General features: G+C 69.9%; 95 protein-coding genes (2 of these 95 only partly in view). 51 read left to right on the top strand and 44 right to left on the bottom strand.

Translation table 11 applies throughout. The features are described from left to right. Window positions 1-2,533 carry the 5' portion of a sigma-54 dependent transcriptional regulator gene (locus HUA76_RS03685; RefSeq protein ID WP_141648500.1) on the bottom strand. Its footprint begins 422 nt before the window's first position, so 2,533 of the gene's 2,955 nt are visible here — the first part of the coding sequence; its start codon is at window positions 2,531-2,533; its stop codon lies beyond the left edge, outside the window. Between the two features lie 140 nt (window positions 2,534-2,673). Between HUA76_RS03685 and HUA76_RS03680 the strand changes: the two genes are divergently transcribed. Then, window positions 2,674-3,678: a hypothetical protein gene (locus HUA76_RS03680; RefSeq protein WP_371823422.1), complete on the top strand. Its 1,005-nt coding sequence runs from the start codon at window positions 2,674-2,676 to the stop codon at window positions 3,676-3,678. Between the two features lie 3 nt (window positions 3,679-3,681). Here HUA76_RS03680 and HUA76_RS03675 read toward each other — a convergent pair whose 3' ends face one another. Further along, the gene (locus HUA76_RS03675; RefSeq protein WP_174460013.1) at window positions 3,682-5,094 is read right to left on the bottom strand and encodes an NAD-dependent succinate-semialdehyde dehydrogenase; all 1,413 of its coding nucleotides are present in this window, start codon (window positions 5,092-5,094) and stop codon (window positions 3,682-3,684) included. Window positions 5,095-5,201: 107 nt separating this feature from the next. Between HUA76_RS03675 and HUA76_RS03670 the strand changes: the two genes are divergently transcribed. The 6 genes from HUA76_RS03670 (at window position 5,202) to HUA76_RS03645 (ending at window position 12,131) form a co-directional block, all read left to right on the top strand. Beyond that, window positions 5,202-6,971, top strand: coding sequence for a sigma 54-interacting transcriptional regulator (locus HUA76_RS03670; protein ID WP_254613974.1), 1,770 nt, complete (start codon window positions 5,202-5,204; stop codon window positions 6,969-6,971). Between the two features lie 213 nt (window positions 6,972-7,184). Next, window positions 7,185-7,919, top strand: a complete 735-nt coding sequence (locus tag HUA76_RS03665; protein ID WP_174460012.1) for a Dickkopf N-terminal cysteine-rich domain-containing protein — start codon at window positions 7,185-7,187, stop codon at window positions 7,917-7,919. Between the two features lie 106 nt (window positions 7,920-8,025). Then, window positions 8,026-9,033 carry a hypothetical protein gene (locus tag HUA76_RS45085; protein ID WP_254613973.1) on the top strand — a complete coding sequence of 336 codons (1,008 nt, stop codon included), beginning with the start codon at window positions 8,026-8,028 and terminating at the stop codon, window positions 9,031-9,033. Between the two features lie 106 nt (window positions 9,034-9,139). Further along, window positions 9,140-11,101, top strand: a complete 1,962-nt coding sequence (locus HUA76_RS03655; protein WP_254613972.1) for a serine/threonine-protein kinase — start codon at window positions 9,140-9,142, stop codon at window positions 11,099-11,101. Further along, window positions 11,101-11,826: a hypothetical protein gene (locus HUA76_RS03650; RefSeq protein WP_217439211.1), complete on the top strand. Its 726-nt coding sequence runs from the start codon at window positions 11,101-11,103 to the stop codon at window positions 11,824-11,826. The genes HUA76_RS03655 and HUA76_RS03650 overlap by 1 nt, the downstream gene beginning before the upstream one ends. Window positions 11,827-11,888: 62 nt before the next feature. Then, window positions 11,889-12,131 carry a hypothetical protein gene (locus tag HUA76_RS03645; protein WP_174460009.1) on the top strand — a complete coding sequence of 81 codons (243 nt, stop codon included), beginning with the start codon at window positions 11,889-11,891 and terminating at the stop codon, window positions 12,129-12,131. Window positions 12,132-12,145: 14 nt separating this feature from the next. Here HUA76_RS03645 and HUA76_RS03640 read toward each other — a convergent pair whose 3' ends face one another. Together HUA76_RS03640 and HUA76_RS03635 are read right to left on the bottom strand one after the other, a co-directional pair. Further along, window positions 12,146-12,712 (bottom strand): imm11 family protein, encoded by a 567-nt coding sequence (locus tag HUA76_RS03640; protein ID WP_174460008.1) that lies wholly within the window; start codon window positions 12,710-12,712, stop codon window positions 12,146-12,148. A 9-nt stretch (window positions 12,713-12,721) separates the two neighbouring features. After that, the gene (locus tag HUA76_RS03635; RefSeq protein WP_174460007.1) at window positions 12,722-14,071 is read right to left on the bottom strand and encodes an AHH domain-containing protein; all 1,350 of its coding nucleotides are present in this window, start codon (window positions 14,069-14,071) and stop codon (window positions 12,722-12,724) included. Window positions 14,072-14,292: 221 nt separating this feature from the next. Between HUA76_RS03635 and HUA76_RS03630 the strand changes: the two genes are divergently transcribed. From HUA76_RS03630 to HUA76_RS03605, 6 genes are all read left to right on the top strand, one after another. After that, complete coding sequence (locus HUA76_RS03630) at window positions 14,293-14,745, top strand: biopolymer transporter ExbD (RefSeq protein ID WP_174460006.1); 453 nt, start codon at window positions 14,293-14,295, stop codon at window positions 14,743-14,745. A 125-nt stretch (window positions 14,746-14,870) separates the two neighbouring features. After that, on the top strand, window positions 14,871-15,575 hold the full coding sequence (locus HUA76_RS03625) for a phosphatase PAP2 family protein (protein ID WP_254613971.1): 705 nt from the start codon (window positions 14,871-14,873) through the stop codon (window positions 15,573-15,575). Between the two features lie 47 nt (window positions 15,576-15,622). Then, on the top strand, window positions 15,623-16,051 hold the full coding sequence (locus HUA76_RS03620) for a hypothetical protein (protein ID WP_174460004.1): 429 nt from the start codon (window positions 15,623-15,625) through the stop codon (window positions 16,049-16,051). A gap of 204 nt (window positions 16,052-16,255) precedes the next feature. Beyond that, window positions 16,256-18,004: a histone deacetylase gene (locus tag HUA76_RS03615; RefSeq protein WP_174460003.1), complete on the top strand. Its 1,749-nt coding sequence runs from the start codon at window positions 16,256-16,258 to the stop codon at window positions 18,002-18,004. Window positions 18,005-18,058: 54 nt separating this feature from the next. Next, entirely contained in the window at window positions 18,059-18,718 is a 660-nt protein-coding gene (locus tag HUA76_RS03610) for an acyltransferase (protein WP_174460002.1), read from the top strand. A gap of 270 nt (window positions 18,719-18,988) precedes the next feature. Continuing rightward, a complete protein-coding gene (locus HUA76_RS03605; protein WP_217439210.1) occupies window positions 18,989-21,025 on the top strand; it encodes an ATP-binding protein in 2,037 nt (678 codons plus the stop codon). A 71-nt stretch (window positions 21,026-21,096) separates the two neighbouring features. Here HUA76_RS03605 and HUA76_RS03600 read toward each other — a convergent pair whose 3' ends face one another. Together HUA76_RS03600 and HUA76_RS03595 are read right to left on the bottom strand one after the other, a co-directional pair. After that, window positions 21,097-22,251, bottom strand: coding sequence for a hypothetical protein (locus HUA76_RS03600; RefSeq protein ID WP_174456879.1), 1,155 nt, complete (start codon window positions 22,249-22,251; stop codon window positions 21,097-21,099). 131 nt (window positions 22,252-22,382) lie between these two features. Continuing rightward, the gene (locus HUA76_RS03595) at window positions 22,383-24,359 is read right to left on the bottom strand and encodes a HEAT repeat domain-containing protein (RefSeq protein WP_174460000.1); all 1,977 of its coding nucleotides are present in this window, start codon (window positions 24,357-24,359) and stop codon (window positions 22,383-22,385) included. A gap of 119 nt (window positions 24,360-24,478) precedes the next feature. On the opposite strand from HUA76_RS03595, the gene HUA76_RS03590 reads away from it, so the two are divergent. From HUA76_RS03590 to HUA76_RS03575, 4 genes are all read left to right on the top strand, one after another. After that, the gene (locus HUA76_RS03590; RefSeq protein WP_174459999.1) at window positions 24,479-24,937 is read left to right on the top strand and encodes a hypothetical protein; all 459 of its coding nucleotides are present in this window, start codon (window positions 24,479-24,481) and stop codon (window positions 24,935-24,937) included. 8 nt (window positions 24,938-24,945) lie between these two features. After that, window positions 24,946-26,106: a VCBS repeat-containing protein gene (locus tag HUA76_RS03585; RefSeq protein WP_174459998.1), complete on the top strand. Its 1,161-nt coding sequence runs from the start codon at window positions 24,946-24,948 to the stop codon at window positions 26,104-26,106. A gap of 69 nt (window positions 26,107-26,175) precedes the next feature. Beyond that, window positions 26,176-26,607, top strand: a complete 432-nt coding sequence (locus HUA76_RS03580) for a hypothetical protein (RefSeq protein WP_174459997.1) — start codon at window positions 26,176-26,178, stop codon at window positions 26,605-26,607. Beyond that, window positions 26,604-27,290, top strand: a complete 687-nt coding sequence (locus tag HUA76_RS03575; RefSeq protein ID WP_174459996.1) for a hypothetical protein — start codon at window positions 26,604-26,606, stop codon at window positions 27,288-27,290. Before HUA76_RS03580 ends, HUA76_RS03575 begins: the two co-directional genes overlap by 4 nt. A 65-nt stretch (window positions 27,291-27,355) precedes the next feature. On the opposite strand, the gene HUA76_RS03570 is transcribed toward HUA76_RS03575, so the two are convergent. From HUA76_RS03570 to HUA76_RS03550, 5 genes are all read right to left on the bottom strand, one after another. Further along, on the bottom strand, window positions 27,356-28,192 hold the full coding sequence (locus HUA76_RS03570; protein WP_141643443.1) for a Hint domain-containing protein: 837 nt from the start codon (window positions 28,190-28,192) through the stop codon (window positions 27,356-27,358). 45 nt (window positions 28,193-28,237) lie between these two features. Beyond that, window positions 28,238-29,809, bottom strand: coding sequence for a M4 family metallopeptidase (locus tag HUA76_RS03565; RefSeq protein ID WP_371745559.1), 1,572 nt, complete (start codon window positions 29,807-29,809; stop codon window positions 28,238-28,240). A gap of 165 nt (window positions 29,810-29,974) precedes the next feature. Then, window positions 29,975-30,787, bottom strand: a complete 813-nt coding sequence (locus HUA76_RS03560; protein ID WP_174459995.1) for a hypothetical protein — start codon at window positions 30,785-30,787, stop codon at window positions 29,975-29,977. A gap of 46 nt (window positions 30,788-30,833) precedes the next feature. Beyond that, entirely contained in the window at window positions 30,834-32,579 is a 1,746-nt protein-coding gene (locus HUA76_RS03555; protein ID WP_174459994.1) for a M1 family aminopeptidase, read from the bottom strand. 87 nt (window positions 32,580-32,666) lie between these two features. Next, on the bottom strand, window positions 32,667-33,503 hold the full coding sequence (locus tag HUA76_RS03550) for a Hint domain-containing protein (RefSeq protein WP_174459993.1): 837 nt from the start codon (window positions 33,501-33,503) through the stop codon (window positions 32,667-32,669). A 476-nt stretch (window positions 33,504-33,979) separates the two neighbouring features. Here HUA76_RS03550 and HUA76_RS03545 point away from each other — a divergent pair, with 476 nt between their 5' ends. Beyond that, on the top strand, window positions 33,980-36,013 hold the full coding sequence (locus HUA76_RS03545; protein WP_174459992.1) for a neutral/alkaline ceramidase: 2,034 nt from the start codon (window positions 33,980-33,982) through the stop codon (window positions 36,011-36,013). Here HUA76_RS03545 and HUA76_RS03540 read toward each other — a convergent pair. Together HUA76_RS03540 and HUA76_RS03535 are read right to left on the bottom strand one after the other, a co-directional pair. Next, window positions 36,000-36,452: a PilZ domain-containing protein gene (locus tag HUA76_RS03540; RefSeq protein WP_174459991.1), complete on the bottom strand. Its 453-nt coding sequence runs from the start codon at window positions 36,450-36,452 to the stop codon at window positions 36,000-36,002. The genes HUA76_RS03545 and HUA76_RS03540 overlap by 14 nt on opposite strands. A 191-nt stretch (window positions 36,453-36,643) precedes the next feature. Next, window positions 36,644-37,714, bottom strand: a complete 1,071-nt coding sequence (locus HUA76_RS03535; RefSeq protein WP_174457489.1) for a DNA ligase — start codon at window positions 37,712-37,714, stop codon at window positions 36,644-36,646. Window positions 37,715-37,995: 281 nt separating this feature from the next. On the opposite strand from HUA76_RS03535, the gene HUA76_RS03530 reads away from it, so the two are divergent. From HUA76_RS03530 to HUA76_RS03520, 3 genes are all read left to right on the top strand, one after another. Further along, window positions 37,996-38,976, top strand: coding sequence for a hypothetical protein (locus tag HUA76_RS03530; RefSeq protein ID WP_174459990.1), 981 nt, complete (start codon window positions 37,996-37,998; stop codon window positions 38,974-38,976). 364 nt (window positions 38,977-39,340) lie between these two features. Continuing rightward, complete coding sequence (locus tag HUA76_RS03525; RefSeq protein WP_174457487.1) at window positions 39,341-39,826, top strand: gluconokinase; 486 nt, start codon at window positions 39,341-39,343, stop codon at window positions 39,824-39,826. Between the two features lie 275 nt (window positions 39,827-40,101). Further along, window positions 40,102-42,444, top strand: a complete 2,343-nt coding sequence (locus HUA76_RS03520; RefSeq protein WP_174459989.1) for a M12 family metallopeptidase — start codon at window positions 40,102-40,104, stop codon at window positions 42,442-42,444. On the opposite strand, the gene HUA76_RS03515 is transcribed toward HUA76_RS03520, so the two are convergent. Further along, complete coding sequence (locus HUA76_RS03515) at window positions 42,441-43,397, bottom strand: LysR family transcriptional regulator (protein ID WP_174459988.1); 957 nt, start codon at window positions 43,395-43,397, stop codon at window positions 42,441-42,443. The genes HUA76_RS03520 and HUA76_RS03515 overlap by 4 nt on opposite strands. A gap of 120 nt (window positions 43,398-43,517) precedes the next feature. Here HUA76_RS03515 and HUA76_RS03510 point away from each other — a divergent pair, with 120 nt between their 5' ends. Further along, on the top strand, window positions 43,518-44,543 hold the full coding sequence (locus tag HUA76_RS03510; protein ID WP_174459987.1) for an NAD(P)-dependent alcohol dehydrogenase: 1,026 nt from the start codon (window positions 43,518-43,520) through the stop codon (window positions 44,541-44,543). 27 nt (window positions 44,544-44,570) lie between these two features. Here the strand turns inward: HUA76_RS03510 and HUA76_RS03505 are convergent, their stop codons facing one another. Together HUA76_RS03505 and HUA76_RS03500 are read right to left on the bottom strand one after the other, a co-directional pair. After that, window positions 44,571-45,605 (bottom strand): phosphotransferase, encoded by a 1,035-nt coding sequence (locus HUA76_RS03505; RefSeq protein ID WP_174459986.1) that lies wholly within the window; start codon window positions 45,603-45,605, stop codon window positions 44,571-44,573. Window positions 45,606-45,673: 68 nt separating this feature from the next. Beyond that, window positions 45,674-46,300: a phenylalanine--tRNA ligase beta subunit-related protein gene (locus tag HUA76_RS03500; RefSeq protein ID WP_174459985.1), complete on the bottom strand. Its 627-nt coding sequence runs from the start codon at window positions 46,298-46,300 to the stop codon at window positions 45,674-45,676. Window positions 46,301-46,652: 352 nt separating this feature from the next. Between HUA76_RS03500 and HUA76_RS03495 the strand changes: the two genes are divergently transcribed. Continuing rightward, on the top strand, window positions 46,653-47,708 hold the full coding sequence (locus HUA76_RS03495) for a zinc-binding dehydrogenase (protein WP_141643427.1): 1,056 nt from the start codon (window positions 46,653-46,655) through the stop codon (window positions 47,706-47,708). 261 nt (window positions 47,709-47,969) lie between these two features. After that, on the top strand, window positions 47,970-49,592 hold the full coding sequence (locus HUA76_RS03490; protein ID WP_174459984.1) for an ABC-F family ATP-binding cassette domain-containing protein: 1,623 nt from the start codon (window positions 47,970-47,972) through the stop codon (window positions 49,590-49,592). Between the two features lie 17 nt (window positions 49,593-49,609). Here HUA76_RS03490 and HUA76_RS03485 read toward each other — a convergent pair whose 3' ends face one another. The 3 genes from HUA76_RS03485 to HUA76_RS03475 are packed head-to-tail and all read right to left on the bottom strand — an operon-like array spanning window position 49,610 to window position 53,239. Continuing rightward, complete coding sequence (locus HUA76_RS03485; RefSeq protein WP_174459983.1) at window positions 49,610-51,049, bottom strand: aldehyde dehydrogenase family protein; 1,440 nt, start codon at window positions 51,047-51,049, stop codon at window positions 49,610-49,612. A gap of 25 nt (window positions 51,050-51,074) precedes the next feature. Then, window positions 51,075-52,529: an aldehyde dehydrogenase family protein gene (locus tag HUA76_RS03480; protein ID WP_174459982.1), complete on the bottom strand. Its 1,455-nt coding sequence runs from the start codon at window positions 52,527-52,529 to the stop codon at window positions 51,075-51,077. Window positions 52,530-52,558: 29 nt separating this feature from the next. Then, entirely contained in the window at window positions 52,559-53,239 is a 681-nt protein-coding gene (locus HUA76_RS03475; RefSeq protein ID WP_174459981.1) for a TetR/AcrR family transcriptional regulator, read from the bottom strand. Window positions 53,240-53,353: 114 nt separating this feature from the next. Here HUA76_RS03475 and HUA76_RS03470 point away from each other — a divergent pair, with 114 nt between their 5' ends. From HUA76_RS03470 to HUA76_RS03460, 3 genes are read left to right on the top strand one after another with little or no spacing between them, the layout of a single operon-like run. Next, complete coding sequence (locus HUA76_RS03470) at window positions 53,354-53,986, top strand: phospholipase D-like domain-containing protein (RefSeq protein WP_174457478.1); 633 nt, start codon at window positions 53,354-53,356, stop codon at window positions 53,984-53,986. Then, entirely contained in the window at window positions 53,983-54,588 is a 606-nt protein-coding gene (locus HUA76_RS03465; RefSeq protein ID WP_141643421.1) for a glutathione S-transferase family protein, read from the top strand. Before HUA76_RS03470 ends, HUA76_RS03465 begins: the two co-directional genes overlap by 4 nt. A 9-nt stretch (window positions 54,589-54,597) precedes the next feature. Beyond that, window positions 54,598-55,947: an ATP-binding protein gene (locus HUA76_RS03460; RefSeq protein ID WP_174459980.1), complete on the top strand. Its 1,350-nt coding sequence runs from the start codon at window positions 54,598-54,600 to the stop codon at window positions 55,945-55,947. Window positions 55,948-55,965: 18 nt separating this feature from the next. Here HUA76_RS03460 and HUA76_RS03455 read toward each other — a convergent pair whose 3' ends face one another. From HUA76_RS03455 to HUA76_RS03445, 3 genes are all read right to left on the bottom strand, one after another. Continuing rightward, complete coding sequence (locus HUA76_RS03455) at window positions 55,966-56,718, bottom strand: helix-turn-helix transcriptional regulator (protein ID WP_371817332.1); 753 nt, start codon at window positions 56,716-56,718, stop codon at window positions 55,966-55,968. 80 nt (window positions 56,719-56,798) lie between these two features. Further along, window positions 56,799-57,695, bottom strand: a complete 897-nt coding sequence (locus HUA76_RS03450; protein ID WP_141643419.1) for a fatty acid desaturase — start codon at window positions 57,693-57,695, stop codon at window positions 56,799-56,801. Between the two features lie 201 nt (window positions 57,696-57,896). After that, window positions 57,897-58,256, bottom strand: coding sequence for a helix-turn-helix transcriptional regulator (locus tag HUA76_RS03445; RefSeq protein WP_141643418.1), 360 nt, complete (start codon window positions 58,254-58,256; stop codon window positions 57,897-57,899). Window positions 58,257-58,953: 697 nt separating this feature from the next. Here HUA76_RS03445 and HUA76_RS03440 point away from each other — a divergent pair. From HUA76_RS03440 to HUA76_RS03430, 3 genes are read left to right on the top strand one after another with little or no spacing between them, the layout of a single operon-like run. Next, the gene (locus HUA76_RS03440; RefSeq protein ID WP_174459979.1) at window positions 58,954-61,023 is read left to right on the top strand and encodes a HEAT repeat domain-containing protein; all 2,070 of its coding nucleotides are present in this window, start codon (window positions 58,954-58,956) and stop codon (window positions 61,021-61,023) included. 40 nt (window positions 61,024-61,063) lie between these two features. Then, window positions 61,064-62,023 (top strand): ParA family protein, encoded by a 960-nt coding sequence (locus HUA76_RS03435; protein WP_141643416.1) that lies wholly within the window; start codon window positions 61,064-61,066, stop codon window positions 62,021-62,023. A gap of 8 nt (window positions 62,024-62,031) precedes the next feature. Continuing rightward, window positions 62,032-63,249, top strand: coding sequence for an extensin-like protein (locus HUA76_RS03430; protein ID WP_174459978.1), 1,218 nt, complete (start codon window positions 62,032-62,034; stop codon window positions 63,247-63,249). Window positions 63,250-63,296: 47 nt separating this feature from the next. Here HUA76_RS03430 and HUA76_RS03425 read toward each other — a convergent pair whose 3' ends face one another. From HUA76_RS03425 to HUA76_RS03410, 4 genes are all read right to left on the bottom strand, one after another. Beyond that, complete coding sequence (locus HUA76_RS03425; protein ID WP_174459977.1) at window positions 63,297-64,292, bottom strand: M48 family metalloprotease; 996 nt, start codon at window positions 64,290-64,292, stop codon at window positions 63,297-63,299. Next, the gene (locus HUA76_RS03420) at window positions 64,292-64,882 is read right to left on the bottom strand and encodes an SH3 domain-containing protein (RefSeq protein WP_174459976.1); all 591 of its coding nucleotides are present in this window, start codon (window positions 64,880-64,882) and stop codon (window positions 64,292-64,294) included. Before HUA76_RS03420 ends, HUA76_RS03425 begins: the two co-directional genes overlap by 1 nt. 20 nt (window positions 64,883-64,902) lie before the next feature. Beyond that, entirely contained in the window at window positions 64,903-67,359 is a 2,457-nt protein-coding gene (locus HUA76_RS03415; protein ID WP_174457472.1) for a CHASE2 domain-containing protein, read from the bottom strand. A gap of 250 nt (window positions 67,360-67,609) precedes the next feature. Further along, window positions 67,610-68,200, bottom strand: a complete 591-nt coding sequence (locus HUA76_RS03410; RefSeq protein WP_141649193.1) for a DUF924 family protein — start codon at window positions 68,198-68,200, stop codon at window positions 67,610-67,612. Between the two features lie 125 nt (window positions 68,201-68,325). Between HUA76_RS03410 and HUA76_RS03405 the strand changes: the two genes are divergently transcribed. The 4 genes from HUA76_RS03405 (at window position 68,326) to HUA76_RS03390 (ending at window position 73,326) form a co-directional block, all read left to right on the top strand. Beyond that, window positions 68,326-68,883 carry a TspO/MBR family protein gene (locus HUA76_RS03405; protein ID WP_141649192.1) on the top strand — a complete coding sequence of 186 codons (558 nt, stop codon included), beginning with the start codon at window positions 68,326-68,328 and terminating at the stop codon, window positions 68,881-68,883. A 199-nt stretch (window positions 68,884-69,082) separates the two neighbouring features. Next, window positions 69,083-69,640, top strand: coding sequence for an RNA polymerase sigma factor (locus HUA76_RS03400; protein WP_246137869.1), 558 nt, complete (start codon window positions 69,083-69,085; stop codon window positions 69,638-69,640). Further along, window positions 69,637-72,618: a CHAT domain-containing protein gene (locus tag HUA76_RS03395; protein ID WP_174459975.1), complete on the top strand. Its 2,982-nt coding sequence runs from the start codon at window positions 69,637-69,639 to the stop codon at window positions 72,616-72,618. Before HUA76_RS03400 ends, HUA76_RS03395 begins: the two co-directional genes overlap by 4 nt. Window positions 72,619-72,723: 105 nt before the next feature. Beyond that, a complete protein-coding gene (locus HUA76_RS03390; protein WP_174457469.1) occupies window positions 72,724-73,326 on the top strand; it encodes a hypothetical protein in 603 nt (200 codons plus the stop codon). On the opposite strand, the gene HUA76_RS03385 is transcribed toward HUA76_RS03390, so the two are convergent. From HUA76_RS03385 to HUA76_RS03375, 3 genes are all read right to left on the bottom strand, one after another. Then, window positions 73,320-73,487, bottom strand: a complete 168-nt coding sequence (locus HUA76_RS03385; protein ID WP_174457468.1) for a hypothetical protein — start codon at window positions 73,485-73,487, stop codon at window positions 73,320-73,322. The genes HUA76_RS03390 and HUA76_RS03385 overlap by 7 nt on opposite strands. Before the next feature lie 154 nt (window positions 73,488-73,641). Then, the gene (locus HUA76_RS03380; protein ID WP_174457467.1) at window positions 73,642-75,585 is read right to left on the bottom strand and encodes a PAS domain-containing protein; all 1,944 of its coding nucleotides are present in this window, start codon (window positions 75,583-75,585) and stop codon (window positions 73,642-73,644) included. A 187-nt stretch (window positions 75,586-75,772) separates the two neighbouring features. Beyond that, window positions 75,773-78,415, bottom strand: a complete 2,643-nt coding sequence (locus tag HUA76_RS03375) for a M1 family aminopeptidase (RefSeq protein WP_174457466.1) — start codon at window positions 78,413-78,415, stop codon at window positions 75,773-75,775. A 138-nt stretch (window positions 78,416-78,553) separates the two neighbouring features. On the opposite strand from HUA76_RS03375, the gene HUA76_RS46375 reads away from it, so the two are divergent. Beyond that, the gene (locus HUA76_RS46375) at window positions 78,554-79,483 is read left to right on the top strand and encodes a DnaJ domain-containing protein (protein ID WP_174457465.1); all 930 of its coding nucleotides are present in this window, start codon (window positions 78,554-78,556) and stop codon (window positions 79,481-79,483) included. A 13-nt stretch (window positions 79,484-79,496) separates the two neighbouring features. On the opposite strand, the gene HUA76_RS03365 is transcribed toward HUA76_RS46375, so the two are convergent. Beyond that, window positions 79,497-80,495, bottom strand: coding sequence for an endonuclease/exonuclease/phosphatase family protein (locus tag HUA76_RS03365; RefSeq protein ID WP_141645408.1), 999 nt, complete (start codon window positions 80,493-80,495; stop codon window positions 79,497-79,499). Between the two features lie 237 nt (window positions 80,496-80,732). Between HUA76_RS03365 and HUA76_RS03360 the strand changes: the two genes are divergently transcribed. Further along, the gene (locus tag HUA76_RS03360) at window positions 80,733-81,302 is read left to right on the top strand and encodes a hypothetical protein (RefSeq protein ID WP_141645409.1); all 570 of its coding nucleotides are present in this window, start codon (window positions 80,733-80,735) and stop codon (window positions 81,300-81,302) included. Between the two features lie 17 nt (window positions 81,303-81,319). Here the strand turns inward: HUA76_RS03360 and HUA76_RS03355 are convergent, their stop codons facing one another. Both HUA76_RS03355 and HUA76_RS03350 read right to left on the bottom strand, forming a co-directional pair. After that, window positions 81,320-81,718 (bottom strand): DUF3037 domain-containing protein, encoded by a 399-nt coding sequence (locus tag HUA76_RS03355; RefSeq protein WP_141645410.1) that lies wholly within the window; start codon window positions 81,716-81,718, stop codon window positions 81,320-81,322. Further along, on the bottom strand, window positions 81,696-82,481 hold the full coding sequence (locus tag HUA76_RS03350; RefSeq protein ID WP_174457463.1) for a HipA family kinase: 786 nt from the start codon (window positions 82,479-82,481) through the stop codon (window positions 81,696-81,698). Before HUA76_RS03350 ends, HUA76_RS03355 begins: the two co-directional genes overlap by 23 nt. Window positions 82,482-82,665: 184 nt before the next feature. On the opposite strand from HUA76_RS03350, the gene HUA76_RS03345 reads away from it, so the two are divergent. From HUA76_RS03345 to HUA76_RS03335, 3 genes are all read left to right on the top strand, one after another. Further along, window positions 82,666-84,267: a S8 family serine peptidase gene (locus HUA76_RS03345; protein WP_141645412.1), complete on the top strand. Its 1,602-nt coding sequence runs from the start codon at window positions 82,666-82,668 to the stop codon at window positions 84,265-84,267. A gap of 296 nt (window positions 84,268-84,563) precedes the next feature. After that, window positions 84,564-85,001 carry an organic hydroperoxide resistance protein gene (locus tag HUA76_RS03340; protein WP_174459974.1) on the top strand — a complete coding sequence of 146 codons (438 nt, stop codon included), beginning with the start codon at window positions 84,564-84,566 and terminating at the stop codon, window positions 84,999-85,001. 423 nt (window positions 85,002-85,424) lie between these two features. Further along, window positions 85,425-85,970, top strand: coding sequence for a GNAT family N-acetyltransferase (locus tag HUA76_RS03335; protein ID WP_174457461.1), 546 nt, complete (start codon window positions 85,425-85,427; stop codon window positions 85,968-85,970). Window positions 85,971-87,060: 1,090 nt separating this feature from the next. Here the strand turns inward: HUA76_RS03335 and HUA76_RS03330 are convergent. Together HUA76_RS03330 and HUA76_RS03325 are read right to left on the bottom strand one after the other, a co-directional pair. Beyond that, window positions 87,061-87,393, bottom strand: coding sequence for a DUF4286 family protein (locus HUA76_RS03330; RefSeq protein ID WP_174457460.1), 333 nt, complete (start codon window positions 87,391-87,393; stop codon window positions 87,061-87,063). Next, on the bottom strand, window positions 87,381-88,610 hold the full coding sequence (locus HUA76_RS03325) for a DUF6068 family protein (protein WP_174459973.1): 1,230 nt from the start codon (window positions 88,608-88,610) through the stop codon (window positions 87,381-87,383). Before HUA76_RS03325 ends, HUA76_RS03330 begins: the two co-directional genes overlap by 13 nt. A gap of 105 nt (window positions 88,611-88,715) precedes the next feature. Here HUA76_RS03325 and HUA76_RS03320 point away from each other — a divergent pair, with 105 nt between their 5' ends. After that, window positions 88,716-90,716: a hypothetical protein gene (locus HUA76_RS03320; protein WP_174459972.1), complete on the top strand. Its 2,001-nt coding sequence runs from the start codon at window positions 88,716-88,718 to the stop codon at window positions 90,714-90,716. 7 nt (window positions 90,717-90,723) lie between these two features. Here the strand turns inward: HUA76_RS03320 and HUA76_RS03315 are convergent, their stop codons facing one another. Then, complete coding sequence (locus HUA76_RS03315; protein WP_174459971.1) at window positions 90,724-92,409, bottom strand: amidohydrolase; 1,686 nt, start codon at window positions 92,407-92,409, stop codon at window positions 90,724-90,726. A gap of 360 nt (window positions 92,410-92,769) precedes the next feature. On the opposite strand from HUA76_RS03315, the gene HUA76_RS03310 reads away from it, so the two are divergent. Beyond that, window positions 92,770-93,300: a hypothetical protein gene (locus HUA76_RS03310; protein WP_141645420.1), complete on the top strand. Its 531-nt coding sequence runs from the start codon at window positions 92,770-92,772 to the stop codon at window positions 93,298-93,300. 34 nt (window positions 93,301-93,334) lie between these two features. Here the strand turns inward: HUA76_RS03310 and rnz are convergent, their stop codons facing one another. Further along, the gene (gene rnz, locus HUA76_RS03305; RefSeq protein WP_141645421.1) at window positions 93,335-94,261 is read right to left on the bottom strand and encodes a ribonuclease Z; all 927 of its coding nucleotides are present in this window, start codon (window positions 94,259-94,261) and stop codon (window positions 93,335-93,337) included. A gap of 112 nt (window positions 94,262-94,373) precedes the next feature. On the opposite strand from rnz, the gene HUA76_RS03300 reads away from it, so the two are divergent. From HUA76_RS03300 to HUA76_RS03285, 4 genes are all read left to right on the top strand, one after another. Further along, on the top strand, window positions 94,374-95,072 hold the full coding sequence (locus tag HUA76_RS03300) for a DUF2293 domain-containing protein (protein ID WP_141645422.1): 699 nt from the start codon (window positions 94,374-94,376) through the stop codon (window positions 95,070-95,072). Between the two features lie 133 nt (window positions 95,073-95,205). After that, the gene (locus tag HUA76_RS03295) at window positions 95,206-95,934 is read left to right on the top strand and encodes a TetR/AcrR family transcriptional regulator (protein ID WP_254613970.1); all 729 of its coding nucleotides are present in this window, start codon (window positions 95,206-95,208) and stop codon (window positions 95,932-95,934) included. Further along, window positions 95,931-97,043 carry an efflux RND transporter periplasmic adaptor subunit gene (locus HUA76_RS03290; protein ID WP_141645424.1) on the top strand — a complete coding sequence of 371 codons (1,113 nt, stop codon included), beginning with the start codon at window positions 95,931-95,933 and terminating at the stop codon, window positions 97,041-97,043. Before HUA76_RS03295 ends, HUA76_RS03290 begins: the two co-directional genes overlap by 4 nt. Before the next feature lie 14 nt (window positions 97,044-97,057). Further along, a complete protein-coding gene (locus HUA76_RS03285) occupies window positions 97,058-100,171 on the top strand; it encodes an efflux RND transporter permease subunit (protein ID WP_141645425.1) in 3,114 nt (1,037 codons plus the stop codon). Between the two features lie 47 nt (window positions 100,172-100,218). Here HUA76_RS03285 and HUA76_RS03280 read toward each other — a convergent pair whose 3' ends face one another. The 3 genes from HUA76_RS03280 to HUA76_RS03270 all read right to left on the bottom strand — a co-directional run bounded on the left by HUA76_RS03280 (window position 100,219) and on the right by HUA76_RS03270 (window position 101,982). Then, window positions 100,219-100,716, bottom strand: a complete 498-nt coding sequence (locus tag HUA76_RS03280; protein ID WP_174457455.1) for a hypothetical protein — start codon at window positions 100,714-100,716, stop codon at window positions 100,219-100,221. A gap of 6 nt (window positions 100,717-100,722) precedes the next feature. Further along, complete coding sequence (locus tag HUA76_RS03275; RefSeq protein ID WP_174459969.1) at window positions 100,723-101,178, bottom strand: hypothetical protein; 456 nt, start codon at window positions 101,176-101,178, stop codon at window positions 100,723-100,725. A gap of 78 nt (window positions 101,179-101,256) precedes the next feature. Further along, window positions 101,257-101,982, bottom strand: a complete 726-nt coding sequence (locus HUA76_RS03270) for a hypothetical protein (RefSeq protein WP_254613969.1) — start codon at window positions 101,980-101,982, stop codon at window positions 101,257-101,259. Window positions 101,983-102,062: 80 nt separating this feature from the next. Between HUA76_RS03270 and HUA76_RS03265 the strand changes: the two genes are divergently transcribed. From HUA76_RS03265 to HUA76_RS03255, 3 genes are all read left to right on the top strand, one after another. After that, complete coding sequence (locus HUA76_RS03265; protein ID WP_174457452.1) at window positions 102,063-102,620, top strand: DUF2378 family protein; 558 nt, start codon at window positions 102,063-102,065, stop codon at window positions 102,618-102,620. After that, a complete protein-coding gene (locus HUA76_RS03260) occupies window positions 102,604-103,089 on the top strand; it encodes a hypothetical protein (protein ID WP_141645430.1) in 486 nt (161 codons plus the stop codon). The genes HUA76_RS03265 and HUA76_RS03260 overlap by 17 nt, the downstream gene beginning before the upstream one ends. Window positions 103,090-103,169: 80 nt before the next feature. Beyond that, window positions 103,170-103,646 (top strand): NUDIX hydrolase, encoded by a 477-nt coding sequence (locus HUA76_RS03255; RefSeq protein WP_174457451.1) that lies wholly within the window; start codon window positions 103,170-103,172, stop codon window positions 103,644-103,646. Window positions 103,647-103,786: 140 nt separating this feature from the next. Here HUA76_RS03255 and HUA76_RS03250 read toward each other — a convergent pair whose 3' ends face one another. The 3 genes from HUA76_RS03250 to HUA76_RS03240 all read right to left on the bottom strand — a co-directional run bounded on the left by HUA76_RS03250 (window position 103,787) and on the right by HUA76_RS03240 (window position 105,289). After that, on the bottom strand, window positions 103,787-104,206 hold the full coding sequence (locus tag HUA76_RS03250; RefSeq protein WP_141645432.1) for a hypothetical protein: 420 nt from the start codon (window positions 104,204-104,206) through the stop codon (window positions 103,787-103,789). Between the two features lie 205 nt (window positions 104,207-104,411). Further along, window positions 104,412-104,978, bottom strand: coding sequence for a DUF99 family protein (locus HUA76_RS03245; RefSeq protein ID WP_141645433.1), 567 nt, complete (start codon window positions 104,976-104,978; stop codon window positions 104,412-104,414). Window positions 104,979-105,085: 107 nt separating this feature from the next. Then, window positions 105,086-105,289 (bottom strand): cold-shock protein, encoded by a 204-nt coding sequence (locus tag HUA76_RS03240; RefSeq protein WP_015346287.1) that lies wholly within the window; start codon window positions 105,287-105,289, stop codon window positions 105,086-105,088. Window positions 105,290-105,542: 253 nt separating this feature from the next. Between HUA76_RS03240 and HUA76_RS03235 the strand changes: the two genes are divergently transcribed. Continuing rightward, complete coding sequence (locus HUA76_RS03235; protein ID WP_174457449.1) at window positions 105,543-106,097, top strand: hypothetical protein; 555 nt, start codon at window positions 105,543-105,545, stop codon at window positions 106,095-106,097. Window positions 106,098-106,171: 74 nt separating this feature from the next. Here HUA76_RS03235 and HUA76_RS03230 read toward each other — a convergent pair whose 3' ends face one another. Beyond that, window positions 106,172-108,700 carry a sodium-translocating pyrophosphatase gene (locus tag HUA76_RS03230; RefSeq protein ID WP_174459968.1) on the bottom strand — a complete coding sequence of 843 codons (2,529 nt, stop codon included), beginning with the start codon at window positions 108,698-108,700 and terminating at the stop codon, window positions 106,172-106,174. Between the two features lie 290 nt (window positions 108,701-108,990). Further along, window positions 108,991-110,232 (bottom strand): hypothetical protein, encoded by a 1,242-nt coding sequence (locus HUA76_RS03225; RefSeq protein WP_254613968.1) that lies wholly within the window; start codon window positions 110,230-110,232, stop codon window positions 108,991-108,993. 670 nt (window positions 110,233-110,902) lie between these two features. Between HUA76_RS03225 and HUA76_RS03220 the strand changes: the two genes are divergently transcribed. Together HUA76_RS03220 and HUA76_RS03215 are read left to right on the top strand one after the other, a co-directional pair. Beyond that, window positions 110,903-112,060: a substrate-binding domain-containing protein gene (locus HUA76_RS03220; protein ID WP_174457447.1), complete on the top strand. Its 1,158-nt coding sequence runs from the start codon at window positions 110,903-110,905 to the stop codon at window positions 112,058-112,060. A 134-nt stretch (window positions 112,061-112,194) separates the two neighbouring features. After that, on the top strand, window positions 112,195-112,699 hold the beginning of the coding sequence (locus HUA76_RS03215; RefSeq protein ID WP_254613967.1) for a Virginiamycin B lyase. It continues 536 nt past the right edge of the window; the window shows 505 of its 1,041 coding nt (coding positions 1-505); its start codon is at window positions 112,195-112,197; its stop codon lies beyond the right edge, outside the window.

Genomic DNA, 112,699 nt, shown 5'->3' with positions numbered 1-112,699 from the left:
GCGGCAGCTCGCCAATCTCGTCCAGGAAGAGGGTGCCGCCGTGGGCCGCCCGCAGCACGCCCGGGTGGTCTGACGCCGCGCCGGTGAAGGAGCCGCGCCGGTAGCCGAACAACTGTCCCTCGAAGAGCTCCTTGGGGACGGCGGCGCAGTTGAAGGCGACGTAGGGGCGCTGCGAGCGGGTGGACAGCACGTGCAGCGCTCGCGCGACGACTTCCTTTCCCGCGCCGGACTCGCCGGTGACGATGACGGTGGAGCGGCTGGCGGACAGGCGCGCCAGCTCCACGCGCATCCGCTTCATGGAGGGCGAGGCGGCGATGAAGCCCGGCAGCTCCGCGTCCCGGGCCGTCTCCTCCGCCGGAGACTCGTTGGGGCCTGGCGCCTCCACGTCGACTGCCGCGAAGCCGCGCAGGGTCGCCACCTCCAGCGCGAAGCCGCCCAGCCGTGACAGCGCGGTGAGCAGCGCGCGGCCATCCGCGGGCAGGGGCCCGGCGACGCCCAGCCTCAGCCTGCGTCCGCAGCCGTCACCGAACTCCACTTCGTCTGTGCTCGGCACGGTGCCCAGCCCCGCCAGCAGGGTGATGCGGCCCTGGGAGTCCACTTCCTCCAGGCGCGGCGCGCAGCCGGGGAACAGGCCCTCCAGCACGCCCAGCAGCTCACGCTGGATGAGGGGCGCGCCCATGCCGCGCACGGACAGCCGCTCGAAGGGCACCACCAGCGCCTCCGCGCCCAGTCGCGTCGCGGGAGTGCTGTCGGTGCCCGGAGCGCTCGCGCTGGGGGGACGCACCGAGGGGGGAATGAAGTTGGGAGGCGGAGTCATGCCGCCCAGGCGGCGCAGCTCCGCCTCGCTGGCGGCCAGCAGCTCGTCGGCGGCGGGGTCTCCCTCGTGCTTCGCCAGCCACGCCAGGAGGTTGCGCGTGTAGGCCGCCATGCACACGTCGCCGGAGAGGCGGAACGTGCCCAGCGATGCCTCCAGCAGCTCGCGGGCCTCGCGGGTGCGACCCTCCAGCACCAGCAACAAGGCCTCGAAGCGGTGCAGCAGCGCCGAGTGCCACGCGGACGGCATCCGCTCCAGGAAGGCGCGCGTGCGGCGCAGCACCACGCGGCCCTCCTCGCGGTGGCCCGCGTAGACGCGCGCGGCCGTCTCGTACAGCAGGCACTCGCGACGCAGGTAGGGCCAGCCACCCAGCTCCATGCTTCGCGCACCGGCGGCGGCGAAGCCCGCGGCGGCGTGCTCGGCGGGGCCGCTGGAGAGGTCCGCCATGGCCTCCACGAAGAGGGCATAGGCGCCGGTGAGGGAGCGCTGGATGGAGCCGTCATACGCGGACAGCTTCGCCGCCAGCCGGCGCAGCTCCGCGGGCTTGCTCGTCGTCAGCCACAGCCGCGCGCGTGTCACCGCGAGGTGCAGCGGCGTCCAGCTCAGCTCGGCCACCACCGCGTCGGCCTCGTCCAGCACCGCTTCGGCTTCCGTGAAGCGGGCCAGTCGCAGGAGCGCCTCGGCCTCCGCGCGCGCGGCGAAGATGAAGGAGAAGCCCCGCGCCATGCGTCCGCCGTACGCGGCCTCGCGCGTGCGGCGCACCAGCAGGAGCGCTTCTTCCGGCTCGCACGCTTCATCCAGGCGGCGCTGCGCGAGGAAGGCGAGGTTGCGCGCCTCCAGGAAGGCATAGCCCAGCCGCGCCGCGCCCTGTGCCACCTCGCGGAAGCGCCGCGTGGCCTGCGTGGCCTCGCCCCGGATGGCCTCCTCGTGCGCGCAGATGTCCTCGGCCAGCAGGCGCAGCGCCGGGTCCGTCACGCCCGCGAGCGCTTCCGCCACGCGGCCGGAGTAGCGCGCCACCCGCTCGGCTTCACCCAGGTAGAAGGCGCCCGCCATCTGCGCCATGCGCAACAGGCAGCGCGCGTCCGCGTCCGGATGCTCCGCCATCAACGCCTCGGCGCGAGCGACGTGCGCATCGGACCTGGTGGCGTCGAACAGCTTGCCGTCCGGTGACGCGTAGAGGTTGGCCGCGAGCGCGTGGACCTGCAGCTCCACCCACTCCGGCAACAGGCCCGTCTCGGCCTCGCCCAGGTGCGGCAGCAGCGTGGCGAAGGCGCCCCGGCAGTCCTCTCGTCCCCAGCGTTGAAGGTGGGCGAGTCCCACCGCCGCCAGGGCCCGTGCGCCCGGCGTCTTCAACACACCCGAGGCTCCCAGCTCCAGCAGCTCCTCCTCCGCCGCGCGCCACTCCGCCCGCTTCAGGCGCTCCAGGCAGGGCTGGAGCCGGACGCTCTCCTCGGGACGCAGGGGCTGACGGGACAGGGAGGGGAGCCGGGACACACCAGACAGGCCACCGGCGCCCAGCAACTGGCGCAGCGACTGGGCCACCCGACCTCGGGGCTTGCGCGCCTGGGGCGCCGACTCCGGCAGCTCCCAGCGGTACACGGTGAGGGGGGTGACACCGAGCATGCGGGCGAAGGCAGCACGACTGTGCCCTCCACGCAGGGCGCGGATGGCGTCAGGGCCCAACTCCCCGCGCTCCCCCTTTTCCTCCATGCTCTCCACGACACCGAACCCCTTGTGCCCCCCGCGGACGCAATCTCATGGGCCTTTTCCAGGGAGAATGCAAACGATTGAGCATTTCCCCGGATTAGCCCCGAAGTCTCACCCTCCCTCGTCGCGAGGTGAAGTCGTTATCGTACCGTGTGCCCCGCATTCCTGAGTCACCTCCGCCTCCCTCCCCGCAGCTTCAGGACGAGCGCCTGCGCAGGTTGGAGGGTGCCCTGTCGGAAGGGCGTGCTCGCGAGGATGCGGCCGTGGAGGCGTGGGTCCGGAAGACGGGTCGCCTGCCTCCTCGCAAGGTCCGACGGCAGTGGGAGAAGCAGTGGCGGAAGGAGGCCCGGCGGGCCGCGAGCAACGCGGTGCGGACCCGGCGTTCCTCCCAGCGCTCCAGGGACCCGGGGAAGGCCGCGGGCTTCATCGCGGTGGCGACCACGTGCCTGTTCCTGGCGATGGGGCAGCCCCGGCGGTTGTGGTGGCTCGTCTTCGTGGCGCTGGGCTTCTTCCTCGTCGCGGCGAAGTACCTGAAGCGCCCTTCGGATGAGCAGGGGCCCCGGCTGCCGGAGCAGGCACCGGAGAAGCAGGCCGAGGTCTCAGGAGCCCCCGAGGACCCGAGGACGGCCCGGGTGGACGCGTTGTGTTCGCGACTGCTCGCGGAGTTGGGCCAGGGACCCGCGGTGCTGCGCGAGGTGGTGCATGCGCCGGAGCGCACGGTGGAGGCGCTGCGCCAGGGGTGTCACGCGCTGGCGCGCCGGGAGCGGGAGCTGCGAGCGCTCGCGACACCGGAGGAGGCGCGTCGGCTGGAGGAGGAGCGTCAGGCCCTGGCGGCGCGGGTGGAGGCGGAGAAGGACGCGGTGGTGCGCGAGCGGCTGCGAGGCGCTCTGACGGCGCTCGACGCCCAGCGGGAACAGCGCGCGGAGCTGGCCACGGCGGCGGACCGCCTGGAGGCCGAGCACACGCGGCTCTACTACACGCTGGAGGGGCTGTACGCGCAGGTGCTGCGGGTGCGCTCGGCGGACGCGGCCGGCGAGGACATCGCCGGGTTGGGCCTGCGCCAGAGCGTGGAGCAACTGGGCTCTGAAGTGGAGGCCGTGACGCAGGCGCTGGAGGAGGTCCACCGCCCGCCCGATGACCGGGTGCGCACGCGCTGAGGGTTACTCGCTGAGGGCGCGGCCCTTGGGCGACGACTCGCCTCCGGACGTGCTGGCCACGCGCACCGTCTTGGCGTTGAGGAACTCGTGGATGCCCAGGTCGGCCAGCTCGCGCCCGTGGCCGGAGTTCTTCACGCCGCCGAAGGGCAGCCGTGCGTCCGAGACGACCATCTCGTTGACGAACACCATGCCCGCCTCGACGCCGTCGATGAACTGGCGCTGCTCCGCCGCGTCCTTCGTCCACACGCTGGCGCCCAGGCCGAAGGGCGTCGCGTTCGCCAGCTCGATGGCGTGTTTCACGTCGCGCGCTCGCAGCAGCGTGGCCACCGGGCCGAACAGCTCGTCATGGAAGGCGGGCGCGTTGGGGGGCGGGTCCGCGAGCACGGTGGGCGGGTAGAAGTTCCCCGGACGCTCCAGCGGCTTGCCGCCGAGCAGCAGGCGCGCCCCGGCCTTCACGCTCTGCTCCACCTGCGCGTGCAGGCCCTTGAGGATGCCCTCCGTCGCCAGGGGACCCACGTCTGTCTTCGGGTCCGTGGGGTCGCCCACGGTGACGCGCTTCATGCGCTCCACGAAGCGGCGCTCGAACTCGGCGGCGATGGGCTCGGCGATGATGAAGCGCTTGGCGGCGATGCAGGACTGGCCGTTGTTGATGAGGCGCGCGGACACCGCGGTCTCCACGGCCTTGTCCAGGTCCGCGCTGGGCATGACGACGAACGGGTCGCTGCCGCCCAGCTCCAGCACCACCTTCTTGAGGGACCTGCCCGCGGACGCCCCCACCGAGCGGCCCGCGGCCTCGCTGCCGGTGAGCGTCACGGCTCGCACGCGCGGGTCCTCGATGACGCGATTCACGTCCGCCGTCTCGATGAGCAGTGTCTGGAAGGAGCCGGCCGGGAAGCCCGCCTGCAGGAAGACCTCCTCCAGCGCGAGCGCGCATTGGGGGACGTTGTGCGCGTGCTTGAGCAGGCCCACGTTGCCCGCCATCAGCGCGGGGGCGGCGAAGCGCACCACCTGCCAGAAGGGGAAGTTCCACGGCATGATGGCCAGCACCGGGCCCAGCGGCTGGTAGCGGACGAAGGCGGTGTCGCCGCCCACTTCGATGGGCCGGTCCTTGAGCAGCCCCTCCGCCTTGGCCACGTAGTAGCGGCAGGCGGTGGCGCACTTGCGAGCCTCGGCCTTCGCGGCCTCCAGCGGCTTGCCCATCTCCTCCGTCATGATGCGGCCGAAGCGCTCCGCCTCCGCGTCCAGCAACTCCGCGGCGCGGCGCATCCATCGGGCGCGCTCGGCGAAGGACGTCTGGCGATAGTCGCGGAACGTGTCCGCGGACAGCTGGAGCTTCAACTCCAGCTCGGCCGGGGTGAGGGCGTTGAACGTGCGCAGCGTCTTGCCCGTCGTCGGGTCGATGGTGGCGATGGCCATGGGAAGCTCCTTCCGGGGGCCCTGTGATAGCAGCCGGATGCGTCCGGACAATGCCTCGCTGGAGGGAGCGTCAGGCCCCGCACGCGCCCGCCTCCCACATTCCTGATATGCGACAGAGTCGCTCCGCTCCCGCCATGCCCCAGCTCCTGGTCCTCCCCGACGGCCGCCGTCTCCCGCTGGACAAGCCCGTCGTCTCCGTGGGCTCTGATGCCACCTGCGACGCCGTGCTCAGCGCGCCCGGCGTGAAGCCGAGCCACGCGCTGCTGTTCCGCGACGCGCGAGGTTGGAGCGTGTCCCCGGCGGGCAAGGGCTGCGACATCAAGGTCCGAGGCAAGCGCGTGGACCTGGCGCCGCTGGAACCCGGGGACCGCTTCCGCGTGGGCACGGTGGAGCTGGAACTCGTCGACGCGGTGGAGCCCGTCGCACGCGACGCGGTGGAGGTGGCACCTCGGCGGGACGGCCGGCTGGTGGCGGTGCTGGCGGAGCTGTCCTCGCGGCTGCTCGTGCAGCGCCCTCCTCTGGAGCTGCTGGAGGTGGCGATGCGGGGGCTCGCCGACGTGGTGGGCGCGGACGTGGGCTTCCTCGTCACCGCGGACTCTCGCGAGGGGCCCCGGCGCGTGCTGTGCGCCACGGGCACCAGCCCCGATGCGGCGGTGGTGGACAGCCTGGTGGACCGGGTGCTGACGTCGGGCGCGCCGGTGCGGGTGGCGGACGTGGAAGCGGACGCGGCGCTGGCGAGGGCGCCGAGCCTGGAGGCCCTGCGGCTGGGCTCCGCGCTGGTGGTGCCGCTGCGCGTGGAGTCGGTGCCGCTGTCGGTGGTGTACCTGGGGCGACGACTCGGTGCGCCGGCCTTCTCGTCGGTGGAGCTGGAGGAGGCCATGGCGCTCTGCTCGCTGACGGCGCTGCTCCTGTCGACCCGGCGCGAATTGACGGAGCTGCGCGCGCAAGTGGACGGCCTCACCCGTCGCATCGAAGCCGCGACGTTCGAAGGGCTCATCGGCGAGTCCCCGGCGATGCGCGCGCTGTACCGTCAGGTGGAGCGACTGGGGCCCACCCCGCTCAACGTCCTCATCGAAGGCGAGACGGGGACAGGCAAGGAGCTGGTGGCGCGGGCGCTCCATCGGCGCAGCGGGCGGCGCGGACGGCTGGTGGCCATCAACTGCGCGGCGCTGCCGGAGAGCCTCATCGAGCGCGAGCTGTTCGGCCATGCGCGTGGCGCCTTCACCGGCGCGGGCTCGGAGCGGGCGGGACTGGTGGAGGCGGCCGACGGAGGCACCCTCTTCCTGGATGAGATTGGGGACATGCCGCTGTCGCTCCAGACGCGCCTCTTGCGCGTGGTGCAGGAGCGCGAGGTGACGAGGTTGGGTGAGCACCAGCCGCGCAAGGTGGACGTGCGCGTGGTGTCGGCGACGCACGTGGCGCTGGAGGAGGCGGTGCGACGCGGTGGCTTCCGCGCGGACCTGCGCTTCCGGCTGGAGGAAGTGCGAGTGGATGTGCCGCCGCTGCGAGAGCGCGGTGACGACGTGTTGCTCATCGCCCACCACGTGCTGACGCAGGAGTCGCGCAAGGCGCGAGGCTTCACGCAGAAGGCCACGGAGGCGCTGCGTGGCCATCCCTTTCCCGGCAACGTGCGGGAGCTGGCGTCCCGGGTGCGTCGCGCGGCGGTGCTGGCGACGGACGAACTGCTGAGGCCCGAGGACCTGGAGCTGGGCGGTGACGCCACGCCGATGGTTCCCCTGGAGGATGCGCGGGAGGCGTTCGTCCAGCGCTACGTGCGCGAGGCGATTGCCCGCTGTGGCGGCAGCAAGAAGGACGCGGCGGCGGCGCTGGGCATCGGCCTGCGCTCGCTGTTCCGCTACCTGGGCGAGGGGGACTGACAGGCCGCCTCCTCGGGAGGCCCTGTCCGCGTGCCAGTCCTGGCACGTTTCCCCCGGCGCCGGGTCCTCCGAGGGCCGGGGCCGTCATGCAACCCCGTGGAATCGGGGCGATTCGGTGTCTCGCGAGGCCGCGGCACGCCCGTTGCGATGGGGGTCGTCATCGCACGCTGGCGGAGGGCCGCCACGGTGCAACCGAACCTCGGGGAGACGAACATGAAGCATTTCGTGATGGGGCTGTTCCTGGCGCTGGCGGTCGTGGGCTGTGGCAGCACGAAGGACGATGACGGCGGGGGGCCCGACGAGAACCCCAGCGAGCAGAGCGGCGCGCTGTGCAGCGCGAGCAAGGCCTGTCCCTCCGGGCAGTTCTGCTTCAACGGCCTGTGTGCGCTTGGCTGTCAGTCGAACGCCAACTGCGCGGCGGACCAGTACTGCGACGCCGAGGACACGGGCACCCTGGCCTCCTACTGCAAGAGCAAGAACGTGCCGACGTGCACCTCCAACAGCCAGTGCCTGAGCAACCAGGTCTGCATCGAGGGCCTGTGCAGTCTGGCGCCTCCGGCCAACCCGCCTTCGTGCAACCCGGAGACGAGCGACTTCAAGGACGGCTGCGACAACTACTCCGTCTGTCTGGACCCGGATGACGACGGCTCGCGGCAGCCGTACTGCGCCAGCTTCGCGCCGTGCGCCGAGGACGGTGCGTGCCCCACGGGCCTGGGCGGCGCGGTGTGCAACGACGGCTACCTGGCCAACAAGGGCCGCTTCTGCATGCAGGGGATTTGCCGTGACAACTCGAACTGCCCCTCGTCGTGGAGCTGCGTGAAGCCCTTCACGGGCGCGGTCCTCGGTTTCTGCAGCCCGGGTGCCTTCGGCTTCCCGTGCTCGGAGAACGCGCACTGCAAGAGCGGCCAGTGCTTCTCCGCGCCGGGCGTCCTCGGCACCTGCATGTAGTGAGCGGAAGTGGCCCTGTGTTCCCGCGTCGGGGGGCACGGGGCCCTTCGGTGTGGGGGGCTGCGCTTCGAGCCTCCCTCCGCGTAGAGTCGACCGGGCCTTGGTGATGCGCCGCCTCCTCCTGCTCTTATTGCTGCCCGCGCTCGTGTTGCTCGTCGCGCCGGGCTGTCCGCTCGACATCCGCATCCGCTGCGACGAGTCCCAGGGTTGTTCCCAGGGACAGGTCTGTGTGCGGGGTGGCTGTGAACCCGTGGACTCGGAGCGGGTGGGGGAGGCCTGTGGCGCGGATTCGGAGTGTGGCGCGGGGCTGACCTGCGGCCTGGGCTTTCCGGGCGGGTATTGCCTGCGGGAGTGCTCCGAGGCGCGGGACTGTCCGCGAGGCACCGTGTGCGCGACGGAGCTGGGGCAGTGCCTGCGGGCCTGTGGCGAGGACTGTGCTCGTCCGGGGTACGGCTGTGGCGCGGTGCCCCAGGTGGTCGAGCCACTGACTGCTTGTGTGCCGGTGACGACGTCCGGGGACGGAGGCTGCACGGGCACGGGGTGTGGGACGCCGGATGGAGGCTGCACGGGCACGGGGTGTGGGACGCCGGACGCGGGGTGTTCGAGCACGGTGGCGGTGGGCGGTGCGTGCTCGCGGGCGTGTGAGTGCGCGGATTCGGCCGCGGCCTGCGAGGACTCGAAGTGCACCCTGACGTGTGCGTCGGACTTCACGTGTCGGGCTGGGCGACGGTGCGCGAACGAGGAGTGTGTCGTGGGGCCTCGACTGGGGGAGGCGTGCGTGGACTCGCTCGAATGTCCCACCTTCGCGGGGTGTCCCAGGGAGCGGCTGCGGTGCGAGGAGAAGTGCAACCCGAATGCGGGTGGCGGCCTCTGCGAGCCGGGCTACCAGTGCGCTCCAGACGGGCTGTGCGTGCAGGCGTGCTCGGGCGCGCCGACGTCGGTGGGGGAGGTCTGCGAGAACTCGATGGACTGCTCGCCGTGTAGCGTGTGCCTGTCGTCGGGGGCGGCCTTGCGGTGTCGGCAGCCTTGCCGGCTGGACCGGGATTGTCCTGGGGGCGCGGTGGGGGCCTGCGAGCAGGCGGGGGACACGAAGGCCTGTCGGCTGTCGCTGTAATCCCCGAGTTGCTCGCGGGGGCCCGCTCCCCGAGAATGCCCGGGTGATGACGGGTGAGGTGCTTGCGGGCCGCTACCGACTCGATCGGGAGTTGGGGCGTGGGGGAATGGCCACGGTCTTCCTGGCCACGGACCTGCGGCTGTCGCGCCCGGTGGCATTGAAGCGGATGCATCCGGGAGGCGGCACGGGTCGCGCGGAGCGCTTCCGCAGGGAAGCGGAGCTTGCGGCTTCCCTCCACCATCCCAACGTCCTGGAGGTCCACGACTACGGCGAGGATGGCGCCCATGGTCCGTTCCTCGTCTGCGAGTGGGTGCGGGGCGAGGACCTGCGCGCGCTGGCGGGGAGGCTTTCGCCGGTGCCGCCCGAGGCGGTGATGGTGCTGGGCTGGGAGCTCGCCCGGGCGCTGGCGGCGGCGCACGCGCACGGCATCGTCCACCGCGACGTGAAGCCGGACAACGTGCTGGTGGCGGAGGGAGGGCCGCTGAAGCTGGCGGACTTCGGCCTCGCCGCGCTGGAGGACCAGGAGCGACTCACGAGTACCGGCGCGGTGACGGGCTCGCTGCCGTACATGGCGCCCGAGCGCATCGACACGGGCGCGTACTCGCCCGCCTCGGATGTGTATGCGGTGGGTGTCATCCTGTTCGAGCTGTGCTCGGGCACGACGCCGCACGCGGGCAAGGGCGCGGCGCACCTGGCCGCGTCGGTGATGACGAAGGAGGCGCCGTCGTTGACGGAGGTGGTGCCGGGAACGCCCGAGCCGCTGGCGTCACTGGTGGCACGGTGTCTGGCGAAGGACGTGCGGGACAGGCCTCGTGACGGGGCTGTGCTGGCGTCGGAGTTGGAGGAGTTGCTCCAGCGAAGGGTGGGACCTCCCGCGGATGTGGCTCGGGAGTTCTTCGGGAATCCGGTGGCAGGTGTCACGAAGTGGCGCCGGGCGCGCTTCGAGCGGTTGCTGGGGGAAGGGCGCGGACTGCTGGCGCGCGGCGAGGGTGCGCGGGCCGCGAAGGTGCTCAACGCCGCGCTGGTGCTGGAGCCGACTTCCGCCGAGGTGGTGGCGTTGCTGCGCGAGCGGCCGAGGCGCTCCGGGTGGAGGACTGGTGCCGTGGGCGTGGGGCTCGTGCTCTGCGCGACGGTGGGGTGGGGTGGATGGACGCTCGCTCGACGGAGCGGGGTTGAGCCCTCCGGTGTGGAGGTGGCGGGCGTCACCGTGCCTGGCGAGCGCGCGAAGTCCGCGCCTCGGGCCGATGAGGACCCCATCGCGACGGGGGCGCCACAGGGAGTCGACGGTGAGACGCCGTCGCGTGGAGCGGAGTCTCCGTCAGGGCAGGTGGCTCCAGAGCAGCGGCCCGTTGATGGCTCCTCCACTTCCGCCGCCGCGCTGCCTGGCGCTCCCACCGGTGATGAGGTGCCTGCGCCGAACTCAGACCTCCAGATACGGGAGGCCTGGCGAGCACGGGGTCGTTCGGGGGAAGTGGCTTCCGCGAAGCCCGTGCCGACGAGACGTTCGACGAGAGGGGAATCCGTTGATGCCTCCCAGTCCCCAGTGCCGACGAAGGGCTCGGACATGGGAACCCCCGGCTCTGATGCCTCTTCGTCCCCGGTGCCGACGACAACAGGTCCTGGCGTGGGAACCTCCGTCCCCGCGCGTCCCGCGGTGCTGAAGGTGACGGCGCGCCCGTGGGCGGAGGTGTTCGTGAACGGCGAGAGTCGGGGCTACACGCCTCGCGTGCGTGAGCTCTCGCTGCCAGCGGGGACCTACCAGTTGCGCTTCGTCAACTCCCTGTGTGACGAGGTCAACGTGGAGGTGACGCTCGCTCCCGGGGAGACGGTGACGCGTGACGTGGTGTTGTCATTGCGCAAGGCGGAGGTGTTCATCCTCGCTCCCGAGGGTGCGCGACTCTTCGTGGACGGCCGGGAGGTGGGCGTCGCGCCTCTCTCGGGTCCAGTGCCGGTCGAGCATGGGCGACACACGGTGACGGCGCGCCGCGCGGGTGCGCTGCCCTTGCAGCGAGAGGTGGACGTGGTCGCGGGTCGTCGTCTCGAAGTGGCGCTGGACGTGACGCAGTGATGAGCGCGGCCCTGGTGATGATGGTGCTCGCGGCGTCTCCGCTCGACGGCGCGCGCGGTGCCTACCAGTCCGGCGAGCTACCGCGGGCCCGTGCCGAGCTGGAGTCCCTGCTCTATCCGCTGCGGCTCGATGGGGACGTGCTGGAGGCGGAGGCGCACCTGCTGCTCGCGGCCACCTTCCACGCGCAAGAAGAGCTCGCCCGCGCGGAGGATGAGGTGGTGCGAGGGTTGGCCGTGCACGGTGACTCGGTGCTGGACCCGTTGCTGTATCCGCCGGACTTCCTTGCGTTCGTGGAGCACGCGCGTGCCCAGCACCAGACGCGCATCGCGGAGCTGAGCGCGGAGCGGCGTCCTCGGCTGCTCCCGCCGCCGACACCCATCGTCGAGGCCGTGCAACGGGTCGAGGTGCCTGCCTCGCCGACGCTGACTCGCGCCTGGTATCTGGCGCCCTTTGGTGTGGGGCACTTCAAGCACGGGCGCTCGGGGATGGGGGCGGCGCTGGCGGTGACGCAGGGGTTGGGGCTCGTGGTGGCGGGAGTCTCGCTGGGGACCTCGCTCTCGATGCGGGGGGCGGACGGACGCTACAGCGCGAGTGACGCGGGGACGGCGCGGACGCTCAACGTGACGTACCTGGTGGGGGCCTATGCCTTCGCGGCGGCGTATGCGTATGGTGTCCTGGATGGGATGGTGTTGACGCCGGCCCCGTCTGCTCGCCCGGTGCCCTGAGGGACGGGCGGGATTTTCGTTTCGGGGAGCCCGCTTTTAAGAGCGGAGGACTGGAGGCCAACATGACCACCGACATCATCCGCGAGCGCCGCTTCAACCCCCTGATTGCCGGGGTGTTGTCGTTCTTCATCCCGGGCCTGGGCCAGCTCTATAAGGGCCAGTTGTTCCGGGCCATCCTGTGGTTCTGCTTCGTCGGCGCGGGGTACTGGTTCTTCTTGTTCCCCGGAATCGTGCTGCACTTCTTCTGCGTGTTCGGCGCGGCCCTGGGCAGCGCGGGGCAGGACCGGCTCCGGCTGGGCAGGTAGAAGACCCCAAGAAGCTACACCTGCGAGAACTTCACGCCGGTAGCCTTCGCTCGCTCCAAAGCCATCTTGATGCCCTCGGAGACGATGAGCGCGATGTCCCATCCTTCCGTGCGGAAGACCTTGGCATCTCCCACTTTTCCGAGGTCGATGCGCATGTCATCGACGGCGTAGTACTGGCCTACCTTCTCGGGGAGTCCATCCTCTGGCTTCCAATGCTGCACCTTGGACGCTGCGTCATCGATGCAGCGGATGAGCTTCGTGGCCACGAGGATGAGGTACTGGTCCGGGTGCCCCTTGATGTCCACGGGGATGAACTGCACGTCATCGGGGGCCAGTTCCTTGAAAATCTCAGCCACCCTGACGTGGACCACAGGCGTCACGCCCGCGCCCGCCGTGGAGAAGTCCAGCGCCTTGCCTGGCTCGTCGATGGGTACTTTCAGAGGGCCTTTGAGCTGGACGGGCCGCCCCGCCCTGAAGACCCAGGGGTCCTCCACTTCCTGGCCGCGTTCGTCTTCGGGGTCCCCCAGGTACCAGCTCCCGGCCTGAACGTTCTCGGCAAGGTCGAAGAATCGAGTGGGCATGGTGTGGTTCTACCGCTGCTGGCGCTCGGTCAGGAGCTTGTTGATGTCCGTCCCTTTCGTGACAGCTTCCCTGGCCAGTCGTTGAAGCGCCTTCGTCAGGAGATTGCGGCACTCATCCACCGAGCGACAGCGTGCGGTCGCACTGTCCAGCCGCCTGAAGACCAGTTCGTGATACTTCTGCGGATGGGGCCCCTGGTGGCCCTCGACCGGCACGATGTTCTCGGGGTCTTTCAACTCCATCCCGGCCTTCTTGAAGATTCTCTTGAACCGTGGCGTCCAGGGCCCGCCGCGCGCGATGGAGACGCTGTTCTTGTCGGTGGCGAGGTGGTGGTCCCTGGTTCGACCGCCGCGCATGCCCCGGGCCGTCATGGCGACCGCATTGGGCGCAAGTGCGACGGTGAATCCCTCGGCCGCCATCGCCACCGACTTCACGCTTCCGACGGCCACGTATTGGTAGCCCGCCTGCGTCTCCAATGCGACTGCAGCCTGTGCCGAGCCCGGCAGTCGCGAGGCTTTGGCTGCCAGGCCCGCCGTATTGCCAATGGCGGCGGTGGCCAGCATGACGAAGATGCGGGCCGAGTTCTCTCCGAGGACTTCGCCATACGCCTCGCCGGCTTCGCTGAGCTGCTCGAAGGTGGTGGCCCGGTCTACCTCGCGCACGAGAGCCACCCATCCATCCAGCAGGGTCCACACGGTGTCCACGCCCAGGTAGGCGATGGCCGTGGCGGTCAGCAGTGCGGCAAGGCCCTTGCTCACCGGCTCGGGCAGCGACCAAAGGAGCAGGTACATGCTGACGGAGGCACTCACCGTCGCCAGCAGCGCCTGCGGGTCCGCCATGTCTCTCAGGGCCTCTGCTGTCTCCTCCCAGACGGAGTCCATGGCGATGGCCATGGCCAGTGAGTACTTGCCGTCACTGGCCAGCAGCGGGCCTTCGGCCAGCAGGCGCAGGCAGTCGCCGGGCTGTGACTTGCGCTCGCACCAGCGTCCATAGGCGTGTGTCAGTTCGTCATCCGCGTAGGACTCCAGGAGATGCGGGCCGTCTGGGTCCTTCTCTCTGTCCTGGGGAATGAGCCGGGGGCCGCGAGGCTGGTACAGGTACACGCCGCCTCTTTCGGGGACTCCAAAGAGTTGGCGGGCCTCTCGCAGGGGGTTGGCGAAGGGCCGCACGTCCTGGGCGAGCGCCACCACGGTCTCCTCGAATTCATCGTCGTCCAGTTCCACGGGCTCGACGCCGTCTTCAACGAACGGTGTGTGGACAAGAGAATGTCCGTCCCCCGTGTCCAGGCGCACGACCCGGCTTGTTGAACAGCCTGTCACGGCAAGTGCCAGCACCAGCCAGATCACCCCGCGCGCGCTCATCCAAGTCCTCCGGTTCCGAGGTCGGTCCCACGAGACCAGGCAAGGAATATCAGACGAGCCAGACACTACGTAGCGCGGGGCAGGACCGGCTCCGGCTGGGCAGGTAGCAGTTCCCCCATGTCGTGACGGAACGATGACCCGACGAGGGACGTCCGCCCGCCAACGGGTCTTCGTGCCCGTGTACCCATGAGGCTGTCCCTTCCTGCAAGGAGCAGTCGCGCATGGGCATGTCCATCGGTGGTGGCCGGGGTGGAGTGAAGAGTGACATCAACGTCACGCCCCTGGTCGACGTGGTGCTCGTCCTCCTCATCATCTTCATGGTGGTGACGCCCATGATGACGCGAGGCAAGGACGTGGTGCTTCCGCAGGCGGAGCACATCGAGAAAGAGGACGGGCCCGACCCGTTGGTCCTCTCGGTGACGCCGGACCGGAAGCTGTTCGTGGAGTCCGATGCCTATCCGGACGAGCGTGTCTTCCAGGCGAAGCTCAAGGCCGTGTTGCGGCAGGAACCTGGGCGGCGCCTGTTGCTCAAGGCGGACCAGTCGCTCACGTACGGGGACGTGAAGAAGGTGATGCAACTGGCGAAGGGCTCCGGAGCGGAGCGGGTGTCGCTCGCGGTGGTGAAGCCCGAGGGAGAGGCGAGCTCCGGTATGCCGTTTCCGTTGGAGCCCTGATGCGTGTCCGAGGGTTCCGGTGATGGGGCCGGAGCCCACGAGACGACAGTCCGTAAGTCACGCGGGCCTCCGTGCGTGAGCCCAGGCATAGTGCCACGGATATGTGGCGTGGCCTGTGGGCGAGGATGTCCCAGCAGAACGTGGCGGTGACGCGGCTCTTCGGGATGCTGCTGTTGCTGGGTGTGTGCTGCCTGGGGTTCATCGCGTTGTCGGACGAGGTGTCGGAGGGGGAGACGCAGGACTTCGACGAGCGGGTGTTGCGTGCGCTGCGAAGTCCGGAGGACCCGCTGGTGCCGAGGGGGCCGTGGTGGTTGCGGCTCACGGCGGAGGACGTGACGTCACTGGGGGGCGCGCCGGTGTTGTTCCTGGTGACGCTGGCCGTGTGCGGCTTCCTGGTGTTGGTGCGGCGTTATCGGACGTTGCTGCTGGTGCTCGTGGCGACGGTGGGCGGGACGCTGCTGAACGGGGCGCTGAAGCAGTTCTTCTCCCGGCCGCGACCCTCGGTGGTGCCGCACCTGAAGCAGGTGATGACCACGAGCTTCCCGAGCGGACACGCGATGTTGTCGGCCATCGTGTACCTCACGCTGGGAGCGCTGCTGGCGCAGCTCGCGGAGAGCAGGCGCGTGAAGGCATACATCCTCATGGTGGCGCTGCTGCTCCCGCTGCTGGTGGGGCTGACACGGGTGTACTTGGGGGTGCACTACCCCACGGACGTGCTGGGCGGCTGGGTGGCGGGGCTCGCGTGGGCGCTGCTGACGGCGCTCGTGGCGCGCGGACTGCGCCGCCGCAGCCCGGCCTTGCGTGAAGAGACGCGGCGCGAGGTGGAATGACAGGTAATTGAGTCCTCGAAGGGCGCAGATGTTGTAGTGGTGGACGCATGGGTCGCATGTCGCTGGTATCGCTCGGGCTGATTCTGTTGTCGGGGTGCGCGCTGTTTCGCTCAAGCCCGCGACCCGCGAAGGTCACGCCTGAGGAAGCTGCGCACTACTCGTTCCCCGTCGTCCTGCCCACGGAAGGGCAACACGTACTCCCTGGTCCCATCGCGGCGGCCATCGCCTTCGCCATGGAGGACTTTCTTCCCCTGGGAACCAAGCCTCCGCGCGATGCAACCCCCACCGAGCTCTGCGCCTTGCGCCGTGAGTCCTACGACGTGACCGCTGTTCCTGGTCCTGAGAATGTCGTCTTCGTCAGCTTCGCGGTTCGCGCGGATGCATGTCGCGACCTACAAGGCCCCAGCCTCTCGGACACGCCCATCGTCTACGCCGTGGATGTCGGCCGGTGGCTCATCCTCTCCGTGCAGAAGTAGGCCAACGGCTCGTCCAGCGGGGCTGCTCGGCCTCCAGGAGACCGAGAGGGCGTCGGTCCCAGCGTCGGGCATGAACGCGCGCCACCTCGGGCCTCACGAAAAAGCCCCCACGAGGCGCCCTCTGGGCGAAAGTCACGGCCCCGTGCGCTGTCTCTTCCGTCCCTCCCCACCGCGACCGTTCCCCTCTTCCGCGAGGTTCGCGGCATGAGCGTCTGGAGCTGGCTGGGTCGGTGGTTCCCCTCGCTGCGCAGCGAGCACGTCCCCATCTTCTACGAAGAGGACTACCGACTCCCCCTCACCGGCATCGAGTCCACCGTCGGCGTCGAACCTCGCGGCGTGGACTTCACCACCTGGTACCTGCTGGAGAAGCACGTCGTCCGCCCCTCGGACGTCTACCGGCCCAGGCCCGTGAGCTACGCGGAGATGTCCCGCGTCCACGACGCGACCTACCTGGAGTCACTCAGCCTCCCGGAGACCCTCGCTCGCATCTACGCCGTCGACCCGTCCGAAGTGCCCGTGGACACCCTCCTGTCCAACGTGCGTCTCGTCTGTGGCGGCACCCTCGGCGCCGCGCGCCTCGCCTTCGGCCGCCGTGGCCCCGTCGTCAACATGTCCGGCGGCTTCCACCACGCCGCCCCCAGTCGCGGCGGAGGCTTCTGCGCCGTCAACGACATCGCCATCGCGCTCGCCTCCCTCAACGCGGATGGCTACGAAGGGCAGACTGTCGTCCTCGACCTCGACGCCCATCCTCCCGACGGCACGGCCGAATGTCTGGCCGGACATCCGAAGGTCTGGATTGGCTCGCTGTCCGGCAGCGACTGGGGCTCGCTGCCCGAAGGCGTCGACGAGACGCGCGTGCCCGAGGGCATCACCGACGACGGCTACCTCGCGCTGCTCGAGGCCACGCTGTCGCGCATGCCCAAGCCCGACCTCGCCTTCGTCATCGCCGGCTGCGACGTGCTCGCGGGTGATCGCTTCGGACGCGTGGGCCTCACCGTGCAAGGCGCGCGACGACGAGACCAGCTCCTGGCGCGCGCGCTGCGCGGCGTGCCGAGCGTCTGGCTCCCCGGCGGCGGCTACCATGCCGAGTCATGGAAGGTCTTCGCCGGCACCGTGCTCGTGTTGTCCGGCATGGGCGGCCGCCGCATCAAGGCGCGCTATGACCCGCTGAGCGCCCGCTATCAGCGCATCTCCCGGTTGCTCTCGCAGGAAGGCGAGCCGCTCGATGAGCCGCTCACGCTGGAGGACCTGGAGGGCTCGCTCGGCCTGGGCGGCACGTTGCAGCCCCGCGTGCTCGGCTACTACACCGCGCAGTCCCTGGAGTACGCCCTCTTCCGCTATGGCCTGCTGTGGCAGGTGGAGCGCCTGGGCTACAGCCGGCCGCGTGTCGAGGTGGGCTCCACCGGCGTCGGAGACCGCATCAAGGTCCTGGGCCGCGCGGGCGGACAGGAGCACCTGCTCGTCGACGCCGTCGTGGAGCGGCGCACCATCGCGGGCGAGCCCTTCTTCTTCGTCAACTGGCTGAGCCTGCGCCATCCCCGCGCGCGCTTCAGCGAGCGTCGCCCCCAGCTCCCAGGCCAGGACGTCCCCGGCCTCGGCCTCGCGCGCGAGGCCACCGAGATGTTCGTGCTGATGGCCAAACGACTCGGCCTCGCCGGCGTGGCCTCACGGCCCATGTGGTACCACCTCGCCGTGGTCGCCCGGGCCCGCTTCCGCTTCGTGGATCCCGCGCGTCAGGGCCGCTTCGAGGCGATGATGAGAGACTTGGCCCACCTGCCCCTGCTCGAAGCCACTCGCGCCGTGGCCGAAGGCCGCGTGTCGCTCAACGGCGAGCCCTACCGATGGGAGCCGGATGACGTCGTCCTGCGCCTGGAGCCCGTCCCCGTCGACACCGACGTCATCGCCGCCGAGCGCGAGCGCTGCCACTTCACCGTGGAGTCCCGGCACGGTTGAGCCCCCGCCTGCTCGCCCACCCCGAACCCCCGGGGCTCATGGTAGGCAGGGGGCGTGGACCTGGACGCGCTCCGCCGTGAGCAGCACAAGCTCCGGCTCTCGTGGATGCCGTGGCTCTATTTCTCCCTCAAGCCGCGCCACCGCGAGTGGGCGGACGCGTGGCAGCGTGAGGTGCAGGAGCGCCTGCGTGAGCTGGAGACCGTCGAAATCGCCGAGGGCTGCTTCATCGCCCCGGAGGCGCGCATCTTCGCCGAGCCCGGCCGCGCGGTCGCCATCGGCCCCGGGTGCAGCATCGCCGCGGATGCCTTCGTCCACGGCCCCGTCGTCCTCGGGCCCCGGGTGAGCCTCAACGCCCGCGTGAGCCTGGACGGCGGCGCCGGCGGCATCCGCATCGGCGAGGGCACCCGCATCGCCACCGGCGCCACCCTCTATGCCTTCGACCACGGCCTCGCCCCGGACCGCCCCGTGCGAGACCAGCCCGTCACCTCCCAGGGCATCACCCTGGGCGCGGATGTGTGGATAGGTGCCAACGCGGGCGTGACGGATGGCGTCACGGTGGGGGACCACGCCGTGGTGGCCATGGGCGCCGTCGTCACTCGCGACGTGCCTGCCTGGGCCGTCGTCGGTGGGGTGCCCGCCCGTGTGCTCGGGGACCGTCGCCAGCGCCACCGCTCGGGGGCTCCGGGCGGGTGGGAACCGGGCGACCAGGAGTGAACCTTCTCCGCCTTCATTGACTTCCCGACATTCGCCGGCTCTATGCTGGAGAAGACGTCGCCACCGGGAGGGGCACAGGGTGTTGGACAGGCTTCTGGCAGCCATGTGCGCTGCCTGGACGCTGGACCCCCGCCGAGGGCGCAGGAGGCCGAAGTGGCAGACGAGCGGCGGGACGTGGGGCGTGTCGAGGCCCCGGTACCGGTTCCCGAGGCGAGCGCGGGTGGCCATTCCTCCCGAGCACCCTCGTCATCCCCAGACAGCGGGGCCGCGATGGCGCGGCGTCTCCAGGTGCTGGAGGGGCTGCTCAGCGAGGTGGTGTTCCAGCTCGACGCCCACGGCCGCGTCGCCTACCTGGGCCCCGGCTGGGAGAAGCTGACCGGGACGCTCGGCGCGGTGTTCCAGGGACACCCGCTGCTGGAGGCCGTACACCCCCCGGACCGCGAGGCGGCGAGGACCCTGCTGGAGGCCGTGGCCACGCAGCGACTCCCGGACGCGCGCCAGGAGCTGCGCCTGTCCGTGGGCGATGACGCGCGGTGGGTGGTGCTGGCCGCCCGGAGCGTGCCGGGCCTGCCTGGCGAGGTGGTGGGCACGCTGCTGGACATCGACTCCCGCCGTCGGGCCGAGGAGGCCGTCGCCACGCGCGAGCGCTACCTGGAGACGATGGTGGAGGTGCAGCGGCGGATGATGCCGCACCAGCTCCCCGTGGACCTGTACGCCTCCGTGGTGGAGCCGCTGGGCCGCGTGTCCGCCGCCAGCCGCGTCTACGTCTTCGAGATGCACCGCAGCGCGGAAGGCGCGCCGCTCGCCTCGCAGCGCGCGGAGTGGTGCGAGCCGGGGATTCCTCCCAACCTGGAGGACCCGAACATGCACGGCCTGCCGCTCCTGGAGGCGTTGCTGCCCGAGCAGGCCTCCGCGCTGATTCGCGGCGAGCCGGTGCAGGGCCTGCCCTGGAGCTTCACGCCCGTGTTGAGGCCGATGCTGGAGGCGCAGGGCGTGCGCTCGGTGCTGCTCCTGCCGCTGCACGTGCATGGGCAGCTCTTCGGCGTCATCGGCTTCGACAACTGTCGCGAGGCGCGGCCCTGGGGGCCCATCGAGGTCAACCTCCTGTCGGGCGCGGCGGGCACGCTGTCGCTCGCGCTGGAGCAGCGCACGGACAAGGCGCTGCGCGTGCGCACGGAGACGACGCTGCGGCGCACCGAGGCCGGCGTCCATCTGCTCATCGAAGCCTTCCCGGACCCCGTCATGGTGCACGTGGGGGACGGCGTGCTGCTGTCGGTGAACCCGGCGCTGGTGCAGTACCTGGGTTACCGGGACGCGTCGGAGCTGGTGGGCCGGCACGTATTGGAGCTGGTGCGCGAGGAGGACCGGAGCGCGGCGCAGCTCTACCTGGGCCAGGCGCTGGAGGGAAAGCGGGCGGCGCGCGCGGTGGAGGTGCCGCTGGTGCGCCGCGACGGCGAGACGGTGGTGGCGGACCTGGTGACACTGGCCGTCGTCTTCGACGGGGCCCCCGCGTGGGTGACGATGGCGCGCGACTTCACGGAGCGAAAGCGCTCCCAGGCGCAGCTCATCCTCGCCGACCGCATGGCCTCCATGGGCCTGCTCGCCGCCGGCATCGCGCACGAGCTGAACAACCCGCTGGCCTACGTGCTCTCCAACCTGGACTTCCTGCACGCCACGGTGGGCCCGCGGGCGCGTCCGCTGACGCCCGATGACCTGGTGGAGTGCCGCCAGGTGCTGGACGACGCGCGCGAGGGCGCCGAGCGGATGCGGCAGATTGTCCGCCAGCTGCGCGTCTTCTCCCGCGTGGAGGACAACCGCGAGGAGCCGGTGGACGTGCACCGGGTACTGGACTCGGTGGCGCAGATGGCGGCCAGCGAGGTGCGTCCCCGGGCGCGGCTGGTGAAGAGCTACGGCGTGGTGCCTCCGGTGCGTGGCAACGAGGGCAAGCTGTTCCAGGTGTTCCTCAACCTGGTCATCAACGCCGCGCACGCGATTGAAGAAGGCCAGTCGGAGACGAACGAGATTCGCATCACCACGCGGCCGGAAGACGGCGAGCGCGTCCTGGTGGAGGTGCGCGACACAGGGGGCGGCATCCCTCCGGAGCACCTGCGCCGCATCTTCGACCCGTTCTTCACCACCAAGTCCGCGGGCCTGGGCACGGGCCTGGGCCTGTCCATCTGCGACACCATCGTCACCGCGCTGGGCGGCCACATCTCCGTGGAGTCGTCCGTGGGCGTGGGCACCACCTTCCGCGTGGCCCTGCACGCCTCGTCCCCGCTGGACACCGTCGCCCGTCACGGCCTGTGAGCCCGGGCGGCGACTGACTCCACCTCGCGCGCGTGACTGGCCCGCGAGGTGGAGCGTCTTATTTCAGCGCGTCAGCTACAGATGCCCAGGGGCTGTGAGCCCTCGACTCCCAGCAGCGTCCGTTTGTGGGTGATGCCGGCCCACTGGGCAATCGTCACCCACCAGGTCTTCTTGAAGAAGAGGATGCGGACGCGGGCGAAGGCCTTCAGGGTCCCCGAGAGCGTGTTCAGGTCCAGGTCCGTCTTCAGCTTCCAGTCGAGCGTGCAGACGGGCCAGAACACCTCGCCCGAGGCGGGCAGGGTGGCGTTGATGAGCGCCAGGCTGCCCTCCACGCCGAAGGCGACGATGATGACGTCCACCGACGCGGACGCGGCGACGTTGGACCAGCCGCCCGGTATCGCCGACAGCCGCGCCACCGTGGGGCCGATGAGCCCCTGCACCGCCAGCTTCACGCCGCCGGAGAGCGACGCCTTCACGGTGATGGGCACCGGCCCCACCATGAACGTCTTGGAGGCGGAGAAGAACGTCCGGCTCCAGTTGATGGGAGGCGGGGAGTACGTGGCGTAGAGGCTGGTGGACCAGACCTCCTGGCCCAGCACGTAGAGCGCCGCCGTGCCGCTGTTGTCGCCGCCGTTCTGCCCCACCACCTGGGCGCGCCCGCGCACCACGTCGTGCTCCGAGGAGAACACTGCGGCGAAGAGCCTGCCGTCCGCCACCGCCACGACTTTCTTGTCCGCGTTGATGGTCGCCGTCTCGGCCGTGAGCAGCGCGTTGAGGTGGTAGCCCGCGCCGAAGAGGCTGTTGCCGAACTTCTCCGTGCGCACATAGGACTTGTTGAACGTCTGCGACGGGTTGGTCCACGGCATGATTTCCGTCGGCGGAGGGACCTGGTGCTGGAACGCCTCCGGGATGACCGCCTGCTGGACGTCGATGTTGTGCGTGAAATCCGACGCGTCGTACTGGAGCTGGCCTCCCGTCCGGTTCGTCTCGTCCTGGAGGATGGCGTACTCCTGGGTCGTCGTGTAGCTGGCACCCGGGACGAACGGCGCGACCTGCGACTCCCACGCCACCTTGTTGTTGAGCGTGTAGCCCGGGGCGTAGACGGCGAAGGGATACTTCGAGGGCTGGACGACGTAGGGGTTCGGGTCGACGTAGCTCTGCGCGGCGCCGAGTCCTGGAACCACGGCCAGCATCATCGCGACGAAGCGCGACAGTGCCCTGTTCATGTGGGCCTCCGGGGGATGGGTGGAAGGCCGATTATTTACTCCGGGTGAAGTCGTTGGATGTGATTGATTCGTGAAAACACGGTGCGAGCCGGGTCGGTATGTCTGACTTTCCACGGTCCGCCGCGTCAACTTCAGGGCGCTGACTGAGAGGGAACAGGCGTGGTGGGGGTTTCCACGTACGTGGTGGCCATGCGACGGATGTCGGGATTGCGCTCATGCTGGCTCGCCCAGCGCAGCAGGGCCAGGGCGCCGGGTGTGTTGCCCCGGTGCTGGCCCAGAAGCTGGATGATATCGGAGCGCACGCCGTCGGACATGTCCTCGCGCAGCGCCTGTCCCAGCACGGGCAGCAGCAGGGGCTCCAGGGGACGGAAGCCGCAGGCGAAGACCGCGCCCCGGCGCACCTCCGAGACAGGGTCGTTCACCAGACGCTCCAGCAGCAGGCGGTCCGCCTCCGGGCCGGGAATCCCCCGCAGCGCCACCATGGCCGCCTCGCGGACCTTCACGGAGTCGGAGCGCAGCGCGTCCGCGATGGACTCGAGCGCGCCCGGAGCCCGCGTGTTGCCGAGCGAGCGCAGCAGCAAGGCCCGCTGCTCCGCGTTCGTCGCGGCGCGGTAGTCGTTCTTCAACTCCTGCACCAGCGCCTCCGAGCCGCGCGCGTCGGTGTCGTTCATCTGGAGCGCGGAGTTGCCCAGGGCCAGCGTCGCCGTGCCCCGCAGCCTCGGGTCCTCGCTCCGCGACAGCTGGCGCAGCGTGTCCACGCCTTCGCGGATGGGGTTGTCCGCCATGCCCAGCGCGGAGACCGCGTCCATGCGCACGTCCGTCGTCAGCGCGGTGTCGACGGTGGCCGACGCCAGGGCGCGCAGGGACTCGGGCGTGCTCGCCGCGGAGAGCGCGCCCAACATGGCGCTCGCGGCCAATGGGGACAGGTCCTTCGAGCGCAGCAGGGCGGGGATTCGCGCGGCCTCCTCGGGGTGGAGCAGCAGCAGGGCGCGCAGTTGCTCCAGGGCCCGCGTCCGCGCGTCGTCGCGGGCCTTCTCGTCGGTGGGCAGCGCGAGCAGGTCCGCGAGGATGTCCTCGAAGCGACGCGAGCCGAGCACCTGTCGATGATGGGCGAGCGGGTCCGTCGCCTGCCCCTGGAAGGTGGCCAGCGCGGCGGTGTTCAAGAAGCCCGCGCGCGCGGCGAAGGCGTCGCGCAGCGAGGGCTCCTGTCGACGCTCCAGCAGGCGCAACGTCAGCTCCGTCGCGTTCGTCACCGTGGGCAGGCCCTCGCCCGGCTCCACCGTGAGCTGCTCGCGCGTCTGGACGCTCTGGAGCCACGCGCCCTCACCCAGCTCGAACGTGGAGCCGCCGCCGACGCTCATGCGCAGTTCGGTGCCCAGCGGCTGGAGTCCCTGCGGCGTGGCCACGGAGGTATAGGCCCGCTTGCGCTTGTCGAAGCGGCTCGTCCCCTGGCGCTGGTACTCCGCGACGTACTGGCCGGAGGTGTCCTGCTCTTCGGTTCGCCACGTCGTCCCTGGGACGCCGTTCACCACGAACTGGGAGGACGCCAACACCGAGCGCAGCAGCCCGCGCGCCAGCTCGTCCACGCCCTGCTCGAAGTGCGTCAGCGACACCGCGCCCGTCCTGTCCAGCGTCGCGAAGAAGGGCAGCGACAGCGCCGCCACCATCGCCTGCCGCGTCTCGGGCGACAGCGCCCCTTGGCCCTCCACCTCCAGCCCGAAGCTCGCCGGTCTCAGGTGGAGGCGGACGAGGACGGTGTCTCCCTCGGCGGAGACGATGCCCACGTCCCACTCACCCTGGAGGGCGAAGCGCATGCCCTGCGCCGTGGCTGTGGCCGGGGTCTTCTGTTGGCCAAAGGACACTGTCAGCCCCAGGCTCAACGCGTGACGGTGGAGCGTGCCCGGCACCCAGGCGCGCCTTCCGGCCTCGTCGCGCGCGTCCGGGATGGCCTCGGCGGGTGGTGGGCTCGTGGAAGCCCGCACCATCGGCGCCGCGTTTCCCACCGGGGCGGAAGATGCTTCCCCCGCTTGCTTCCACCACACGGCGCCCAGCCCCAACAGGAGCAGGAACGCCGCCAACCCGACAACGTGCAGCCGCTTGCGGCGCATGGAGTCTCCCGAGGACGCTTCCTTGACAGGGGTGTGTGTCCCAAACCACGCTTGTCATTGAATGACTGGGAACGCCAGCGTTCCGAGAATATAGCGAAACCCCTTATCGTGGGGCTGACATGCTGAATCGACTCCGCTTTCGTCATCTCATACCCGGAGTGTGCGAGGCTCGACGTGCTTCGCATCCGGGGCCGTGGCGCTGGCTGGTGGGGTTCTCGCTGGCGTTGCTCGCGGCCTGTGGCGCTCGGGAAGACCTCCCACCGCCTGGCGCGCTCGGCACGCAAGGCCAGGCCGTCCGCACGTGCCCTGTCGCCCAGGTCTCCTCGCTGTCCGACTCCTGCATGGGCTCCTGCCATCTGGGGTGCGGTGACGGCTTCTGTCAGGCGGGCGCGGAGACGGAGGCCACCTGTCCGGGCGACTGCTGGTGCGGTGACGGAATCTGCACCGCGGAGACGGTGAACACCTGCCCCGTGGACTGTGGGTGTCCCGGTGGGCTCACCGCGGCCTGTCCATCGTCGGACCCTTCATGTTCTCGCGCCCTTGGGGACCCCTTCGCGGTTCCCCTCCTCCAGCCCTAGGACGCACCATGTTCCGCTTCCACCACCTCCTGCTGGGCTGCTGCGCGGGGCTGGCGTGTACGTCCTCCACCATCTCCCCGCGAGTCCTCTCGGACGCCCAATGGCTCGGCTTCCCGGAGGCCCGCGTGACGCTGTCGGCGGGAGGCTCCAAGGCGAGAGGGCTGCACGTCGCGGACGTGGACGGCGACGGCGTGAAGGACCTGGTCCTCGTGGCCTCGCAGGAGGAGCAGGTCTGCATCCACCAGGGTGTGGGGAGGGGAGGCTTCGCGGCGCCCCGGTGCCTCGCCGCGGGGACCACGCCCATGGACGTGGCCGTCAGCGACGTGAATGGTGACGGCCGCCAGGACCTGCTCATCGTCGGCCACTTCTCCAACGCCCTCACGGTGCGCCTGGGTGCGGCGGATGGCGCGTTCCTGGCGGGAATCCCCTACTCGCTGGGCAATCACTCGCAGCAGGTGCGGGTGGCGGACCTGGATGGGGACGGGCACCTCGACGCGATAACGAAGAACGCGGGCTCGGCGGGCTTCTGGAACATCACCTCCCTCAAGGGCCGGGGCGACGGCTCCTTCGGTGAGGCCGTGCCGCATTCAGTCACCGGACTGCCTCGGGATTTGGTGGTCGCGGACGTGAACGACGACGCGCTGCCCGACGTCCTGGTGCTCAACACCAACAGTTTCACCGTGGACATCCTGCTCGCCAGGAAGGACGAGAAGCTGACCGCCGTCCCTCCGCTCAAGCTCAGCGGGTCCGCGGATGACGAGCCCTTCCGGCTCGCTCCCGTGGAGGTGAATGGCGACGGCAAGCTGGACCTCGTCATCACCCACGGCCTGTCGGACAGTGGCTACCTCTCCCTGCACCTGGGCGACGGCAAGGGCGGCTTCACCTCCACCCAATCCATCCTCGCCAACGAGCCAGGAGAGGTGGTGGTCGCGGACTTCAACCAGGACGGGCGCAGCGACATCGCCCACGCCGGGATGTCCGGAGGCGTCTACCTGCTGCTCGGAGCGGCGGACGGCCAGTTGGGGGCTCCGATGCGCGTGGCGTCCAGTGTGACGCCCACGTCCCTGGTCGCCGAGGACCTGGACGCGGATGGCTTCCCCGACCTGGCGTGGACGACGCCGGACTCCGTGGAGGTCCTCCTGGGCTCCACGACTCGTGATGAGCCCTAGCCGCGCACGGCTCGGCAGCGACGTCGGTTTTTCGCGGCACCTTGAGATGCACCCCTCGTGGAGGTTGGCATGAAGCAGCTCTGGCTCGTCGTTGGTCTGGTCTTCGTCGGCTTCGCGAGCCCCTCCTGGGCGCAGCTCAGTGGCCGGTGCGGTGGGGATGACAACCTCACGCCGCAGCAAGTCCCGGGGCGCAACGCGTGGGCGCGCAAGTGCGGCTACATCTCCGCCGCGAAGGAGGCCATCCTCAACGCGGACAGCGAGTACCAGGTCTTCGCCAACGGCTGTTTCCAGTACCCGTGCTCCACGAACAGCTGTCAGTTCTTCGTGCCCGTCTCCGCCAGCGCGCCCTGTGTGGCGGGGCTCGTCATGCTCGGCTCGTGCGTGGCGGCGAGCACCGTGCCGCTCCCGCGAGGCTCCGTGCTGGCGTATCTGGACGACTCCGAGCCCGCGTGGCCGACGTGGCTCCAGCGCGCCCCGCGTGACACGGCGGGCCCTACATGAGCGCGGCGGCCCCTGGCCGCTTCGTCCAGCGTCTCGCGGTGGTCCTGGCCTGCCTGACGTGGGTGGCCTGCAATCCCGTGGACCCCGAGGACTCGCGCGAAGCGCTCGGTGAGTCCTCCCAGGCGCTCCCTATCTGCCAGTGCCCGTTGCAGTACCTCCGGCCGGGCGAGGTGGTGGATCCGCTGCAGCCCCAGTGCCCCTATTACGAGTGCGAGAACTCCTGCGGCGACGGGTACTGCGGCCCGCTCGAGGACTCGTGGAGCTGCTCCTGGGACTGCGGCGCGCCCACCGTGTGCGGAAACGGCACGTGTGACTTCGGCGAGAGCGAGGGGACGTGTCCCGCCGACTGCTACTGCGGAGACGGCTGGTGCAATGGCGAGTCGGTCTACTCGTGCCCGGTCGACTGCGGCTGCCCCAATCCCTGCGGCAACGGGACGTGCGGCGCGGGCGAGTCCACGGCCACCTGTCCCGGAGATTGCGGCTCGGCGTGTGGAGACGGCGCCTGCAATGGGACGGAGAGCGTGTACAGCTGCGCCGCGGACTGCGGTTACTGCGGTGACGGCTACTGCGCCGGCTCGGAGACGCGCTACTCGTGCAGCCAGGACTGCGGCTACTCCTACCCGTGCCTCCTGCCCGTCGAGCAGTGCCCCCTTCAGCCGCTCACCCCCGACGCGCCCCGCTGAGGGGAGGCTGGGACTCCGGCGATTCACACAGCCGGAGTCCCAACCCGAGGGCTCAACGCGCGGGCCTACAGGCCGCTGACGTCCACGTCGTCACGCAGGGACAGGCGGTAGTCGTCCTGGGCCCACTCGTTCTGGAAGCGCACGGAGCCGGTGAGGAAGCCCTCCGCGTTCATCACGTTCTCGAGCTTCACCTGGCTCTCCGGCCGGACGTTCCAGACCTGGCCCTTGAAGTTGAAGACGGTGACGCGGCTCAGGTGCAGCTTCACGCCGTCGGCGCCCAGCAGCGTGTCGCCGGCCTGCAGCGTGCGGGCCTTCACCATCGTCCCGTCCTCCAGGACCATCGGGTGCTCCGCCGTCACTTCCAGGCGGCGACCCTCCTGGGTCTCCAGGGTGAAGATGTCCTCCTGCGTGTCGCCCGCGACGAAGCTGCGGATGGTCTGCTCGCCATAGCGCAGGAAGCCCGCCTCCGAGTCAGGGCTCAGGGCCGTCACGGTGGTGAGGCCGGACGCGTACGCCTCCGGCACCGGCAGCATCCGCCCACCGAAGGCGACCTTCTGGCTGGGCGTGGTGCAGCCGGCGACGCAGGTGCCCAGCTTGTTCAGGCCGGTGATGCACTCCGCGGACTCGACGGCGGGGACGAAGAACGTACAGGACGAGCCCGCGGGCACGGCCGGGTACGCGAAGCAGCCGTTGGTGAAGACCTGGTACTCGTTCTCCGTGTTCAGGTACGCCTCGCGCGTGGCGGTGATGAGGCCGCACCTGCGGGCCCAGGCGTTGCGGCCCCGCGCGAGGTCAATCGTGGTGAGCTGGTCATCCTGGAAGCAGCGCGTGGACAGCTGCGCCAGGGCGGTGCTCGAAAGACAGACAGAGAAGACTGCGACGGCGATGAAGACATTCTTCATGGGTTCTCCTTGAGGTGATTGGGAATGGACTGCGCTTGGAGTCGCCTACGGCACGCCCGCGGCGCCCCAGGCGTCACGCACCGCGTTCACGACGGAGGCGTCGTAGCGGTCCTGGGCGGCCTGGACGGTGTAGGCCTTGGCCTGGGACATCGTCGTGGTGGATGTGTAGTAGTTCGTCGCGGCGAAGTAGAAGGTCTGCGCCGCGCGGTTCATGCCCACGCCCGCCACGTTGATGGGCGTCTTGCCGCGCGGGTGAGTGCCGCCCGTCACGAGCAGCTTGAAGACCAGGTTCTGGATGCCCGAGTTCCAGTGCACACCGCCGTTGTCCGCGGTGCCCGTGTAGCGCTCGGGGTAGTAGTCCTTGGACGAGCCGTCCCGCGTGGGGTTGTCCATGTAGCGGAGCGCATCCCCGCCGATGTTCGGCGTCCAGATGTCCTCGCCAATCTTCCAGACGTCCGCGTCGATGGCGCCGCCGCGAGCCCAGCTCTCGCAGATGGCGGCGGCGATGTCCGACAGGCTCTCGTTGAGCGCGCCGGACTCGTTGCGGTACACGAGCCCCGACTCGTACTGCGTCACGGCGTGGGTGATTTCGTGGGACACCACGTCCAAATCCAAGCCGAGCTGACCGGAGTTCACTCCGTCGCCATCGCCGAACACGATTTGAATGCCGTCCCAGTACGCATTCACGTACGAGGCGCCGTAGTGCACGGTGCTGGTGATGGTGGCGCCCCGGTCATCGAACGAGTCGCGACCGAAAATCGTCTCGTAGCAGGCGTACGTCGTGCCGACGTGGTCGTAGTTCACGTCGACATGGTTGTCGCCCGTGGCCGCGCCGAGCTCGATGCGGCGCAGGGTGCCGGGCGTGGTCCACTGGTTGTTGGCCGAGTGGATTCGACGATTCTGGGCGGAGTGGATGAGCGGCTGCACGTCGAGCACCCGGCCCGACGCCGCGTCCACGTAGACGCGGTCCCTGGCGGGCGAGTCCTCGCGAGTGCCCGCGCGCGTCACCTCCCAGGCGGAGGCCAGCGAGCCCTCGGCGCCCAGGAAGTAGACGAAGCGGGGCTCGCCCTCGACGACGAGCGTGTCGAGCCCCTCCAGCGCCGCGCGCTTCACGTCGTCGATGGGGAACCGCGCGAGCGTCGCGGGCTCACCAGCGCCTCGGGCCGAGCCATTGGCCGCGTACACCAGGCCCGCCGTGTTGACGTGCAGCACCAGCTCGCCCCCCACGACGCGGATGCCCTGGCGCGTCTGGTCATAGCGGATATGCGTGAAGCCCAGGTCATCCACGCGGCTGGAGCGCACCGTCAGCTCCTCCGCGCGCAGCCCGAACACCGGGGCGATGGCGCGCAGCGCGGGCGCGAGCGCGTCACCGGCCCTGAGCGCCGCGAGCGCGGTGTCCGCCGTGCCCAACTGTCCCCGGATGAAGCTGGGGGTGCCGTCCTTCCCCACGTCGACCACTTCCACGCGGCCCAGCGCGGCGAGGGCGTCCTGCCGAGTCTGCCGAGCTTGCCGGGTGCTGTCCCGCGCCTCGGCCGGGTCCGCCGGGACGTCGCCGCACGCGACGCCCACGACGGCACAGCACGCTCCAATCAATCCCTGTTTCCAAGTCCGAGTCACGACGCGCTCCTGTCTTCTGGTGGGTGTTGCTTCACGGCTCCAGCGCGGGCGCGACCACCCGGCTCCGGATGGGTGGGCGAGCCCTCCTCGCTGGCACTTCGGGACACACGAGGCCCGCTCCGCCCTCGGCGGACAGGACGCTCCTGGGCCCATCACGGCCGCGGATTAGAGGTGTGCTGTCATCCGCTGGACTTCGTCGGGGCTTGCCCCCGACTCCGCCAGTCCGGCGACGAGCGCCTCGCGCAGCAGGTTCTTGAGCCGGGGGTTCTCCAGCTTCGAGTACGTGTCGACGGCCAGCTGCCGGTCCACCTGCGCGAGCCGGAACAGCAGGTCGTACTTCTCTCCGACGAGCCCCTTCTTCACCGAGTCCGGCAGCGCGCTGTCGATGGGCGACAGCGCCAGCGACGTCATCGCCTCGCGGGCGGTGGGCTCCTGGGGTGCCAGCTCGAAGAGCAGGTCAATCATCGCCATGCGCTCCAGCACAGGCTCGGGCTTGGTCTCCAGGAACTGGGCGCCGGCCGGCAGCTGCTGAAGCGCCGTGGGGTCCGCCAGCTCGTTCCTCAAGCCGATGATGCGCGCGCCGCCTTCCCGCGTGAGCTCCTCGACGAAGACCTCCTTGCGGAAGAACGCGTTGAAGCGTCCGGCCCGGTACTCCCGCGCGGACACCCGCGCGGCCTCTCGCTGCTCCTTCGCCACCCGGGCCTCGTCGGTGGCTGGCTCGGCCTCGGATGGCGTGGGAGCGGGCGCGCCCGGGCGTCGCGGGAGCGCCGCGGTGGGCTGTGGAGAACTCGTGGGCTTGTGCGCCTGGGACGCCGTGTCGGCGGGAGGCGGCGGGGTGGAGGGTGTGTCGGCGCCCTTCAGGGTGACGAGTCCGTAGAGTCCCGTGCCTCCGAGGACGAGCAACGCGAGCCCGGGTCCCATCATCCGCCAGCGTCTGGGAGGCTTTGGCTTGGCGCTCTCGGGGGGATGTCCGTTCATGGGGCCTGCGCTCCTTGTCGATGACGACGCGATTCGATGAGAGGGGTTAGAACAGCCAGCGCGGCGGAGGCGGCTCGTCGGAGACTCCGAGGAACCTGCGGTTGACCACCCGGTTCTCCGGGTCCACCGTCACCTGCAGCACGGGCTCGGGGAAGGGCACCGTCACGTGGAGGGTGTCCGACTCGGGCTCCAGGCCGTAGTCGAGCGTGACGAGCTTGGACTGCGTGGCGCCTTCGAGCAGCACGTCCACGGAGACCGGGTAGTGCGTTCCGGAGACCGAGCGCTGGATGGCGGTGAGGGTGACGTCGCCGTCGTCCTCCTCGGTGCTCACCTCGAAGTAGGGCCAGTCCGGGTCACCCGCGCCGTGGACCCAGGCGTCGAAGTACGGGCCCAGGTTCTTGCCTGATGCCTGCTCCAGCGCGGCGCGCAGGTCGTCGACGCTGCGGTCCCCGGGCTGGGCCAGGAAGCCCTTGATGCCCCGGAGGACGGCGTCCTGGCCGAGCAGCGGCTCCAGTTGGAGGAAGAGAATCATGGGCCCGGTGCCGTAGACGTCCGACGCGAGCGAGAGGAAGACGGGCGGCGGGTCGTCTTGCGGCTGCGGGTAGTACGCCGCGGTGCGCGCCAGCCGGTCCCAGTACGCGCGTGTCTGCTCCGCCTCGCCCGAGGGGCGCGCGCGCAGCTCGTACAGGTACGTGAGGTATTCGGCGATGGCTTCCTTCCACACGAAGTCGAAGGGCCGCGACAGCGTGGTGCGATTGCCCGCCCACTGGTGCACGACCTCGTGCATCAGCGTGTGCATCGTCATGTTCGCGTAGTCGCGCCGCAGGTCCGGCAGGTCCTCGCGGAGGATGAGGTTGGCGGGGTGCTCCACGCCCAGCCACTCCGTGGGCGCGCCCGCGACGCGCAGCTCCGTGCCGTAGGGCAGCGGCCCCAGCTCACCGATAATCCAGTGCAGGTACGCCTTCACGTCGTTGGCGTTGAGCGAGGCCGCCAGCTTCCCGCCGGGCACCTCGTAGAACACCAGCTTGAACTTGTTGGACACCTCCGTGAACGTGCTGGGGACCCAGGCGGGGTTGGAGGCCACGGCGAAGGACGAGTACGTGGGCGCCTTGGTGAGCCCGGTCAGCGTGCACTTCGTCGTGGTGTTGTCCGGACGGGTGCGTTGGCCGGGGCACAGCACGCGCTCGTTCTGCGCGTGCTTGACGGTGAAGACATACTGCGCGAGCTGGTCCGTGCGGTCGTCACAAGGGCCGAACCTGTCGCAGCCCTCCACCCAGTTGAGCAGGTAGGAGAACGTGTTGCCCGCCTTGTCCGTGCGGCGGGAGAAGCCGACCTGCGTGAAGTCATACGTCTGGAGGGGCACGGTGAAGCGCGCCTCCAGCTTCACCTGGCCCGCGAAGAGTCCCGGCCCACACACGCGGATGCCGTCCTCGACGGACTCGGACCGCAGCGGGGGGTTCCCATTCCAGTGGACCTCGGTGAGGCCCTGGGGGGCCTTCACCACGAAGCAGTCGCCGCCCGGGGGGTAGACGTCCATCAACAGCGTGGACTTCGCCGCACCCGTCTGCGTCGCGAACTCGTATTCGTAGCGCGTTACCTGGGCGGTGAAGTCGCCCGAGGGCGCCATCGGCGTGAAGGAGTGCGCCCGGGTGTCGAGCGGCGCCTCCTGCTCGGAGGCGTCCTCCGTCGGGCCGCACCCGGTCCCCGTGAGCACCAGGGGACTCCAGGTCAGCGCCACCACCGCGAGACCGCGTGCCACCTTCTTCGCAAACCATCCTGGGATGCTTCGCATGGCGTCCTTGTCGTGAAGTGACGAGCGCGGTGGGACGCGAGAGCCCATGCCCCCTGCGGGCTCTCGCGTCGGTTCAAGCAGGCTGCTTTAGAGGCCGTCGACGCTGGCCTCGTCACGCAGCGACAGGCGGTAGTGGTCGTCCGCCCACTCGTTCTGGAAGCGCACCGAGCCCGTCAACAGGCCCTCCACGTCGAGCACGTTCTCAATCTTCTCGTGGCTGACCGGCTGCACGTTCCAGGTCTTCCCCTCGTACCGGAACACGGTGACGTCGCGCAGCTCCACCTTCTCGCCCGTGGTGCCGAGCAGCAGGTCGCCCTTCTGCAGCGTCTTGGCCTTCACCATCTCACCGGAGGCGGTGACCATGGGGTGCTCGGACGTGACTTCGACGCGGCGGCCGTCCACCGTCTCGAGCGCGAACACGTCCTCCACGGTGTCTCCGGCCACGAAGGCGCGAATGGTCTGCTCTCCCGTCGTCGGAGCGACGAGCGACGCGTCCTTGGTGAGCGCCGTCACCGTGCGCACGCCCGCGGCGTAGGCGTCCGAGATGGGCCAGTACTCACCGCCGAAGGAGACCTTCTCCTTCGCCGTGTAGCAGCCCGTCACGCAGGTGCCGAGCTTGACCAGGTTGGGGATGCAGGGCGCGGCGGTGTCGGCGGGAATGTAGAAGGTGCAGGTGGCGGTGGGCCCCGTCGCGGTGAAGGAGAAACAGCCGCCGGAGAACACCTGGTACTCGCCTTCGGAGTTCAGGAAGTCGCGCTTCGCCGCGGTGATGTAGCCGCAGTTGTAGGCCCAGTTGTTGCGCCCCTGCGACAGCGTGTAGGTGGTGAGTTGATCATCCGTGAAGCAACGCGTGGACAACTGCGCCGACGCCGTCGTGGAAAGCACCGCGCACGCAAGGACAACCAGATACGACAGTCGCTTCATGGCTTGCTCCGGAAGGCTGATGGAAGTGCTTTGTTTTGCGAGGAAACTGGATATACCCGGGTTCACTCTGCGTAAAGTGTAAATCGACATCTAGTGGGAATCCCTGACTGAAATGTTGGGTGCAATTGATTTGCTGTGAACACGGGTAATCCAGACCGTGACGAAGGTGGCACTGGAGGCCCGTTCTGGTTCAAAAATCACAGCGAACTCCGTGGGTTGGGTGGAGGACCTGCCCCGGGTTCGCGGCCTGCGAGGACAGCTCACCGCGTCAGTCATTGGCGGTTTTGAGTGCGTCTGGTGGGGCCTTGTGATGTCCCAGGGAGGACGCACTCCTGGTGTGGTTCGTGCGTGCCTGGGGCCTGGTGGGAGTGTGGGCCGGCTGACGAGCGATGACGGGACGGGTGCGGGGGGCCAGCAGAGTCTTTATGAGGGGCTCCATCCTGGAGCGGCGCGTCCCATGCGCCTTGGAGGAAGGCATGCGCGCACATCTGTTCCGGCTCGTCCTGGCGCTGAGCTTCGTCCTGGGGACGGTGGCCCAGGGGGCTGTCGCTCCGCTGCGCGGTGCGTCCGGCGACACCTGTGCGGGCAACACGCGCTTCCTCATCGGTGCGGGCATGGGGGACATCACCGGCCCCGCCGCCGAGGTGGGGATGATGGGTTACGGACAGCTCTCGCAGCAGACAGCGGGCATCCACCAGCGCCTGCGCTCGCGGGCCTTCGTCATCGTCTCGCCGTGCAACGGGCGGCGTGTGGCCTTCGTCAGCGCGGACCTGGGCATGGTCTTCCAGGCGGTGAAGACGCAGGTGGTGGAGAAGCTGCGCGCCCGCTTCGGAGATGTCTACTCCGATGAGAACGTCCTCATCAGCGCCACGCACACACATTCGGGGCCGGGCGGCTTCTCGCACCACACCTTCTACAACCTGAGCACCTTCGGCTTCGTGCCGCAGAGCTTCGACGCCATCGTCTCCGGCATCGTCACCTCCATTGCCCGCGCGCACTCCCGGCTGGGAGCGGGCACGCTGCGCCTGGCCACGGGAGAGTTGCTTGGCGCCAGTCGCAATCGCTCGCCGGATGCCTACCGGTTCAACCCCTCCGCCGAGCGTGCCCGCTACGCCCACGACGTGGACACGCGGATGACGCTGGTGCGCCTGACGCGGACGGATGGACGCGACGTGGGGCTCATCAACTGGTTCGCCGTCCATGCCACGTCCATGGGCAACGACAACCACCTCATCAGCGGCGACAACAAGGGCCTTGCCTCCTATCTCTTCGAGAAGGCGCACGACGCGGGTGACACCTTCGTCGCCGCGTTCGCCCAGTCCAACGAAGGGGACGTCACGCCCAACGTGCTCGGCGGGACGAATGGCGGCGGCGCCAACGACTTCGAGGACACGGAGCTGTCCGCGCGGCGCCAGCACGACTTCGCCGCGCACCTGTGGACGCTCGCCACGACGCCGCTCACCGGGGGCGTGGACTCCCGACGCACCTTCGTGAAGATGGACGCGGTGGACGTGGCGCCCGCGTACACGGATGGTCAGCCGCGCCGCACGTGTCCCGCCGCCATCGGTGTGTCGATGCTGGCGGGCGCGGAGGACGGGCCCGGCTATGGGGTGGAGGGCGCGTCGTGCTCCACCCTCCATGACCTCTGGAGTCAGTTCACCTGCGCGCTCACCACCACGCCCTGCCAGGGTGAGAAGCCCATCGTCCTGGAGATGGGCAGCATGCTGCCGCACCCGTGGACGCCCAACGTGCTGCCCCTCCAGCTCGTCACCGTGGGCTCGCTCGCGCTGGTGGCCGTGCCCTTCGAGGTGACGACGATGGCCGGGCGCCGCCTGCGTCAGACGGTGCTGGAGCGGCTGGGGCCCGTCGGCGTCACCGAGGTCGTCATCGCGGGGCTCGCCAACGACTACGCGGGCTATGTGGCCACGCGCGAGGAGTATGCCCGCCAGTCCTATGAAGGCGCGTCCACGCACTTTGGGCCCTGGACGCTCGCCGCGCTCCAGCAGGGCTTCGACGGGCTCGCCGTGGCGCTGCGCGACGGGCAGCCCGTGTCACCCGGCCCCACGCCTCCGGACCTGCGCTACATCCAGGCCAGCCTCCAGCCCGGCGTGGTGTTCGACGACAAGCTGCTCTGGGTGGAGTTCGGTGAGGTGCTCACCGACGCTCGCCCGGCCTACGCGCGCGGCGACACGGTGCGCGTCACGTTCTGGGGTGCGCATCCGAAGAACGACCTGCGCCTGGAGGACTCGTACCTGCGCGTGCAGCGCAAGGGCTCCATCGGCGCCTGGGTGGACGTGGCGGATGACAGTGATTGGGAGACGCGTTACCGGTGGGAGCGGGAGAACTGTCTGCCCACGCTGGGGTGCTCGCACGTCCTCGTGGAGTGGCGCATTCCTCGCGATGCCTCGCCAGGCACCTATCGCATCCTGCATGAGGGCGAATGGAAGTCGGGCTGGGATGGGCGCGTGCGCCCGTACTACGGCGCGTCGCGCGCCTTCACCGTGCGGTGAGTGGCTCGGGGCCGTGCTCGTGACGCGAGGCGCGTGCGCGCGCGAGGAAGTCCCGCAGCCGGGGAGAGGGAGGCAGCAACTGCACACCGATGCCCGCTGAGACGCCCCAGGTGCGGGCGTGCGCGGAGTCGACGTGTCGGACCACTTCGCCCTCACAGGCGAACTCCTCGCCGGCCAGCCGCAGCGTCAGCTCCAGCCGGGTGAAGAGAGGAGGGAAGGGCTCCGAGCAGCTCAGGAAGAGGCCGCCCTTGCCCAGCTCCAGGCCGTGGACGTCCACGCCCTCGGGATGGCGAATCCACACGTCCCAGGACCAGGGCTCGGCGGCCTTGTCTCCATGGGGCAGGGATTCACCGAGCAGCGAGGCGCCGTGTCGTGCCCGGGGCTGGGGCGTGCACAGGGAGTCCGCGGAGTGTTCCGACAGGCAGAGCGCGCAGTGCATGGTCGCCTCGAGCAGACACCAGGAGGTACTGACTCCGCGGGGGCGGAGGGCTCTCCCGTTGCTCTATAAACCGTGCGGACGTCCATGTGCTGACGGCCCCCGACACGCCACGCGGGTCCAGGTGCTTGCGATGATCGCTGGCGCACAGACCCGGCGGGACGGCTGCCCCGCACGGGTGGGTGGGCCCGTCTTCAGCCCTTCGCCTTCCCCTTGAACGGCGCCGCGTCGATGCGCACGCCGATGTACGACGGGAAGCGCGGCACGCCGTCGTTGGACAGCTCCTGGTAGCGGAAGGTGATGAGCGTGCCGATGGCCGGAGGTGCTTCGCGCTCGGCGTCCGACAGGCCGGTGCCCACGCTGAAGCGCTTGCCGTTGCGCAGCTCCACCTCCAGCGCGCCCAGCCGGCCCTTGTGTCGACCCGCGCCCGCGACGTGGCCAATGACGACGGCCTCGTCGTCCTTGAAGCTCTTCACCTTCAGCAGCGTGTGCGAGCGACCGACCTCATAGCGGGAGCCCGGCTTGCGCAGCATCAGCCCCTCGCCGCCCAGCCCCTCCACGCGCTCCAGCTCCGAGCGCAGATGCGGAGTCCCCTGACAGCGCTCGTGCGAATGCCACTGCGCATACGCGGGCTTCGCGTCATCCAGCCACTTGCGACAGTGCTCCAGCCGCTGCTCGAACGCGGCGTCGAAGCTCGGCGCGTCGAACACGACGAAGAGCAGCTCCTTCCAGTCCTTGCTCTTGTCCTGCCGGCGCACCACGCTCACCGTGCGCTGGAAGCGCTTGCGCCCACCGAACAGCTCTCCGTCCAGCGGGAAGTCCGGCAGCCCCGCGGTGAACCAGTCCGGCGCGAAGAACTCGTTGCCCAGGCGTGACCAGAAGCGCTTGCCGTCCCAGTACGCGCGCACGCCGTCGAGCTTCTCGCTCATCCACCAGTCCGTGAGGTCCACGTCGTTCTCCCACGGGTGGGCGAGCAGCAGCGGCGGAGCCTTCTCGTCGTCCGCGTCACCCTCGGCATCACCGGAGGGGGCCTTCACGCGCGTGGCCTTGACGGGGGGCGTGGAGGTGCCACCGGTGCGGGAGTCCTCGGCGGCGTCACCGCGCACGCGGCGCAGGTGCTTGCAGGTGCGTCGCTCGATGGCGATGGACTGGTTGCGCCACGCGGGGCAGGAGCACGAGTAGACGCCTCCCGTGTTCTTGAGGATGTAGGGCTTGGAACCCGAGCCCTGGACTTCCACCTGCTCGCCGTCCGCGATTTCCGCCAAGTGCCGACCCCTCCGTGCCGCGTCCTTCGCGGCGATGAAGGGAAGAGTACCCCCAAGGTCTGACATCCCCAAGGCGCGCGGAGCCTTGGGGGGCGTGCTCGGACAACCTGTCTCGGCCCACGTCGTGTTCCCCCCAGACGCGCCCGCGTCCTCATGGGACGCGGAGTGGCGCGAACAGGGGGCATTCCCAGACAGTTGCCACTTTGTACCGAGCAATTCCAATCATTGGTATGTGATTTGCTGGTGGTTCCTCCAATCGCGCGTCATGGAGGACTGCCCGCATGTACAAACCCTCGCCGCCCACGGTGGTTAACTGCGGCTCGTCCAAATGCTCGTACATGGCTCCGGTGCATCCCTCGTCCCAGTGTGTCTTCTGCACGCGCTACTACTGCATGACGCACAAGCCGAAGACATGCCCCTCCTGCCATGTCTTCATCTGTACCGGTTGCTATAGCCGTTCTCCGCCCCCGTGTTGTGTCTGGGCGAAGAGCCAGTCCTCTCCCTTCTCCTTCCCGTCGTTCTCCGGAGGCTCCTCGTCGTTCTCCGGAGGCCCTCCGTCGTTCTCTGGAGGTCCCCCATCGTTCTCCGGGGGCTACCCGTCGTTCTCCGGGGGCTACCCGTCGTTCTCCGGAGGCCCCCCGTCGTTCTCTGGAGGTCCCCCGTCGTTCTCCGGAGGCTACCCGTCGTTCTCCGGAGGCCCCCCGTCGTTCTCCGGCTACTCCAGCCCGCCGAGCATCACCACCGACTCCATCGAGAATGACATCACGGGGCAGGACCAGTGGCCGACCTTCAGGAGCTACAACGAAGGAGACCCCTTCGCCTTCTGGAGCAGCACCGGGTTCCCGGGGCTGAACGTGAAGTTCCTCATCGAGGTGTCGGGGATGCTCTTCGAGGCCCATGTGAAGTGGGACAACCGTCCGTGGTATTCGGACGAGCCCAAGAGCATGAGCTTGAAGGTGGCGGTCCGGGGCTCGAGGTCGGACATGTGCCGGGAGTCGCTCGCCAACGTCACGAGCGGCTCGCACCGCTATCTCTGGGGTCATCTGCTCGCACGGGCCCGGAAGATGCTCGCCAATCATCGTGCAGGGGAGTTGATGACGGAGTTCGGCCTCACGAACAGAGTGACCACCGCCTTGGTCCGGACGCTCTTGCGCGCCGGGAGGATGAGCGACCTCTCCGCTCTGTACCTCTGCACCTCGCTGCCGTTGACGGCATGGGAGCAGGGGGCCTGGTCCCTGATGCTTGACGTGCTCACGCGCTGACGCTCTCCGCCAACGGTCCGCCAGCATCCCGTTTCGCGTCGCCACGGGAACGTACGCCGTCCGCGAGTGTCGCTCCGAGGCGTCACTTCGGGGCGCCTGTGTCGTGGGGCCTCCACCGGTGTCCCCTCCATTCTCGACGCCAGGACCGCGGCGGCTCGCCCAGCAAGCGGAGGACCGAGTCCCGGCGCATCACTCCCGGGGCTGTGCGTCCACGTCCTCAAGTGCGAGCAACAAGGCGGCTCATACGGTTGCGACTCTTCACGCCATCGTGGTGCGGTGGGCACTTGCCGAGGATGGGAGTGGCGCTCTGTCGGGAGGCGTCGCAATCTGTCTGGAGGTCCACGAGTCGAGGAGGCCGCACCGGATGGTCGTCATCATCATGGGAGTGTCGGGCGCGGGGAAGACGACGGTGGGGCAGGCCCTGGCGCGGAGCCTGGGCTGGCGCTTCCTGGACGCGGATGACCTGCACCCCCGGTCCAACGTGGCGAAGATGGCGGCGGGTGTCCCCCTGACGGACGAGGACCGCACGCCCTGGCTCGCCGTGGTGCGCGGCCAGCTCCAGGCGGCCATGGAGCGTGACGAGGACCTGGTGCTCGCCTCGTCCGCGCTCAAGCGCGCCTACCGGGACCAGTTGGAGGTGGACCCCGCGCGGACGCGGTGGGTGTACCTGAACGCTCCGCGCGAGGTGCTGGCGGGCCGGCTCGCGAAGCGGCACGGGCACTTCATGCCGCCGTCGTTGCTGGACAGCCAGCTCGCCACGCTGGAGGTGCCCACGCAGGCGCTGGAGGTGGATGTGTCGCCGCCCCCTCCGGAGGTGGTGGCGCGCATCCGCGAGGGCCTGAAGCTCTGAGTCCTCGAAGGGCCCCGCGCGGGCCGCGACTCGGGGTCCGTCTGTCTTTGCCATGTGACATCGGTCCCGTGGAAATGTTCCCGGCTTCGCCCGTGCTCGGCCCGGGCTCTTGCGCCCGGAACCGAAGTCGGCGTGGAGCGCGGCATGTCAGACCGCTGCTCTAAATATTCATCCGGATGCAGATGCATATCGGGTTGCACGTATGCCGCCCCGCATCTCGCGGGGCGCCGTGCCCGACTTCTGGGGGATACATTCCGATGTCGAGACTTCCGGGGATGAAACATGTTTCACGTGGCTGGGCGGGTGTGGTGCTGGGCGTGCTCGTCGGGAGCGCGAGTGGTTGTGGCGGCGAGGTCGACGCCGATGCTTCGAGCGAGGTCATCCGGCAGGAGCGAGCCTTCCCGGGTCGCACGGGTGAAGTGCGCCGAGCGAACTTCCAGGTCGCCGGAGGACCGCGAGCGCTCGCCTACGAGCGCATCGACGGCGAGCGTGTCTTCCAGGGGGACATCCTCCTGCCGCCCGAGGTCCCGGCCAGAGAGCTCTCCGCGCTATCGGTGGAGGCGCAGGGCGCGGTGTCCACGCGCGCGATGACGCGCTGGCCGGGCGGCGTGGTGCCCTACACGGTGGACGCGGCCTTGCCGAACATCGGGCGCGTCACGGCGGCCCTGGCTCAGTGGGAGGCCCTCACGCCCATCCGGTTCGTGCCACGCACGACCCAGTCGGACTACGTCACCTTCCGGCCGGGCACGGGCTGCTCGTCACACGTCGGTCGCATCGGAGGGCAGCAGTTCGTGACGCTCGCGCCGGGCTGCACCACGGGGAGCACGCTCCACGAGGTGGGGCACACGCTGGGACTGTGGCACGAGCAGGCGCGCACGGACCGGGACAGGAACGTCGTCATCCACTTCGAGAACATCGAGGCAGGGTATGCCCACGCCTTCGAGACCTTCGCGCAGGAGGGCGCGGCCGGACGCAACCTGGGGCCCTATGGGTTGGACTCCCTGATGCACTACGCGCCGGAGGCCTTCTCCGCGAATGACTCGCCGACCATCACCCGGTTGGACGGCTCGTTCTTCACCGCGAACCGCACCGCGCCGACTCTGGCTGACGCCTGCGCCGTGAAGCGCCTGCATGGCTACGGGCGCCACTCGGACGTGAATGGAGATGGCTACGCGGACCTCGTCATCGGCGCGCCGGACGAGGACGTGGGCCTGGGGTTGGACCAGGGGGCGGTGAGCGTCGTGCTGGGCTCGGCGACGGGGCTGGGGACGGCGGGCCTGTGGCTGCATCGCGACGTGTCGGGTGTGGAGGACACGGCGGGTTTCGCCGACCACTTCGGCGCCGCGGTGGCGGTGGGTGATTTCAATGGCGACTGCTTCGCGGACGTGGCCGTCGGCGTGCCCGAGGACGACGTGAATGGGATTGTCGACGCGGGCTCGGTCCACGTCTTCCTGGGGTCGGCGCAGGGCGTGGACTTGTCCACGGACAAGGTGCTGCATCAGAACAGCGCGAGCGTGCCTGACAGCGCCGAGGCGTTCGATGGCTTCGGCGCCGTGCTGGCGGTGGGGGACTTCAATGGCGATGGGTATGACGACCTGGCCGTGGGCGTTCCCGCCGAGGACTATGGCTCCTCGGCGCTCGACTCCGGGCTGGTGACGGTGTTGTTCGGCTCCATCTCCGGGCTCACGGGCACTGGCGCGCAGAGCTGGAGTCAGGCGGCGGCGCACGTGCTCGAAGTCACGGAGACGGGAGACCGCTTCGGCTCCGCGCTGGCCGCGGGTGACTTCAACGGAGACGGCTTCGACGAGCTGGCCGTGGGTGTGCCCTCCGAGGACGTGGGCACCGTCGCGAACGTGGGCGCGGTGAACGTGCTGTCCGGCTCCATCGATGGCCTGACGAGCACGGGCAACCAACTGTGGACTCCGGGAAGCGACGGGGTGCCCGGTGTCGCGAGCGAGGAGGTGCTCTTCGGTGCCGCGCTGGCGGCGGGGGACTTCAATGGCGATGGTCGGAGTGAGCTGGCCATCGCGGCTCCGGGTCAGACGGTGGGCTTCATGGCGGGGGCGGGCGCGGTGACGGTGCTGCGCGGCGGAAGCGCGGGTCTCCAGTCCACGGGGGCCCTCGCCTGGAGTCAGGATTCGGCCGGTATCTCGGACGTGGCCGAGCAAGGCGATGCCCTGGGCTCCGCGCTGGTGGCCGAGGACTTCGATGGAGATGGCCATGTGGACCTCGCCATCGGCGTGGCCTCGGAGAGCGTGGGGGCTGTCGTCGGCGCGGGCATCGTGCACGTGTTGCACGGCGCGCCGGGTGGGCTGTCCACTGCGCGTGAGCAGCGCTGGTCTCAAGTGGGCTCCACCGTGGAGGAGGGCGCGGAGCTCCAGGATGCGTTCGGCTCCCGGCTGTCCTCGGGGGACTACGACGGGGATGGCTTCGTGGACCTGGCGGTGGGCGTGCCGTACGAGGACGTGGGGGGCGCGACCGACTCGGGCGCGGTGCAGGTGCTGTACAGCGCGGGTGTCACGGGCCTGTCGCGCGCGGGGGAGCAGCTCTGGTCCCAGGCGCCGTCGGAGCAGACGGACTCGGTGGAGACGGGAGACCGCTTCGGCGAGGGACTCTAGGCCTTCCGGCGCACGGGCTTTCTCCGAGCGCCCTTGCCCTGGTTCTCCCCGGAGGACAGCCGCTCGGGGATGCGCGCGACCAGGATGTCGATGGCCGCGCGCACCTTCGACGGCAGGTGCTTGTTCTGGGGCCACACGGCGAAGATTTCATTGCCGTGGCGGCCCTCCGTCTCCAGCAGCGTCACGAGCTCGCCCTTGTGCACCCGCGCGGCGACGAGCCAGCACGGAAGCCACGCGAGCCCGGCGCCCTGGACGGCGGCATCGGCGATGGCCTCCAGGTCATCGAAGCGCAGGCTGCCCTGGACGGGGATGACCCGCTCTCCGCCCTGGCCGTCCGGAAAGCGCCAGGGCTTGCTGATGCCCTGGCGCCCGTAATTGATGGCCTCGTGATTCGCGAGGTCCGCGAGCGTCTTCGGTCTGCCATGCCGGGCGACGTAGCGAGGCGAGGCGCAGACCACCATCATCTGCGCGCCGAGTCTGCGCGCGGTGAGGCCCGCGTGGTCCGCGAGGGGCGCGACGCGGATGGCCAGGTCGAAGCCCTCCTCGATGAGGTCCACCACGCGGTCGCTGAAGCACAGCTCCAGTTCGAGGCCCGGATGCTGGCGCGTCAGCTCCCAGAGCAGGGGCGCGGCGCAGTGCCGACCGAACAGCACGGACGCGGCCACGCGCAGGCGGCCCGTGGGTGCGCGACGGCCGGAGTCCAGCGCGGCCTCCGCCGCTTCCAGCTCCGCCAGCGCGCGGACACAGCGCTCGTAGAAGACCTGTCCGTCCTCGGTGAGGCTCTGCCTGCGCGTGGTGCGCTGGAACAGGCGGGTGCCCAGTCGCTCCTCCAGCCGGGCGATGCTCTTTCCGACGGCGGAACGGGACAGACCCAGCCGTTCGGCCGCGAGCGCGAAGCCACCAGCCTCGGCGGCCTGGACGAAGGTGAGCACTCCACTGAGTCGGTCCGTCACGGTGTGGTTCCCATTGGTGAATTCCTGTCCCCAGTGAGGCGCCGAAGTCTCGTCACTGGGGACACCTCCGCGTCCGTATATCCCCCGCGCCTCTCGATGGCACGGCAACGGAGCGAAACGATGGATGGCGTGATGAAGCGGTGGGAGCTGCGGCGGCCTGGCCGAGCGAACCTGGAGCTGGCGAGCGTGGCGATTCCCACGCCGGTCGCGGGCGAGGTGCTGGTCCGAGTCTCGGCGGTGTCGCTGAACTACCGCGAGAAGTTGTTCCTCGACGGGGCTGGCTATTCGGATGTGCCGTGGCCCTTCGTGCCCACCTCCGACATGGTCGGCGAGGTGGTGGCCACGGGTGGCGGTGTCACCCGGTTCAAGGTGGGGGAGCGGGTGCTCGCCGCGTTCAACGCGGACTGGGTGGACGGGCCCGTGCCGCGCGTGAATGGCTCGGTGCGCAGCCTGGGCGGGAGTCTGCCGGGGGTGTTGTCCGAGTATGTGGCGATGCCGGAGAGCTGGCTTGTCGCCGCGCCCCGGACACTGGATGACGTGCGCGCCAGCACGCTGCCGTGCGCGGGGCTCACCGCGTGGACGGCGCTCGTGGAGCTGGGCGGGGTGCGGCCCGGGCAGACGGTGGTGACCCAGGGCACGGGCGGCGTGTCGCTGTTCGCCGTGCAGCTCGCCTCGGCGCTGGGAGCGCGGGTCATCGTCACGTCGGGGGATGAGGAGAAGCTTGCGCGCGCGAAGAAGCTGGGCGCGGCCCACGGCATCCACCGGCGCCAGACGCCGGACTGGGAGAAGGCGGTGGTGGAGCTGACGGGCGGGCGTGGCGCGGACCACATCCTGGAGATGGTGGGTGGCGACAACCTGGCGCGCTCGGTCAGCGCGCTGGCGCCCGGTGGACGCGTCACGCTCATCGGCGTGCTGGACGGCTTCGACATGCGCTTCCCGGTGGTGCCGTTGTTCCAGACCCAGGGCGTCATCCAGGGCGTGCTGGTGGGGAACCGACGCGGCCTGGAGAACTTCGTGCGGGCGGTGGACGCGCTGCGCCTGGAGCCGGTCGTCGACGCGACGTATGCGCTGCGCGAGTTCCCGAAGGCGCTCGAGCACCTGGACCGGGGGCCCTTCGGCAAGGTGGTGGTTCGCGTCCGCGAGTGAGCGCGAAGGCGAGCGTCCTCCGGCGCGCTACCGGAACGCGGGCCAGGTGAAGGAAGGGGTTCCCGCCCAGCGCTCCACCAGTCGTTCCTCCAGGGCTGCGAGGGTGCGTGAGAGGGCGGGGACCAGGCTCGTGGGCTCGCGCAGGACGCGGGAGCGCGCGAGGTGGCGCAGCAGGGCGGCGCGCTCGGAGTAGCCCGGTGCCCAGTCCCTGTCTCGCTCCAGCGCCTTGGGCGACAGCCACTGGAACATGTTCACCGTGCGCGCCGTGGCGACCAGGGCACGCGCGTGGGTGTACGTGGCGTCCGTCTGGGCCGCCTCGCAGACGGGGGCCAGGGTGATGCGATAGGTGAGGTCCGCGCGGGTGACGAGCTCGTCGGGCAGGGGCACCACGATGAGCCACATGAGCGCGTCGTAGAGCGCGTGGCGCATGCCGCAGTACTCGAAGTCGAGCAGGCGCGGGCCGCTGGTGGTGAAGAGGGTGTTGCCCGGGGCCATGTCCCCGTGGGTGAGCGCGAGGAGGGGGCCGGGCTCGGCCAGCTCACGCGCCAGTTGCTCCACGTCCTCCTGGGTGCCGGCGGCCACGGTGGTGCCGACGGCGTTCGTCCAGCGATGCAGCCGGTCCGCGTGCTCCACCAGATAGCGCGCGTTGTCGATGCGCACGCGCAAGGGGCGTGGGTGCAGCGAGTGGCGGAGCAGGTCGAAGTCACCTTGCAGGCCCCGGGTGCGCGCGTGGAGCTGGCCCGTGAGTCGGGCCACGGCGAGCAGTCCTCCGGTGGCGGCGCTCGCGTCGACTGAGTTGAAGAGGTCTTCCAGGCTGGGGCCGGTGCCCAGGTCCTGGAGGACGAGGAGGCGGGAGTGGATGTCGCCGGCGATGAGGCCCGGGGCGGTGGTGAGGTTGTGGCGGCCGAGCAGCTCCAGCCCCGCCCACTCGTCCAGGCCGAGCACGGGGTCCGCGTGGAAGTGCTTGAGGATGACGGTGGGCACATCGCCGCCGCGCACGCGGGCGCGCACGACATGGCAGCGGGACTCGGTGCGGAGGACCTGGGGCTCGGCCAGGAGCACGGGTCGTCCCCAGGCGGCGGAGAGGGAGCGTGCGCCGTCGGCGAGCAGTTGCTCCAGGTCCAGGGCGCTCAGGGGAGCCGCTCCACGGTGGCGCCCGCGCGTTCCAACAGCTCGCGGTACCACGTGAAGGCGCGCGCGGTGCGGTCACCCAGGCCCCTGGCGCCCCAGAGGACGGTGAGGGTGCGGCGGGTGTCGGCGTTTGTCTTGGTGCGCTGGGCGTCCTTCACGGCATTGGCGCAGGGTCCCTCGGCGTCGAAGAGGCACAGCAGGCCCGCCAGGTCGATGCTCTGACCGGAGGCATTGAAGACGTACTGGGAGCCCTCGGGGGCGATGCCCACGCGGAAGGGCGCGGTGGCCCGGTCCAGGTCGACGACGCTGATGGGCAGGCCGCTGTGCAGGGACACGGCGTTGCAGAGGTCCACGGCGGTGTTGATGGAGCCGAGCGTGCCTTCCGTCGCGGCGCGCACCAGGTACTCGGAGGCGGGCTTGCCGCGGCCTGTGGGCTTGTAGCCGCCGTGGCGGAGCATGTCGCGCACGGCGCCTCGCACGGCGTCGTCGCTGGAGAGTGGCGCGGCCGCATCCGATTTCAGCAACGCCACCAGCCACTCCGGCGAGGGCAGCGAGCCCAGCGGTGCGGGGAACGTGGTGATGAAGGCCAGGGTGTCCAGGGACGGATGCGGTTCGACGGTCAGCACGGCCGGGCACTCTACGCCACACGGCGCGCCCGTGCTGGCGGTGGTGCGTGCAAACGGCCGTGATGCCGCCTACGCCACAAGGCGAGGCGTTGCACGGGAACGGGCGCGAGTGCGCGAGCCTCCCGTGTCGCGATGCCCATGGGGAAGCGGACTGGCGCGGTGCCAGTTTCGCGGTGCGAGTCGTTCCAGACCGCTCGGAGCCGAACCGGTGCGGTGGGAGTGTCGTCCTCGCGCCAGAGTGAAAGGCTCGCTTCGAGTCAGCGAGCAGCCCCGAGGGTGCGTGCTACGGTCGCGCCTTCCGAGCTTGGGTGCCCGCTCGTGTTCCACGATGCGCGGCCAGGAGGAGCAATCGATGGCAGACGCGAACCAGCGGACGATGCGGGCGGCGCGCTTCGATACGGCCACGCGGACGTTGACGGTGACGGAGGTCCCCGTGCCCCAACCGCGTCCGGGCGAGGTGCGGGTGCGAGTGAAGGCGTGCGGCATCTGCTTGTCGGATGCGCATCTGCTCGACGGTTCGCTCCGCTCTCCGCTGCCCGTGGTGACGCCGGGCCATGAGTCCTCGGGTGTCATCGACGAGGTGGGCGTGGGCGTGCCGCGCTGGAAGGAGGGGCAGCGCGTCGCGATGGCCGGTGGCAAGCCCTGCGGTCGCTGCCCGAAGTGCTCCAATGGCCAGCCTCAGGAGTGCCTCGACTTCCAAATCATGGGCTTCCACTACGACGGCGCGTGGGCCGAGTACGTCGTGGTGCCGTACTTCGTGTTGTCCTCGATTCCGGACCACCTGCCTTTCGAACAAGCGGCCATCCTCGCGGACGCTGTGGCCACGCCGTACGCGGGACTGGTGGAGAGCGCGAAGTTGCGGCCCGCGCAGTCGGTGGGTCTGTGGGGCATCGGTGGGCTTGGGGTCCACGCGGTGCAGATTGCCCGGATGATGGGGGCGACGCCCATCATCGCGTTCGACACGAACGAGGCCGCGCGAAACCGCGCGCTGGAGTTCGGCGCGGACGTGGCGTTGGACCCGCGTTCTCCGGACGTGCGTGCGCAGATTCTCCAGCACACGAATGGGCTGGGGTTGGATGTGGCGGTGGACCTGGTGGGCGCGAACTCGGTGCTGGCGCAGGCGGCGTTGAGCCTCGGGCGCTACGGGCGCGCGGTGATGGTGGGCCTGTCGCCGGAACCCATCCAGTTGGGCGCCGGGGTCAACTTCGGCCTGCGCTCCCAGGCGCTGGTCGGACACCTGGGCTACGAGAAGAAGCACCTGGACCAGCTCGTGACGCTGGTGAGCACCAAGCGTCTGGACGTCTCGCGCTCCGTGACGGCGACGATGCCGCTGGAGGATGTGGCGAAGGGCGTGGAGCGGCTGGTGAAGAAGGAAGGCAATCCCATCCGCCTCGTCATCACGCCCTGAGGCACGGCAGGGGACCAGGCGGCCGGGCACCCAGGGCGGGGTGTCCGGCTCCCTGTGCCCGAGCGGATCCGCTCACGGCGGAATGGCGCCTGGGGAGTGACGGGGTCATGTAGGTCTCCCTCCCGGCTCCAGGGCGAACGCCCCCCTGGTGGGCCGCCCCCGGGCATGGGAAGCGGAGGTCGAGGGTTCGGAACAATCCTCCTTCGGCGTCCCCCATGGCATAAGGGCGCCGCGCCCGCCTTCCGGGCACCCCCTACGCACATGATTCGTCTCGACAACATCAGCAAGCAGCACGGCCAGCAGATTCTCTTCATCGAGGCTTCGGCCGCTCTCCACAAGGGGGAGAAGGTCGGCCTCGTCGGGCCCAACGGGGCCGGCAAGACGACGCTGTTCCGGATGATTACCGACCAGGAACACCCCGACGAAGGCCAGGTGGCCGTCGACCGTGGTGTCACCATCGGCTACTTCAACCAGGACGTCGGCGAGATGTCCGGCCGCAGCGCCGTGTCCGAGGTCATGGACGGCGCGGGCCCGGTGAGCACGGTCGCCGCGGAGATGAAGGCGCTCGAAGCGGACATGGCCGACCCGGACAAGGCCGACGACATGGAGAAGCTCGTCGAGCGCTACGGCCTGGTGCAGGCGCGCTTCGAGGAGCTGGGTGGCTACGCGCTGGAGGGCCGCGCGCGGGAGATTCTCGCGGGCCTGGGCTTCAGCGAGGAGATGATGGACGGCGACGTCGGCGCGCTGTCCGGTGGTTGGAAGATGCGCGTGGCGCTGGCGCGCATCCTGCTCATGCGTCCGGACGCGATGCTGCTCGACGAGCCGAGCAACCATCTGGACCTGGAGAGCCTCATCTGGCTGGAGGGCTTCCTCAAGGGGTACGAGGGCGCGCTCCTGATGACGTCGCACGACCGCGAGTTCCTCAACCGCATCGTCACCAAGATGGTGGAAATCGACGGCGGCTCGCTGACGACGTACTCGGGCAACTACGACTTCTACGAGCAGCAGCGCGCGCAGAACGAGAAGCAGCAGCAGGCGCAGTACGAGCGCCAGCAGGCCATGCTCGCCAAGGAGCTGAAGTTCATCGAGCGCTTCAAGGCCCGCGCCTCGCACGCCGCGCAGGTGCAGAGCCGCGTGAAGAAGCTGGAGAAGATTGAGAAGGTGGAGCCGCCCAAGCGCCGCACGACGGTGCTGTTCGAGTTCCAGCCGGCGCCGCGCTCGGGTGACGACGTGGTGAGCCTGAAGGCGGTGCACAAGGCCTACGGCTCCCGGCGCATCTATGACGGCATGGACTTCCTCGTGCGCCGCGGCGAGCGCTGGTGCGTCATGGGCGTCAACGGCGCGGGCAAGTCCACGCTGCTGAAGCTGGTGGTGGGCTCGACGACGCCGGACACGGGCGCGGTGACGGTGGGTGGCAGCGTGAAGCTGGGGTACTTCGCCCAGCACGCCATGGACCTCCTGAACGGTGAGCGCACGGTGTTCGAGTCACTGGAGGACGCGTTCCCCCGCGCGGGACAGGGCTCGCTGCGCGCGCTGGCCGGGTGCTTCGGCTTCTCCGGTGACGAGGTGGAGAAGAAGTGCCGCGTGCTGTCGGGTGGTGAGAAGGCGCGTCTGGTGATGGCGAAGATGCTCTTCGACCCGCCCAACTTCCTGGTGCTGGACGAGCCCACGAACCATCTGGACATGGCGACGAAGGAGATGCTGATTACCGCGCTGGCCCGCTACGAGGGGACCATGCTCTTCGTCTCGCACGACCGTCACTTCCTGGGCGCGCTGTCCAACCGCGTGCTGGAGCTGACGCCGGATGGCATCCACCAGTACGGCGGTGGCTACACCGAGTACGTGGCTCGCACCGGCCACGAAGCTCCGGGCCTTCGCAGCTGAGTTGACGGCGGGGCCGCCTACTCGAACAGGCGGCTCGCCAGTCGCGCGAGCTTCCGGGCCTTGCCGGTGTACGGCGGGAAGAACAGGTTCGCCAGGGACGTGCGTCCCTGGCGCAGCACCGCGCGCTCGTGGCTGAAGGTCTTGAATCCCGTCTCGCCGTGGTACGCGCCCAGGCCGCTCGCGCCCACGCCGCCGAACGGCAGGTTCGGGTTCACGTTGTGCAACACCACCGCGTTGATGCACGTCCCGCCCGCGCTCGTCTCCTGGAGCAGCCGCTCCACCACCGCCTCGTCATGGCTGAAGACGTAGAGCGCCAGCGGCTTGCCGCCCGCGCGCACGTGCGTCACCACCTCGTCGAGCGACTCGAAGCGCAACACCGGCAACACCGGCCCGAAGATTTCCTCCTCCATCAACGGCGCATCCGGTGCCACGTCCGCCACCACCGTCGGCGCGATGAAGCGCGTCTCCGCGTCCACGCCGCCGCCGACAACCACTCGCGCTCCCGCCGCCACCGTGCGGTCCAGCAACCCGCGCACCCGCGCGAAGGCGCCGTCATCCACCATCCGGCAGAGGTCGGAGCTCGCGCGCCGCGCTTCCTCGGAGCGCCCGTAGAAGCGCTCCAGCGCCGCCTTCAGGGCCGCGAGAAAAGCCTCTTCCTTCGACGCATGAACCCAGACGTGGTCCGGGGCGATGCACGTCTGCCCGCCGTTGAGGAACTTGCCCCAGGCCACCCGCTCCGCCGCGGCTTCGATATCCGCTGATGCATCCACGATGGCCGGCGACTTGCCGCCCAGCTCCAGCGTCACGCTGGCCAGGTGCTTCGCCGCGGCCTCCATCACCCGCCGCCCCACGCGCGGCCCTCCGGTGAAGAAGAAGTGGTCGAACGGCAGCCGCAAGAGCGCCTCGCCCACCTCCGCGCCACCCTCCACCAGCGCCACCTCGTCCTCGGGGAACGTGTCGCGCACCAGCTCCGCCAGGAAGCGCGACGTGTTCGGCGTCTTGTCGCTGGGCTTGCACATGACGGTGTTGCCCGCCGCCACCGCGCCCACCAGCGGCATCAGCAGCAGGTTGAACGGGTAGTTCCATGGCGCCATCACCAGCACCACGCCGCGCGCCTCGTGACGCACGTGACTGGTCGTCCCGGTGAGCACCAGCGGCGTCGTCACCTTGCGCGGCTTCATCCACGCCTTGAGGTGCTTGCGCACGTGCTCCAGCTCCATCAGCACCGGGAGGATTTCCGTCGCCTCCACCTCCGCGGGCGGCTTGCGGAAGTCCGCGTGGATGGCGTCGGCGAGCGCCTGCCTCCGCTCGACGATGAGCGCCTTGAGCTTCTCCAGCTTCGCCAGCCGCTCGCCGGGGCCCCGCCGCGCCACGTCCCAGCGCCGGGCCCGCAGGCGGTCGAACGCCTCCTGCATGCCCCGGGGAATCAGCTCCTCCTCCTGCTTCACCACGCGCATCCCGGCTCCTCTGGCTGTGTGGGGCCTACTCCAACAGCCGGCTGGCGCGGGAGGCCCACTCCTGCGCCTTTCCGCGGTACGGCGGGAAGAACACCGCCGCCAGCGACTTCATCCATTGAACCGACACGGCGCGCTCGTGACTGAAGGTCCGGAAGCCGTAGACGCCGTGGTAGTGCCCCAGGCCGCTCATTCCCACCCCGCCGAAGGGCAGGTTCGGGTTCGCCACGTGGATGAGGACGTTGTTCACCACCGCCCCTCCGGAGGTCGTGTTGCGGAACACGTCCTCGATGGCCCGCTTGTCCTGGCTGAAGACGTAGAGCGCCAGCGGCTTCTCCCCACCCTGGATGTGCGCGTACACCTCGTCGCGCGAGCGGTACGTCATCACCGGCAACACCGGCCCGAAGATTTCCCCCTCCATGATGGCCATGTCCGCCGTCACGCCCGTCAGCACGGTGGGCGCCAGGTAGCGCGAGGGCCCGTCCGCCACCCCGCCCACCTCGACCTTGGCTCCCGCCGCCACCGTCCGGTCGACCAGGTCCTTCACCCGCCGCCACGCCGTCGCGTCCACCAGTCGCGAGAAGTCCGCGCTCGCCTGCCGCTCCGGCTCGGTGGCGCCGTAGAAGCGGGCGATGACCGCCTTGAGCGCGTCAATGAAGGCCTGCTGGCGGGACTCGTGAACGAAGACGTAGTCCGGGGCGACACAGGTCTGTCCGCCGTTGATGAACTTGCCCCACGCGAGCCGCTCCGCCGCGGCCCGCACGTCCGCCGTCTCGTCGACGATGGCCGGTGACTTGCCACCCAGTTCCAGCGTCACGCTGGCCAGGTGCTTCGCCGCGGCCTCCATCACCTTGCGGCCGATGCGCGGGTTGCCCGTGAAGAAGAAGTGGTCGAACGGCAGCTCCAGGAGCGCCTCCGCCGTCTCCGCGCCGCCCTCGAACAGCGCGACCTCGTTCTCCGGGAAGACGTCGCGCACCAGCCGCGAGAGGAAGCGCGCGGTGTGCGGTGTCTTCTCGCTGGGCTTGCAGATGACGGTGTTGCCCGCGGCGATGGCGGCGATGAGCGGCGCCATCAGGAGCTGGAAGGGATAGTTCCAGGGGGCCAGCACCAGCACCACGCCGCGCGCCTCGTAGCGCACGTGCGCGGAGGAGCCCGCGAGCAGCATCGGCGTGCCCACCCGCGTGGGCTTCATCCACGACGACAGGTGCTTCACCGTGTGGTTCAGCTCCTCCAGCGTCGGGTGGATTTCCGTCAGCTCCACCTCCAGCGCGGGTTTGCGGAAGTCCTGGTGGATGGCCTCCGCCAGCTCGTCGCGGCGGGCGATGATGGCCTCGCGCAACCGCTTGAGCCGGGCGATGCGCTCGGCCGTGGTGGTGCGGGACATCACCCAGCGATTCGCGCGCTGGGCCTGGAAGGCGGCCTGGATGCGCGCGAGGTCCGCGGAGGGCTTCGACTCGGTGGCGACGGGGACGAGCTCCAGCATGGTTGGCTCCTGGGGTGTGGTGACGTGTTTCAGCGGGACTCGAGCCCGCGCAAGAGGGTGGTGAGGGCCGCCGTCAGCTCGGCGGTGAAGTCGATTCGCAAGGGGGCCATGTGCGGTGACGCCAGGACTTCGCGCGCCACGGGCGCCACGTCCGCCATCTGCCGCAGGCCCGTCACCAGCGCGTGCAGATGCACGAGCACCCGGGGGCCTTCGCCCGGACGCAGGAAGTCCAGCCGCGCCTCCAGCAGCGCGCCGATGTGCAGCATGGCCTGCAGCAGCCGCTCCTTGAACCGGCGCGCCTGCTCCACGGACACGTTCTGCTCCAGCACCGTCTGCAGCATCGCCAGCAGCCGCGTGAGCGAAGTCTCCGCCTCCAACGACTGGGCCACCGAGCGGGCCAACCAGGGGCCCGTCCACGGCGCGTCCGGCTGACACAGCCGCGCATCCAGTCGGGCGAACCAGGAGAAGAGCAGGTCCTCCAGCAGCGCCAGGAACAGCGCCTCCTTGGTGGGGAAGTAGAGGAACACCGTCCCCTTGGCCAGGCCGGCCCGCTCCGCCACGTCCGCCATCTTCACCTCCGCGTAGGAGGTGGCCGCGTAGAGCGCCAGCGCTTCATCCAGGAGCAGCCGACGTCGCGCTTCCTTGTCCTCGTCCTTGCGCGCCCGCTGAGGCGCCGCCCGCTCCCCCTTCACCCCCGGATTGCTGACCATGGGTCATTGCTAGGTGACCCCGGGTCAGTCGTCAAGTGACTGGAGGTCAGTTTCCAGCGGCGGACAATGGGCTCCGACTGGAGGGCGGTAGGTATGTGTGTGAGGATGGCCTTCATGCGTCCCATCCAGGCGGAACTGCTGTCCGGCAGTGAGCTGTATCGGGAGGTGGTGCTGGAGAAGCTGCTCCACGCGCGCGAGTCGGTGTGGATTGCGACGGCGAACGTGAAGGCGATGTACGTGGAGTCGAAGGGGCGCTTCGTTCCGTTGGTGGAGGTGCTCGACGGACTGTCGGCGCGAGGGCTGTCGCTGCGGCTCTTGCACGCGGAGCTGCCGAGCCGTCCGTTCCGCGCGGCCTTCGACGAGCGGGCCCGGCTGGTGGCGGGGGGACTGGAGCTGAAGGTCTGCCCGCGCGTGCACTTCAAGGCGGTCGTCGTGGACGGGGCGTGGGCCTACCTGGGGAGCGCCAACCTCACGGGCGCGGGCCTGGGCGCGAAGGGCGACGCGGTGCGCAATTTCGAACTGGGGTTCGTGACGGAGGACTTCGACGTCATCGACCGGGTGACGGCGCTCTACGAGGCGGTGTGGAGTGGGGCCGAATGCAGGGGGTGCAAGCTGCGCGCGGTGTGCCCGGATCCAATAATCCCCGCACCCGCGAGGAGGGGCGAGATGCGAAGCTCGCGCGGCGCCGTGCAGCTCGGAAAGGCTCGCCGGCTCAAGCGACACACCTCGGAGTCCCGACGACGATGATGAAGCTCTATTTCGCCCAGCACACGCGCGCCACCCGCCCCCGCTGGTTGCTCGAGGAACTGGGCGTGCCCTACGAGCTGGTGCCGGTGGACCTGCTCCAGCGAGAGCACAAGAGCCCCGAGTACCTGCGCGTCCATCCCATGGGCTCCATGCCCGCGCTGGAGGATGACGGACACGCGGTCTTCGAGTCGGCCGCGATTCTCCTGCACGTCGCCGACAAGTTCCCGGACAAGGGCTTTGCTCCGGCGCTCGGCACCGTGGAGCGCGCCGAGTACTACCAGTGGATGATGTTCTGCATGGCCACCATGGAGCCGCCCCTGTCCGCGTACTCCGCGCACAGCCGCTTCCTGCCGGAGCACGAGCGCGTGCCCGCGGAGGCCGACCGGGGCAAGAAGCGCTTCACGGACATCGCCCGCATGTTGGAGGAGAAGCTCAAGGGGCGGCCGTTCCTGGTGGGCGAGCGCTTCACCGCGGCGGACGTGGTGATGGCATCCATCCTCAACTGGGGTGGGGGCATGGGGCTCTTGGAGGACTTCCCCGCCCTGCGCGCCTATGTGGAGCGGCAGATGGCCCGTCCCGCCGCGCAGCGCGCCCAGCAGTAGGACGGCTCCGTGCATCTACCCGTCGTACCCAGTCCCTCGGCCTCCGAGCTCGAAACCCATCTGCGGCTCAAGCGCAGGGGCTTCATCGTCTCCGCGGGCGTCCTGCTGCTCTCGCTGACCACGCATCCGCTGCTGTTCGGGGGCTTCGTCCCCGAGGTGGCGTTGATCCACGTGGGCTGGGCCGCCCTCCTCGTCGCATGTGCCCTGGCGGCGGGCTCGCGCTGGCTGCCGTCCCAGCGGGCCAGCACCGTGGGCGGCGTCTTCAGCCTGGCCGCGCTCGCGCTGGACATCCACTTCACCGGAGGGCTGGCGAGTCCGCTGTTCCCGCTGCTGTTCGCGATGCCGCTCATCATCGCCGTCTTCACGCCGGGCGATTTGGTGACGGTGTGGGCGTCCGTCGTCCTGACGCTGGTGGGCGTGGTGCTGGCGTCGTGGCTGTCGGGTGGCTCGGAGCGACAGCTCATTGGCCAGGTGACGGTCTTCCTCTTCATGGCCTGGATTTCGGTCTTCAGCGGGAAGCTGTTTCAACGCATGCGCGACGCGGAGCGCGAGGCCGTGCGGGAGCGGTTGGCGGTGCTGGAGCGGCTGGCGCGCAGTGAGCGGTTGAGGGCGGAAGCGGAGGTCAGTCGCGCGGAGACGGAGCGGCTGGCGCTGGTGGGGCGACTGGCGGCGGGCGTGGCGCACGAGGTGAACAACCCGCTGGCCTACGTGAAGTCCAACCTGGGCTACCTGGGTGACGTCGTCGAGGAGCCGACGCCGGACCTGGAGGAGATGCGGCGCGTGCTGGAGGAGACGCAGCAGGGGGTGCTGCGCATCCAGCAGATTGTCACCGACCTGCGCCGTTTCTCCCGGGACTCGGTGGAGACGGAGGAGGCGTGCGGCGTGGTCGATGCGCTGGACGAGGCGGAGCGGCTCGCGTCGGTGCGGCTGCGGAGCCTGGGGCAGGTGGTGCGGGAGCTGTCGCCGGAGCTGAGCCGCGTGAGGCTGGGGCAGCGACACCTGGTGCAGGTGGTGTTGAACCTGCTGCTCAACGCGGCGGACGCGGTGGACTCCGCGCAGCCTCCGCGCGTCGCGCGCATCGTCCTGCGAGCCCGTGCTGAAGCTGGAGGCGTGCGACTGGAGGTGGAGGACAACGGGCCGGGCATTCCGGAGGCCGCGTTGTCGCGCCTCTTCGAGCCCTTCTTCACCACCAAGGCCCCCGGCAAGGGCACCGGCCTGGGGCTGGCCCTGTGTCGCGAGTACCTGGCCCGCGTCGGTGGCACGCTGTCGGTGGCGAACCGTCCGGAGGGAGGCGCGTGCTTCACGCTGCACCTGCCGTCGGCGCCCCCGACTCCGGAGCACCGTCCAAGTCCGAGCTGAGCGCGCTCCTCGGCGCGGCTACTCGCCCGAGGAGCCGTCGCGGCGGGGCTCCGGTGCGGCGACGGCGGACTCGAGCACGGGACTCGCCTCGGCGGACGTCTTGCCCTGCTGCCGCTCGCGCCACGAACTGGGGGAGTCCCCCACCAGCTTGCGGAACAGGCTGCTGAAGTGCTGCAGCGACGCGCAGCCCACCTCCACCGCGACGGCGGTGAGCTTCATGTCCGTCTCCAGCAGGAGCGCCTGCGCCATGCGCACCTGCACGGCGTTCAGCTCCGCCTGGAAGGACGTCCCGGCTTCCTTCAGCCGGCGCTGGAGCGTGCGCTCGGACATGCCCATCTCCCGGGCCACGTCCGACAGGTTGATGTCCGGCAGCTTGCCGCGCATCGCCTGGTGCAGCTCGCGCAAGAGCGGCGACTGGCCGGTGGCCTCCGCTACCAGATCATTCAGCTTGGACAACAGCGGCGCCGCCCGGCCCTCCGGCTGGCCCAACCACGCGAGCGCGTTCGCCGGGTCGGTGAACACCTTGCTGGGATAGGCGCCCGTCAGCAGCGTGTAGAAGCCGCCCACCACCGCGCCCGCCACGCCCTCCGGACGCACCAGGGCCTGCCGCTGCACGGACGTGCTGAAGGACTTCTCGCGCGCTTGCATGTACTTCACCAGCACCGCGAAGGCCGCCGGGTCCGCCGCCTCCAGCCGGCGCGCGTCCACCAGCGACGCATGCGGCGCCGCGGGGGCCAGCTCCACGTCGAGCACATGCACCAGCCGGCGCACATGGCTCTCCGAGGGGCGCCCCCAGAGAATGAAGCCGCACAGGTCCGCCGAGGCGTACCAGTGCAGGAAGCCTTCCCCGACTAGGTAACGGCCGTGGGGGTCCCTGAAGTAATCGTCGACGCCGTCTGCCGATCGCACGGCTCGGCAGAATAGCGCTTCGCCACCTTGGCCACCCAGAAGGGATTGATGGGGGACAGGGAAGTCACCAGCTCCGGCCTGACCAGCGAGGCACCCGCCAGCTCCTGGGTCGTCCCCGGCAGCTCCCGCCAGGGCACCTGGGGCTTCACATGGTGGGCCTGGTGATAACCGGCATTGAAAAAGAACAGGTTGTACAGACGGGAGGTGGACGTGGTGCCCAGGGCCCCCCGCTGGGTGGAATCCGTCTCGAAGTGGGCCGCCAGGTTGAGCCAGTGGATGCAGACCTGCCCCACCAGCAGCACCCCCCACCACGCCAGCCCCAGGGCCGGCCGCCAGAGGATGACCGCCAGGATGCCCCCGTCCACGACGAGGAAGTCGAGGACGAGCTCCGTGCGCTGGTTTCGCTTCTTGGCCCACCGCCAGACGTTGGCCACCGCCTCGAACGGCCAGAACCACGGCGTCAGCGCCGAGCGCAGGCAATAACGCAGGGCGCCTTCACCCGGCCGCCGCTGGCCCCAGTCCCCCGGGCCGTCGTTGTACCGGTGATGGTTGAAGTGGTGGATGTAGTAGCCCCGGTAGGGGAACCCGCACGCCAGGCCCAGCGTCCGGGACACGACCCAGTTCACCAGCCGGGGGCGCGCCATGGACACGTGCATGTGGTTGTGCAGGACGGCGTAGTTCCAGAACAGCACCGCCCAGCCGACGGCGCACATGCCCACGCGACCCCAGAGGCCCAGGTGGTCCCAGCTCAACAGGAAGGAAGGGAACCACACCCACCACAGCGCGTGTACCGCGAGCTGCGGCAAGTCGAGAGCGGGGGCGGGGGAGGGGCGAGTCATGAAGCCCGAAGGTAGGCTCGCGCCTGCCTCGCCGCTTCATTCCATGCGCCAAGCGCTTGCGAAAACGCGCAACCTTCAGCGTCGTCCCCCTCAATCCGTTTCAACCCGGGTCCACCTCGCCCCGGTGCTGATTCCGCCCGCGCTCGCTGTCTTCCACGGATGCGGAATGGAAGCAGCGTATCGCGGGCGTGCTGCGGGTGCTCACGTCTCGAGTGCGTTGGCGACCTGTCCCAACAGCCGCAGCCGGGGCGCATCCAGCTTGCGCACGGTGCGCAAGAGGCGGCGCACCTCGGGACGCTCGCGGTACTCCGGAGGATCCTCGGCGAGCGTGGGCGCGCCTTCCACGCCAGACATGCCGAGCAGCACGTCCGACGAGCAGTTGAGAACCAGACACAGCTTCCTCAGCGTGCGGACGCTGGGGAGCATGTGACCGCGCTCCAGCCGCCCGTACACCTCGGTGGCGATTCCCACGCGCTCGGCCACGTCGGCCTGGGTGAGCTCCAGCCGCTGCCGCGCCGCGCGAACTGCATTTCCAATGATGGTGGCCAATCGTTGTTCCATGGCGTGCGGAAACCTGTCGAAAAGAGGGCTTCTCCCCCCGCGCCTTGGCGGAGAGGTACCGGAGAGAAGTGACTGCGAGTTCCTTGCCTCGTGGAACACAGACTACGGGTGGGGTCTGACATTCAGGTGCATCCGGAAGGGCGTGCGAAAGCGCTTGAAACCGGAGGCGTTTCGGAGCCTGTCGGGACACGTGTCCGAGGCCGCTCGCGGAGGGCTCTGGAAGTGGGGTGCGACGCGCTCGGAAGTCACCCCGCGGGCGGTGGACGCGGAAGTCGTCGGATGCCGCGGGAGGCCGAAAAATCGGCCCGCGGGAGATCAGCGCGCGATGCATGTGGATCAGCGCGGCGCGCGTGCGGGCGGCGCTTCACGCGGAGCGCTTTCCGGATGCGTCCGGCTCACCGTGGGCGTCGCTCCGGAGCGACGTCCGGTGCTCAACGTCACCCGACCCACGGCCGCACTCACGGTGCAGGTGTTCAGCGGGCCTGGCGCGTCCGTCGGCGAGCGATGAAAAGACGGTGTTCACCTCCGAGGCCGAAAAATCGGCCTGCGCGGCGTTGTCAATGGAGAGGCCGGGAGTTCACGGAAAAGCCCTGGTGTTTCCGTGGTTTACGAAGGTGGGACGTCTGACGTAGGGTGGGTGCCCCCCCGGTGGGTCGGGGGTGCACCGCGCTGCCTCGCGGGGAGGGCCGTTGAGGTCGTGAGCGACGAGCGTCCGGACGCGCTGCTCAAGAGCGCACTCGAGAAAATTGTCTACTTCGAGGCGCGCGCGGAGCAGTTGCTCAGCGAGCTGGGCTCGACGCGCGAGGAGATGGAGCACCTCAAGCGTGAGCTGACGGAGACGCATCAGCGGGAGCTGGAGCTGCGCCGTGAGGTGGCGGAGCTGGAGGTCCGCGCCGGGCGGTTCCAGGCGGAGCGCGAGGAGTCCGTGCGGCTCACGCAGGCGCTGCGGGGCGAGCGCGACCAGCTCATGGACCGGTTGCTGAACGCCAGTCGGTTGCGCACGTCGACGAAGGACGGCGACGACGAGGACGACGACCTGGGGTTCGACCTGGCGTCGTTCATCTCCCAGCTTCGCAGCGAGGCGCTGCTGCGCGGGGAGTCGGACCGCGTGGCCTCGACGCTCGTCAAGGTGCCCATGCGCGGGCCCGCCGTGCCGCTCTCCGAGGCCTCCGCCAAGGCACAGGCTGTCGCTGCCGCCGCTCCGAGCGCGCCGGCGCGGCCCGCGTTGCTGGAGCCCTTGCTGGAGGGGCTGTCTCCGGTGGCTCGCGAGGCCCAGCGCTTCCTCCATGCGGGGCGGCTCGGCGTCAGCCCGGCGCAGTTGGCGGAGCTGTCCGGACAGCGCGTGGGAGCCCCGACGGACGAGTCGCTGTTCGGGTTCTCCGTGCGCGAGCTGTCGGCGCCGGACGCCGCCGCGCGGATTCGTGCCGCCGAGCGACTGAAGGCGCTGTCCCAGCCGGCCGCTGCTCCGGCGCTGGCCAGTGCGCTGCACGCGGAGACGGACTCGGCGGCGCAGGTGGCGTTGCTCCAGGCGTTCGCGGCGCTGTGCCGGGAAGAGGGCGCGCAGGTGGTGTCGCCGCTGTTGTCCTCGCCAGTGCCGGAGGTGCGCATCGCGGCGCTCAAGGCGCTGTTGACGCTGGCGCCTCGGGACGCGGCGCCGCATCTGGCGCAGGCGATGAAGGACCCGGACCGCTCCGTGCGTCGCAGGGCCTCGCTGCTGGCGTTGGGGTTGGAGGGTGAGACGGCGCGGCGGCTGGGCGAGGAAGCCATCCACGACGCGGACTCGGAGGTGCGCTCGCTGGCGGCGCTCGCGTTGGGCGCTGGGAGCGGGGAGAACGCTCGCACGCTGTTGCTGGAGGCGCTGGGTGACCGCGAGCCGCGCGTGCGCAAGGCGGCGGCGCAGAGCCTGTCGCGCATCCTGGGCCACGACGTGTCCGCGGTGGTGTCGCTCGATGATACGCACCGGCGCCGCGAGATTCGCCGGCTGGCGACGCTGCCCGTCAAGCCCGTGCGCGCCCGGCTGGAGGATGCGGCTCGACCGATGGTCGCGCGGACCCTGGTTGTTCCGGCGCAGGCGGTGGCTTCCGCGCAGGTGACCTCCGCGGGCGTGGCTCCCGCTGGCGCCGCACACGGGATGGCCTTCGTGGGCGCGGTGCAGGGCGCGGGTGCCTCCGCCGCTTCGCCCCAGGCCGTGGTTGCCGTGGGCGCCCGGCAGGCCGCGGGTTCCGCCGCTTCGCCGCAGGCCGTGGTCTCGGCAGGCGCGCGACAGGTCTCCGCACCGGCCTTCGTGGGGCAGGGGGGCGCTCCGATGCATGCCGGTGGGCCTCCGCCTTCCGCGCCGCTGTCCCCCACCGCGCAGTCGGGTCAGCGCGCTCCGGGACAGTCGGCGGCGGGTACGCCCATGCAGCCGATGGCCCCGCCTGTCGCCGCGCCTCAGTCCGCCCGGCCCGTGGGTTCACCTCGACTTTCCCCCGTGCAGGCGGCATTGGTGGCCATGGGGGCTCCCGCGCCCGTGCCCGCCGCCGCTCCCGCGCAGCCCGCGCCGCGCGCCGCGGAAGCACGTCCCCCCTCGGGCCGCTCGGGTGCTTCTCCCGTCGAGGCCCTGTGTGCGCAGATGCTGATGGAGGTCCGCGTGGCGGTGCGCGGACGCTCGCTCGCCGAGCTGACGACCGCCCTGGGGGCCCCCGTGGAACTCGCCCAGGAAGCACTCACCCTGCTATCAGCCCGAGGCTCCGTGGTCCGAAGGGGACACAAATACTTCGCCGCTTGAGGCAAGGTATCCGTCCCGTACGTCTTTCGAAGGGTCGTTCATGGAAGCGCCGACATACAGCTCGAAGCAGGTGGCCGAGATGCTCGGCGTGTCTCCGAAGGCCATTCCGGAGGACGCGAGGAAGGACGTGTACACCCCGGACGACGTCTGGGACCTGCGCACCACCCTCAACCGCTTCCCGGACAAGATTGGCCACCGCCGGCAGCTGTTCCTGAACTTCAAGGGCGGCACCGGCAAGACGTCCCTGTCCACCTCGTACGCGTGGCGCATCGCGGAGCTGGGCTACTCGGTCCTCCTCATCGACCTGGACAGCCAGGGCCACGCCACCAAGTGCCTGGGCTACGAGGGCGAGGAGTTCGAGAAGACGCTGCTCGACGTGCTGGTGCGCAAGACGCCCCTGGTCCAGGTCATCCAGAAGTCCTCCCTGCCCAACCTGGACTTCGTCCCGTCCAACCTCAGCATGTCCACCATGGACCTCTCGCTGATGCCCATGGCCGGCCGCGAGTTCAAGCTGCGCAACGCCCTCAAGGACGTGGAGGCCCAGTACGACGTCGTCGTCTTCGACGCGCCCCCGTCCTTCGGCCTGCTCAACCTCAACGCGCTGATGGCGGCGAACGACTTGTTCGTCCCCGTGCTCGCGGACTTCCTCTCCTTCCACGGCCTCAAGCTGCTGTTCGAAACGGTGCAGAGCCTGGAGGAGGATTTGAACCACGTGCTCGACCACGTCTTCATCGTGGTCAACTCCTTCAACGCCACCTTCAAGCTGGCGAAGGAAGCGCTGGAAGCGCTCCAGACGCACTACCCGGAGTTCCTGCTGCCGACCATCATCCGGCAATGCACCAAGTTCGCGCAGGCCTCCAGCGAGGGGCGCCCCGTCTTCGTCGCGGACCCCACGTCGAAGGGCGCCAACGACATCCAGGCCATGATTGACAACGTCCTGCCGCGACTGGTCGCCGCGGCCGCCGCCGCCCCGAAGAAGGGCACCCAGCAGGCCGGCTGAGATTCGCCATGAAGAAAGCCTTCGAACAGAACGTGTCTCGCGCCAAGCCGCGCCTCCGCTTGGGCGCGTTCACCGGCGTCGCCGACCCGGGCGAGTCCGCTCCCTCCGAGCAGGAGCCCGCCGCCTCGGCCCCGCCCGAGCCTCCTTCCGCGGACCTGTCCGCCGAGGTCCGCGCCCGCATCGAGCGAGCCCGCGCCCCGCGCCCCACCGCCGCCGAGGCGATGGAGGTGGCGCTGGGCTCGCAGGAGGCGCCGCGCGCCCGGGAGCCGGTGTTCACCTCGCAGGCCTCCGAGCCCGTCACCTATGCGTCTCCGGAGCCGGAGTCGGCGCGCTTCGAGGACGAATCAGGCGAGGTGCCTGTCACCTTCGCGGCTCCTCCCGCCGTTGCGTTCCACCTGGACGGCTTCGCGGCCGGGCACTCTCAGGAGGCCCACTCCATGACGCAGGGCTCGTCACACGCTTCGCTCCCCCATGTCACCGCGATGGTCGCCGAGCCGGTGGCCCGCGTCGAAGCCCCGCCCCAGGAGATGGAGGTGCAGACGCCCGCGCCTCCGCGTGAGGAGCCGGTGGATGACTCCGAAGCGCGTCGCGAGCGACTGAAGGCACGCCTCAAGGCGGTGCGCGAGAATCCGCGTCCGGAGCCGCTCCCGGCCACGGTGGCCGAGGCGGGTCAGCGCGCGGTGGAGCGCATCACCCACCTCCAGGCGGAGCTGGTGAAGGTGAAGGCCGCCAACCTCTCGCTCACGCAGGAGCTGGAAGTGGCGCGCCGTCAGGCGGAGAAGGCCACCGAGGAAGCCCGGCTGCGCATGGACGAGGCGCGCCGGCTGTCTTCCGAGATGGAAGGCCGCGTGAAGCTGCTGGCGGACCTGGAGCGGGAGCTGGCCGCGCTGGAAGGTGAGCGCGACGAGGCGCTCTTGTCCCTCCAGGAGAACCGTCAGGCGCTCCAGGCCTCCGCGAAGGAGCACGAGGCGCTCGAGGAGGCGGTGTCTCGCGGCAAGCAGGCCCTGGTGGACAGCCTCGCCGAGGAGGAGCGGCTCGCAGGTGAGCTGGAGTCCGCCAAGGACGAGTCGACCTCGCTGCGCCGGGCGGTGGAAGCGCTCCAGGGCGAGCGGGACGTGCTGGCCCAGCAGGTGGCCTCGCTCACCGCGGAGCGGGCCGAGCTGCTCGAGGCGCGCAAGGCCCTGGAGTCCGTGCACCGCGCGCTGAGCCAGGCCGTCGCGCGCTGAAGTCGCTCCACCCGGGGCGCCCCCTTTCGGGCGCCCCAAGCGGGTCCCTACTTCCCGTCCTTCGCCACGCCGCGCGAAGGGCTCTTCAGGGCGGCGACCAGCTCCGGCTTGAGCGGCGGGCTGCGCAGTCCCTGCAACGACAGCTCCGCGAACTCCCCCTGCGAGGACTTGAGCCCGTTGAGGAACGCGACCAGTCGCTTCTCGCGGTCCGCCTTGTTCGGGTGCCGTGAGCCCAGGCGCGAGCCATCCGTCGTCTTGCGCAGCAGCACGATGTACTCGTCCGGGTCATAGCCGGCGGAGAGCATCATCTTCGCGGCGAGCAGGTCCGCCTCGTACTCCTGCTCCTTGTCGTTCCCGCTCTCCGCGAACTCGATGACCTTCTCCGTCAGGCTGCCGAGCAGCGCCGAGTCGCCGTCCAGGTCCAGGTTGCCGCCGCTGTCCGTCGACGCGATGAGCCCCCCGGCGCCCGGGATGCCGGCCTCCATCGTGACGGCCGTCTTGCAGAGGCTCACCTTGGCGGCGTTGTACTGCTTGATGGAGTGCTTGAGCACGACGTGGGCAATCTCGTGCGCGAGCACGCCCGCCAGTTGGCTCTCGTTGCCCAGCTCCGACAGCAGCTTCCGGGTGACGAAGACGTAGGCACCGGGTGTGGACACGGCGTTGAAGTTCTTGTCGTCGTTGAGCACGCCGAACGTCCACTCCAACGTGGGCCTCGCGGACTGCGCACCCAGGTTCTTCCCCACGACGTTGAGGTACTCGTGGAGGTCGTGCACCCCGGTGCCCTTCGCGCCGTCCGTCGGGGCCATCAACCCGCCACCCCCCTGCACCCAGTGGATGGCCATGGCACTGCCGATGGCGTACTCCTCCGTCACGGTGGGCTCCACGTCCAGCTTCTCGCAGGAGGCGCGCTCCTTCTTCGCCGCCGCCGAGTCGTTCACCACCGTCCCCGCCTTCTGGGCGACCTGCGCCCACGTCACCCCCTTGCACGACGAGGCCAGGAGGCCCAGGCCCGCCAGCGCCACCGTCCGCCAATGCGCGCGCATCACGTGCCCCCCTTCGACTTGCTCTTCGCCGCGCCCGACTTCGCCGTGGCCTCGGCGCCCACGACGGGGAACAGCCCCGCGTCCTTCACGTGCTTCGCGATGTCCGCGGTGGAGACGTCCTTGGCCTTCTTCTCCAGGCTCTGCAGTTGCGCCACCGCCTGCTTGTGGTCGCCGCCCTTCTTGTTGCCGTACTCGACGGCGCCGGGACTGAGCGCCTTCACCGCCGCGCCGCTGGCGACGAAGCCCGCGGGGTTCACCTGGCGCTTGCCCTTGTCCTCCACGACGAGCTCCATGTTGGGCGCGGTGGTGGACAGGTTCGACTGGAAGACGAAGCCCTTCTTCCCCGCCGCCGTCTTCACCTTGTGCCACTGCTTGTTCTTCGGGTCCGCGCCCTCCCACTTCACCTGCTCACCCGGCTGGAGGATGACCACCGCGTTCGCCGTGGGCGAGGGGCTCTCCATCACCCGTGTGTTCTTCGCCTTCACGTACAGCGAGCCCCCCACGGCCACCGCCGACGCGAGGCTCGGAAGGCCCAGTGCCAGCAGCGCCAGCATCAGGGCCACCCCGGCCGCGCTCGTTCTCATCGTCATCGCTCCGACTCCTTTCCCGCTCACTTGTCCAGGCTCGCCACGCCGTCGAAATCCGGCGGCGGCGCCTTCGCATACTTGTGACAACGCTCCAGCAACGCCTTCGTCGGTCCGTCGTCGGGGTCCTCTGTCCCCAGCTTCTCCAGCATCGACACGGCCTCGTCGAAGCGAGCCTCGCGATACACGGCCAGCGCCGCGTGGTAGCGCTCCACCGTCGCCCGCTTGCGCGCATCCAGGCCTCCCTTGAGCGAGAGCAACTCGTACACGGTGACGGCCTCCGTCTTCCCGGCCACCCGCACCCGGTCCAGCTCGCGCACCTCGATGTGCTCGCGCGCCAGCTCGTACGTGCGCGGGCCAATCATGATGACGGAGCCATACGCCTTGTTGGCGCCCTCCAGCCGCGCGGCCAGGTTCATCCCGTCGCCGATGGCCGTGTAGCTGAAGAGCTGCTCGCTGCCGAAGTTGCCCACGAAGTTCACCGCCGAGTTGACGCCGATGCGCGTGTAGACATCCGGCAGGCCCTTGGCGCTGAACTCCTCGCGCATCCGGTCCACCTCCGCCTTGGCCGCGAGCGCTCCCCGGCACGCGCGCACCGCATGGTCGTCCTGGCGCATGGGCGCGCCGAACAGACACACCACGGCGTCACCGATGTACTTGTCCAGGCACCCGCCCTCCTTCAACAGCACGCCACTCACCCGCGTCAGGTACGTGTTGAGGATGCGCACCAGGCTGCGCGGGTCCTCCTTGAAGCGTTCGCTGAAGGTGGAGAAGCCTCGGATGTCGCTGAAGAAGGCGCTGATTTCGACGTTCTCTCCGTCGAGCCTCGGCAGCTTGCGCTCCGAAATCATCTGCTCCACGAGCTTGGGCTCCATGAAGCGGCTGAACGCGGCGCGAACGAACTCCGTCTCCCGGTTGGCCACCAGGTGGTTGAACGCCACCGCCGTGACACTGGCCAGCAGCCCCGCCATGGACGGCAGCGCCGTCAGCACGTGCGTGCCCGAGGACAGGAATCGCCCCGTCACCAGGGACATGCCCAGCAGCAGCGCCACCGGCCACAGGATTTCCAGCGGCGTCCAGCGCGTCGTCATCAGCAACACAACGGAGACCAGCGCCACCAGCAACGTGAGCGTCAGGTCCACCGCCAGCGGCGTCCGGGTGATGAAGCGGCCATTGCCGAGCAGCGTCTCCAGCACCGCTGCCTGCTTCATGACGCCGGGCACCTCCGCCTGGAAGGACGTGGCCTTGATGTCGCTGAGTCCCAGCGCCGTGCCGCCGATGACCACCACCTTGCCCCGGAACGCCTCCGACGGAAGCTTCGAGGGCTGGCCCTTGTCCCGGTGTACCCAGCCGTCGAGCACGTCCAGCAGGGGCACCGTGTGGAAGCGCTCGTGCAGCTCGCCGCCGCCGTAATCAATCGCCGCGCCCCCGTCCGTGTCCACGGCGTAGGTCCGACTGCCCAGCCGCAGCTTGCGCCCGGACAGCGTCACCTCGCTGACGCCCAGCAGGCCCGCGGCCACTCGCACCGGCAGCGTCGGGTACGCGTTGACGCCGTCCGTGTACGCGAAGCGTGTGCGGCGCATGAAGCCGTCGGGGTCCGTCTCCGTGTCCACCAACCCGAAGCCATCCACCGCGCCCACGAGCACGGGGATGGGAGGCACGGGATGGCGCAGGGCGTGCGCGTGATTCCCGGCGGTCGACTCGGCCGTCTCACCATCGACGTCCCGACCATCCAGGGTCGCCAGGGTGAAGCCCCGCGTGCGCACGGGGAAGGCGAGGGTGCGCGCCATCTGCTCGGGCGTGACGGAGGCGACGGCGCTGTCCTTCGGCGCGTCCGCGAACCCGGCGCCCCCCTCTTCGGGGAAGGCTTCCGCGGCGCCCTCGTCCGGGAACGTCTCCTCGGCGTGCTCGGGCGGCAGCGCCTCCCGGGGAAGCGCCTCATCGGTGGAAGCCACGGGGGCGGCTGGGAGGGGCGCGAGCGGGGAGGCGGGGACCTGGTCGAAGTCCGCGCGCGGCAACGGCTGCGCGTTGGCGTTGGTGGAGACGCCCAGGAAGAACGGGATGCGTGTGTCGCGCAGCATCTGGGCGAAGGCCAGGTCCGTGGACTCGTCGGAGGAGCGCTCGTCCATCACCGCGTCGAACACGACGGCGCGCGCGCCCTCCGCCTCCAACTGCTCCACCACGCGGGCCCACAGGTTGCGGCTGTAGGGCCAGCTACCGAAGTTGAGCGCATAGCGCTCGTTGGCGCGGATGCCGTCCAGCGTCGACTGGTCGATGACCACCACCGACACGTGGGGAGACTTCCCGCGCCCGTCGGTGAACGTGGTGAGCGCCTGGTCGTACGCGCCGCGCTCCAGGTCGTCCAGCCAGCCGCCGCGCCACGCCAGCGCCGCCAGCGCGGTGGACAACACCGCCACGCCCAGCATCAACCGCCAGTGGTTGCGCCAGCGCAGCCGGATGATTTTCCAGGTCTCTCCCGCCACGGCCCCCTCTTGCGATGTGCGTGGGTCGTCACACTAACCCAGCACGCACTCGCGTCAGGCATCTCCCCGGCCGGAAGGACGCTGATAAAATCACGAATACATTGAATTCACATCCATGTGACGAGCGCACATGACGAGCCCACGAGTGCTCGCCCGGCGTCGGACGCACGCGCGCCCGGCTTATTCGCGCCGGTCTTCAGGCACGGGCCCAGGTGAGGGCCTTGGGCCCGTCGGGAGCGCGCGGCGCCCGTCAGAAGGACGAGCCCGGCTCCTGGAGGAAGCGCGTCTCCTCGGGCGTGGACGGCCGGCCCAGCGCATCATTGCGGTGCGGGAAGCGTCCGAAGCGCGCGATGACATCCAGGTGGCGCTTCGCGTAGTCGAGCGGTTCGTGGCTGCCGGAATGATGCAGCGTCAGCATCTCGAAGAGGGAGACCGACAGCCGCTGGTCGTAGAGCTCCTCGCTGTGTTCGAAGGGCAGGTAGATGAACCAGCGCCACACGGAGGGCAGCGTGAGGTCCAGGCCCCGCGCCAGCGCGTGACGCGCCACCGAGCGCGCCATGGCATCCGTGGCGAACGCGCGCGGCGTGCCCCGGAAGATGTTGCGGGGTAGCTGGTCCAGGAGCAGCACCAGGGCCAGGCTGCTGCGGGGTTCATTCCGCCAGGCGCTCAGTTCCCCGGCCGCCGCGCGCTCGTGGGCGTCCAGGAAGCGGTCCCGGCACTCCGCGTCGAAGGCCGCGTCGCGCCGGAACCACGCGGCGCGAGGACGAATGCAGGCCGGGTTGCGAGCCGGGTCCGCCGGTTGACCGAACCAGAAGTCGAGCACTTCCTCCGCGCTCACCATGTCGTTCCTCCCCAAAGGCTCGATAGAGCGCCCACCCGCCAACAGTCAACAGGGGTGGCGGGCGATGCGGGCCATCACCACCTTGCACCGAACACTGGCGCGCATCGCGCGTGGGAGAACGTCCAATGCACACCCCGTGGGAGCCCTCGACGCGAACCGTTCCGGGGCCGGTGAAGCGCGCCGCCCTCAACCCCACGCTGCGCACCGAGTCCGTCATCGCGCTGGGCGCCTTTGGCGCGCTCACGCTGGGCGCAGCGGTCCTGGGGGCACGACACAGCTCCGCCGACACCCGCTGGTACCGACACCTGCGCAAGCCTCCCTTCCAGCCCTCGCCCAAGGCCTTCGCGCCCGTGTGGACGGCGCTCTATGCCCTCATCGCCATCTCCGGCTGGCGGGTGTGGACGGCACCCGCGGGGCCCTCTCGCTCCCGGGCGCTGGGATGGTGGGGGGTGCAACTGGGCCTGAATGCCGCGTGGTCCTGGCTCTTCTTCGGTCGGCATCAGCCCCGACAGGCCCTGGCGGACAACGTGGCCCTGCTGGGCAGCATCGGTGCCTACATCGCCGCCACGCGCGAGGTGGACCGGCCCGCCGCGTGGCTGGTGGCGCCGTATCTGGCATGGGTGGGCTTCGCCAACGTCCTCAATGGCGAAATCGTCCGGCGCAATCCCCAGGCGGGGGCCTGAAGCCCGTCCGCTTGGAGGGCCCCGATGGGGGCGGATGAATTCGCCCGGAAATTCCTTCGGGAAGATGGCGGGGGGGCGGCGTTGAGTGGGGCAAGCCGCCATGGATGCCTTCGCCCTGCAAATACCCGTCGCACTCCCCCGCCGAGCACGGTCTCAGGGCTTGACGGGCACGGACAGGACGGTCCAGCCTGCACCCCACGTGGAAAGCAGGCCCCTCTCAACGCCGACCCTGGACAGCCGCTGGTTCGCGGCCTTCGCCCGGGAGCACGAGGCGGCGTTGCACGCCACGGCGCTCCGACTGTGCGGAAACGCGACGGACGCCAGGGACCTGGTCCAGGACACCTTCGAGCGCGGACTGCGCAACCTGGCCCGCTACCGCCCCGGCACGGACGGGCGCGCGTGGCTCTTCACCATCCTCCATCACCTCTTCATCGACCGGTGTCGTTCCCGGACGCGTGAGCGCCGCTCGGATGTGTCGGCGGAGGAGCTGGAGGAGCGCATCGCCGCGCCGGAGCCCGAGGCCGCGCCCGCATGGGCCGCCATTGGCCCCGAGCAATTGCGCGAGGCCCTGGAGCGCATCCCCGAGGAGTTCTCCACGGTGTACCGCCTCCATGCGTTGGAGGGGCGCCCCTACCAGGAAATCGCGGAGCGCCTGGGGATTCCCAAGGCCACCGTGGGCACGCGCCTCATCCGCGCGCGCCGCAAGCTGAAGGAGCTGTTGATGCCCGGTGGCACCGGCAAGGCGGAGACGCCATGAGCGCTCCGGAGCCCATGGACATCCACGACCAGGTGCATGCCTTCGCGGACGGCGAGCTGTCCGTGGAAGAGGCCGATGCGTTCCGCGAGCACCTGGGCACGTGCGAGACGTGTCAGGCGGACCTGGACGACATCCTCCAGCTCCAGGCGCTCGGGGGGCAGCTGGCGCAAGTGGACGCGAAGGCGGCCGTGAGTGGAGCCGTGGCGCCTGCGTCCCGTGTGGAGGCCGCGCCCGTGAGGGCCTTCCGTCCCGCGTGGAGCCGCCGTCGCAACTGGGTGGCCGCCGCCGCGCTGTCCGGCTCGCTGGCCGCCGTCTTCGCGGTGGTGGTGCTGCGCACCCGAAACACGGGGGGCGACGAGACGCAGTTGCTCGCCCTGGCGCCGACGCGCTCGATGGAGGCTCGACTGAGCTGGGTGGGCGCGAGCGCGCATCGGCCCTATGGCGTGCTGCGCTCCGGTGACGAGCGCCCCCGGGAGCTGGTGCCCCTCCAGATGTTGGCGAAGCTGGAGGCCGAAGGCGACCTGCAGGGCCTGGCGGTGGGACACCTGCTGCGCGGCGAGCGCGAGCAGGCGGCGGACTACCTGCAACGCGCGTCCTCGTCACCGGACGTGGACAGCGACAGGGCGGTGGTGGCGCTGACGAAGGGCGAGCTGGAGTCGGCCCTCATCCTCCTGGACGGCGTCCTGGAGAAGCACCCCCAGCACCCGCAGGCGCTGTGGAACCGCGCGCTGGTGCTGCACGAGCTGGGGCTGGACGCGCTGGCGGCGGAGGCCTTCGACGCGGTGGCGCTGCTCGGTGAGGTGGGCTGGGCGCAGGAGGCGAAGGAGCGCGCGGCGGTGCTGCGGCGTCAGCTCGACGGGCGACGGGGCGCGTGGGAGTCCGCGCAGCAGGCCGGCCGGGTGCTGGCCTTGGAAGGCACGCCCTTCCCCGACGAGGTGGCGCGCGCGGTGCCGGGCACGGCGCGCAACTGGTTCAACATCGCGGTGTGGACGGCCCCGTCCGCCGAGCGCGTGAGGGCCCTGCTGCCGCTCGCGCGGGTGCTGGATGCGCACTACGGCGGGGAGACGATGGCGCGCTACGCCGAGCGCGTGGCCACCCTCGACTTCCAGCGCCGCGCGCCGCTGGCCGCCCGGTTCCGCGACGTGCTGCTGGGGAAGTTCGATGGCGCGAAGCTGGCGCCGCTCGCGAAGGAGTTCGCCGGGTCCGCGCACCAGGACATCCTCCTGGGGTTGCTGCCCCTGGCGGGTGGCTTGCCGGCGCACCTGGACGTGTATGAGCAGGCGGCGAAGTCGCTCGGCGACGCGTGGCTGACGCTCAACGTGGAGCGCGAGCGCGCCCTGGCCGAGTATGCCCGGGGCGACCTGGCCGGCGCCGAGGCTCGGCTCCTGCGCGCGGTGTCGGCGTGCGAGAGCGCGAAGGCGGACTACCGCTGCGGCCAGCTGGAGCACCTGCTGGCGCACATCTACAAGGACGAGCACCGACTGGTGGAGTCGCGCGAGCATGCCCTGGCGGGCCTCCAGTGGGCGCGTCAGTCGCAGGAGTGGAAGCTCCAGGCGGACCTGCTGCTGGTGCTGGGCGACCTGGCGCGCTTCCGCAACGCCTTCGCCCTGACGCGTGCCTATCTGGGCGAGCAGGCCCTGCGTGACAGGAGCTGTTCCGCCCGGCGACATGTCCACGAGAGCCTGGCGTCCCTGCATGTCTTCGCGCTCCAGCCGAAAGCCGCGCGTGAGGAACTCCAGAAGGCGCCGAGCTGCGACGTGCCGTTCTTCCTCAACGGCGGCCTCGTGCTGGCGGACCTCGCTCGCCTGGACCCGAAGCCCGGGGACGTGGAGCAGGTGCGCGAGGGTCTGAAGAAGCTGGACGCCGCGGGCTGGCTGCGTCCGGGTGAGAAGGTCATCGCCACGCACATCGAGGGGCGCGCCGTCATCGGCTCGGACCGCGAGGCGGGCCGCGCGCTCCTGCGAAAGGCCATCGACGAGGGCGCGCGCTTGGGCTCGCAGGACCCGGTGGCCGCCAAGGCCCGCGCCTACAGCTATTCGTCCCTCATCCTGGATGCGGGCTCCACCGGCGACTGGGCGGGCGCGCTGACCCTCTTCGCGGAAGAGACGGGCGTCGCCGCCCCCACCCGCTGCGCGCTGGGCGTGGAGGTGCATGACGAGCGCACCCTGGTCGCCGCGCGCGGCCCGGCGGGCGAGCTGCTCGGCCATCAGGACGCGAGCCGCCGCTCGCCCGACTTCGACGTCGCCGCGCTGGTGCCTCCGGCGATGGCCTCCGCGCTGAAGCCCTGCGAGCACGTGCATGTGTTCGCGCGTTATCCGGTCCACGGTCAGGCGGGCCTGCTGCCGCCGGAGCTCGCCTGGAGCTACGACACGGGCCGGAAGCCCACGGCGCCTGGTGTGTCCGCGCCGCGCCCGCTGGTGGTCTACGACGTGGATGCCCCCGCCTCGCTGCGCCTGCCCCGGCTGCGCAGCTGGGAGCTGTCGGGGGGGCCGTCTGCGCGCCGAGTGGAGCTGACGGGCGCGGCCGCCACGCCGTCGCGCCTGCTGGCCGAGCTGGCCGAGGCCACCGAGGTGGAGATTCACGCGCACGGCCTGGTGAACCTGGGCGTGTCGGATGCATCGCTGCTGGTGATGGCGCCCGAGGCCGGTGGCCGCTACGCGCTCACCGCGGGCGAGGTGCGCAAGCAGAAGCTCAAGGGCGCGCCGGTGGTGTTGCTTGGCGCCTGCCAGGCCGCGAGGACGGCGCCGTACCTCCACGCGCCGTGGAGCCTTCCGGTGGCCTTCGCGGAGGCGGGCGCGCGCGCCGTCATCGCCTCACCCATCGACATCCCGGACGCCGAAGCCGGGCCCTTCTTCGCGCGGGTCATGGAGCGAATCCGCGCCGGCGCCAGCGCCGCCACCGCGCTCCGGGATGAACGCCTGCGCGAGCTGTCCGCGCGGCCCGACAGCTGGGTGAAGACAGTCGTCGTCTTCGAATAGCCCGGCCTCACCGCTTCACTTCACCACCGCCACACCAACACAGGCGACCTCGGCTCCCCAGGGCCGTGGACGCTCGACGTGTCACTTCACACCGAGGAACACACCATGAAGAATCTCCGCTCCGCGCTGCTCTGCATCCTCTCGCTGTCCACCGCCGCCTGCGGTGGTGACCCCTCCGACGTGTCGGCCTCCGAGGACCTCGCGGCCCTGGGCTCCACCGAGCAGCACGCGCTCCCCGTGCCTCCGCCGCTGTCCAACTACTGCCCGGGCACCATTCCCGGGACGCCGTACGCCATCCCCACCGCGCCCACGCCCCTGTCGAGCATCCCCACCGGCACGCCGCTGTATCCCCACAGCCCCTACCTGCTCAGCGCGCACACCGTCATCGTCACGGACCCGAGCAACTCGGGCGCCTTCTACGCGTTCGGTTTCGACGTGCGCGCCCACCGCATCATCTTCTGGGTGTCCGGCACCAATTCTGAGATTCGCCGGTTCAACACCCAGCTCGCCACGGACCTCACCGTGCAGGAGACGTCCACCGGCGTGGACATGGGCTTCACCTGGGGCACCAGCGGCCAGATTGGTGGCCCCCTCATCCCCCTGCCCGGTGTCCACGAGGGCGCGTGGAAGGTCGCGTACAACAACTGGTACCACCTCGACGCGTACCTGGTCAGCCCGCCCACGGGCCCTCTCGGCCTGGCTCAGTGACGCAGCTTCGAGGCGGGAGGCGGATTGAAGGCCAGCACGCCCGCGATGTAGCGCGCCTGCACCTCCGTGGTGCAGCGGACCTCCTGGATGCGCCCGCCCACCTTCACCCGCACGAGCCAACCGTCATTGTCGCGAGTCCAAGCAGCCGTTTCCGTCGTCATGTGCCTGCTCCTCTCGGGTTCATCCTCTGGCTCTCGGTAGAGCAGCCCGCGTGCCAGCGCCTGGGACCCGCGAATCCAGGCGATTGGCGCCCTGGGATGCGAAGGGATGGACAGGCGGGCCTGTAGTTCTTTCGGATGCGAGGGTGGCGGAGCTTCAGTGAACGTGCCGGTCCGGCTGGGTGGCGGGCGGGTGGGCGGAGGTGCCACTGAGCAGGGGCAGGGCGACGTGGAAGGTGGACCCCTGGCCCACCTGGCTCTCCACCCAGATTCGACCGCCGTGGCGCTCGACGATGTCGCGGCTGATGTACAGGCCCAGGCCCAACCCCCCATACGAGCGGGAGGAGACGTTGCGGGCTCGGAAGTAGCGCTCGAAGAGCAGCCTCTGCTGGTCCTCGGGGATGCCGATGCCCGGGTCCTTCACCGACAGCAGCGCCAGCTCTCCATGCGTCTCCAACGTCACCTGGATGACGCCGCCGTCGGGGCTGTACTTGAAGGCGTTCTCCACGAGGTTGGAGATGACCTGCTCCAACCGGTACGGGTCCGCGAACACCTGCACGGCGTTCTCGGGCCGCTGGTAGCGCAGCTCGTGGCCACCGCGCTGCGCGTCCATGGCCTGGAGGACATGCTCCACCAGGCTGTCCATGCGCGTGGCCTGCGGGTGCAGCGCGAGCCGGCCGGCCTCGATGCGCGAGGCATCCAGCAAGTCATTGATGAGCCCTGTCATCCGCAGGAGGTGCTGGCGCGCATGGCGCAGGAGGGTGGGGTCCACGCTCTCTCCCCGCTCCAGCCTCCGCTCCAGGGTGGCCAGCCGGAGGCTCAGCGGGGTGAGGGGTGTCTTCAACTCGTGCGAGGCGATGGACAGGAAGTCGTCGCGCACGCGGATGGCTTGCTGGGCCTCGTGATACAGCCGCTCGCGCTCTTCCTCGGCGAGCTTGCGTTGGGTGATGTCCTCCACCAGCACGCCCACGCCCAGCGTCCGCCCATCGGGTGCGCGCACCGGATAGCAACTGCCCGCCAGCAGCCGCCGTGGGCCGGGAACGCCCATCACCTTCGTGTCCACTTCCTCCTCCACCACGGGCTCGCCCGTTTCGAGCACCCGTCGCAGCATCTCCTCGACAGCGGGCCCGCCCGGGCCGAGCACCTGATGGGGGTCCTTTCCCAGGTGTTCCTCGGCGGGCCTGCCGTTGATGCGCGCAAGCCGCTCGTTGACGCGCACGTAGCGCAGCCGCGCGTCCACGAAGCCCAGGCCCACGGGGGCGCTGTCGAAGAGCATGGTGAGCAGCGCCAGGCTCTCGTCGCGCTCCCGCTCCGCGAACCGCCGCTGGGAGACGTCCTCGACGATGCCCACCCCGCCCTCGACGGCGCCCGCGTCGTTGTAGCAAGGCGCGAAGCGCACGTGGACGGGCGTCACCTTGTGGCCGGTGACGGAGACGTAGTCGCCCTCGTAGTCCGCGCTCCGGCCCGCGAGCGTCTCGCGCACGCAGCGCATCATCCCCTCGTCGCGCAGCGACAGGAGGTTCAGTCCCACGATGATGCGCTTGGTGGCGCCGAGGATGGTGACGAAGCGCTCGTTGCAGGCGGTGATGACGGGTGAGGTGTCGTAGTGGAAGATGCCCAATGGCGCGTTCTCCACCACCAGCCGGTAGAGGTCTTCCCCCCGGGCCCGTGTTTCGACGAGCCTCGCCGCCCCTGCGTGGCGAGGGTGCTCCAGCGGCTCACGCAAGGTGTCGATGACCTCGTGCAGGCGTCGGAGGCTGAGGACGATGCGCTCGTCGTCACCCTGGCCCGACGTGCCCACGGTGAGCTCCACCAGGATTTCCACGCCGTCGCGACGGCTCGCGAAGACCCGTGTGGGGCGACCTTCCAGGGCGTCCCCGCGCGACAGCAGGTAGCGCACCAGGCTCTGGCCTTCATGGCGCCGCATGCGCTCCGGGAAGAGTTGGGAGACGGGCTGCCCCTGGAGGTCCTCGCGCTTCCAGGCGAACAGCCGCTCGGCCGCGCGGTTGAGGAAGCACACCCGCTCACTCGCGTCGCAGGCGACCAGCGGGTCGACGGCGGCATCCAGCCAGGCGCTGAGCTCGGCGTTGGCTCCGGCCATGTTCTCCCCTGGGCTCCGCGTCGGCCGGCCCTGAGCGACCGCTGGCGCCCACGACGTGACTCGCGAGGGATTTCCGTCCCCCTGGCCTAGAGGTAGCCATCGGCGGCAGCGGGCGCGTCGGCCCGCGTTCCCGGACGTCGCGAAGCCGGCACGTTCGTGTGCCGGGCGGCCGGCCGCGCGAAGGCGCCTAGCGTCGGCGGCCGCCGGCTCCGGGCTTGCCCGCCTTCTTGCGCGCCGGAGCCTGCTTGCTCCGGGCCTTCGGGGCCTTCTTCTTCGCGCTCTTCGGCGACGAGGGCAGCGGCGCGGGACGCGTGGGTGAGAGCACCTCGAGCCGCTCCCTCAGCGCGCGCGTCACGTCCTTCAGCGCGTCCACCTCCTCGCGCAGCGAGGCCAGCTCCCGTGCCTGGGGCTCACCCTCGCGCAGCGAGCGCACCGTCTCCCGGGCGGCGCGCCGGGCGCGGGCATCACTCAGGGGCGTGCTCTCCAGGGCGGAGACGATGCGCCGGTCTCCGAGCGTCCGCGCGGCCTCGAAGACGCCCATCTGCACGCGGAACATCGAATCCCGGAGCAGCTCCGTGAGCAGGTCCACGGCCTCGCGCTGTCGGCCAGCGACTTCCGCCAGCTTCGCCACGGCCTGGGTGGCGGCGCGGCGCAGGAAGGCGGGCTGGCCGTACGCGGTGCGCGCCTCCACCAGCGGGAAGGCGGCGGGGTCCTGCGACTCGGCGAGCCCGTCCATGGCGCCCACGGCGATGACGTCCTGGAAGGACGCGCGCGTGGCGGCCGTCTCCAGCACCGTCAGCGCGTCCGCGGCTCGCAGCTTGCCGTAGCTGCGCGCGGCCTCTGCCTCCACGAAGTAGCTGGTGTCTCCAGATTGCAGGAGGGCGCGAAGGAGCGCGATGACCTCCGCGTCGCGGCGGAACTCGCCCAGCGCGGCGACCACGGCGCGGCGCACGCGGGGGTGCTCGGCGCGCAGGGCCAGGAGCAGGCGCGCGCGGGCCTCGGGTGTGCGGATGCGGCCCAGGGCCCTGGCGCTCGCGGCGCGGGTGCCCCAGAACAGGCGCGTGTCGGTGAGGGCGGTGCCCAGCGCCTCCACGGCGCGGAAGCCTCCGTCCCGGCCCAGGGCGTGCGCGGCCTCGGTGCGAGCGCGCGACTCCGGCGCGGCGCGCAGTTCCTCCAGCCAGAGGCCCCCGGACTTGTCGACCTCCAGCGTGCCGAGCACGTCGCGACGCGGGTCCACGCGCACCTGCGTGGGCGCGGTGGGGCAGGGCAGGTGGAAGAAGTGCTCCGCGTCCGTCACCTCCAGCCGGTGCGAGGTGTCCTGGCCGTCGGTGGTGACGAGGACGTCCAGCGGCAGGCGGAACAGGGGCGTGCCGGCGTCGGTGCGCTGCGTCTGCCGCACCTTGAGGCGCAGGCGGCGGTCCTCCGCCTCGTAGCGCACCTCCACCTTGAGCTCCGGGTGGCCGGGCGCGAAGACGTACTGGTCGAAGAAGGCGTCCAGGTTGTGGCCGGTGGCCTGCTCGAAGGCGCGCGACAGGTCCACCGTCTCCACCGAGCCATGGCGGTGGCGGGAGACGTAGTGGCGCAGGCCCTGGAAGAACAGGGCATCACCCAGGCGGCGGCGCAGCTCGTGGAGGACCAGGCCGCCTTTCTCATAAAGGTGCCGGTCGAAGACATCGAGAGGCGCGTGGAAGCGGCGCGAGACGATGGGGCGCGCGTAGCGCTCCTTCACCTCGCCCAGGTACGCGTCCAGGTCCGCGAGGCGGTGCTGGTCGGCCTCGTCCTGTCCGTCGGCGCGCTCCTTCCACAACACCTCGAACCAGGTGGCGAAGCCCTCGTTGAGCCAGCCGTGGGGCCAGTCGCGGCAGGTGAGCAGGTCGCCGAACCACTGGTGCGCCAGCTCGTGGGAGATGAGGGGCTCCGCGTTGTAGTCGGCGTGGGCGCGCGCGTCGTGGAGGACGGAGTCGGTGAGGCTGGTGGCGGTGGTGTTCTCCATGCCGCCGAAGATGAATTCGGTGAGGAACACCTGCGCGTAGCCGCTCCAGGGGTAGGGCTCGCCGGTGGCCTCCTGGAACACGCGAATCATCTCCGGAGTGCGGCGCACGCAGCGCAGCGCGTCCTCGCGCCGGCCGCGCGGGAAGAGGTAGCGCAGCGGCACGGTGCCCGACGTGTCGGTGAGCTCCTCGAAGTCGCCCACTGCGAGCGTGACGAGGTAGGGCGCGTGCGGCTGCTCCATCCGGTAGTGCTGCGTGCGGCGGCCGTCCTGGACGCTGTCACTCACGAGCACGCCGTTGGACAGCGCGGTGAGGCCCTCGGGGAAGGTGGCGATGAGCTCCGAGGTGGCCTTCTGCGCGGGCGTGTCCAGACAGGGGAACCAGCAGCGCGCGTCGGTGTCCTGGTTCTGAGTCCACGCCTGACGGGGCCGGTCCGGATAGGCGGCCTCGGGTCCCCAGAAGTACAGGCCCCGGCGCGGACGGGCGGCGTAGTGGACGGCGACCTCCGCGGCGTGACCGGGCTCCAGGGGCGAGGGCAGGTCCACGCGGACATGTGTCCCGGAGTTGGAGAAGCGGGCGGGGCGCCCGTCGACGAGGACGCGCGAGACGTCCAGGTCCACGGCGTCGAAGGTGAGGGTGGACAGCGAGCGGACGGCGGAGACGCGGGTGGTGCAGACGCCCGTGACGCGGCCTTGCTCGAAGTCGAGCTCCAACTCGATGCGGACGTGCTCGGCGCGGACGGGCCGCTCCGCGGCGTAGTGCTCGGTGGCGCCAGGCAGGCCAAAGGCGCGGGACTGAGGGAGGGCGGGCTCGGAGGAGTGACGGTGGCAGCAGCGCATAAGCAGGGAGGACTCTTTCCCAAGCGCGAGCCACCGTCGAGACGATGTTTCGTCGCACTGTCTCTCCCTGCACCCTCGCGCGGGGGCACCGGACGTATCATCTGCCGGGTGGGGGCGCTTCGGACTACGTTGTCCACCGTGCAGTTCGTCCTCTTCTTCTCCGACAAGCAGGTGCGCGAGCAGCTCTTCGCCCATGTGGATGGGACGCGAGGGTTGTTGCTCGTGACCGGGGTGCGTCATGGGCCGGCCATGCGCTCGCCAGAGGCGCGCGAGCCCTTCGCCACCCTGGAGTTCCTCCATGGCCGCGTGCTGACGCAGGTGCTGGTGGCGGACGAGGGCACCGCGGACGGCATGTGGAGGGACCCGCTGGGGGATTTGGGCGACCGGCTCTACCCGGAGAGTCGGGACGACGCGTACGCCGTCACCAGCGGCTACCTCCTGCTGGAGGACGGACGGCCGCGCAAGGTGGTGCGCAAGCACGGCCTGCCCGCCAGCGACCTGTGGTTCCTGGAGGACGCGCTCAGCCAGCTCACCTCCCGCGTCCCCGCGCCGGACCCGGCGCGGAAGCCCGGCACGAAGCGGCCGGAGCGCGCGCCCAGGTCCCCTCGTCGCCCGGCGAGCACCGGCGCCTCGGAGGCGTCAGGGCCCCCGCCGGACGAGGAGGGCTGGCGCCGCCGCGCGGGTGGCGAGGGCTCGCGCGTTCCAGGAGGGAGCCGGCGCGTCAGACCCGAGCAGGCCGCCGCCTCGGAGCCGTCGAGGCCCTGGGATGATGCATCGGGCCAGGACACGCGGGAGACTCATGCGGCGGACTCGGAGGCGACTCCGCCGCGAGGCACCCGCGCACCGCTCCGCATGCCCGCGCGGAAGGACGCCTGGGCGGTGCTGGGGCTCGCGCGCGACATGTCGCTGGATGAGGCGCGCAAGGCGTTTCGCGCGCTCATCGCCGGCTACCACCCGGACAAGGTGGCGCACCTGGCGCCCGAGTTCCAGGAGCTGGCGGAGCGCCGCACGCGCGAAATCCTGGAGGCGTGGGAAGAGGTGGAGGACGAGCTCAAGTCGGGGACGTGAGCGGGTGGCTGTCTCAGCCCACGTCGGGCACGGGCGCGCCGGGCAGGGCGAGGATGGCGGGCGCGGACTCCAGCGCGAAGCGCGCGACGATGGGCATGTGGTCCGACAGCCCGTGGAAGCGGCTCTTGAAGTCCCCGAAGGGGCTGGTCTCCTGCGTGTCGAGCCAGCGCACGCCGCCGCCGGAGAACATGTGGTCCAGGTGCATGCGCATGTGCATGAAGCCGGCGGTGGGGAAGCCCCGCGACACGTTCGGGTCAATCTGCCCGACGGCGGCCTGGGCGCAGGTGAAGCGCACGTCGCCCGTGAGGTAGCGGAACACGGGCGTGGCCGGCGGCGAGTTGAAGTCCCCGCAGACGACGAACGGCTCTTGCGCGGAGAGGATGCCCACGAAGTCCGCCAGCTTGCGCGCCTCGTGGAGCTGGTTCACGCCGCAGCCCATCTTGTCCTTGGTGGACCAGAACTCCCGCGCGAAGGGCGTGGGCAGGCTCAGGTGCGTGTTGAAGACGTGGAAGGGGCGGTTGTCCTCGCGCCGCAACAGGCGCATGTGCGCGCAGATGCGGCTCTGCTTGCGGTCCTTCAGTCGCTGGACGTGGTGGTGGGTGATGGCCTGGGGCGCGTCCACGTTGTGCTTGTCCACCTGGAGGGTGCGCTTGTTGACGAGCACCGCGAGTCCCGTGGTGTAGAGCGACACCTCGCCCAGCTTGTAGTGGTGGGCGCGGAAGTAGAACGCCTCGTAGGGCATCTCCCGACCCTGGGCGGTGAAGGTCTCCTCCATGCGCCCCATGAAGGCCATCAACTGCGTCTCGCCGGGCAGCTTGGGCCGGTGGGCGATGGTGCTGCGCAGGGACGTCGTCTCCACTTCCTGGAGACAGACGACGTCGGGCAGCGGGTCCAACGACGCCAGCGCGGCGGCCACGCGGCGCTTGGGACCCACGGTGCTCGCGAGGCCCCGGAGCATGTGGCCGAAATAGCGGACGTTGTACGTGACGATTCGCAACGAGGAGTCGGGCATACGAGGTCCGTGCCCGTCCCGGGCACAGGCAGAAGGTACTCACATCCCGGCCGTCGCGCCCTCTCTTCCTTGTCGGTCGGCCTCCCGTCAAACAGTCGACGCTGGCCCGCGCTCGCCGTGCCGCCGCCGCCGTGCTTTCCTTCCCCCGAGGATGGAGGCGTCTGCCTGCCCGACGGGGTGGCGGGCGTCCCGCGCGCGAAGGGCCGGCACGGGGCATTCCTCAAGGGAGACACAGCGATGTTCAAGGTCGCGAGGAAGTGGGGCTTGCCGCTGATGCTGGTGATGACCGGCTGCGGCAAGTTCGAGCAGGAGCAGTACGACGTGACGTTGGACGAAGCCCAGGCGCAGGCCGTCCCCTATGCGTGCGTCGACAAGACGGACAAGGAGGCCCAGCCGATTCCGGGCACCGGCGGACCCTCGGGGCTCGCCCTCCAGCAGCGATGGATTGTGCGCGCCGAGGAGTATGGCGCCACGAGCCTGGAGGTGCCCGACGTCGCCTTCACCCTGCACCGGGGCGACCAGGCCATCGTCGACAAGGATGACGCCCCGGACGTCCTCGGCGGGACGACCTCCGACAGCGGGCCGTTTCAATACGTCCACCTCCGCAGCGTGCCCGGGGTGGGTGCGGGCACGCCGTCGGTGAGCTACGTGCTGCGCTTCTACATCGCCAACGACTCGCTGGAGGACGACACCATCGAGGGCTTCATCGACGCGCGCGCCACGTCATACGAGGGCGCCGGAACCGACACGGTGGACCTGGAGGAGTGCACCGCCAAGGTCCGCTTCACCGGGCGCCGCGTGAAGTAGGCCCGCGGGCCCTCGCGTCACGGCGCGCGCTTCACCCGCACCACGGTGTCCAGCAGGTGCTCCAGGGCCTGCTGGGGCTCCTGGCTCAGCCCCGAGTGCACCGGCCCCGTCTGGAGGATGGTGCTGCGCGGGGCCACCAGCCAGTGCCAGCGGTCCTTCTGGGGGAGCTGGCCGATGGGGCCCGCGTGTTTGCCACCCTCGCAGACGCGGCGGAAGCTCTCCAGGTGGCAGCGCACCGTGTCCACGTCCACGTCGGGCGCGAGCGCCTTCAAGCGCGCCTCGTCCAGCTCCACGCGGGCGCCGAGGAAGCGCTGCGTGGTGCAGAAGAGGACGACGCCCACGTTGATGAACTCCTCGCGCTCCACGCGGGGGACGACGCGGATGATGGCGTAATCAAACGAGCTGTGCGCGGGCACGTGCCGCCTCCTCGATGAAGGCCGGCAGGGCCTCGATGCGCTTGAGCAACCAGGTGACGTAGCCCGCGCGGTGCGCGTCCACGCTGGGGAAGGGGGACTCGGCGGCTTGCAGCCAGCCCTCCGGGATTCCGGCGACGGTGGCCTCCACCCGCTCGCGCGTGAGGTGGGCCTTCAGCGTGTCCTGGGCCTGGGGCAGGGCGTTCGCCCAGGGCAGGAGCACATGGTCCTTGATGGGCGCGAAGCGGCTCTGGCTGCGCTCCTCCCAGTCCTCCCACGCGTGGTGGAAGTAGAGCGAGGCGCCATGGTCGATGAGCCACAGCTCCCGGTGCCAGCACAGGAGGTTGGGGTTCTTCGGCGTGCGGTCCACGTTGGTGATGAAGGCGTCGAACGCGACGAGGGCGGAGGCCACGGCCGGGTCTGGCGCCGGGCCCGCCACCGGGTCGAAAGTCACCGAGCCCGGCAGGTAGTCCAGCGCCAGGTTCAGCCCCGCGCTCGCCTTGAGCAAGTCCCGAATCTCGCTGTCCGGCTCGTTGCGGCCCAGCGCCGGGTCCAGCTCCACCAGCACCATCTCCGGCACCCGCAGGCCCGCCGCCTTCGCCAGCTCCGCGGCGATGAACTCCGCGATGAGCGCCTTGGCGCCCTGTCCGGCACCCCGGAACTTCACGACGTACAGCCCCGCGTCGTCCGCCTCGACGATGGCGGGCAGCGAGCCCCCCTCGCGCAGGGGCGTCACATAACGCGTGGCGACGATGGTCCTCGGCATCCTCCGCTCCCGTCCTCACTCGGCCCGTCTTCCACCCGGGGCCCGAGGGCCGCGCTCTACCACGCCCCCTCGCCCCACGAGGGCTTCACCGGCAGTGGAAAAAGCAGCCCCGAGGAAACTGCCCCGGATGAGGTGCGACAATGGGTGACAGGCCGTTCGATTCCGATCCCCCACGGAGCCCATCATGACCGTCACCCGCAAGCCCACGTCGCTCCCGTCGCCCGTCACCCGTACCCAGGAGTCCACCCGTCCGGAGGCTCCCGCGACGACCGAGTCCCGCGTGGTGGCCCGGCCCGGCAAGAACGGCACCGACGGCTTCGACTCCGGTAAGACGGCGCGTCCCAGCAACTTCGTGGACCGCCCCACGGGCCAGCGTCCGGACCCGAGCGCCCCGGTGCTGCCGGCCACGGCCTTCGCCTTCGGCCCTGGCAAGGTCTCCATCGCCGGCCGCGACGCGTCCACGCCCGTCACGCTGACGGCCTCCGCCACGCCGAACGCGGCGGTGAAGGACCTCCAGACGGTGACGTCCACGGTCAGCTTCGACCAGGACGTGGCGCTGGACTCGCTGAAGCTGAACCTGGACCTGCCGCACACCTACCGCGGCGACCTGGTGGTGAAGCTGACCAGCCCGTCCGGCAAGACGGCGACGGTGTCGGACCGCCAGGGTGGCAACGCGGACGACGTGAAGGGCACGTTCGACCTGAGCACCGCCTTCAAGGGCGAGTCGGCCAAGGGCACCTGGACGCTGTCCGTGGAGGACAAGGCGCGCGCGGACACGGGCACGCTGAAGAGCTGGGGCCTGGAGGCCGCTGGCAAGACGGCGGGCCCGGTGGACCCCAAGCCGCCCAAGCCCACGGGTGAGCCGATTGTCGCGGTGTTCGACGGCGGCGTGGACTTCAAGCACGCCGACCTGGACAGCGCCATGTGGACCAACCCGGGCGAGGTCGCAGGCGACGGAATCGACAACGACGGCAACGGCGTGAAGGACGACATCCACGGCTTCAACGTCGGCTTCAACAGCGGCGACGTGATGAAGGGCCAGGGGACGGACCACGGCACGCACGTGGCCGGCATCATCGCCGCCGAGGACAATGGCCAGGGCAACACGGGCATCGCCGCGGGCAAGGCGAAGGTGATGAGCATTGGCGGCCTGTATGACGGGGCGGACCTGCTCACCAACTTCGAGCGCGGCGTGGACTACGTGGTCAACATGAAGCAGAACCACGGCGCCAACATCCGCGCCCTCAACGCCAGCTTCGGTGACGAGTACCGCGATGCGGCCTCGCAGGCCCGCTGGACGGCGGCGGTGCAGAAGCTGGCGGACGCGGACATCCTGCTCGTCGCGGCCACGGCCAACGGCAATGGCAGCAACATGAACAACGTGGCGGACATGCCCGCCAACCTGAACCTGCCCAACGTGCTCACCGTGGCGTCCATGGACAGGAACAACGACAAGCTGGCGCGTTTCTCCTCGCACGGCGACAAGGTGGTGGAGCTGGCCGCCGTGGGCGAGGACGTGCTGAGCACCGTGCCCGGCGGCGACTGGGAGAAGATGAGCGGCACCTCCATGGCCACCCCGACGGTGGCGGCCGCCGCGGCCCTGATGTTCGCCGCGAACCCCGACCTGACGGCCGCCCAGGTGCGCGACCTGCTGGTGAAGACGGTGGAGGTCGACCCGGACCTCAAGGGCAAGGTGAGCACCAGCGGCAAGCTGGACATCGCCGCCGCCGTGAAGGCCGCCAAGGAGTTCGTCGCCACGCCGCCCACGACGGTCGCCGAGCGCTGAGTCCCCGCGCGACTCGCTCGAGAGGGTGAGTCCCAGGTCCCCGGTCGCCGCCAGCTTCGCGGCCCCGGGGACTTTTTTTGGGCTCGATTTGATTGCGCGCAATTTAATTGAGCCCTAATCATAGGCCATGGCGCAGGACGCGGTGCCCGTCGGAGATGGGGTGGCCCGGTTGTTGGGGGTTGAACGGAGCAGGCTGGAGGTTGTGGTGAAGGGGCTCCCGCCGTCGCGTGTCGCCGCTATCTGAGTCCACCGTTTCGCTTTTACGAACCCGAGCTGGAATTCCAGGAGAGAGAACCATGGCCCCCGTCACGATTTCGCCGCTGTACACCGCCCACGCCACCGCTCACGGAGGCCGCAACGGGAAGGTCCAGTCGTCGGACAAGGTCATCGACCTGCCGCTGACGATGCCCAAGGAGCTGGGTGGGGCGGGAGGCACGGCCACCAATCCCGAGCAGTTGTTCGCGGCGGGCTACTCCGCCTGCTTCGAGAGCGCGCTGCGGCTGGTGGCGGGCAAGGGCGGCAAGAAGCTGGGGCCCGAAGTGGGCATCACCGCGAACGTCACCATCGGCAAGACGCCGGACGGCGGCTTCGGGTTGGCGGTGGAGCTCCAGGGCATCCTCCCGGGCATTCCCCGCGATGAGGCGGAGAAGCTGATGCACGCGGCCCACGAGGTGTGCCCGTACTCGCGCGCCACGCGTGGCAATATCGACGTGAAGCTCTCCGTCGCGGAGTAGTGGACGGCCCCGTGTCGCCGCGGCGCGTGGGTGCGCCGTGTCGCGGCGGTACGTGGGCATGCCGTGTCTGCGCGTGAGTGCACCGTGTTGCGGCGACGCGTGAGTGCACCGTGTTGCAGCGACGCGTGAGCGTTCCGTGTCGAGGCGCGCGGGTGATCCATCGTGGCGCGGGGATGCTCCATTCCGGTGCGTGAGTGCTCCATCCTGGCGCGGGGCCTGAGCGCGTCCGTGTCGTGGCGGACACGATGTGCACCGTGGGACTCGCGGGGTTTCCCCTAGTGCTGGCCAGGCGCTCGCGTGCTGGTGACACGCGCGTGCGTCGCGCCCCGACGCGCCCCCTCCGAGCGGGCCTCGCGGCGTGCCCCGCGGAGGCCCTCTGGCATGCCCCTTGAAGTCGGGTGGGGTCGAAGGGGGGAAGTCAGCATGCGTGAGCGTCAGCTCATTCCGATGGAAGTAGCGGGTGTGGCGGTCTCGGGAGCAGCGCGGATGTTGCTGGAGGAGCCCGACATCGAGGAGTTCTTCGGGTGGTTGCGGCCGGAGGCGGGAGGAAATCCTCCCGGCCGGTGGAGCGCGGCGGAGGGCACCCGGCTGTTCGCGGTGGCGGAGCGGGGCTCGGGCATCATCGGGCTCGCGGCGCTCACGAACATCCGTCGCGAGGAGCGCTACGCACGGGTGAGCTGCGCCATCGCGCCGGAGTATCGCCGGGAGGGCGTGGGGCACTGGACGATGACGGAGCTCATCCGTCAGGGCGTGCGACTGGACGGACTGCGCCACCTGGAGACCTGCGTGCGCGGGGGGAGGGGGACATCGCTCCAGCTCATGGAGTCCCTGGGCTTCCGCGCGCTGGAGGTGCCGGGCTTTCCGCCCATGGACGCACGGCCCGGTGGCTACGTGTACCTGCGTCTGGATTTGCCCGTCGAGTCCCGGGAGCATCTCCTGCTGGTGCCCACGCGCAATCTTTGCGCGTGAAGACAGATGGGCGATGAAGGTTGGCGTCGGGCTGGGGGACTTAGAACTGGAACCGGAACGACGACCCGAGCATCGGCAGGTATCTCCAGCCGGAGCCGATTCTCCAGGACCCAGGCTACAGCCGAGAGATGGCCGAGAAGGGGTATGGCGTGCCCGCGTACGCGTACGCGGCAAACAACCCTCTGTACTGGTCCGACCCGACCGGCCTCGCGTTTGATGAGACTTGCTGGGCGGCATGCATCGACGAGGTCAATCCCCTGGAGAACAATCCCCTGATGTGTGGGGACTCAGATTCGTCGACGGGGAATGATGGCTCCGACTTCCCATGGGGCTCGGCAATCTCGCTCGCGGCGGGACCGTACTGGAAGCCGTTTGGTTATCAGGCCTGCGCTTCGCACTTCACCTCTCCCTGGCGGCTCATGAACATCGCGTCTCGAAGTGTTTCCGGGCGTCCCGTGTTCCCGGGTCCCGCGACGAAGCTGATGGGGCGTGCCAGTGTCATGTGGATTGTCGCCGCGGGCATTACGTCATGGGGCGTCATTGGCGCTTGTGCCGCTGAATGCTCGGGACGATAGGGAGCCTCATGGCAAGCACCGCTCATGTGGATGTCGTCGCCCGCCGCAGGATTGCCGGTCTGCTTCGGGGGTTCATCGAGGGACAGCTCTCCAACATGGAGCTGGATAGGGACTACCCGGGGCAATCCCTGGACCCAGCCGTGCATGAGGTCTATCGGCGCACCTTCCGGTTCCAGGACGACTTCCGCGAGTATCGGACCACGGGGCAGTTCGCGCTCCCTGACGAGCAGAGGGACCTTCTGGGTCGCTGCGCTCTCTTCATGGAAACCGAACTGCCCTACGAGTGGCCGTTGCCCCTTCAGTCCGTGGCCTCGTGGTTCTCTTCGCTCTTTCGGCGGAGTCCACGTGGGACCGTCAGGCACTCGCGTGGCGAGCGCTCGGCGTGGCCATTCTTCCGGCAAGCGGACCTTGATGCTGCCGCCAGAGGGGTACCTCCAGCGGCGCGGGGAGGTGATTGATGCCGACCGATGGATTGCTCTCAACGGTCGGCACCAAAGGCGGTCAGGCCGTACGAGCTAGAACCGCTTCACCTCGGTGAGCACCTGTCTCGAATACCGTGTCACCGCGCCGAATCGAGCCATCGATTCGGCGCGCAGGTGCTTCGCCGCGTCGCTCGCAGTGTAGCGCTGGAAGTCCGCTTCACTGGCCAGTTCGAAGTGACACACGTACCGGGCCCACCCGTCCTTCGCGGGCTCGGTGTCGCGCCACTTGCGGCAGCCGAGGAACCCGGGCTCCCGCAGCACCTCGGGGACATGCGTCCCCTCGTGCCACGGGTTCCACGCGTCCTCGGCGCCGGGCTCCACTTCGATGACCACCGTGTAGAGCGCGAGCACTGTCACGGCTGCCACGCGCCCCAGTCCACCAGCTTCCGGCCACCCATCGACTCACGCTTGCCCTTCGGCGCCACTCGGTAGAGGAAGTCGGAGAGCGGCGAGAAGCGCGCCTCGTGCGCCAGCCCGCTCAGCGTCTTGTCCCACGGGTCCGCGGCGAACATCCGTGAGCCCACCTGCTTCAACCCTTCCGCGCCCTCCGCCGAGTCGAGCTGGAGCACCGCCAGCTTCTTCGTCCCCACCGTCAGCGTCTCGCGCACCGGCGGCGCCGCGTTGTGAATCGCGGGTGGCCACTGCTTCGGGTCCAACGCATCCCAGAGGAAGGACAACAGCGCCTCTTCCAGCGGCACCGCGCCCGCCTGCGCGAAGTCCTTGCACGGCTCGCCACCACTGCCCGCCGGCGCCAGGCCTTCCGAGCGCAACACGAAGCCGCGCTCGGCGCCCAGGCACGTGCGCAGCACCGACTTCGTGCCCTCCGACTCCGCCTCGAAGTCGAACCACGTCCCCGGCCCCAGCGGCGACTCGCGCTCCGGCACCTTGCCCGCATCCCCCGTGCCCTGCTTCACCTCCACCAGCGTGAGCTGATAGCTGCCCGGCACGCGGAAGCCCGCAAGCGTGGTGCTCGCGTCCAGCAACCCGTTCGTCAGGTACAGCGGCCCCGCGTCCACCGCGTACAGCCGATTCTCCAGCGGACCGTCCACCGGGCGATTGTCACGCAGGTAACGTTTCGCCTCCCACGTGCGGCCCGCGGCCGTGGGCTGCTCGGCGCTCTGCGTGCCCTCGCGCTCCGCTTCCAACGTCCGCGTGGTGTCCGTGCGCATCGGAAACGTCAGCACGCGCGAGAGCTTCGGCTGCTCCAAGGGCTTGCCCGAGTCGCTGGTGAAGCCGAGCGTCAACCACACCCACGTGCCCTCCACCGCCGCCACTTCCAACGTCAGCTTCCCCGCCGCCGCGGCGCCGTTGGCATCCCCCGGCTGGCCTCGAATCCCGGAGAACGCATAGACGACCTTGTCGCCCACGCGGGCCCGCTGCCAGGGGGAGTTTCCCTTCTGGGGCGCGGGTGACTCCGGGGTGGCCGCCTCCGTGGGGCCCTCCGCGGCGCCGCCTTGCGTCACGGGCACGCCGTCAGTGGGACTCACGGCGCGCGGCTTCGTGCTCTCACAGCCTGCGCCGAGCGCCAGCGCCGCGCACACCAGCGCGGAACGGGACAGGAAGGTTGCGGTGGGCTTTCGCATTCGGGCGTCACCTCGCGGGGCCTGAGCGCGGCATTGCGCGACCCCTGGGCGGGCTTGATACACCGGAGCGCAGGCTGTCCCCAACTTCCTGGAGTTCCATCACTCATGGCCACGAACCTGCCCATCCGTCGTGTCGTCCTCTACAAGCATGGCGTCGGCTACTTCGAGCGCCGGGGCGGAGTGACGGGCAGCGACACGCTGCACCTGGACTTCAAGGCGCGCGACATGAACGACGTGCTGAAGTCGCTGACGGTGTTGGACTTGTCGGGCGGCTCGGTGTCCGCGGTGAGCTACGACTCCACCAAGCCGCTGGAGCAGCTGCTCTCGGAGGCCACCATCCGGATTCCGGAGGACGGCAGCCTCACGGCGCTGCTCGGTCAAATCAAGGGTGCTCGCGTGCGGGCGCGCGTGGGGGGCGGTCAGGTGGAGGGCGCCATCATCGGCCTGGAGTCGCTCGCGGTGGCGGCCGGGGAGACGAGCGTCGTGCGGCCCTTCCTCACGCTGCTGGTGGGCGGCTCGCTGCGCACGTTCGACGTGCTCGACATCGCGGAGCTCGAGTTCCTCGATGAGGCGGTGCGCAAGGATTTGGAGTTCTACCTGGCCACGGTGTTGTCCTCGTACAAGAAGGACAGCAAGCGCATGTCCATCCTCACCTCCGGCGAGGGTGAGCGGGAGGTCTTCGTCAGCTACGTGCTGGAAGCGCCGGTGTGGAAGACCAGCTACCGCATCCTCCTGGACGAGGGCGAGCCGCCGCTGCTCCAGGGCTGGGCGCTGGTGGACAACACGGGCGACGAGGACTGGGTGGACGTGTCGCTGGCGCTCGTCGCGGGCCTGCCGGTGTCCTTCGTGCACGACCTCTACAACCCCCGCTACATGAAGCGGCCGGTGGTGGAGGTGCAGACGGAGGCCGCCGCCGCGCCGGTGATTCCCGAGGAGAGCTTCGGCGGCTCGATGGACATGATGGAGAGCGAGGCCATGCCGATGATGGCCGCGCCCGCCGCCGCCCCGGGCCGCTCCAAGAAGATGATGCGCAAGGAGGCGAGCTTCGTGGGAGGCCCGGGCGGCGGTGGTGGCCCCCGGCTGCGCGAGGTGCTGGAGCAGAGCAACCCGGTGACGACGCTGACGAAGGAGGTGGGTGACCTCTTCGAGTACGGCGTGGACCGCCCGGTCACGGTGCACCGCAACCAGAGCGCGCTGGTGCCCATCCTCCACAAGCCCTTCGAGGGCCGCCGGGTGCTCCTCTACAACCGCACGACGCGCGAGAAGAACCCCATGGCCTGCATCGAGCTGAAGAACACCACGGGCCTGACGCTGGAGGGCGGGCCGGTGACGGTGACGGAGGACGAGCGGTACGTGGGCGAGGCGATGCTCGACACCATGAAGCCGCAGGACACGCGCTTCGTGCCGTACGCGGTGGAGCTGGGCTGCGTCGTCTCCGTGGAGGACCGCACGGAGGACGGGCCGGTGTTCCGCGCGGTGGTGAGCCGGGGCACGCTGGTGGTGGAGTACTTCCACGTGCGGCGCACGAAGTACCTGGTGCGCAACAAGGCGCAGCGGCCGCAGGTCCTCTTCGTGGAGCACCCGCGCTCGGGCTGGGAGCTGGAGAAGGACATGCCCGCGCCCGCGGAGACGACGGACGGCTTCTGGCGCTTCAAGCGGGACCTGGCGCCGGGCTCACAGGACGAGCTGGTGGTGTCCGAGCGCACGCGCGGCCACCGGCAGTACTCCATCTCCAGCGCGGGGCCGGACGAGGTGGCCTTCTTCCTGTCGCAGCGCTACGTGGACGCGAAGATGGCGGACGCGCTGCGCGAGGTGATTGCCATCCGCGAGCGCGTGGCGGCGCTGACGCGCGACGAACAGCAGCTCACCGCGGAGCGCGCCCAGCTCTTCAAGGACCAGGAGCGCATCCGCGCCAATATCGAGTCGCTCAAGAGCGGCGTGTCCCAGCGCGAGCTGGCCGAGCGCTTCGTGGCCAAGCTCAACGAGCAGGAGGACCGGCTCGAGGCCATCACCCGCGAGCTGGAGCGACTGGCGAAGGAGCGGCAGGCGGCTCAGGAAGAGCTCAACCGCCGCGTCCAGTCGCTCAGCTCGGAGGCGGCCTTCTAGGCGGGGCTCACTTCTCCGCCGCGCGATAGACTTCGTCGCCGCCCACGACGGTCAGGCGCACCTGGGCGCCTGGCAGCTCGGCGACGGGCGCGTCCACCGGGTCCACCGACAGCGCGACGAAGTCCGCGTCCATGCCGGGCTGCAGCCGTCCCCGCCGCGCCTCCGCGAAGGAGGCGTAGGCCGCGCCCACGGTGAAGCCCTCCAGGGCCTCCTCGCCGCTCAGCCGCTGGTCCGCATACCAGCCGCCCTCGGGCGTGCCGCGCGCGTCCTGCCGCGTGCGCGCCGCGTAGAGACCCGCGAGCACGTCCGGCCGCTCCACCGGGAAGTCACTGCCCAGCGCCAGCACCGCGCCAGAGGCCTTCAGGCGCTGCCACGCGTAGGCGCCTCGAATCCGCTCGGCGCCCACGCGGGCCTCCGCCCAGGGCATGTCGCTGGTGGCGTGCGTGGGCTGCACGCTGGCCAGGAAGCCGCCGCGCCCCAGCCGGTCGATGTCCTCCGGGCGCATCACCTGCGCGTGCTCCACGCGGTGGCGACCGTCACGCGTGCCCGTGGCCTCGGCCGCGCGCAGCAGTGTGTCCAGCACCAGCGTGTTGGCGCGGTCTCCAATCGCATGCGTGCACACCTGGAAGCCTCCCGCCATGAAGGACCTCACGCGCCGCTCGTACTCCTCCGGCGTCATCATCAGGAGCCCCCGATGCCCGGGCTCGTCGCTGTAGTCCTGGTGCAGCGCCGCGCCCCGGCTGCCCAACGCGCCGTCCAAAACGAGCTTCACCGCGCGCAGCGTGAGGCGCTCGCCCTGGTAGGGGCCCTCGCGCAGGTACGTCTCGCGGTCCGCTGACTGCCCGTCCGCCATGGCGTAGACGCGCAGGGGCAGCTTGCGCTCCTTGTCCCAGCGCTGGAGCAGGCGGAAGGTGCGCAGGTCCATGCCCGCGTCGTGGACCCCCGTGAGGCCCGCTCGCGCGGCCCGGGAGAGCGCCGCGGTGAGCTGCGCGGCCAGCTCCGCCTCCGTGAGCGAGGGCAGCACGGCGTAGACAAGGCCCATGGCGTTGTCCACGAGGATGCCGGTGGCCTCACCGTCCGCGCCGCGCAGAATCCGTCCGCCCTCCGGGTCCTTCGTGTCGCGGGTGACGCCCGCGCGCCGCAACGCCTCGCTGTTGACCCACGCCGCGTGTCCGTCGATGCGCGCCAGCATCACCGGCACGTCGGGGTGCTTCGCATCCAAATCCTGCCGCGTGGGGAAGGCCTTCTCCGTCCAGTCGTTCTGGTCCCATCCCTGGCCGACGAGCCACTCGCCCTGGAACGAGGTGCTCGGCGCCGAGGCGACGCGCGCCAGGGCCTCCGCCTTGGACGTCGCGCCCAGCAGGCTCACCGTCGCCTCCCACTGGCCCAACGCGGACAGGTGGCCGTGTGAGTCCGTCAGGCCCGGCACCACCGTGGCCTCACCCAGGTCCACCACGCGCGCGCCCACGCCCGCCGCGGCGAGCACCTCATCCCGCGTGCCCGTGGCCAGCACCTTGCCCTCGCGCACCGCGAGCGCCTCCACCACCGGCCGCGCCGCGTCCAGGGTGCGGATGCGCCGCGCCACGTACACCGACGTGCCCGTGGCTTCCGCACCCGGCGTGTTGCGCGTGCAGCCGCTCGAGGCCGAGAGAAGGACCACCGCACCGAGGAGTCCGCCGAGTCGTCGCAGCATCTTTCGCGCACCTGCCTGGGAGACCGCCCCGAGCGTGGGACGGGCGCGACACTCTGGCGCACCCGCACCGCACGGGCCAGCATCCGGCGCGTGACGCGCCGCGGCCCGGGCCCACGGAGAATCCCACCGACTGGCTCCGGGCAGCCCCTTCACTCCAGGAGGGACCAGGCGACTGCTCCAGGTGTCGGGCTCGGGCGCGCCCACCCTCCGTCGCACCGCACGCGGAGCGAGGGCAGGCGGCGAAAAGATGGTTGCGCCACGCAAGCTTCCTGTCCGGGGGACTTGACGTCAGAGAGGGGGACTTGGCGACGAGCCGGGGCGTGAGGGATGTTGCGGCGTCTCACGTTCCCTGGAGTCGTCATGAACCTGAACCTGTCCAAGTCCCGGCTCGGGCCCACCGCGCTGCTGGTCGTCGCCGCCCTCTGTCTGACCACCGCCGCGGGTTGCGCCGGCCGCCGCCGCGAAGCCTTCCTGCACGACAAGACGCGGACCCACGTGTACCGCAAGCCCATGGCCGAGGTGTGGCCTCAGGCGCTGGCCCTCCTCAAGGAGAAGGGCTACTCGCTGCGCGTGGGCGCGCAGGGCTTCGAGGCGACGTCCGAGTGGCTGATGCACGGCGCCCCCTCGTCGCTGGGCACCACGCAGGTGCGCTACCACGTCAAGGGGACAGAGCGTGGCCCCGGCCAGTGCGCCATCGAGTTCCACAAGCAGTTGGCCACGGAGACCAAGAGCGCCAGCTCCGGAGGCCGTTCCCAGGAGCTGAATGACCCGGGCGTCCGCGCCGACGGCGGCAACATCAACCGCGACGCGGAGATGGAGTGGGAGCTGCTGCAGAAGGTGGACGCCGAGTCCGCCGCCGCGCTGCGCGCCGAAGCGGACAAGGTCCAGTAACGCTGTCCCCGACAGGAGCCGCCGCTGACGCGCGCTACTCGTCGCGCAGCGGCAGCTCCAGGGTGAGGCCGTCGTACGCCACTTCCAGGGGCCCCTTGAACTCCTCCCTCGCCTGGTTGAGGAGTTTCGCGGGGTCCGTGTCGTGGCGGCTGGACAGGTGGGTGAGAATCAGTCGCCGCGCTCCCGCCTCGCGCGCCACCCATGCCGCCTCCCGGGCCGTGGAGTGATGCGTCTCCTGGGCCCGCTCCTGCTCGTCATCGGAGAAGGTGGACTCGTGGATGAGCAGGTCGGCGTCCTTCGACGCGTTCACCACGGCGGCGCACGGCCGGGTGTCTCCGGAGATGACCACCCGGCGTCCGGCGCGCGGAGGGCCCAGCACGTCCTCCGGCTTCACCGTCCGCCCGTCCTCCAGCGTCACGGCCTCGCCCTTCTGGAGCTTGCCGAAGCTGGGGCCCGGGGGCACGCCCAACTCGCGCGCCTTCTCCACGTTGAAGCGCCCCGGCCGGCCATCCTCCACCAGTGCGTACGCCAACGCGTTGATGCGGTGGTCCACGCCCACCACGTGCAGCGCGTAGCCGTCGCGGCGGATGACGTCGCCGTCCTTCACCTCGTGGATTTCGATGGGGAAGGACATGGCCTCCACGCCCAGGTGCACCGCCTGGTGCAAGAGGCGCCGCGCGGGGGGCGGGCCGTACAGGTGGATGGCGTGCTCGCGCCCCATCATCCCCAGCGTGCGCAGGAAGCCGATGATTCCCAGGTAGTGGTCGGCGTGGAAGTGCGTGAAGAAGACCGCGTCCACCGTGAAGCCGGTGCCAAAGCGCACCATCTGCCGCTGGCTGCCCTCGCCGCAGTCGAACAGGAGCAGGTCCGTGTCCGCCTTCACCGCGAGCCCGGACAGGTTGCGGTGAAGCGTGGGCTGCGCGGCGGAGGTGCCGAGGAACGTGAGCTTGAGGAGGGACATGCCGGCACTTCCCACGCGAAGAGAGTCTCCCGCGCCACACCCACGGCGCGAGGCGCCATTTAGCAGGGTTTGGACCCTCCCGTGCTATGAGGCCGCGCTCCCAGACACCGCCATGCCTGAATCCCTGACGTTCGCTCCCACCCCCGACCCTCGCCGCGTGCGCGCTCCGGATGGACGCGTGCTCACCGTGCCGGAGGGCTGGGCCCTGCTGCCCCCCGGTGACGCCGGCCTCACCCGCCGTGTGAAGGCCGCCGGCCCCACCTGGACGGTGGTGGAGAAGGTGGGCCGCAAGCTCTTCTCCCGGGGCGTGTGGGCCCCTGAACCCCACATCCATCAGGCCCGCGCCGCGCTGGACTCCGAGCGCGCCACGCCCGCCTACGCGAAGAAGCTGGCCGCCGGCCGCGAGCGCCGCGCCCGCGAGCAGGAGCAGTACGAGGTCGACTTCGCCAACGCCGTGCTGCGCTTCCTCGCCTTCTCTCCCGCGTGGCTGCCCCATGCGAAGCGTCTGGCCGTGCTCGTCGCCGCGCATGCCACGCCCGTGGGCAGCGGCACCGTGGCCCGCACGGAGCGCATCCCCGTGGAGCGCCGCGCGGAGGCCGCCGTCATCGCGTGGATGCGTCACCAGACGACCAGCTACGACAACCTGAAGATTGCCCGCGTGAAGGGCGCGCGGCGCGAGGTGCGGCGCGAGCTTGCGGAAATCTCCCGCGCCGTCCTGGACCTGCACCGCCGTGACGTGCCCCACGGGCCCACGGCGTGTCCGCTCTGCACCGCCCTGATGAATGTGGGTGGTGGTGCGCGGCAGGGCTGACCCGGGCGCCGGGGCTGGAATACCGACGGGTTTCTGACCCGCCGTTCAGTCAAGTTGCGCCATTAATGACCGCCGGGTTAGTAACGGGTCCGCCATGCCGAGACCCGCTGACCCTCATGCGAGGGAAGCCCTGATGACCGCGGCCCGAGCGGAGCTTGCCCGCAAGGGGCTGCGCGGGGCGCGAATCGAGGACATCACCGCCGCGTGTGGGCTCTCCAAGGGCGCCTTCTATCTGCACTTCCCCTCGAAGGAGGCGCTGTTCGCGGAGGTGCTGGCCCTGTTCGAGTCGCGCCTGACCGAGGTGAACACGCTGCGGATGGCGGAGGTGGAGCGCCACTTCCGCGAGCAGGGTGTGATGGGGCCGCGCGACAGGCTGGAGCGCAGCGCGCGTTATCAACAGTTCTGCGAGCTGGAGGCGGCGTTCGATTTGGAGTCGCTCGAGCTGATGTGGTCCTACCGGGACGTCGTCTCGGTGCTCCTCAGCGGAAGTCAGGGCACGCCCTTCGAGTCGCTCCTGTGGCGCATGACGGACGCGCAGGTGGAGCGCGTGGCGGGAGACTTCCGGCGATTGCAGGAGGCGGGCGCGGCGGACCAGGAGATGGACGCGAAGCTGTTCGCCTCCGTCATCGTCGGCGCGTACGTGCTCCTGTCCCAGCGCATGGTGCACCTGCCGGAGAAGCCGGACCTGTCCGCCTGGGCGTACACGCTCCAGCGCCTGTGCGAGGGCGGCACGCTGCCCCGCTTCGATGCGCCCGTGCCCGTGTCCGAGCCCGTTGTCTCCCGGGCCAAGCGCCCCACGACTTCCCAGCGCCGGCCTCCCGCCCGCGCGAAGACCCGCCACACCCCGAGGAAACGCCCGTGAACCCCACCTGGAAACCTTCCGCCCCGCGCGCGCTCGCGGCGTTGGGTGTCGTCGTCACGGCGCTGTCGCTGCCCGCTTGTAGCAAGGCGGATGCTTCCTCCACGCCGGCCGCTGTCGCGAAGACGGACGCGGCGGCGCCCACGGTGAAGCTGGTCGCCACGCGCACGGTGCGAGCCGCGCCCCGCGAAGAGGTGACGGGTACGCTGTTCCCCGCGCAGGCGCTCCAGGTGGGCTTCGAGGTGGGGGGCCGGCTCGCCGCCGTGAAGCTGGGCAAGGGCGCGGCGGTGAAGAAGGGCGACGTGCTGGGGCAGCTCGACGTGGAAATCGTCGACGCGCAGGTGGCGCAGGCGCAGGCGGCGGTGGCCGCCGCGGAGGCCGGTTCGACGATGGCGTCCGACGTGGCCTCTCGCAACGAGGCGCTCCAGAAGGAGGGCGGGGTGAGCGACTTGCAGAACCGCTCCACCTCCGCGACGGCGGCGCAGGCGCGGGCGCAGTTGCTGGCGGCGCAGGCGCAGCTGGCGCAGGCGCGAGCGGCGCGGCGGCGGCATGACCTGCGCGCGCCCTTCTCGGGCACGCTCATCGACGCGCCCGAGCAGACCGGCGCCACGGTGGGGCCGGGCACGCCGCTGTTCAATCTGGAGAACCTGGACACGCTGCTGCTCAAGACGACGGTGTCGGAGTCGCTGCGCTCGCGGCTGAAGCCCGGCGCGAAGGTGCGGGTGGAGTCGATTGGGAGCGCGGGGGTGTTCACCGAGGACGCGACGGTGCGCACCATCCTCCCTTCCGCGGACCCGGCCACGCGCCGGGTGCCGGTGGAGCTGTCGGTGCCCAACGCGGATGGCCGCTTCGTGGCGCACACGCTGGCGCGCGCGGTGCTGCTGTTGGGCGAGGACCAGGACGCGCGGGTGTTGCCGGGCACGGCGCTGTCGTCCTCCAACGGGGACCATGTCTTCGTGGTGGGGAGCGGCGGCGAGGTGAGCCGTGTGGACGTGCAGGTGTTGGAGCGGCGTGAGCGCGAGGTGGTGGTGCTGGCCCGCTCGCCGCTCGAGTCCGTCATCGACCACCCCACGCCGGGCCTGTCACAGGGCTCGCGCGTCACCGTGAAGTAAGGGGAGGCCGTCCAATGTTCCTCAGCGACGTCTCCATTCGTCGGCCGGTGTTCACGGCCATGTTGTCGCTCTGCCTCATCGTCCTCGGACTGATGGGCCTGGGGCGCCTGGGCACGGACCTGTATCCGGACGTGTCCTTCCCCGTCGTCGTCGTCACCACCGTCTACAAGGGCGCGGGTCCGGGTGAAATCGAGACCCAGGTCGTCAAGCCCGTGGAAGACGCCGTCGCGGGCATCAGCGGCGTGGACAAGATTCACTCCTGGAGCCGGGAGAACCTGGGCACGGTGGTGGTGCAGTTCACCCTGTCCACCAACGTGGACCGCGCGGTGCAGGAGGTGCGCGACAAGATTGCCGGCATCGCGAACAAGCTGCCGCAGACGGCGGACGCGCCGGTGGTGGGCCGCGTGGACCTCTCCGCGACGCCCATCCTCACGTATGCCGTGTCGGCGGACATGCCGTCGCAGTCGCTGCGCCGGCTCATCGACGACCGAATCAAACCCGCGCTCGCGCAGCTCGAAGGCGCGGCCGAGGTGCGCATCACCGGTGGTGACACGCGCGAGATTCAAATCGACGTGGACCTGGACAAGGCGCGCTCGGCGGGAGTGTCGCCGCTGGACATCGCTCAGCGCGTGGGCGCGGAGAACCTGGACCTGCCGGCGGGGCGACTGGCGCTGGGCGCGAGCGAGCTGACGGTGCGCTCGCTGGGGCAGTTCCGCGACGTGGACGAGATTCGCGCGTTGCCCGTGGCGCGCAGCCGGACGGGTTCGCAGGTGCGGCTGGATGAAATCGCCACGGTGACGGACGGCGTGGCGGAGCGGCGCACGGTGGCGCGGCTCAACAGCCAGGACGCGGTCATCCTGGAGGTGGTGAAGCAGCCGGGCTCCAACACGGTGGCGGTGAGCGACGCGGTGAAGCAGGTGCTCAGGGACATGGCGCCGGAGGTGGGGCAGGGCTTCACGGCCACGCTGCTCATCGACCAGTCGGAGCTCATCCGGGAGAACGCGCACGAGGTGTGGATTGCGCTCGTCTTCGGTGGGGCGATGGCGGTGCTCATCATCCTGATGTTCCTGTTGGACGGGCGCGGCACGTTCATCTCCTCGCTGGCGCTGCCCACGTCCGTCATCGGCACGTTCTTCGTGATGTACCTGCTGGACTACACGCTGAACCAGATGACGCTCCTGGGGTTGTCCCTGGCCATCGGTCTGCTCATCGACGACGCGGTGGTGGTGCGCGAGGCGATTACGCACCGGCTGGAGAAGGGCGAAGACCCGATGAGCGCGGCGGCCAACGGCACCAACGACGTGGGGCTCGCGGTGCTGGCGACGACGCTGTCGCTGGTGGCGGTGTTCGTGCCGGTGGCCTTCATGCCCGGAATCGTGGGGCAGTTCTTCAAGCAGTTCGGCATCACCATCTCCGCGGCGGTGCTCGTCTCGCTGTTCATCTCCTTCACGCTGGACCCGATGTTGTCGGCGCGGCTGGCGAAGAAGCGGGTACCGGGAGAGGTCCACAAGGAGAACGCGGTGGCGTCGGGGTTGCGGCGCTTCCTGGACGGCACGGAGCGCGTCTACGCGCGCATCCTGGGCTGGGTGCTGGCGCACAAGTGGGCGACGGCGGGAATCACCGTGGTGGTGCTGGTGCTGTCCTTCGGAGCGGCGAGCCGGCTGGGCGCGGAGTTCATCTCGCCGGAGGACCGCTCGCAGTTCCTGGTGGATCTGCAACTGCCGGACTCCGCGAGCCTGTCGGAGACGGAGGCGCGCACGGCGGAGGCGGAGGCGTTTCTGCGCAAGTTGCCGGAAGTCACGGCCATCTATTCCATCGTCGGCACCAACGGCGATGTGAACAAGGCGCGCATGCGCGTGCTGACGGTGGGCAAAGGGCAGCGCACCAAGGGCATCCCGGTGCTGAAGGACGAGGCGCGCGCGCTGCTGACGCCGCTGGTGGCGACGCGGGTGAACCTGAGCGACCCGCCGACGATTGAGGGCCTGGGCGACTACTACCCCATCATGGTGCGCATCACCGGGCCGGACCTGTCGCGCGTCAATCAGGAGGCGGAGCGCGTCGCGGGCATCCTTCGCGGGCTGAAGGGTACGGAGGACGTGCGGGTGGAGGCGAACCCGCCGAAGCCGGAGCTCCAGGTGCGCATCGACCGGGCGCGCGCGAGCGACGCGGACATCAACGCGGCGGGGCTGGCGACGCAGCTGCGGCTGGCCATCAGCGGCGACGTGGTGGCGAAGCTGCGCGAGGGGACGAACGAGACGGACATCCGCGTGCGGTTGGCGGAGCGGGACAGGAGCACGCCGGAGCGGGTGCGGCAGCTGGAGGTGTACACGCCGCGCGGGTTGAGGCCGGTGTCGGACCTGGCGCAGGTGGAGCTGCGGGACGGGCCGAGCGTCATCGAGCACGAGAATCGGGAGCGGCAGATTGCCGTGTACTCGCAGCTCGCGAAGGGCGCGGCGCTGGGCGACATCGCGAAGGCGTTGAGGGAGCAGGTGGCGGTGGCGCCGCTGCCTCCCGGCTATGCCATCGTCTATGACGGGCAGATGAAGAGCCTGGATGAGCAGAACGAGGCCTTCAGCCTGGCGTTCGGTCTGGCGTTCGTCTTCATCTACATGGTGCTGGCGAGCCAGTTCGAGTCCTTCAAGCACCCCTTCACCATCATGGCGTCGCTGCCGCTGGCGCTGGTGGGCGCGCTGCTGGGGTTGGTGGTGACGGGTTACCACCTGTCGATGGGCGCGATGATTGGCGTCATCCTGTTGATGGGATTGGTGACGAAGAACGCGATTCTGCTCATCGACGGTGCGTTGCAGCACCTGCGTGAGGGGGACTCGGTGGACGTGGCGCTGATGAAGGCGGGGCCCCGGCGGCTGCGTCCGATTCTGATGACGAGCGCGGCGATGGCGATTGGCATGGTGCCGACGGCGGTGGGCTCGGGGACGGGCTCGGAGTTCCGCGCGCCGATGGCCATCTCGGTGATTGGTGGCGTCATCACCTCGACGTTCCTGACGCTGCTGGTGGTGCCGGTGGTGTTCGCGGCGATGGAGAAGGTCGGCTTCTGGAGGACGACGAAGGCGGAGGCGCCCGTGCCCGAAGAGGCCCCCGTGTCACCCGGGCCCAGCCCGGCCGCGTGACGACAGCGCCGGGCCCGAGCGTGGGTGTCTCGGGCCCGGTGTCCGGCTCAGTCCTTGAGGCCCGCGAACTTGCGCGCCTCGGCGAGCGCGCTGGAGTCAGGGAACAGCGTACGGGCGAGGGTGGCCGTGGTCGCGGCGCCCTCGGTCTTCCCCTGCTCCCCAAGGGACTCGATGAGGCCGGCCCAGGCTTCTTCGAGGACGGTCAACGCCCGGGTGGCTGCCTCTCGGTAGAGGGCCTCCGCCTCCAGGGGTGCGTCGCGGACGACGCTCTTGAAGCGGGCCAGTCCGATGAGCGCCTCAGGCGTTCTGTCCGAGGCGTCGACGGCGCCCAGGAGCAACTGCTCGACCTCCGCGAAGAAGGTGGCGGGGTCCGCGAGGTCTTCCTTCCCCCAGAGCAGAGCCCGGCTGGAGAGCAGCAGCCCTGGCACATGGGCGGGGCATTGGGTTCGCAAGCGTTCGAGCAGTCGCAATTGCTCCTCGCTGCCCCATTCCAGGCGCTTCGCCTCCGACAGTAGCTCCAGCAGTTCGTGGGGGCTCGGGTGCATGAGGGCTCACAGCTTCTGAAGCAATCGGGAGTTGTCCTTCGCCACATCTTTCAAGAGCTTCAGCGCGGTCTGAAGCTCCTTCTTCGTTCCGATGCTGAAGTTCTCCGCGTCATACATCTTCTGGAGTTCATGCCGCGTGAAGTCCTTGAGCCGGGAAGGGAAGCTCGGCACGCGCTGCAGCCGGGCAGGTATCTCTCCCAGCTTCATGGAGAGGTCGGCAATCTGTCGGCGAAATGCCGTCGCCGCGGACTGCTCAATGAGTCCCGACGAGGTGGACTCGGCCACGAGCGCTTCGGCTTGCGCGAACTGGCCATCCGAAATCAGGTGGGTGATTCGCGCTTCCGCGCTGTTGCGGCCGAAGCCGCCACCGCTGCCCTCATCGACGTGAGCGCAGGAGAGCAGGCCGCATCCGATGAGGACGAGCGCGAGAGCCCAGCTCTTTCTTCGTGCCCGCGAAGTCATGCGGACGAGGGTACCTACAGGCTTCGGTGCGGCCCAGGTCATGGGCGGACACCTGTCTGCTCGTGAGCGCTCGAAACCTCAGCCGCCCGTGTACACGGGTGTCATCGCGTCGATGATGCCGTGCATGAGGCTCTGGCCGTCGGGGGTGTCCGGACACAGTCCGCCCCAGACGAGCGTGAGCCGGTCGGCCACCGGGCGCCAGTACATGCGGCCTCGCATGGCCACCGGCTCGTAGCTCTCCCGGCCGCCCGCGAGGTAGTCCTCCTCCGGCATCCCGAACACCGCGTAGTAGCTCAGGTCCGGCGCGTCCGCGTCCTCCGTGCGGTGCAGCCCGCTGGGAATCACACAGGCCACGTCCGCGCTGTGCCACGCACCCTGCCGGCCCGTCGTCACCTCGCGGACCTCGAAGCACATCCGCGACGCCGGACACCCCAACTCCCCCGCCGTCAGGAAGTTGTAGTCCAGCCGCGGAATCTCCAGCATCTCCTCCACGTCCGGCCGCCCGTCACTCCGGAAACCCCACGGATTGCCGTCGCGCTTGTACGAACGCACCCCATACGCGCCATAGAAGACGTTGTACCAGGGGCTGTGCGGATTGAAGTAGTCCGAGCACCCCGCGCCATCCGGGAAGTCCGCGATGGTGAACGCCACCAACAAGTCGAACAGCCGCTTGTTGTCGAACGCCAGGAACGGCTCGCGCGCCACCGCCCCTATCGAACCCCGGATGCGTGGCACCGGCGTCGCGATACCCACCTCCTCCAGGAAGTTCGTCTTGCCCGGCAACGGCGTTGCATTCATGGCCATGACGGCCAGCTCTCGTTGTAAACCCATGGAATTCCGTACCCCGCTGCCACAGCTTATGGGACCGGAGTACACTGGTGAACATGCCGGAGAAGCTCGTCTTCGAGCACACCTTCGAAGGCCTCTTCGTTCGCGGGCTCGCGGGACGTGTCACGCCGGCCTTGAGGGAACGGCTGCGGGAAGTCGGCCTGGACCTGGAGAGCAAACTCCAGCCCGCCTACGGCTTCGACACCTGGTGCTCCGCCGTCCGTGTCACCGCCCGCGAGCTGCACCCCGAGGAGCCGCCCGAGGTCGGCTACGCCCTGCTCGGCGAGCGCATGGTGGACGGCTACCGCGAGACAGTCATGGGCCGCGCCCTCTTCAGCGTCATCCAACTGCTGGGCCCCCGACGCGGCGTGGGCCGGGCGCGGCAGATGTTCCGCTCCGGCAACAACTACACCGAGGCCCGCGTCGACGACGTCACCTCCCGGGAGGTCGACGTCTGGATGAACGAGGCGGGCCCCATCCGCTACTTCACCCAGGGCGCCCTGCGCGCGGGCCTGCGCGCCACCGGCGCCGTCCAGCCGCTCGTCACCGTGCGCGACTTCACCGCCCAGGACGTCACCTACCGCTGCACCTGGCGCGATGGGCTCGACCCCTGAGCCGGGCCTGCTCGCGGTGGATCTGGGGCTGCGCTCGGGCCTGGCCCTCTACGGCCGCGACGGCCGCCTGCGCACCTACCGCTCCCAGAACTTCGGCAGCCAATCGCGGCTGAAGCGCGCCGTGCCCTCCGTGCTCGCGGGCACCGGGCCCCTGGCCTTCCTGGTGCTCGAAGGTGGCGGGCCGGTGGCCGACGTCTGGGAGAAAGAGGCCCTGCGCCGCGCGCTGCCCGTGCTGCGCGTCTCCGCCGAGGACTGGCGAGAGCGGCTGCTCTACGCACGCGAGCAGCGCAGCGGAGGCCAGGCCAAGGACGCCGCGGATGGCCTTGCCCGCAGGGTCATCGACTGGTCCCACGCCTCAAGGCCCACCTCGCTGCGCCACGACGCCGCGGAGGCCATCCTCCTGGGCCTGTGGGGCGTGCTGGAAGTGGGCTGGCTGCCCCAGGTGCCCGCCGAGGTGCGGGCAAGATAGGTGGACGCGCGCATCCGGGGGCCGCGAGCGGACACCGGCTCCTGGTATGACAGCCAGATGCCCTGGACCTGGAGCCGTCGATGAAGCGTTGGGTGGATGCGCTCGCGCGCACGGGCTACCGGGGCGCGTACGCGCTGGCGCGGGTGTACTGGCTCGTGCGCCACCCCCGGACGCAGGGCGTCTTCGTGGGCGTCTGGCACGAGGGGCGCGTGCTGCTCCTCCAGAACTCCTACAAGCACCAGCTCAGCATGCCGGGCGGCGGCATGGACGCGCACGAGTCCCCCGCCGAGGCCGGCGCCCGAGAGCTGCACGAAGAAGTGGGCGTGCGCGTGGACCCCGCGTCGCTGCGGCCCGCCTTCGAAACCGTGGGCACCTCCGAGAACAAGGAGGACCATGTCCGCTTCCTGGAGCTGGACGTGGACTCCGAGCCCTCGCTCACCATCGATGACCGGGAGGTCACCTGGGCGGCGTTCATCGACCTGGACACCGCCTTGAGACTTCCTGTCTCCCCGCTGGTGCGGGCATACCTGGAGCATGCGCGTCCGCGCCGGAAGTGAGTCACCTCCGTGAGCGGTTGTCCCGGTGCAGGGCTATCGCCAGACGGCGCGAGCCGCGCGGTCGAAACAGGCTGTGAAGACAACCGCGCGCGACAAGACAAGGCGTCGAGGAGGGGGTCGCGCGCGGGTAGAACGAGACGTCAGCGAGCGTGCGCGGCGGCCTGCTCGTTCACCAGGAAGTGGCGGGTGCGGGCCTTGGTGAGCTGCCGCTCCGCCTCCTCCAGGGACACACAATCCACGGTGATGTCGTCGTTGGGCGCGGCCTCGGAAGCCACTCGCGCCGTCTGCAACCGGGCGATGGTGGAATCCGACACATGCGCGCACATGAGACAGCCTCGCTGACGACCGTAGGCCACCACCTCTCCGAAAATCGTGGCGGACTCCGGCTCCAGCGCCTTCAACCCCCGCATATCCGCCAGCACCAGGTGCCGGCCTCCCGCATACGCATCCGTCGCGGCCCGATAGGCCGTGGCGAAATCCTTCATCTCATTGGGTCGGACAAAGCCCTTCAGACGAACGGTGACCGTGCGACGGTTCGTATCGTTGGTGACCTCGAACATGGGCCCTCCCTCCTAGGGAGAGCAAACAATAACAAACATCGGGGCCCGCTCGAAACCACCCCCAGCAACTCTGTCCGCCCTGGAATAGTCGAAAGGAATTGTGTCGAGACAGACCCGGTACGCCGGAACATTGCCGCCACCCCACAGCGCGTTCCACGCCAACGCGAATGCTCCACGCCGGATGTGCAGTCGAGTCCGGGATGACTCAGGCGCGCTGACTGCTCTCACCGGTGAGGACGGCCGAGCCGATGAGATGCGCCAGCCGCAGCGCCTCTGGGACGCGGCCCTTGTCCGTCACCAGCGCGAGCGCGTCCGCGACGAAGGAGGGCTCCGCGCCCCGCACCTGGAAGGTGAAGCCGCCCACCTGATGGATGTCGCCCGCACGTCGCAGCCTGGCCCAGCGCGCATCAGCCCGAGGCAGGCGCCGCAGCGCGCGCTCCACCGCGTCCAGGTCCGGAGGCCGCCGCATCACCGCCACGCAGGGCTTGCCCAGACGCGCCGCCAGCTCCGGCAGGTCCACGACGTTGAAGCCCCCGAAGGCGATGCCGTCCAGCAGCACCAGGTGCAGCTGCGGGAGGAACTTGCCGCCTTCCAGGAGCCGGCACACCTCGCGCGTGGCGTTCCAGCCGTCGCGCCGCACGCGTCCCCAGACGAGCCCCTCGAAGCGCGTGCCCGCGCACACCACGCCCGCCAGCTGAACCGCGGAGCCCGCGCGGCGAGCGAAGGGCGCATCGTCGAAGCCGATGACTCGGGGGAAGCGGGGCAGGCGCATGGCCTGGCAGCCTCGCAAAGCGCGCGGGACTTGAGGACAGCAAAAGGAAGAAGCCCGACCCCGCGCACGCGGAAGCCGGGCTTCAGGGAACACCGTGTCGGAACGCTTCAGGCGGCGCGCACGTTCTGCGCCTGCAGGCCCTTGGGGCCGCGGCCGACCTCGAACTCCACCTTCTGGCCTTCCTGCAGCGTGCGGAAGCCATCCATGTTGATGGCCGTGTGGTGGACGAACACGTCCTCACCGCCACCGTCCTGCACGATGAAACCAAAGCCCTTCGCATCGTTGAACCACTTCACGGTACCAGTTGCCATGTATCGCGTTCTCTCGGGTGGTGCGGCGCGCCGCGGTTATCGGCCTTTGAGAAACTAGAGGCCGTAAGTCGGGACGTAGTTTGCCCGGGCCGACCGTCCGAGTGGAAGCCCCCTTGGCTGCTTGCCAGCAGGGTGGGGTGCGGAGTGGTGGCTGCCATTCCTACTTCCGGGGGATGGACAGGCACCGCGCGCGCCTGGGGATGCGTGCCTACCGTCATGGAAGCCCCTGGCTTCCCTTGGAAAGGAGCGTCCCATGGCCGTGCCGACCCCTCCGAATCCCACCCTTCCCCCGGTGTCCGCCCCGCCTCACCGGGAGCCAGGGCCCCGCCGGATGGCGCGGCACGTGGCGGACAAGAGCGCCCGGGCGGGCATCCTCTCCCGGCCCCTCTTCGAGCGGCTCCCCCTGCGCCGGTGGGTGCCTTCCGAAGTCCACACCCTGCTGGACTACCGGGGAGGCGTGGCGGCGATGGTGTCGGGGCAGCTGTCCAGGGACAGCCGGGCGCGCCGGGCGGGGAGGGTGCTGGGGGCGACGGCCATTGGCGTGTCCCTGTTCACCGACGCCCGGCTGAGTCTGGCCAGGCTCATCCCCATCGAAGCGCACGAAATCTTCGACTACGTCCACGGCACGGCGGCGGTCCTGGCGCCCTTCGTGCTGGGGTATGCCCGGAAGCACCCCGTCGTCGCCACGGTGCACGTGCTGCTGGGGCTGTCGTCGCTGGCGGTGGCGCTGGTGACGGACTACCGCTGCCAGACGGGCATGCACCTGGGCGGGGAGCTGCGCACGGACCCGGAAGGCATTGGCGCATGAAAGCGAAGCGGCGGGGCCCCCCACTGTGAGGGCACCCCGCCGCTTCAATCACTTCAGGCGTGCGAGTGGACGGCTCAGGCCGTCTTCACGGCGGCCTGGGGCTTCGCGTCGGAGGACGACGCGCCGCTGTTGCCGCTGACGCTCTGGATGCGCATCCCGTAGAAGCTGCGGTAGACGAACACCGTCGACAGGACGAAGAACACCACGGAGAAGACGCGGGTGAGGTTGCCCTGGCCCGCGGCCTCCAGCTCCACCGCCAGCTCCACGGCGAGCAGGCCGAAGAGGGTGGTGAACTTGATGACCGGGTTGAGCGCCACGGAGGACGTGTCCTTGAACGGGTCGCCGACGGTGTCACCGACGACGCAGGCCGCGTGCAGCTCCGTGCCCTTGGCCTTCAGCTCCACTTCCACCAGCTTCTTCGCGTTGTCCCAGGCGCCACCGGCGTTGGCCATGAAGACGGCCTGGTAGAGGCCGAAGATGGCGATGGAGATGAGGTAGCCCACGAAGAAGTACGGCTCCAGGCAGGCGAACGCGAGCGTGCTGAAGAAGATGGCGAGGAAGATGTTGATCATCCCCTTCTGCGCGTACTGGGTGCAGATTTCGACGACCTTCTTGGAGTCGGCCACGCTGGCCTTCTCCACGCCCTCCAGCTTGATGTTGGCCTTGATGAACTCCACCGCGCGGTAGGCGCCGGTGGACACCGCCTGCATGGACGCGCCGGAGAACCAGTAGATGATGGCGCCGCCGGTGATGAGGCCCAGGAGGAACGGGGCGTGCAGCAGCGAGAGGAACTGCGTCTTCTCGGTGTTGAGCTGGCCGTTGGTGATGCCGACGAGCAGCACGATGATGGAGAAAATCATCGTGGTGGCGCCGACGACGGCCGTGCCGATGAGCACCGGCTTGGCGGTGGCCTTGAAGGTGTTGCCCGCGCCGTCGTTCTCCTCGAGGAACTGCTTGCCCTTCTCGAAGTCGAGATCGAAGCCGAAGTCGCGCTTCACCTCCGCCTTCACGTCGGGGACGTTCTCGATGAGCGACAGCTCGTAGACGCTCTGCGCGTTGTCCGTCACCGGGCCGTAGGAGTCCACGGCGATGGTGACCGGACCCATGCCCAGGAAGCCGAAGGCGACGAGGCCGAAGGCGAACACGGGGGCTGCAATCATCAACTGGCCCACGTCCGCGCCGGGCACGCCGGAGCCGCTGAACCAGAACGCCAGGCCCATCAGGCCGGCGATGATGAGACCCATCCAGTACGCGGAGAAGTTACCCGCGACCAGACCGGAGATGACGTTCAGGGACGCGCCACCCTCGCGGCTGGCCGTGACGACCTCGCGAACGTGACGGCTCTCCGTGGAGGTGAAGACCTTGATGGCCTCCGGGATGATGGCGCCCGCCAGCGTGCCGCAGCTGATGATGAGCGACAGCTTCCACCACAGCGTCGGGTCGCCGTTCAGGGTGGGGATGAGCAGGTAGCTGACCAGGAAGGTCAGCGCCACGGAGATGAGCGACGTCACCCACACCAGCGCGGTGAGCGGGTGCTCGAAGTTCATGTGGTCCGCGTTCTTGTACTTGGCGGACTGGTACAGGTTGTTCAGGCCGTAGGCGGCCAGCGACGCGAGCACCATCACGATGCGCATCACGAAAATCCAGACCAGCAGCTCGACGCGGAATCCCTCGCCCACGGCCAGCAGGATGAAGGTGATGAGCGCCACGCCCGTCACGCCGTAGGTCTCGAAGCCGTCCGCCGAGGGGCCCACGCTGTCGCCGGCGTTGTCGCCGGTGCAGTCCGCGATGACGCCCGGGTTGCGCGCGTCGTCTTCCTTGATTTTGAAGACAATCTTCATCAGGTCGGACCCGATGTCGGCGATCTTCGTGAAGATGCCGCCGGCGATGCGCAGCGCGGAGGCGCCCAGCGACTCGCCGATGGCGAAGCCGATGAAGCATGCGCCCGCGAAGTCCGCCGGGATGAAGAGCAGGATGGCGAGCATCAGCAACAGCTCGGTGCTGATGAGCACCATGCCGATGGACATACCCGCCTGCAGCGGAATGGCGTACGTGGGGTAGGGCTTGCCTCGCAAGCTGGCGAAGGCGGTGCGGCTGTTGGCGAACGTGTTGACGCGGATGCCGAACCACGCGACGCCACACGAGCCGGCGATGCCCACGAGGCTCGCCACCAGGATGATGACCACGCGGTCCACGCCCATGTGACGCAGGAACCCGAAGTAACCCACCATCACCACGGCGATGAGCGCCCACAGCACGGCAATGAACTTCAACTGCGTCATCAGGTACGTCTTGCACGTCTCATAGATGAGCTCGGAAATCTCGAGCATCGCCCGGTGCACGGGCAGGTTCTTGAGCGAGGCGTACTGCATGAAACCGAACACCAGTCCGATAACGCAGACCGCGATGCCGGAGAGCAACAGTTGGTGCCCGTTGATGCTGCCGCCAAAGAATGACTTGGAGGCGAAGTCAGGGAGAACGAGGTCCGCCTCACTGGCGTGGGCGACGCTGGATGCGAACACCGTCAGCAGCCCGAGGGCCCTGGCGGCGACACCAGTGACGCCCCTACGCAGGGCGTCCATCCGTGGAACAGTGCGTGTCATGGGGGTGCAACTCCTCACAGAGGCTCGTCCAAAGCGCGGCCCACAACGCCGCGCCCCGGAGTGAACAGGGAGTGGTGTCGAGGGGTTGGCCGCCTGCGAGCGAAGTTGCCGCGCGCCGACGCTTCAGCACAGCCTCGCCCTTCAGGGTGCAACGTCACACGCCTGAAGGCGGGCTCGCGAATAGCATGGACAGGCGCTGAAAGTCGAATTCCGGGGTGTGTTTGTCCACAACCTGATCCAACTATGAGGGGGGCTGGGGGCCCCGCAACCCGTCAGGTGGTGTGTGTATGTCAGGGGCGCAGACTGAACAGAAAGCCATCCTGGGGATGCGGGTAAGGGGTTCCCACAGGTTGGGCGCGCCGCAGCGCGACAGCGACCAGGGTATTGCCAGATCCATCCACTGACACCGAGCGGGCTGTCGGGGGGAGGGGACTGGAGAAGCCTCGCACCCAAAGGGAGTCTCCCTTTTCGGGCAGGAGGCGGGCGACATAGAGGCCAGCGGGAGAAGGCGCCCGGCCCAAATCCAGTCCTCCGTCATGGGTGCCGGTGAGCGTGAGCTGTCCCGCGTCATCCGTGGCGAGCGCCGTGGCGGTGGCGGCGAAGGAGCGCGCCCAGCGCTCTTGGCCTTCCGCGTTGAAGGCCGCCACGAAGCCGTGATGGGCGCCCGCGTCATGAGGTTTGTTCTGAAAGTAGAAGCGGGTGGAGAAGGAGCCCGCGACGAAGACGCGGTCCGGGCCGACCGCCAGCGCGGAGACAGCTCCGGTGGCGCCTCGGAAGTCCCGGCTCCACGCGTGGGTGCCATCCGGATGAAGCTTGAGGACGAAGGGCGTGCGTTGGCGCACGGTGAGGAACGAGCCTCCGCCGAAGCACACCGCGCCCGCGTATGCGCCACCAATATAGATGCCGCCGAAGGCGTCCACCGCCGTCGCGCGCGCCGTCAGCAGGCCCTGTGTCCCCGCGGACCAGACGCGGCTCCAGCGCGTGTGGGCGTCCGCGCCCAGCCGCACCACGAAGGCGCCCCGCTCGCCATCGGGTGGCTCGCGCACGGCGTCGCCGAAGTCCCGCGCCCCGGAGAAGTCTCCCACCACCACCACGCCCGCGTCGTCCCGGGCGACGGCGTGCACGGTGAGCGTGCCCTCACCCGCGAAGCCCTTCACGTGTTCGACGGCGCCCTCGGCCGACAGGCGCGCGACGAACGGCCCGTCCGGCAGGCGCGCGGTGCCCCACTGGGAGCCCGCGGAGGCGCCGCCCAGCCAGACCTTGCCCTGGGTGTCGATGACGAGTCCGCCCACGCGCGCGTTGGACGTGCCCTCACCTGGTACGAGCCCATGCGCCCAGCGCAGGGCCCCGTCCGGGGAGAAGCGCGCCACCATCATGTGAGCTCTGGATGCACTCCGGTTGAAAGGCAGGGGGCCGCCCCCCACGTCCAAAGGCTCTCGGTATGTCGCCGCGACGAGGACGTCCCCGTTGGGGGCCGTCACCGCGTGTGGCGCCTCGCTGTCCCCGTTCGCCAACGGGCGCGACCACGCCATGACCCCCTCGCCCTCGTTTGTTCCTTCCGCCGCCGCCGCCACCCTCAAGCCCGGAGCACGTGGAGCCGCCAGGGCTTGCTCCCCGCACGCCGCGAGGAGAGGACCCATCAGACACACCACGCTCACCCAACGCCACCCGACCATGCCCGCCCCGACCTCTCCCGCCCCCGACCCCCGACGACCCCCTGCCCTTCAACCGCGGGGACGCTTCTGCAAGGTGATTGCCAGCAGTCCTTCCGAAAGGCACTTCCCTCTGGGCGCGAGAGGGACCCCGGCCTGGGGGACGAGAAAGGTGTTCGTTCTCCTGAAAAAATCCCTGTCCACCAGCCAACGCTGGAGGAAAAACGACGCGCCCGGCCGGAAGGCAGACAGGCCTGTAGCGCTTCGAGCAGGCAGGTGGGCGTGGCGCGTGGCCCTCATCTGTCCTGGGGATGACAGGCGTCGTGAGGGACTCGGTTTCATCCCGGCGCATGGACAAGGCGGGTGACGGGGCGGATGCGAACATCACGATTCGATGAAAAACACGAACATGCAACGGATTGGGTTTTACGTGTCGGCGCTGGCGTGACGTGACGCTGGCCAAGATTTGACAGAGTTGAGTCAGTGATTGTCTGTCCATTCAGGCACCTTGCGTTGCGTTGAATCCAGCACAGCAGCCAAGGAGCCGTCCATGAACAGCATGAAGTGGGTGATGTCCGCCACGGTGGTTGCCATGTCGGTCGTGGGTTGTGGAGGTCAGTCCGGCGCGGGGGCTCAGACTGCCCAAGCGGTGGAGCAGAAGGCGTCGCTGGCCATTCCGAACTTCCATGGTTCGGACACGCTGAAGGAGGCCCTCATCGCGGCCAACATCCAGTCGGGTGCCGGGCTGAACATCGAGGGCAAGGGTTCTGGCGTGGGCGAGGCCTGCCTGCGCAATGGCGTGGGCTCCAGCGGCTTCTGCGGCTCGGGGGCGCAGACGCTGGCCCCCATGTCGCGTGACTTCGCGGCGCCGAAGACGGCGTCGGGTGCGGCCTGTGTGAGCGGCACGGCGACGGGCGCCTGCTGCCCTGGGGAGCGCAGCAACACCATCGCCCTGGACGCGGTGAGCGCGTTCGTGTCGTCGGCACGGTTCGCGCTGTTCCCCGACTTCGACCCCAGTTCCGGCGTGGAGAAGGGCCTCACCACGGAGGAGCTGCGCCGCATCTTCTTCGCCACCGACAGCGCTGGCGTCGCCATCACCGGTGCGTGCCCCACCAACTGGAACGCGTTCGGTCAGCCGTCCGCCACCATCGTCAAGTACCGCCGCGATGACCTCTCCGGCACCACCGACACGTTCAAGTCGCTGCTCAAGGGCGGCACCTTCTGTCCTGGCATCACCGTCATCGTCGACGGCTCTGTCTCCAACCCCAGCCCCTGCACGTCCTCGGACAGCGCCACCACCTGCATCGGCAAGCTGACGGTGAGCAACAACAACGCCATCGCCTACGCCGGTGACTCGGCCACGCAGACCGGCAACGACAAGCTCCACCTGAAGGCCGTGGCCCCCATCACCCCGACGACCAGCAAGTATATTGCTCCCAGCGAAGCCAACGTGCGCAAGCTGCTGCAGTCTGGCGCGACGGATGTCTATCCTCTCTCTCGCCGCATCTTCCTGAACGAGAACGTCAACCGCGCCAAGTCGTTCGAGGAGGGCGTCCTCTACGAGTGGATCTACGACACCAACTCGACCGAGTTCGAGGAGATCCTGACGCAGCAGGGCTTCATCGCGTGCGCGCCTGAAGAGCTCCTGACGCCGCTGGCCTGCGGCGGCAACCTGGGCCGTGGCGCGGGACTCTGCTCCGGCATCTGATGTGACGTCACGCCTCGACAGTCTTTGTCACTGAATGCTTCGGGCCGGAGGGCACCTGTCTGCCTCTCCGGCCCGTCTCTCGTGGAGGGAAGACCCTCCGCGCCCACCTGTGTCAGACGAAAGCCCCATCCACCATGCGCTCTCAGCTTCGCGTCCTGTTCCGCTCCTCCCTGTTGTTGCTCTCCACCTCCTGGCTCGGCGCTCCCGCGCTGGCCTCGGACCTCCACGCGGCGCCCTGGGTGTGTCGTGATTCGCGTGGCGCCGTGGGCGACGTCGAGGAGATTTCCCTGTCCACCGGCGCGGGCCCGCTGAGCATCACCCTGGGGCCCGACCTGGCGCTCTGGTACACGCAGGCTGGCTCCGGAAAGATTGGCCGAGCCACCCGCGCTGGCGCCATCTCCGAGTTCTCCCTGCCCACCACTGGCGCGGGCGTGCAGCAGATTGCCGCTGGCTTCGATGGCAACCTCTGGTTCACGGAGCTGGCCGCCAACCAGATTGGCCGCATCACCCCGGCCGGCGTGGTGACGGAGTTCCCTCTGCCCAACCGGGGCGCCAGCCCGGCTGGCATCGCCGCGGGTCTGGACGGCAACGTCTGGTTCACGGAGGTCATTGGCAACCGCATTGGCCGCATCACCCCCT

Source organism: Myxococcus sp. CA056, from assembly GCF_013336715.1.
Classification (GTDB): Bacteria; Myxococcota; Myxococcia; order Myxococcales; family Myxococcaceae; genus Myxococcus; species Myxococcus llanfairpwllgwyngyllgogerychwyrndrobwllllantysiliogogogochensis.
This window is presented reverse-complemented; position numbering and strand designations above follow the sequence as displayed.

What these genes read in the sequence shown, in the direction of transcription:
- HUA76_RS03675 (WP_174460013.1), bottom strand. Translation starts at nt 5,094, where the DNA reads ATGGCCATCGCCACCATCGACCCGACGACGGGCAAGACGCTGCGCACG.
- HUA76_RS03670 (WP_254613974.1), top strand. Translation starts at nt 5,202, where the DNA reads ATGCGACAGAGTCGCTCCGCTCCCGCCATGCCCCAGCTCCTGGTCCTC.
- HUA76_RS03665 (WP_174460012.1), top strand. Translation starts at nt 7,185, where the DNA reads ATGAAGCATTTCGTGATGGGGCTGTTCCTGGCGCTGGCGGTCGTGGGC.
- HUA76_RS45085 (WP_254613973.1), top strand. Translation starts at nt 8,026, where the DNA reads ATGCGCCGCCTCCTCCTGCTCTTATTGCTGCCCGCGCTCGTGTTGCTC.
- HUA76_RS03655 (WP_254613972.1), top strand. Translation starts at nt 9,140, where the DNA reads ATGGCCACGGTCTTCCTGGCCACGGACCTGCGGCTGTCGCGCCCGGTG.
- HUA76_RS03650 (WP_217439211.1), top strand. Translation starts at nt 11,101, where the DNA reads ATGAGCGCGGCCCTGGTGATGATGGTGCTCGCGGCGTCTCCGCTCGAC.
- HUA76_RS03645 (WP_174460009.1), top strand. Translation starts at nt 11,889, where the DNA reads ATGACCACCGACATCATCCGCGAGCGCCGCTTCAACCCCCTGATTGCC.
- HUA76_RS03640 (WP_174460008.1), bottom strand. Translation starts at nt 12,712, where the DNA reads ATGCCCACTCGATTCTTCGACCTTGCCGAGAACGTTCAGGCCGGGAGC.
- HUA76_RS03635 (WP_174460007.1), bottom strand. Translation starts at nt 14,071, where the DNA reads ATGAGCGCGCGCGGGGTGATCTGGCTGGTGCTGGCACTTGCCGTGACA.
- HUA76_RS03630 (WP_174460006.1), top strand. Translation starts at nt 14,293, where the DNA reads ATGGGCATGTCCATCGGTGGTGGCCGGGGTGGAGTGAAGAGTGACATC.
- HUA76_RS03625 (WP_254613971.1), top strand. Translation starts at nt 14,871, where the DNA reads ATGTCCCAGCAGAACGTGGCGGTGACGCGGCTCTTCGGGATGCTGCTG.
- HUA76_RS03620 (WP_174460004.1), top strand. Translation starts at nt 15,623, where the DNA reads ATGGGTCGCATGTCGCTGGTATCGCTCGGGCTGATTCTGTTGTCGGGG.
- HUA76_RS03615 (WP_174460003.1), top strand. Translation starts at nt 16,256, where the DNA reads ATGAGCGTCTGGAGCTGGCTGGGTCGGTGGTTCCCCTCGCTGCGCAGC.
- HUA76_RS03605 (WP_217439210.1), top strand. Translation starts at nt 18,989, where the DNA reads ATGGCGCGGCGTCTCCAGGTGCTGGAGGGGCTGCTCAGCGAGGTGGTG.
- HUA76_RS03600 (WP_174456879.1), bottom strand. Translation starts at nt 22,251, where the DNA reads ATGAACAGGGCACTGTCGCGCTTCGTCGCGATGATGCTGGCCGTGGTT.
- HUA76_RS03595 (WP_174460000.1), bottom strand. Translation starts at nt 24,359, where the DNA reads ATGCGCCGCAAGCGGCTGCACGTTGTCGGGTTGGCGGCGTTCCTGCTC.
- HUA76_RS03590 (WP_174459999.1), top strand. Translation starts at nt 24,479, where the DNA reads ATGCTGAATCGACTCCGCTTTCGTCATCTCATACCCGGAGTGTGCGAG.
- HUA76_RS03585 (WP_174459998.1), top strand. Translation starts at nt 24,946, where the DNA reads ATGTTCCGCTTCCACCACCTCCTGCTGGGCTGCTGCGCGGGGCTGGCG.
- HUA76_RS03580 (WP_174459997.1), top strand. Translation starts at nt 26,176, where the DNA reads ATGAAGCAGCTCTGGCTCGTCGTTGGTCTGGTCTTCGTCGGCTTCGCG.
- HUA76_RS03575 (WP_174459996.1), top strand. Translation starts at nt 26,604, where the DNA reads ATGAGCGCGGCGGCCCCTGGCCGCTTCGTCCAGCGTCTCGCGGTGGTC.
- HUA76_RS03570 (WP_141643443.1), bottom strand. Translation starts at nt 28,192, where the DNA reads ATGAAGAATGTCTTCATCGCCGTCGCAGTCTTCTCTGTCTGTCTTTCG.
- HUA76_RS03560 (WP_174459995.1), bottom strand. Translation starts at nt 30,787, where the DNA reads ATGAACGGACATCCCCCCGAGAGCGCCAAGCCAAAGCCTCCCAGACGC.
- HUA76_RS03555 (WP_174459994.1), bottom strand. Translation starts at nt 32,579, where the DNA reads ATGCGAAGCATCCCAGGATGGTTTGCGAAGAAGGTGGCACGCGGTCTC.
- HUA76_RS03550 (WP_174459993.1), bottom strand. Translation starts at nt 33,503, where the DNA reads ATGAAGCGACTGTCGTATCTGGTTGTCCTTGCGTGCGCGGTGCTTTCC.
- HUA76_RS03545 (WP_174459992.1), top strand. Translation starts at nt 33,980, where the DNA reads ATGCGCGCACATCTGTTCCGGCTCGTCCTGGCGCTGAGCTTCGTCCTG.
- HUA76_RS03540 (WP_174459991.1), bottom strand. Translation starts at nt 36,452, where the DNA reads ATGCACTGCGCGCTCTGCCTGTCGGAACACTCCGCGGACTCCCTGTGC.
- HUA76_RS03530 (WP_174459990.1), top strand. Translation starts at nt 37,996, where the DNA reads ATGTACAAACCCTCGCCGCCCACGGTGGTTAACTGCGGCTCGTCCAAA.
- HUA76_RS03525 (WP_174457487.1), top strand. Translation starts at nt 39,341, where the DNA reads ATGGTCGTCATCATCATGGGAGTGTCGGGCGCGGGGAAGACGACGGTG.
- HUA76_RS03520 (WP_174459989.1), top strand. Translation starts at nt 40,102, where the DNA reads ATGAAACATGTTTCACGTGGCTGGGCGGGTGTGGTGCTGGGCGTGCTC.
- HUA76_RS03510 (WP_174459987.1), top strand. Translation starts at nt 43,518, where the DNA reads ATGGATGGCGTGATGAAGCGGTGGGAGCTGCGGCGGCCTGGCCGAGCG.
- HUA76_RS03495 (WP_141643427.1), top strand. Translation starts at nt 46,653, where the DNA reads ATGGCAGACGCGAACCAGCGGACGATGCGGGCGGCGCGCTTCGATACG.
- HUA76_RS03490 (WP_174459984.1), top strand. Translation starts at nt 47,970, where the DNA reads ATGATTCGTCTCGACAACATCAGCAAGCAGCACGGCCAGCAGATTCTC.
- HUA76_RS03485 (WP_174459983.1), bottom strand. Translation starts at nt 51,049, where the DNA reads ATGCGCGTGGTGAAGCAGGAGGAGGAGCTGATTCCCCGGGGCATGCAG.
- HUA76_RS03480 (WP_174459982.1), bottom strand. Translation starts at nt 52,529, where the DNA reads ATGCTGGAGCTCGTCCCCGTCGCCACCGAGTCGAAGCCCTCCGCGGAC.
- HUA76_RS03475 (WP_174459981.1), bottom strand. Translation starts at nt 53,239, where the DNA reads ATGGTCAGCAATCCGGGGGTGAAGGGGGAGCGGGCGGCGCCTCAGCGG.
- HUA76_RS03470 (WP_174457478.1), top strand. Translation starts at nt 53,354, where the DNA reads ATGCGTCCCATCCAGGCGGAACTGCTGTCCGGCAGTGAGCTGTATCGG.
- HUA76_RS03465 (WP_141643421.1), top strand. Translation starts at nt 53,983, where the DNA reads ATGATGAAGCTCTATTTCGCCCAGCACACGCGCGCCACCCGCCCCCGC.
- HUA76_RS03450 (WP_141643419.1), bottom strand. Translation starts at nt 57,695, where the DNA reads ATGACTCGCCCCTCCCCCGCCCCCGCTCTCGACTTGCCGCAGCTCGCG.
- HUA76_RS03445 (WP_141643418.1), bottom strand. Translation starts at nt 58,256, where the DNA reads ATGGAACAACGATTGGCCACCATCATTGGAAATGCAGTTCGCGCGGCG.
- HUA76_RS03435 (WP_141643416.1), top strand. Translation starts at nt 61,064, where the DNA reads ATGGAAGCGCCGACATACAGCTCGAAGCAGGTGGCCGAGATGCTCGGC.
- HUA76_RS03430 (WP_174459978.1), top strand. Translation starts at nt 62,032, where the DNA reads ATGAAGAAAGCCTTCGAACAGAACGTGTCTCGCGCCAAGCCGCGCCTC.
- HUA76_RS03425 (WP_174459977.1), bottom strand. Translation starts at nt 64,292, where the DNA reads ATGCGCGCGCATTGGCGGACGGTGGCGCTGGCGGGCCTGGGCCTCCTG.
- HUA76_RS03420 (WP_174459976.1), bottom strand. Translation starts at nt 64,882, where the DNA reads ATGACGATGAGAACGAGCGCGGCCGGGGTGGCCCTGATGCTGGCGCTG.
- HUA76_RS03410 (WP_141649193.1), bottom strand. Translation starts at nt 68,200, where the DNA reads ATGGTGAGCGCGGAGGAAGTGCTCGACTTCTGGTTCGGTCAACCGGCG.
- HUA76_RS03405 (WP_141649192.1), top strand. Translation starts at nt 68,326, where the DNA reads ATGCACACCCCGTGGGAGCCCTCGACGCGAACCGTTCCGGGGCCGGTG.
- HUA76_RS03395 (WP_174459975.1), top strand. Translation starts at nt 69,637, where the DNA reads ATGAGCGCTCCGGAGCCCATGGACATCCACGACCAGGTGCATGCCTTC.
- HUA76_RS03390 (WP_174457469.1), top strand. Translation starts at nt 72,724, where the DNA reads ATGAAGAATCTCCGCTCCGCGCTGCTCTGCATCCTCTCGCTGTCCACC.
- HUA76_RS03385 (WP_174457468.1), bottom strand. Translation starts at nt 73,487, where the DNA reads ATGACGACGGAAACGGCTGCTTGGACTCGCGACAATGACGGTTGGCTC.
- HUA76_RS03380 (WP_174457467.1), bottom strand. Translation starts at nt 75,585, where the DNA reads ATGGCCGGAGCCAACGCCGAGCTCAGCGCCTGGCTGGATGCCGCCGTC.
- HUA76_RS03375 (WP_174457466.1), bottom strand. Translation starts at nt 78,415, where the DNA reads ATGCGCTGCTGCCACCGTCACTCCTCCGAGCCCGCCCTCCCTCAGTCC.
- HUA76_RS03365 (WP_141645408.1), bottom strand. Translation starts at nt 80,495, where the DNA reads ATGCCCGACTCCTCGTTGCGAATCGTCACGTACAACGTCCGCTATTTC.
- HUA76_RS03360 (WP_141645409.1), top strand. Translation starts at nt 80,733, where the DNA reads ATGTTCAAGGTCGCGAGGAAGTGGGGCTTGCCGCTGATGCTGGTGATG.
- HUA76_RS03350 (WP_174457463.1), bottom strand. Translation starts at nt 82,481, where the DNA reads ATGCCGAGGACCATCGTCGCCACGCGTTATGTGACGCCCCTGCGCGAG.
- HUA76_RS03345 (WP_141645412.1), top strand. Translation starts at nt 82,666, where the DNA reads ATGACCGTCACCCGCAAGCCCACGTCGCTCCCGTCGCCCGTCACCCGT.
- HUA76_RS03340 (WP_174459974.1), top strand. Translation starts at nt 84,564, where the DNA reads ATGGCCCCCGTCACGATTTCGCCGCTGTACACCGCCCACGCCACCGCT.
- HUA76_RS03335 (WP_174457461.1), top strand. Translation starts at nt 85,425, where the DNA reads ATGCGTGAGCGTCAGCTCATTCCGATGGAAGTAGCGGGTGTGGCGGTC.
- HUA76_RS03325 (WP_174459973.1), bottom strand. Translation starts at nt 88,610, where the DNA reads ATGCGAAAGCCCACCGCAACCTTCCTGTCCCGTTCCGCGCTGGTGTGC.
- HUA76_RS03320 (WP_174459972.1), top strand. Translation starts at nt 88,716, where the DNA reads ATGGCCACGAACCTGCCCATCCGTCGTGTCGTCCTCTACAAGCATGGC.
- HUA76_RS03315 (WP_174459971.1), bottom strand. Translation starts at nt 92,409, where the DNA reads ATGCTGCGACGACTCGGCGGACTCCTCGGTGCGGTGGTCCTTCTCTCG.
- HUA76_RS03310 (WP_141645420.1), top strand. Translation starts at nt 92,770, where the DNA reads ATGAACCTGAACCTGTCCAAGTCCCGGCTCGGGCCCACCGCGCTGCTG.
- rnz (WP_141645421.1), bottom strand. Translation starts at nt 94,261, where the DNA reads ATGTCCCTCCTCAAGCTCACGTTCCTCGGCACCTCCGCCGCGCAGCCC.
- HUA76_RS03300 (WP_141645422.1), top strand. Translation starts at nt 94,374, where the DNA reads ATGCCTGAATCCCTGACGTTCGCTCCCACCCCCGACCCTCGCCGCGTG.
- HUA76_RS03295 (WP_254613970.1), top strand. Translation starts at nt 95,206, where the DNA reads ATGACCGCGGCCCGAGCGGAGCTTGCCCGCAAGGGGCTGCGCGGGGCG.
- HUA76_RS03285 (WP_141645425.1), top strand. Translation starts at nt 97,058, where the DNA reads ATGTTCCTCAGCGACGTCTCCATTCGTCGGCCGGTGTTCACGGCCATG.
- HUA76_RS03280 (WP_174457455.1), bottom strand. Translation starts at nt 100,716, where the DNA reads ATGCACCCGAGCCCCCACGAACTGCTGGAGCTACTGTCGGAGGCGAAG.
- HUA76_RS03275 (WP_174459969.1), bottom strand. Translation starts at nt 101,178, where the DNA reads ATGACTTCGCGGGCACGAAGAAAGAGCTGGGCTCTCGCGCTCGTCCTC.
- HUA76_RS03270 (WP_254613969.1), bottom strand. Translation starts at nt 101,982, where the DNA reads ATGGCCATGAATGCAACGCCGTTGCCGGGCAAGACGAACTTCCTGGAG.
- HUA76_RS03265 (WP_174457452.1), top strand. Translation starts at nt 102,063, where the DNA reads ATGCCGGAGAAGCTCGTCTTCGAGCACACCTTCGAAGGCCTCTTCGTT.
- HUA76_RS03260 (WP_141645430.1), top strand. Translation starts at nt 102,604, where the DNA reads ATGGGCTCGACCCCTGAGCCGGGCCTGCTCGCGGTGGATCTGGGGCTG.
- HUA76_RS03255 (WP_174457451.1), top strand. Translation starts at nt 103,170, where the DNA reads ATGAAGCGTTGGGTGGATGCGCTCGCGCGCACGGGCTACCGGGGCGCG.
- HUA76_RS03250 (WP_141645432.1), bottom strand. Translation starts at nt 104,206, where the DNA reads ATGTTCGAGGTCACCAACGATACGAACCGTCGCACGGTCACCGTTCGT.
- HUA76_RS03245 (WP_141645433.1), bottom strand. Translation starts at nt 104,978, where the DNA reads ATGCGCCTGCCCCGCTTCCCCCGAGTCATCGGCTTCGACGATGCGCCC.
- HUA76_RS03240 (WP_015346287.1), bottom strand. Translation starts at nt 105,289, where the DNA reads ATGGCAACTGGTACCGTGAAGTGGTTCAACGATGCGAAGGGCTTTGGT.
- HUA76_RS03235 (WP_174457449.1), top strand. Translation starts at nt 105,543, where the DNA reads ATGGCCGTGCCGACCCCTCCGAATCCCACCCTTCCCCCGGTGTCCGCC.
- HUA76_RS03230 (WP_174459968.1), bottom strand. Translation starts at nt 108,700, where the DNA reads ATGACACGCACTGTTCCACGGATGGACGCCCTGCGTAGGGGCGTCACT.
- HUA76_RS03225 (WP_254613968.1), bottom strand. Translation starts at nt 110,232, where the DNA reads ATGGCGTGGTCGCGCCCGTTGGCGAACGGGGACAGCGAGGCGCCACAC.
- HUA76_RS03220 (WP_174457447.1), top strand. Translation starts at nt 110,903, where the DNA reads ATGAACAGCATGAAGTGGGTGATGTCCGCCACGGTGGTTGCCATGTCG.